The sequence below is a fragment of the Pantoea sp. AS-PWVM4 genome (genome assembly GCF_000468095.1).
GTDB lineage: Bacteria > Pseudomonadota > Gammaproteobacteria > Enterobacterales > Enterobacteriaceae > Pantoea > Pantoea phytobeneficialis.
Genome location: NZ_ASZC01000003.1, coordinates 288357 through 403699 on the forward strand (window position 1 = coordinate 288357; position 115343 = coordinate 403699).

The 115343-nt window shown below is 52.4% G+C and carries 114 protein-coding genes, 2 tRNA genes and 1 other RNA gene (1 of these 117 only partly in view); 60 read left to right on the top strand and 57 right to left on the bottom strand.

Annotated features, from left to right (window positions below; translation table 11 throughout):
* Positions 1–96 precede the first annotated feature (96 nt).
* Positions 97–750, top strand: a complete 654-nt coding sequence (locus L579_RS03910; RefSeq protein WP_021182977.1) for a tellurite resistance TerB family protein — start codon at positions 97–99, stop codon at positions 748–750.
* Between the two features lie 120 nt (positions 751–870).
* Entirely contained in the window at positions 871–2934 is a 2064-nt protein-coding gene (locus tag L579_RS03915; protein ID WP_021182978.1) for a prolyl oligopeptidase family serine peptidase, read from the top strand.
* Here the strand turns inward: L579_RS03915 and exoX are convergent.
* Entirely contained in the window at positions 2928–3596 is a 669-nt protein-coding gene (exoX, locus tag L579_RS03920) for an exodeoxyribonuclease X (RefSeq protein ID WP_021182979.1), read from the bottom strand. The two genes, L579_RS03915 and exoX, sit on opposite strands and share 7 nt — an antisense overlap.
* Positions 3597–3599: 3 nt before the next feature.
* The gene (locus L579_RS03925) at positions 3600–3830 is read right to left on the bottom strand and encodes a DNA polymerase III subunit theta (RefSeq protein ID WP_021182980.1); all 231 of its coding nucleotides are present in this window, start codon (positions 3828–3830) and stop codon (positions 3600–3602) included.
* A 153-nt stretch (positions 3831–3983) separates the two neighbouring features.
* Between L579_RS03925 and copC the strand changes: the two genes are divergently transcribed.
* The 6 genes from copC to L579_RS24005 all read left to right on the top strand — a co-directional run bounded on the left by copC (position 3984) and on the right by L579_RS24005 (position 8333).
* Entirely contained in the window at positions 3984–4361 is a 378-nt protein-coding gene (gene copC / locus L579_RS03930; protein WP_021182981.1) for a copper homeostasis periplasmic binding protein CopC, read from the top strand.
* Positions 4361–5242, top strand: coding sequence for a copper homeostasis membrane protein CopD (gene copD / locus L579_RS03935; RefSeq protein ID WP_021182982.1), 882 nt, complete (start codon positions 4361–4363; stop codon positions 5240–5242). The genes copC and copD overlap by 1 nt, the downstream gene beginning before the upstream one ends.
* 33 nt (positions 5243–5275) lie before the next feature.
* Positions 5276–5623, top strand: a complete 348-nt coding sequence (locus L579_RS03940; protein WP_036625101.1) for a YebY family protein — start codon at positions 5276–5278, stop codon at positions 5621–5623.
* A gap of 919 nt (positions 5624–6542) precedes the next feature.
* Positions 6543–7541, top strand: a complete 999-nt coding sequence (locus L579_RS03945) for a glycosyltransferase domain-containing protein (RefSeq protein WP_021182984.1) — start codon at positions 6543–6545, stop codon at positions 7539–7541.
* 215 nt (positions 7542–7756) lie between these two features.
* On the top strand, positions 7757–8083 hold the full coding sequence (locus tag L579_RS03950) for a hypothetical protein (protein WP_021182985.1): 327 nt from the start codon (positions 7757–7759) through the stop codon (positions 8081–8083).
* Between the two features lie 82 nt (positions 8084–8165).
* Complete coding sequence (locus tag L579_RS24005; protein ID WP_021182986.1) at positions 8166–8333, top strand: hypothetical protein; 168 nt, start codon at positions 8166–8168, stop codon at positions 8331–8333.
* A gap of 46 nt (positions 8334–8379) precedes the next feature.
* Here the strand turns inward: L579_RS24005 and L579_RS03955 are convergent, their stop codons facing one another.
* A complete protein-coding gene (locus L579_RS03955) occupies positions 8380–8658 on the bottom strand; it encodes a hypothetical protein (RefSeq protein WP_021182987.1) in 279 nt (92 codons plus the stop codon).
* 543 nt (positions 8659–9201) lie between these two features.
* Here L579_RS03955 and L579_RS03960 point away from each other — a divergent pair.
* On the top strand, positions 9202–9849 hold the full coding sequence (locus tag L579_RS03960) for a metallophosphoesterase (RefSeq protein WP_021182988.1): 648 nt from the start codon (positions 9202–9204) through the stop codon (positions 9847–9849).
* A gap of 3 nt (positions 9850–9852) precedes the next feature.
* Here L579_RS03960 and rsmF read toward each other — a convergent pair whose 3' ends face one another.
* The 3 genes from rsmF to yebS all read right to left on the bottom strand — a co-directional run bounded on the left by rsmF (position 9853) and on the right by yebS (position 15205).
* Positions 9853–11271 (bottom strand): 16S rRNA (cytosine(1407)-C(5))-methyltransferase RsmF, encoded by a 1419-nt coding sequence (gene rsmF / locus L579_RS03965; RefSeq protein ID WP_021182989.1) that lies wholly within the window; start codon positions 11269–11271, stop codon positions 9853–9855.
* A gap of 81 nt (positions 11272–11352) precedes the next feature.
* Entirely contained in the window at positions 11353–13992 is a 2640-nt protein-coding gene (locus L579_RS03970; RefSeq protein ID WP_036625107.1) for a PqiB family protein, read from the bottom strand.
* Positions 13961–15205 carry a membrane integrity lipid transport subunit YebS gene (yebS, locus tag L579_RS03975; RefSeq protein ID WP_036624975.1) on the bottom strand — a complete coding sequence of 415 codons (1245 nt, stop codon included), beginning with the start codon at positions 15203–15205 and terminating at the stop codon, positions 13961–13963. Before yebS ends, L579_RS03970 begins: the two co-directional genes overlap by 32 nt.
* A 215-nt stretch (positions 15206–15420) precedes the next feature.
* Here yebS and L579_RS03980 point away from each other — a divergent pair, with 215 nt between their 5' ends.
* The 4 genes from L579_RS03980 (at position 15421) to htpX (ending at position 19864) form a co-directional block, all read left to right on the top strand.
* On the top strand, positions 15421–15921 hold the full coding sequence (locus tag L579_RS03980) for a GAF domain-containing protein (protein ID WP_021182990.1): 501 nt from the start codon (positions 15421–15423) through the stop codon (positions 15919–15921).
* A 96-nt stretch (positions 15922–16017) separates the two neighbouring features.
* Positions 16018–16701 carry an RNA chaperone ProQ gene (gene proQ, locus L579_RS03985; RefSeq protein ID WP_021182991.1) on the top strand — a complete coding sequence of 228 codons (684 nt, stop codon included), beginning with the start codon at positions 16018–16020 and terminating at the stop codon, positions 16699–16701.
* A gap of 19 nt (positions 16702–16720) precedes the next feature.
* The gene (prc, locus tag L579_RS03990) at positions 16721–18760 is read left to right on the top strand and encodes a carboxy terminal-processing peptidase (RefSeq protein WP_021182992.1); all 2040 of its coding nucleotides are present in this window, start codon (positions 16721–16723) and stop codon (positions 18758–18760) included.
* Between the two features lie 222 nt (positions 18761–18982).
* Complete coding sequence (gene htpX / locus L579_RS03995; RefSeq protein WP_021182993.1) at positions 18983–19864, top strand: protease HtpX; 882 nt, start codon at positions 18983–18985, stop codon at positions 19862–19864.
* A gap of 68 nt (positions 19865–19932) precedes the next feature.
* Here the strand turns inward: htpX and L579_RS04000 are convergent, their stop codons facing one another.
* Positions 19933–21315: an MFS transporter gene (locus tag L579_RS04000; protein WP_021182994.1), complete on the bottom strand. Its 1383-nt coding sequence runs from the start codon at positions 21313–21315 to the stop codon at positions 19933–19935.
* Between the two features lie 190 nt (positions 21316–21505).
* Here L579_RS04000 and kdgR point away from each other — a divergent pair, with 190 nt between their 5' ends.
* Positions 21506–22297, top strand: coding sequence for a DNA-binding transcriptional regulator KdgR (gene kdgR / locus L579_RS04005; protein ID WP_021182995.1), 792 nt, complete (start codon positions 21506–21508; stop codon positions 22295–22297).
* Between the two features lie 42 nt (positions 22298–22339).
* Here the strand turns inward: kdgR and L579_RS04010 are convergent, their stop codons facing one another.
* Positions 22340–22576 carry a YobH family protein gene (locus tag L579_RS04010; protein WP_021182996.1) on the bottom strand — a complete coding sequence of 79 codons (237 nt, stop codon included), beginning with the start codon at positions 22574–22576 and terminating at the stop codon, positions 22340–22342.
* Between the two features lie 210 nt (positions 22577–22786).
* Here L579_RS04010 and L579_RS04015 point away from each other — a divergent pair, with 210 nt between their 5' ends.
* The 5 genes from L579_RS04015 to rlmA all read left to right on the top strand — a co-directional run bounded on the left by L579_RS04015 (position 22787) and on the right by rlmA (position 25931).
* The gene (locus L579_RS04015) at positions 22787–23059 is read left to right on the top strand and encodes a YebO family protein (protein WP_021182997.1); all 273 of its coding nucleotides are present in this window, start codon (positions 22787–22789) and stop codon (positions 23057–23059) included.
* Positions 23060–23077: 18 nt separating this feature from the next.
* Positions 23078–24088 carry an MBL fold metallo-hydrolase gene (locus L579_RS04020; protein WP_021182998.1) on the top strand — a complete coding sequence of 337 codons (1011 nt, stop codon included), beginning with the start codon at positions 23078–23080 and terminating at the stop codon, positions 24086–24088.
* Between the two features lie 529 nt (positions 24089–24617).
* Positions 24618–24698: a DUF2627 domain-containing protein gene (locus L579_RS24315; protein WP_139810977.1), complete on the top strand. Its 81-nt coding sequence runs from the start codon at positions 24618–24620 to the stop codon at positions 24696–24698.
* A gap of 77 nt (positions 24699–24775) precedes the next feature.
* Positions 24776–24985: a transcription antiterminator/RNA stability regulator CspE gene (cspE, locus tag L579_RS04025; RefSeq protein WP_001062678.1), complete on the top strand. Its 210-nt coding sequence runs from the start codon at positions 24776–24778 to the stop codon at positions 24983–24985.
* Positions 24986–25124: 139 nt separating this feature from the next.
* Complete coding sequence (gene rlmA / locus L579_RS04030; protein WP_021183000.1) at positions 25125–25931, top strand: 23S rRNA (guanine(745)-N(1))-methyltransferase; 807 nt, start codon at positions 25125–25127, stop codon at positions 25929–25931.
* Here rlmA and L579_RS04035 read toward each other — a convergent pair.
* The 4 genes from L579_RS04035 to manX all read right to left on the bottom strand — a co-directional run bounded on the left by L579_RS04035 (position 25928) and on the right by manX (position 29160).
* Positions 25928–26386: a DUF986 family protein gene (locus L579_RS04035; RefSeq protein WP_021183001.1), complete on the bottom strand. Its 459-nt coding sequence runs from the start codon at positions 26384–26386 to the stop codon at positions 25928–25930. The two genes, rlmA and L579_RS04035, sit on opposite strands and share 4 nt — an antisense overlap.
* 87 nt (positions 26387–26473) lie before the next feature.
* A complete protein-coding gene (locus tag L579_RS04040; RefSeq protein WP_021183002.1) occupies positions 26474–27319 on the bottom strand; it encodes a PTS mannose transporter subunit IID in 846 nt (281 codons plus the stop codon).
* A gap of 15 nt (positions 27320–27334) precedes the next feature.
* Positions 27335–28135 (bottom strand): PTS mannose/fructose/sorbose transporter subunit IIC, encoded by an 801-nt coding sequence (locus tag L579_RS04045; protein WP_021183003.1) that lies wholly within the window; start codon positions 28133–28135, stop codon positions 27335–27337.
* Positions 28136–28197: 62 nt separating this feature from the next.
* Entirely contained in the window at positions 28198–29160 is a 963-nt protein-coding gene (manX, locus tag L579_RS04050; protein ID WP_021183004.1) for a PTS mannose transporter subunit IIAB, read from the bottom strand.
* 510 nt (positions 29161–29670) lie between these two features.
* On the opposite strand from manX, the gene L579_RS04055 reads away from it, so the two are divergent.
* A complete protein-coding gene (locus L579_RS04055; RefSeq protein ID WP_021183006.1) occupies positions 29671–31230 on the top strand; it encodes a TerC family protein in 1560 nt (519 codons plus the stop codon).
* Positions 31231–31294: 64 nt separating this feature from the next.
* On the opposite strand, the gene L579_RS04060 is transcribed toward L579_RS04055, so the two are convergent.
* The 4 genes from L579_RS04060 to pabB all read right to left on the bottom strand — a co-directional run bounded on the left by L579_RS04060 (position 31295) and on the right by pabB (position 36584).
* Positions 31295–32857 (bottom strand): EAL domain-containing protein, encoded by a 1563-nt coding sequence (locus L579_RS04060; RefSeq protein WP_021183007.1) that lies wholly within the window; start codon positions 32855–32857, stop codon positions 31295–31297.
* 238 nt (positions 32858–33095) lie between these two features.
* Complete coding sequence (locus L579_RS04065; protein ID WP_021183008.1) at positions 33096–34460, bottom strand: L-serine ammonia-lyase; 1365 nt, start codon at positions 34458–34460, stop codon at positions 33096–33098.
* A 185-nt stretch (positions 34461–34645) separates the two neighbouring features.
* Positions 34646–35224, bottom strand: coding sequence for a CoA pyrophosphatase (locus L579_RS04070; RefSeq protein WP_021183009.1), 579 nt, complete (start codon positions 35222–35224; stop codon positions 34646–34648).
* Position 35225: 1 nt separating this feature from the next.
* Positions 35226–36584, bottom strand: a complete 1359-nt coding sequence (gene pabB, locus L579_RS04075) for an aminodeoxychorismate synthase component 1 (RefSeq protein ID WP_021183010.1) — start codon at positions 36582–36584, stop codon at positions 35226–35228.
* Positions 36585–36695: 111 nt separating this feature from the next.
* Here pabB and L579_RS04080 point away from each other — a divergent pair, with 111 nt between their 5' ends.
* Entirely contained in the window at positions 36696–36881 is a 186-nt protein-coding gene (locus tag L579_RS04080) for a YoaH family protein (protein WP_021183011.1), read from the top strand.
* 13 nt (positions 36882–36894) lie between these two features.
* Here the strand turns inward: L579_RS04080 and L579_RS04085 are convergent, their stop codons facing one another.
* Positions 36895–37239, bottom strand: a complete 345-nt coding sequence (locus L579_RS04085; RefSeq protein ID WP_021183012.1) for a RidA family protein — start codon at positions 37237–37239, stop codon at positions 36895–36897.
* 125 nt (positions 37240–37364) lie between these two features.
* Here L579_RS04085 and L579_RS04090 point away from each other — a divergent pair, with 125 nt between their 5' ends.
* From L579_RS04090 to rnd, 5 genes are all read left to right on the top strand, one after another.
* Positions 37365–39275 (top strand): ATP-dependent DNA helicase, encoded by a 1911-nt coding sequence (locus L579_RS04090; RefSeq protein ID WP_021183013.1) that lies wholly within the window; start codon positions 37365–37367, stop codon positions 39273–39275.
* A gap of 53 nt (positions 39276–39328) precedes the next feature.
* The gene (gene tsaB, locus L579_RS04095) at positions 39329–40027 is read left to right on the top strand and encodes a tRNA (adenosine(37)-N6)-threonylcarbamoyltransferase complex dimerization subunit type 1 TsaB (RefSeq protein ID WP_021183014.1); all 699 of its coding nucleotides are present in this window, start codon (positions 39329–39331) and stop codon (positions 40025–40027) included.
* A gap of 61 nt (positions 40028–40088) precedes the next feature.
* On the top strand, positions 40089–40682 hold the full coding sequence (locus L579_RS04100) for a Slp family lipoprotein (protein WP_021183015.1): 594 nt from the start codon (positions 40089–40091) through the stop codon (positions 40680–40682).
* 211 nt (positions 40683–40893) lie between these two features.
* Positions 40894–42567, top strand: a complete 1674-nt coding sequence (gene fadD, locus L579_RS04105; RefSeq protein ID WP_021183016.1) for a long-chain-fatty-acid--CoA ligase FadD — start codon at positions 40894–40896, stop codon at positions 42565–42567.
* A gap of 101 nt (positions 42568–42668) precedes the next feature.
* On the top strand, positions 42669–43790 hold the full coding sequence (gene rnd / locus L579_RS04110; RefSeq protein ID WP_036625112.1) for a ribonuclease D: 1122 nt from the start codon (positions 42669–42671) through the stop codon (positions 43788–43790).
* 54 nt (positions 43791–43844) lie between these two features.
* Here the strand turns inward: rnd and minE are convergent, their stop codons facing one another.
* From minE to minC, 3 genes are read right to left on the bottom strand one after another with little or no spacing between them, the layout of a single operon-like run.
* A complete protein-coding gene (gene minE, locus L579_RS04115) occupies positions 43845–44114 on the bottom strand; it encodes a cell division topological specificity factor MinE (protein ID WP_013509389.1) in 270 nt (89 codons plus the stop codon).
* 3 nt (positions 44115–44117) lie between these two features.
* Entirely contained in the window at positions 44118–44930 is an 813-nt protein-coding gene (gene minD / locus L579_RS04120) for a septum site-determining protein MinD (protein WP_021183019.1), read from the bottom strand.
* Positions 44931–44963: 33 nt separating this feature from the next.
* Entirely contained in the window at positions 44964–45668 is a 705-nt protein-coding gene (gene minC, locus L579_RS04125; protein ID WP_021183020.1) for a septum site-determining protein MinC, read from the bottom strand.
* Between the two features lie 153 nt (positions 45669–45821).
* Between minC and L579_RS04130 the strand changes: the two genes are divergently transcribed.
* The 3 genes from L579_RS04130 (at position 45822) to L579_RS04140 (ending at position 47516) form a co-directional block, all read left to right on the top strand.
* Positions 45822–46097 carry a YcgL domain-containing protein gene (locus L579_RS04130; RefSeq protein ID WP_021183021.1) on the top strand — a complete coding sequence of 92 codons (276 nt, stop codon included), beginning with the start codon at positions 45822–45824 and terminating at the stop codon, positions 46095–46097.
* Between the two features lie 248 nt (positions 46098–46345).
* Positions 46346–47005, top strand: a complete 660-nt coding sequence (locus L579_RS04135) for a fumarylacetoacetate hydrolase family protein (RefSeq protein ID WP_021183022.1) — start codon at positions 46346–46348, stop codon at positions 47003–47005.
* 64 nt (positions 47006–47069) lie between these two features.
* Positions 47070–47516: a YcgN family cysteine cluster protein gene (locus L579_RS04140; protein WP_021183023.1), complete on the top strand. Its 447-nt coding sequence runs from the start codon at positions 47070–47072 to the stop codon at positions 47514–47516.
* A gap of 35 nt (positions 47517–47551) precedes the next feature.
* Here L579_RS04140 and dsbB read toward each other — a convergent pair whose 3' ends face one another.
* Positions 47552–48082, bottom strand: coding sequence for a disulfide bond formation protein DsbB (gene dsbB, locus L579_RS04145; protein WP_036624994.1), 531 nt, complete (start codon positions 48080–48082; stop codon positions 47552–47554).
* A 120-nt stretch (positions 48083–48202) separates the two neighbouring features.
* Entirely contained in the window at positions 48203–49732 is a 1530-nt protein-coding gene (gene nhaB / locus L579_RS04150; RefSeq protein WP_021183025.1) for a sodium/proton antiporter NhaB, read from the bottom strand.
* 208 nt (positions 49733–49940) lie between these two features.
* Between nhaB and fadR the strand changes: the two genes are divergently transcribed.
* The gene (fadR, locus tag L579_RS04155) at positions 49941–50660 is read left to right on the top strand and encodes a fatty acid metabolism transcriptional regulator FadR (protein WP_021183026.1); all 720 of its coding nucleotides are present in this window, start codon (positions 49941–49943) and stop codon (positions 50658–50660) included.
* A gap of 63 nt (positions 50661–50723) precedes the next feature.
* Here fadR and L579_RS04160 read toward each other — a convergent pair whose 3' ends face one another.
* Positions 50724–52259 (bottom strand): SpoVR family protein, encoded by a 1536-nt coding sequence (locus L579_RS04160; protein WP_036624998.1) that lies wholly within the window; start codon positions 52257–52259, stop codon positions 50724–50726.
* A 505-nt stretch (positions 52260–52764) separates the two neighbouring features.
* Between L579_RS04160 and L579_RS04165 the strand changes: the two genes are divergently transcribed.
* Together L579_RS04165 and dadX are read left to right on the top strand one after the other, a co-directional pair.
* Positions 52765–54066: a D-amino acid dehydrogenase gene (locus tag L579_RS04165; protein ID WP_021183028.1), complete on the top strand. Its 1302-nt coding sequence runs from the start codon at positions 52765–52767 to the stop codon at positions 54064–54066.
* 21 nt (positions 54067–54087) lie between these two features.
* Positions 54088–55158 (top strand): catabolic alanine racemase DadX, encoded by a 1071-nt coding sequence (gene dadX / locus L579_RS04170; protein WP_021183029.1) that lies wholly within the window; start codon positions 54088–54090, stop codon positions 55156–55158.
* Here dadX and L579_RS04175 read toward each other — a convergent pair.
* Positions 55151–56344 (bottom strand): multidrug effflux MFS transporter, encoded by a 1194-nt coding sequence (locus L579_RS04175; protein ID WP_036625001.1) that lies wholly within the window; start codon positions 56342–56344, stop codon positions 55151–55153. The genes dadX and L579_RS04175 overlap by 8 nt on opposite strands.
* Before the next feature lie 116 nt (positions 56345–56460).
* Positions 56461–57843 (bottom strand): undecaprenyl-phosphate galactose phosphotransferase WbaP, encoded by a 1383-nt coding sequence (gene wbaP / locus L579_RS04180; RefSeq protein ID WP_235056563.1) that lies wholly within the window; start codon positions 57841–57843, stop codon positions 56461–56463.
* Between wbaP and L579_RS24125 the strand changes: the two genes are divergently transcribed.
* On the top strand, positions 57764–57949 hold the full coding sequence (locus tag L579_RS24125; RefSeq protein WP_235056565.1) for a hypothetical protein: 186 nt from the start codon (positions 57764–57766) through the stop codon (positions 57947–57949). The genes wbaP and L579_RS24125 overlap by 80 nt on opposite strands.
* A gap of 357 nt (positions 57950–58306) precedes the next feature.
* On the opposite strand, the gene L579_RS04185 is transcribed toward L579_RS24125, so the two are convergent.
* From L579_RS04185 to yeaG, 4 genes are all read right to left on the bottom strand, one after another.
* Entirely contained in the window at positions 58307–58540 is a 234-nt protein-coding gene (locus L579_RS04185; protein WP_021183032.1) for a DUF1480 family protein, read from the bottom strand.
* A gap of 77 nt (positions 58541–58617) precedes the next feature.
* The gene (locus L579_RS04190) at positions 58618–60345 is read right to left on the bottom strand and encodes a potassium/proton antiporter (protein WP_021183033.1); all 1728 of its coding nucleotides are present in this window, start codon (positions 60343–60345) and stop codon (positions 58618–58620) included.
* 230 nt (positions 60346–60575) lie between these two features.
* The gene (locus tag L579_RS04195; protein WP_021183034.1) at positions 60576–61853 is read right to left on the bottom strand and encodes a YeaH/YhbH family protein; all 1278 of its coding nucleotides are present in this window, start codon (positions 61851–61853) and stop codon (positions 60576–60578) included.
* A gap of 91 nt (positions 61854–61944) precedes the next feature.
* Positions 61945–63879 carry a protein kinase YeaG gene (yeaG, locus tag L579_RS04200; RefSeq protein WP_021183035.1) on the bottom strand — a complete coding sequence of 645 codons (1935 nt, stop codon included), beginning with the start codon at positions 63877–63879 and terminating at the stop codon, positions 61945–61947.
* Positions 63880–64288: 409 nt separating this feature from the next.
* Here yeaG and L579_RS04205 point away from each other — a divergent pair, with 409 nt between their 5' ends.
* Together L579_RS04205 and L579_RS04210 are read left to right on the top strand one after the other, a co-directional pair.
* Positions 64289–65038 (top strand): MipA/OmpV family protein, encoded by a 750-nt coding sequence (locus tag L579_RS04205; RefSeq protein WP_036625007.1) that lies wholly within the window; start codon positions 64289–64291, stop codon positions 65036–65038.
* 85 nt (positions 65039–65123) lie between these two features.
* A complete protein-coding gene (locus tag L579_RS04210) occupies positions 65124–65975 on the top strand; it encodes an aldo/keto reductase (RefSeq protein ID WP_036625119.1) in 852 nt (283 codons plus the stop codon).
* Between the two features lie 21 nt (positions 65976–65996).
* Here the strand turns inward: L579_RS04210 and L579_RS04215 are convergent, their stop codons facing one another.
* Together L579_RS04215 and gapA are read right to left on the bottom strand one after the other, a co-directional pair.
* Positions 65997–66872 (bottom strand): D-hexose-6-phosphate mutarotase, encoded by an 876-nt coding sequence (locus L579_RS04215; protein WP_021183038.1) that lies wholly within the window; start codon positions 66870–66872, stop codon positions 65997–65999.
* 83 nt (positions 66873–66955) lie between these two features.
* Positions 66956–67954, bottom strand: a complete 999-nt coding sequence (gene gapA, locus L579_RS04220; RefSeq protein WP_021183039.1) for a glyceraldehyde-3-phosphate dehydrogenase — start codon at positions 67952–67954, stop codon at positions 66956–66958.
* Positions 67955–68293: 339 nt separating this feature from the next.
* Here gapA and msrB point away from each other — a divergent pair, with 339 nt between their 5' ends.
* Positions 68294–68704, top strand: coding sequence for a peptide-methionine (R)-S-oxide reductase MsrB (gene msrB / locus L579_RS04225; RefSeq protein WP_021183040.1), 411 nt, complete (start codon positions 68294–68296; stop codon positions 68702–68704).
* Between the two features lie 2 nt (positions 68705–68706).
* Positions 68707–68988: a YeaC family protein gene (locus tag L579_RS04230; protein WP_021183041.1), complete on the top strand. Its 282-nt coding sequence runs from the start codon at positions 68707–68709 to the stop codon at positions 68986–68988.
* A 35-nt stretch (positions 68989–69023) separates the two neighbouring features.
* On the opposite strand, the gene pncA is transcribed toward L579_RS04230, so the two are convergent.
* The 3 genes from pncA to sppA all read right to left on the bottom strand — a co-directional run bounded on the left by pncA (position 69024) and on the right by sppA (position 72604).
* Complete coding sequence (gene pncA, locus L579_RS04235) at positions 69024–69632, bottom strand: bifunctional nicotinamidase/pyrazinamidase (protein ID WP_036625009.1); 609 nt, start codon at positions 69630–69632, stop codon at positions 69024–69026.
* 16 nt (positions 69633–69648) lie between these two features.
* Positions 69649–70662 (bottom strand): asparaginase, encoded by a 1014-nt coding sequence (ansA, locus tag L579_RS04240; protein ID WP_036625011.1) that lies wholly within the window; start codon positions 70660–70662, stop codon positions 69649–69651.
* Between the two features lie 85 nt (positions 70663–70747).
* On the bottom strand, positions 70748–72604 hold the full coding sequence (gene sppA / locus L579_RS04245) for a signal peptide peptidase SppA (protein ID WP_021183044.1): 1857 nt from the start codon (positions 72602–72604) through the stop codon (positions 70748–70750).
* Between the two features lie 169 nt (positions 72605–72773).
* On the opposite strand from sppA, the gene L579_RS04250 reads away from it, so the two are divergent.
* From L579_RS04250 to L579_RS04265, 4 genes are all read left to right on the top strand, one after another.
* Positions 72774–73325 carry an NAD(P)H nitroreductase gene (locus L579_RS04250; RefSeq protein ID WP_021183045.1) on the top strand — a complete coding sequence of 184 codons (552 nt, stop codon included), beginning with the start codon at positions 72774–72776 and terminating at the stop codon, positions 73323–73325.
* Positions 73326–73477: 152 nt separating this feature from the next.
* On the top strand, positions 73478–74521 hold the full coding sequence (selD, locus tag L579_RS04255) for a selenide, water dikinase SelD (protein WP_021183046.1): 1044 nt from the start codon (positions 73478–73480) through the stop codon (positions 74519–74521).
* Between the two features lie 22 nt (positions 74522–74543).
* Positions 74544–76472 carry a DNA topoisomerase III gene (locus L579_RS04260; protein WP_021183047.1) on the top strand — a complete coding sequence of 643 codons (1929 nt, stop codon included), beginning with the start codon at positions 74544–74546 and terminating at the stop codon, positions 76470–76472.
* Positions 76472–76768 (top strand): YnjH family protein, encoded by a 297-nt coding sequence (locus tag L579_RS04265; RefSeq protein ID WP_021183048.1) that lies wholly within the window; start codon positions 76472–76474, stop codon positions 76766–76768. Before L579_RS04260 ends, L579_RS04265 begins: the two co-directional genes overlap by 1 nt.
* Positions 76769–76800: 32 nt before the next feature.
* Here L579_RS04265 and xthA read toward each other — a convergent pair whose 3' ends face one another.
* Positions 76801–77607 (bottom strand): exodeoxyribonuclease III, encoded by an 807-nt coding sequence (gene xthA / locus L579_RS04270; RefSeq protein WP_021183049.1) that lies wholly within the window; start codon positions 77605–77607, stop codon positions 76801–76803.
* 149 nt (positions 77608–77756) lie between these two features.
* A complete protein-coding gene (locus L579_RS04275) occupies positions 77757–78386 on the bottom strand; it encodes an NADPH-dependent F420 reductase (protein WP_021183050.1) in 630 nt (209 codons plus the stop codon).
* Positions 78387–78487: 101 nt separating this feature from the next.
* Between L579_RS04275 and L579_RS04280 the strand changes: the two genes are divergently transcribed.
* Positions 78488–79381, top strand: a complete 894-nt coding sequence (locus L579_RS04280) for a LysR family transcriptional regulator (protein ID WP_021183051.1) — start codon at positions 78488–78490, stop codon at positions 79379–79381.
* Positions 79382–79396: 15 nt separating this feature from the next.
* Here the strand turns inward: L579_RS04280 and L579_RS23175 are convergent.
* The 5 genes from L579_RS23175 to L579_RS04300 form a co-directional block, all read right to left on the bottom strand.
* A non-coding RNA gene (locus tag L579_RS23175) (RtT sRNA) lies at positions 79397–79525 on the bottom strand.
* A 42-nt stretch (positions 79526–79567) separates the two neighbouring features.
* Positions 79568–79652: transfer RNA gene (locus tag L579_RS04285), tRNA-Tyr, on the bottom strand.
* Positions 79653–79694: 42 nt separating this feature from the next.
* Positions 79695–79779: transfer RNA gene (locus L579_RS04290), tRNA-Tyr, on the bottom strand.
* Positions 79780–79923: 144 nt separating this feature from the next.
* Positions 79924–80772, bottom strand: coding sequence for a formyltetrahydrofolate deformylase (gene purU / locus L579_RS04295; RefSeq protein WP_021183052.1), 849 nt, complete (start codon positions 80770–80772; stop codon positions 79924–79926).
* A gap of 57 nt (positions 80773–80829) precedes the next feature.
* Positions 80830–81285, bottom strand: a complete 456-nt coding sequence (locus L579_RS04300) for a YchJ family protein (RefSeq protein WP_036625016.1) — start codon at positions 81283–81285, stop codon at positions 80830–80832.
* Positions 81286–81379: 94 nt separating this feature from the next.
* Here L579_RS04300 and rssA point away from each other — a divergent pair, with 94 nt between their 5' ends.
* From rssA to L579_RS04325, 5 genes are all read left to right on the top strand, one after another.
* Positions 81380–82285, top strand: coding sequence for a patatin-like phospholipase RssA (rssA, locus tag L579_RS04305; RefSeq protein WP_036625018.1), 906 nt, complete (start codon positions 81380–81382; stop codon positions 82283–82285).
* 102 nt (positions 82286–82387) lie between these two features.
* Positions 82388–83404: a two-component system response regulator RssB gene (rssB, locus tag L579_RS04310; protein WP_021183054.1), complete on the top strand. Its 1017-nt coding sequence runs from the start codon at positions 82388–82390 to the stop codon at positions 83402–83404.
* A gap of 194 nt (positions 83405–83598) precedes the next feature.
* Positions 83599–84507 carry a UTP--glucose-1-phosphate uridylyltransferase GalU gene (gene galU / locus L579_RS04315; RefSeq protein ID WP_021183055.1) on the top strand — a complete coding sequence of 303 codons (909 nt, stop codon included), beginning with the start codon at positions 83599–83601 and terminating at the stop codon, positions 84505–84507.
* 23 nt (positions 84508–84530) lie between these two features.
* A complete protein-coding gene (locus L579_RS04320) occupies positions 84531–85871 on the top strand; it encodes a UDP-glucose dehydrogenase family protein (RefSeq protein WP_021183056.1) in 1341 nt (446 codons plus the stop codon).
* Positions 85872–85885: 14 nt separating this feature from the next.
* The gene (locus L579_RS04325) at positions 85886–86893 is read left to right on the top strand and encodes an NAD-dependent epimerase (RefSeq protein WP_021183057.1); all 1008 of its coding nucleotides are present in this window, start codon (positions 85886–85888) and stop codon (positions 86891–86893) included.
* Between the two features lie 98 nt (positions 86894–86991).
* Here L579_RS04325 and hns read toward each other — a convergent pair whose 3' ends face one another.
* Positions 86992–87399, bottom strand: a complete 408-nt coding sequence (gene hns / locus L579_RS04330) for a histone-like nucleoid-structuring protein H-NS (RefSeq protein WP_036625038.1) — start codon at positions 87397–87399, stop codon at positions 86992–86994.
* A 417-nt stretch (positions 87400–87816) separates the two neighbouring features.
* Between hns and tdk the strand changes: the two genes are divergently transcribed.
* A complete protein-coding gene (tdk, locus tag L579_RS04335) occupies positions 87817–88437 on the top strand; it encodes a thymidine kinase (RefSeq protein ID WP_021183059.1) in 621 nt (206 codons plus the stop codon).
* A 51-nt stretch (positions 88438–88488) separates the two neighbouring features.
* Here the strand turns inward: tdk and adhE are convergent, their stop codons facing one another.
* The gene (adhE, locus tag L579_RS04340; protein WP_021183060.1) at positions 88489–91176 is read right to left on the bottom strand and encodes a bifunctional acetaldehyde-CoA/alcohol dehydrogenase; all 2688 of its coding nucleotides are present in this window, start codon (positions 91174–91176) and stop codon (positions 88489–88491) included.
* A 436-nt stretch (positions 91177–91612) separates the two neighbouring features.
* Here adhE and L579_RS04345 point away from each other — a divergent pair, with 436 nt between their 5' ends.
* From L579_RS04345 to oppF, 7 genes are all read left to right on the top strand, one after another.
* A complete protein-coding gene (locus tag L579_RS04345) occupies positions 91613–92260 on the top strand; it encodes a YchE family NAAT transporter (RefSeq protein ID WP_021183061.1) in 648 nt (215 codons plus the stop codon).
* A 575-nt stretch (positions 92261–92835) separates the two neighbouring features.
* Positions 92836–94470, top strand: a complete 1635-nt coding sequence (locus tag L579_RS04350; RefSeq protein ID WP_021183062.1) for an ABC transporter substrate-binding protein — start codon at positions 92836–92838, stop codon at positions 94468–94470.
* A 162-nt stretch (positions 94471–94632) separates the two neighbouring features.
* Positions 94633–96273, top strand: coding sequence for an oligopeptide ABC transporter substrate-binding protein OppA (oppA, locus tag L579_RS04355; RefSeq protein WP_021183063.1), 1641 nt, complete (start codon positions 94633–94635; stop codon positions 96271–96273).
* Positions 96274–96353: 80 nt separating this feature from the next.
* Positions 96354–97274, top strand: coding sequence for an oligopeptide ABC transporter permease OppB (oppB, locus tag L579_RS04360; RefSeq protein ID WP_013509342.1), 921 nt, complete (start codon positions 96354–96356; stop codon positions 97272–97274).
* Positions 97275–97289: 15 nt separating this feature from the next.
* Positions 97290–98198: an oligopeptide ABC transporter permease OppC gene (oppC, locus tag L579_RS04365; protein WP_036625040.1), complete on the top strand. Its 909-nt coding sequence runs from the start codon at positions 97290–97292 to the stop codon at positions 98196–98198.
* 11 nt (positions 98199–98209) lie between these two features.
* Positions 98210–99223 (top strand): ABC transporter ATP-binding protein, encoded by a 1014-nt coding sequence (locus L579_RS04370; protein ID WP_021183065.1) that lies wholly within the window; start codon positions 98210–98212, stop codon positions 99221–99223.
* On the top strand, positions 99220–100221 hold the full coding sequence (gene oppF / locus L579_RS04375) for a murein tripeptide/oligopeptide ABC transporter ATP binding protein OppF (protein ID WP_021183066.1): 1002 nt from the start codon (positions 99220–99222) through the stop codon (positions 100219–100221). Before L579_RS04370 ends, oppF begins: the two co-directional genes overlap by 4 nt.
* A gap of 45 nt (positions 100222–100266) precedes the next feature.
* Here oppF and L579_RS04380 read toward each other — a convergent pair whose 3' ends face one another.
* Positions 100267–100596 (bottom strand): HI1450 family dsDNA-mimic protein, encoded by a 330-nt coding sequence (locus L579_RS04380; protein ID WP_013509338.1) that lies wholly within the window; start codon positions 100594–100596, stop codon positions 100267–100269.
* Positions 100597–100632: 36 nt separating this feature from the next.
* A complete protein-coding gene (gene cls / locus L579_RS04385) occupies positions 100633–102093 on the bottom strand; it encodes a cardiolipin synthase (protein WP_021183067.1) in 1461 nt (486 codons plus the stop codon).
* A gap of 162 nt (positions 102094–102255) precedes the next feature.
* Here cls and L579_RS23690 point away from each other — a divergent pair, with 162 nt between their 5' ends.
* Positions 102256–102429 carry a YciY family protein gene (locus tag L579_RS23690; RefSeq protein ID WP_152521863.1) on the top strand — a complete coding sequence of 58 codons (174 nt, stop codon included), beginning with the start codon at positions 102256–102258 and terminating at the stop codon, positions 102427–102429.
* 210 nt (positions 102430–102639) lie between these two features.
* Positions 102640–103140 (top strand): anti-virulence regulator CigR family protein, encoded by a 501-nt coding sequence (locus L579_RS04390; RefSeq protein ID WP_051337935.1) that lies wholly within the window; start codon positions 102640–102642, stop codon positions 103138–103140.
* Positions 103141–103264: 124 nt separating this feature from the next.
* Here L579_RS04390 and L579_RS23695 read toward each other — a convergent pair whose 3' ends face one another.
* Both L579_RS23695 and L579_RS04395 read right to left on the bottom strand, forming a co-directional pair.
* On the bottom strand, positions 103265–104008 hold the full coding sequence (locus L579_RS23695; protein WP_152521864.1) for a hypothetical protein: 744 nt from the start codon (positions 104006–104008) through the stop codon (positions 103265–103267).
* Positions 104009–104209: 201 nt separating this feature from the next.
* A complete protein-coding gene (locus L579_RS04395) occupies positions 104210–104506 on the bottom strand; it encodes a YciI family protein (RefSeq protein WP_021183070.1) in 297 nt (98 codons plus the stop codon).
* Positions 104507–104710: 204 nt separating this feature from the next.
* Between L579_RS04395 and tonB the strand changes: the two genes are divergently transcribed.
* Positions 104711–105454, top strand: coding sequence for a TonB system transport protein TonB (tonB, locus tag L579_RS04400; RefSeq protein WP_021183071.1), 744 nt, complete (start codon positions 104711–104713; stop codon positions 105452–105454).
* A 597-nt stretch (positions 105455–106051) separates the two neighbouring features.
* On the opposite strand, the gene yciA is transcribed toward tonB, so the two are convergent.
* The 4 genes from yciA to L579_RS23185 form a co-directional block, all read right to left on the bottom strand.
* The gene (yciA, locus tag L579_RS04405) at positions 106052–106468 is read right to left on the bottom strand and encodes an acyl-CoA thioester hydrolase YciA (RefSeq protein WP_021183072.1); all 417 of its coding nucleotides are present in this window, start codon (positions 106466–106468) and stop codon (positions 106052–106054) included.
* Positions 106469–106534: 66 nt separating this feature from the next.
* On the bottom strand, positions 106535–107074 hold the full coding sequence (locus L579_RS04410; RefSeq protein ID WP_021183073.1) for a septation protein A: 540 nt from the start codon (positions 107072–107074) through the stop codon (positions 106535–106537).
* 51 nt (positions 107075–107125) lie between these two features.
* Complete coding sequence (locus L579_RS04415; protein ID WP_021183074.1) at positions 107126–107860, bottom strand: YciC family protein; 735 nt, start codon at positions 107858–107860, stop codon at positions 107126–107128.
* A gap of 27 nt (positions 107861–107887) precedes the next feature.
* On the bottom strand, positions 107888–108304 hold the full coding sequence (locus tag L579_RS23185; protein WP_021183075.1) for a YkgJ family cysteine cluster protein: 417 nt from the start codon (positions 108302–108304) through the stop codon (positions 107888–107890).
* A gap of 248 nt (positions 108305–108552) precedes the next feature.
* Here L579_RS23185 and ompW point away from each other — a divergent pair, with 248 nt between their 5' ends.
* Positions 108553–109185 (top strand): outer membrane protein OmpW, encoded by a 633-nt coding sequence (gene ompW, locus L579_RS04420; RefSeq protein WP_021183076.1) that lies wholly within the window; start codon positions 108553–108555, stop codon positions 109183–109185.
* A gap of 54 nt (positions 109186–109239) precedes the next feature.
* Here the strand turns inward: ompW and L579_RS23700 are convergent, their stop codons facing one another.
* The 3 genes from L579_RS23700 to L579_RS04435 form a co-directional block, all read right to left on the bottom strand.
* On the bottom strand, positions 109240–109590 hold the full coding sequence (locus L579_RS23700; RefSeq protein ID WP_152521865.1) for a hypothetical protein: 351 nt from the start codon (positions 109588–109590) through the stop codon (positions 109240–109242).
* Between the two features lie 91 nt (positions 109591–109681).
* Entirely contained in the window at positions 109682–111352 is a 1671-nt protein-coding gene (locus tag L579_RS22995; protein WP_021183078.1) for a lytic polysaccharide monooxygenase, read from the bottom strand.
* Positions 111353–111556: 204 nt separating this feature from the next.
* Positions 111557–111871, bottom strand: a complete 315-nt coding sequence (locus L579_RS04435) for a BON domain-containing protein (RefSeq protein WP_021183079.1) — start codon at positions 111869–111871, stop codon at positions 111557–111559.
* A gap of 201 nt (positions 111872–112072) precedes the next feature.
* On the opposite strand from L579_RS04435, the gene L579_RS04440 reads away from it, so the two are divergent.
* Positions 112073–112513: a hypothetical protein gene (locus tag L579_RS04440; RefSeq protein ID WP_021183080.1), complete on the top strand. Its 441-nt coding sequence runs from the start codon at positions 112073–112075 to the stop codon at positions 112511–112513.
* A 42-nt stretch (positions 112514–112555) separates the two neighbouring features.
* On the opposite strand, the gene trpA is transcribed toward L579_RS04440, so the two are convergent.
* The 3 genes in view from trpA to trpCF are tightly spaced (at most 45 nt apart) and all read right to left on the bottom strand, a layout consistent with a single transcriptional unit that may run on beyond the window.
* Complete coding sequence (trpA, locus tag L579_RS04445) at positions 112556–113359, bottom strand: tryptophan synthase subunit alpha (RefSeq protein ID WP_021183081.1); 804 nt, start codon at positions 113357–113359, stop codon at positions 112556–112558.
* Positions 113359–114549 (bottom strand): tryptophan synthase subunit beta, encoded by a 1191-nt coding sequence (trpB, locus tag L579_RS04450; protein WP_021183082.1) that lies wholly within the window; start codon positions 114547–114549, stop codon positions 113359–113361. Before trpB ends, trpA begins: the two co-directional genes overlap by 1 nt.
* A 45-nt stretch (positions 114550–114594) precedes the next feature.
* A protein-coding gene (gene trpCF / locus L579_RS04455; RefSeq protein ID WP_021183083.1) for a bifunctional indole-3-glycerol-phosphate synthase TrpC/phosphoribosylanthranilate isomerase TrpF crosses the window boundary here: on the bottom strand, positions 114595–115343 show its 3' portion. 619 nt of this gene lie beyond the right edge of the window; 749 of the gene's 1368 nt are visible here — the last part of the coding sequence; its start codon lies off the right edge, out of view — the gene reads right to left on this strand; the stop codon is at positions 114595–114597.

Below are 115343 nucleotides of genomic sequence, written 5' to 3' on the forward strand. Positions count from 1 at the left end.
GCACGGCAACGTTTGCCTTACTTTGCGTCGTTCTGACGTTTCCTGACATCCACTGCGGCAGCATGTGAAACCCGGATCTTAAACAGGAGTTAAACGATGAATAACTGGTTGCAGCAAATTCAATCGGTACTGAAAAAGCAGGGAAGCAGCGGTAAGGGTAGCGGGTTAAGCGACATGCTGGCACCGGGGGCGTTAGGTGGGCTGGCGGGTTTGCTGATTGCCAGCAAATCCTCCCGTAAGTTGCTGACCAAGTACGGTGGGCAGGCGTTGATTATTGGCGGTGGAGCCGCAGCGGGTGCCGTGCTGTGGAATAAATATAAGCAACGGGTACGTGAAACCCATCAGGATCAACCGGGTTTCGGCCAGGTGCAAACGCCGCTGGATCAGCGTGCTGAACGGTTGGTTACCGCCCTGGTGTTTGCGGCCAAGAGTGATGGGCATATCGACGATCGTGAACGTGCGGCGATTGAGCAGAATATTCATCAGGCGGGTTACGGCACGCAAGCGGAAGCCCTGATTCAGCAGGCGATGAACCGCCCGCTCGATCCGCACTGGCTGGCGGCTGATGTGAAAAATGAAGAAGAGGCACTGGAACTCTATTTTCTCAGTTGCGCAGCCATTGATGTCGACCACTTTATGGAACGCAGTTACCTCACCGCATTGGGCGATGCCTTAAAGATCCCGCAGGATGTCCGCGACGAAATGCAAAAAGATCTCGCTGCTGAAAAAGCCAGCTTACCCGCCAGTTAACCCTCGCACAGGCCACCTGGGTGGCCTTGTTTTACATTTTCCTTGTACTCAATGGCTTGGCTTCCTGCGCGATCGGTGCCACGCTTGCACAATGTTGTCTCTTCAGGGAAATGAACCATTATGAATCAGCCTCAGGCAAAAAAAGTCCCTCACCAAATGACCCTGCATGGGGAAACTCGCACCGACAATTATTTCTGGCTACGTGATGATGATCGGGAAAATCCCGAGGTGCTCGACTATTTGCATGCTGAGAATGACTATGGCAAAGCGATGATGGCTACGCAGGCGTCACTACAGGATCGGGTGCTGAAAGAGATTATCGACCGCATTCCTCAGCAGGATCATTCGGTGCCCTACGTGAAAAACGGCTACCGTTACCAGAGTCGTTATGAAACCGGCAATGAATATCCGGCCTATTATCGCCAGCCGAAAGAAGCTGATCTCGATGCCGAATGGCAATTGCTGCTTGATGGTAATCAGCGCGCGTCGCACAGCGATTTTTACACTATGGGGGCGCTGGCGATTAGCCCGGATAATCAGGTGATGGCATTGGCGGAGGATTTTCTTTCTCGCCGCCAGTATGGCATTCGCTTTCGCAACCTGGTCAGTGGCAGCTGGTATCCCGAGGTGCTGAGTGATGCCTCTTCCAGCCTCGCCTGGGCCAATGATTCGCGTACCGTCTATTACGTGCGTAAACATCCCAAGACTTTGCTGGCTTATCAGGTTTGGCGTCACGAATTAGGGCATCCGCAATCTGATGATCAACTGGTCTACGAGGAGAAGGATGATACGTTCCATCTCAGCGTGCACAAAACCACCTCTGAACACTTCATCCTGATTGCGCTGTTTAGCACCACCACCAGCGAGATTCAGCTGATCGATGCGGAATATCCTGATGCTCAACCCCAGGTCTTTTGCCCACGCCGTCGCGACCATGAATACACCATCGATCACTACAATCATCAGTTTTATATTCGTTCGAATCGTGAAGGGAAGAATTTCGGTTTATACCGCAGCGCCTGGTTGGCGGAAAATCGCTGGCAGACGCTGATTCCGGCTCGCGATCAGGTGGTTCTGGAAGATTTTCAGCTGTTTAAACATTGGCTGGTGGTAGAAGAGCGCTCGCGTGGGATGACCAGTCTGCGTCAGATTCATTGGGAAAGCGGTGAGAGCACCGGCATTGCTTTTGACGATCCCACCTATGTGACCTGGTTGGCCTACAATCCAACGCCGGAGAGCGATACGTTGCGCTACGGCTACTCGTCAATGACCACCCCAACGACGTTATTTGAACTCAACATGGAAAGCGGCGAACGGCGCGTGCTGAAGCAGACGCCGGTCCCGGGCTTCAATCCGGATGATTATAAAAGTGAACATCACTGGATAACCGTTCGCGATGGCACGGAAGTTCCGGTTTCGCTGGTCTACCATCGTAAGCACTTCCAGACGGGCAATAACCCGATGTTGGTTTATGGCTATGGTGCTTATGGCAGCAGCATGGACGCCAGCTTCGGCACCAGCCGCATCAGTTTGCTGGAGCGTGGCTTTGTCTATGCGATTATCCATGTGCGGGGCGGTGGCGAGCTGGGTCAGCAATGGTATGACGATGGCCGGCTGCACAACAAGATGAACACCTTCACTGACTTTATTGACGTCACGGAAGCGCTGGTTGCGAAGGGATTTGGTCACCCGCAACGGTTATACGCGATGGGGGGCAGTGCCGGGGGATTATTGATGGGCGCGGTGATCAATATGGCTCCACAGCTTTATCATGGCGTGGTGGCGCAGGTGCCATTTGTAGATGTGGTGACCACCATGCTGGACCCTTCCATCCCGCTGACTACCGGGGAATATGATGAATGGGGCAATCCAGAGGAGGAGGCGTATTATCACAGCATCCGACAATACAGCCCGTATGATAACGTGGCCGCACAAGACTATCCGCATTTGCTGGTGACCACCGGCCTGCACGATTCACAGGTACAGTACTGGGAACCGGCAAAATGGGTGGCGAAATTGCGCGAGCTAAAAACCAACGATACGTTGCTGTTGTTGTGCACCGATATGGATTCTGGTCACGGTGGCAAATCAGGCCGTTTTAAATCCTATGAAGGGGTCGCGCAGGAGTTTACCTTCCTGATTGGTCTGGCGCAGGGTGTTCTGCCAGACCGTCATGACTACTGATCATTTTTGACGTACTTGCGCAGCGCCTGCCGCAGTGGTGGGCGCAAATCGCGCACATTCTCCAGCACCCAGCGCAGATAACCGGGATCTTTGCGCGCCACGCTGCCGATACTTTGCCCGCGATATTTTCCAAACGGGAACACATCATCGGCCACCGGCGCGGGCTGGCAACGGCTGACCATCTGCTCAGCATCCCAACCAGACTTCTCCATGATGCGAATCAGCAACGCCGCGGTGACGTAACAATCGTACAGCGCGCGGTGCGCGTGCAAATTGGCGGGCGGGGTGACGTCCAGTTTCAGGCTGTGACGCAGGGCCTGGTTACCGTATTTCTGACCGGGCCAAAGTTGACGCGCCAGCGTCATAGTGCAAATCCACTGCCCCGGCATTTCCGGTAGCATTCGCCTGTCAAAACTGGCGTTGTGCGCGACGTAATGGGGGCTGCCGTGGTAGCGACCGATTGCCTGCTCAATGGTGGGTTTCCCCACGACCATCGCTTCAGTGATGCGATGCACGGCCATCGCCTGGCGGCTGATGGGGCGATCCGGGCAGATCAGATCACTCATCGGATTGAGGATCTGCCCGTCAATCACATCCACGGATGCCACTTCAACCACTCCACCCTGTAAACCGCAGGTTTCGGTATCGATTACGCGTAGCATGGCTTATTTCTGCTTCGGTTCGTAGGGCAGGCGAGAAAGGCTGAGTGACGCCTGACGATATTGCATCAGACGCTGGCGAAACCAATCACGCAGCGCTTCCGGTTGCTCCCTTTCGACCAAATCCGCCACCACCGGCATGTTGTAGCGCTCTTTAAACGCCACGCCAGCGGCTGCCAGATCGACATTCACTTTGTCTTTCTCTTCCTGCGACAGCAGGGCAAGGTTTTGACTCATGTTTTTCTCCTGATAAACAGGGGCAAAAGTAATGTTTTCCCCGTTCAGGATCAAGGGAAAAGGGATCGCATTGCAGGTATCGACACCTGCGGAACAGCAGCGTATCCTGCTGCCACGCTTGCGGCAGATTGCCGTAAAAAAGAGGATAGCCTGATGAAGAAGACGAGATTAAGCCGCCTGGCGGCGCTGTTGCTGGCGTCATCCGCGCTGGCCTTCAGTCAGTTTGCGCTGGCGCATGCCCACCTTAAAACGCCGGTTCCGGCTGACAAATCTACCGTTGATGCTTCACCCAAGTCGTTAACTCTGACGTTTACCGAAGATGTCGAACCGGCATTTAGCGGCGTTGAAATCCGCAATGCACAGAATCAGACCGTACCGGTTGGGAAAGCTCAGATTAACGCAAAGCAACATGATCAACTGATTGTACCGCTGAGTCAGCCACTGCCAACGGGCAGTTATCAGGTGAACTGGCATGTGCTCTCGGTTGATGGTCATAAAACCAAAGGTAGTTATCAGTTTAGCGTGAAGTAATGGGGCTAAGCACGCTGTGGGTTAGCCTGCGGGCGATCCACTTTTTGTCGGTATTATTGCTGACTGGCAGTGCGTTTTACACCGCACTGCTGGCGCCGGCGCGTTTTCGTCCGGTACTGGCGTTTCGTCTGCGTGGCATCCTGGCGTTAAGCGCACTGGTGAGTTTGCTGGCGGCAGTGTTAATGCTGGCGACGCAAACAGGCCTGATGAGCGGTGACTGGCGCAATGTGTCCGATGCAGAAACCTGGCTGGCAGTACTGAGCACCCGTTTTGGCGGGGTGTGGCGCTGGGAGATTCTCTTTGCGTTAGCGAGCGTGTTGGCGTTATTGCTTCGAGGCAGGTTGTGTCAGCAATTGATGTTACTGACCGGATTACTCCAGCTTATCGCATTAGCGGGTGTGGGACACGCGGCGATGCGTGATGGCTGGCTGGGAAGCTTGCAGCAGGCAAACCACGCTTTGCATCTGATTTCTGTCGCGTTCTGGAGTGGTGGTTTGCTACCACTGCTGCTACTGATGGGCGACGCACGCAACATAGCCCATCGGACTGATGCCATCCGCAGCATGATGCGTTTCTCTCGCTATGGGCATCTGGCGGTTGCGCTGGCGTTGCTGACCGGGATGTTCAACAGCCTGTTGATTGCCGGTGATCCATTGCAATGGCAGCCCACATGGTGGAGCACGCTGCTGATTGTTAAAGTGTTGCTGGTCATGTTGATGGTGACCATTGCTGTGATTAACCGCTACTGGTTGGTTCCTCGTTTTCGTCTGGCCGGAAGCGATGCAGCAACACTTTTTATTCGTCTGACGCAGCTTGAGCTGCTGCTGGCGATCGCTGTAATTGGGTTGGTCAGCGTGTTGGCCACGCTGGCACCAGCCTGAATCATTGATACCGATTGAATGTATGAGGTCGACATTTTGCTGAAGAAACTGATTCCAGCTTGTGTACTGATGGCACTTTGCAGCCAGGCGATGGCTGCTGAAATTATCACCATCAGCCGTTTTGAGATTGGCAAAGACAAGTGGCCGTTCACGCGGGAAGAAGTCATGTTGAGCTGTGAGAAGGGGGGAGCGCTGTTCGCCATCAACCCCAGCACCTTGTTGCGTTACCCGTTGAATGATAAAGCGGAAGCGAACCAAAAGTCCGGACGCGGCACCACTGAATCGATCAGCTCAATTCAGGCTGATGATAAAGCCCATCCCGGACAGAAAATGAGCCTGGAACCGATTATCGCCCGTGCTCAGGCGCTCTGCGACAAGTAAATCCCGCTGCATGGCGCGGCAGAGCCTGCTGCGCCTCATCCCACAAGTATTCTGCCGTCGCGATCACAGAGTCGACAGCTTTCCGCCCGCCCGGTGACAGTTGGCTGGAAAATAATCACCCTTGGTCTACCTTTAAAAGGCAAGGCGACCTCGCCTGCATTAATGCCAACTTTTAGCGCACGGCTCTCTAAGAGCCATTTCCCTGGACCGGATACAGGAATCGTATTCGGTCTTTTTTTGTCTGCATGTTGAGCTAGCTCTGCATGCGATAGATGCTACCAGTCCCAGACATCTACTCACGCCGCCATGCCTGGAGCATGTCCCACGATGGATCTGTTTGCCGTCCGGCTTGGTATGGTCATCCTGTATGATGAGTTCACTATTTTGAGACGAGATGGGTTTGTGTTGCATTGCCTGTAGCGGTTAACGAGAAGCAACATAGCCAGAGTGAAACTTGCCAGTAACCGTATTTGTGCAATACTTCCTTATTGAAAGGTAAATAATTTTTTGATCGCAATAAGATTGATCTCAATTGATTTGTGGCAATCCTGATATCTCAACAGTGTGGTTTGGTGCTGATTATTCTGCGGGGCAATGATAAATTGCGCTCATAGCTGTTATTATTAAATATCAATAGTGTAAATTGTAATAATTTATCTCTGTGGTGATTATTTTTAGATTGATGCCGAGGTATGGCATACGCCGATTTAATCATCCTGTACGCGCCCTGATTGGGGTGGGAAGGGGTTTAGGCATTTTTGTATCCATTCAGTCTCAGGGTTATTTTAAATCTTCAGATACAATAACTAATAAAAATTACGAAAATTTTAATTTAGTCGAAGAACGTTGAAAAATTACAGATGTCAACGTTATATAAACCAAGTGGTGATGTTTCTTCTAACCGCTTGGCTGGTAATGTATGATGTTTTTATGTGTGGTTGAAGTATTGAGGGCGATTATGATTTTTGATAACAATTCTGCATGTCTTTACACAGCAATATTCGGTGGCTATGAGAAACTGAATGAACTGGAAGGCGAAGCAAAGAAATCAAAGATTAGAAAGATATGCTTTACCGATGATAATGAGCTTACCAGTGAAACCTGGGAAATCAGGGTGGTAAAACCTGTATTTCCTCTGGATTCTGTGAGAAGCCAGAGGATGGTTAAAGTGAATCCACATCATTTTCTTTCTGATTTTAAAAGCTCTTTATACATCGACAACACGGTGCGGTTGCTTGTTGATCCGGCATTATTGATTGAGGAGTTCTGTAGCTATGGCAACATAACCTTGCCGATGCATTCTTATCGGGAAAGTGTTTATGAAGAATTCTTCGAAGTCGCTCAGACAGGACTTGATGACTCAGCCAGGGTATTTGAGCAACTGAACCATTATCAGGTAATTTGCCCTGAATCATTACACCGCAAGCCGTATTGGGCAGGAATGATTCTTCGTAATCACATGGAGTCTGATGTCATCGAAATTATGGAAGAATGGTACAGGCAAATTTTGAGATATAGCCGACGCGACCAGCTTTCTTTGGTTTATTCCGAGATGATGACCGGTAATAACATCAGAAAACTTGTAATTGATAGCCATGAATCGAGTTTTCATCAATGGCCCATTACTAATTCAAGGGATTTTAGTAAACGTTCCTGGTCGTCGTCACTCTCAGGCGCGATGCCAATTTTTGAGAAAATTAAAACGGTAAAAGCCGCCGAGCGTGATTTAGAAGAAAAAATCAGGCGCCTGGCAAAGATGGGTGAGGAAATAGCCGACACTTATAAACCCTCAATGATACCTGAAGGTTTTGACCCTGAACTCTATCTTGCGCTGAATAAAGATGTCGCGGCTGCAGGTGCAGATGCTGTAAAACATTATCTCAGACATGGTTGGCGAGAAGGCAGGCGCTGGCATTAATTATTTTAAATCAGATAAAGAGGAAAAGGAGTTCCTTTTTTCATTAATACGTTAACAATATCTGCCATCTGGTTAATCACCCTTGTTATAAAAACGTTTCCCCTCCGCTCCCGCCTTCCCCTTTTTGGTGCTTCCCGGTTGATCAAGAAATACAGACATGATCAGGTCATTACTGCTAGCTTAACAGGACCGCTAATTACCACAGGAAAACCGTCGTGTACAAAGCTCTATGTCTGCTTGCCATCCTGCTCCTCAGTGGTTGTGCACTGAAACAATACCCGCAAGCGCCAGCAGTGACTGATGAAGAAGCAAGAAGTTATAACTGTCCAGCGTTGCAAACTGAGATTGCTAAAACTCAGGCGATGCAACAACAAATCGATAAAACTGGTGAATTTGATGCCCTAACGGTCATTGGGTTCGTGGGCGATTTTGGCATCGGAAACGGTATTGCTAAAGCGAATGCAAATAGCAAAGTGAGCGCACGTCTTAAACAGCTTGAAGCACTGAAAGCGATTCGTTGCCAGGGTTCTCAGACCGGCTAATCACAGCACGACATGCTCTGGCGGTCAAAAGATGGTATAAGAGTGGCGCTAAAAAATGGTTGCCTGCATACAAGGATTCTCGATGGCAAATACACAATATCTTCTCTGGGTGATGATTGGCACATTAACCCTGTTATGTGTGTTTATTTCCGCGTTGGTTGGCCGGGCAAAATCGCCGCGCCTGGGATTTATTACCTTCGCGGTATTATTTATCGGCTTTATGACCGCTATTTTCTTCATCACGCGTTAGCTGATAACGCATTGCCACACCTGTGGTGTGGCAAAAGTGATGAGAGTTATCGAGCGGTATGAAGTGAATTTCGGTGCTGGGCAATAAGCTGCTCAGCCAGAGGGCGATCTTCTTCATGCCGGGATATGTAGTATTCGTAAGGGTCTTTCACTCCCAGGCTTTCGACATAATCCAGATGGGCGCGTTTTACCTCACGATTTATGTACTGCACTTCATCCAGCCCCATATCATCGGCGTAAACTGGCGCTTTACTTTTAATCTCACCAATCAAAGCCTTATTGTTCTGCATGAAGTCTTCCAAATCGATTTTATAATAATCTTTCATCGGCTTACTCCTTCAAACAACCTCAGGTAAAGTCTGGCAAAAGATGCGCTGGATATGTGTCTGTAGATGCTAACCAATCTTGCGGAATTTTCAGGCAGATGTTACTGAGTGGAGTGCTTTAACTGCATGAATTATTTGGTTATTATATGGATTTCACAGGGAATGCTTATGAGAATGATTGTTAATATCATTTAACTTGTTCGGAATACTCCGAAGGTTTACATTACTTCCCGTCCCTCGCAGAGCTAACACCTTTAATGAGTGCCGGAGATAAGCGCCGGAAGGGGCATTCATCAGGGCTGCAGGAAGCAGCCGCTGTTGAATTTAGTCAGGCCCATCTCTCTGATTTATCCCACCACCAGCAAATGCACCAGCCGCGCAAGGGTTTCCAGCAGCAGCAGGCTGCCGATAAAAATCACCACCAGAATCCCAATAAACTGTTTCCGACTGTTCACGCTTCCTCCCCGGTGGTTACAGGCCGCCAGGCTATACTTTATGCCGTAATCACTAAACTTCCAGTAAACCAGCTTTCAGGAGACCATTATGTTTTACCAAACGGTCGATGCAAAAGCGTGGCGTAACATCTGGGTAGTCGGTGACTTACACGGATGTCGCACCCAGCTCGATTCACAGCTGATCCTGCACCAGTTTGATAAACAGCAGGATTTATTGCTTTCTGTCGGTGATTTGATCGATCGCGGGCCGGACAGTCCCGGTTGTCTTGAATTACTTAAAGAACCCTGGTTTCGCTGTGTGCGTGGAAACCACGAACAGATGGCTATCGCTGCTCTGCAAGGCAAAGACCCGATGTTATGGGTTATGAATGGGGGTGAATGGTTCTGGCAGCTACGTGGCACTGCTTTGATTGCTGCACGCCACGCGCTGAAGCAATGCGTGGAATTGCCCTTGATTTTACATCTTCAGCTCGGGGATCGGGTGGTGGTGATTGCGCACGCTGATTATCCTGCCAGCCACTATGAACTGGGACAGGAAGTAGACTGGCATCAGGTGGTGTGGAGTCGCGACCGGCTGGGACGGCATCAACGGGGTAACACGATGGCGATTGATGGAGCCAGTGATTTCTACTTTGGTCATACGCCGCTGGAGCAACCGCTCAACGTTGCCAATCAACACTACATTGATACCGGTGCCGTGTTTGGCAACCGGTTGACATTGGTACAGTTGCAATAGCGGTTAGCGGAACAGACGACCGTCTCTAACCAGCTCGCGCGGATAGCTATTCTTGATGCGATTCCCGACTTTTTTTGCCAGCCCCAGCGTTTGTTGCTGGTAGGTCACCAGAACTTCATCGCGTTCAGGTAAATTTTCCGGATGGATATCCTGACCGCGATACCAGCTTTCCGCTTCCGCTTCCGTCAGTGCAAACGACAACGTGTTATCCGCTTGCGTCAGCGCAACCACGGCTTCATGCTGCCAGCGATACCCCTTGGGGAAAGTCTCCGCGAGTTTCAGGCCAATGCGTGAAAAGCGTACTTTACCCAACCAGCTTTCCAGCGCCGCCGGGAACAGCCACAGTTCTTTATCGCGTTGCCATAACTGAAGATTATCCTCCCAACGCAACCCCACTTTCGCGGCGGCTTGCTGCACTTCAGCGTTCAATTTTCTGCTGGCAGGAGAGAAGGGCAGTTTTCCCACTTTATAGCTGGGTGTGGGCAATGCGGGCAGACTGGCAATTTTGCGCAGGCGAGCAACAAAGAACCCTTCGCTATCATAGATATGCGGGAATACATGCAGAAAACCTTCCGGTGTCAGCGCCTGTTCCGCCCCGGTAAACAGGCCAGCCAGCGGAACGATTTCAACCGCATCGGGATAGCGTTGCTGTAACCAGCTGATAACGTGTTGATTCTCAATCTGATTAAGAGTGCAGGTCGAGTAGATTAACGTTCCACCGGGTTGTAGCGCATGAAAGGCGCTGTCGAGAAGATCGCGCTGGGTGGCGGCAATCTCTTCCGTGCTGGCGAGTGTCCAGTTGCGCAGCGCGTCAGGATCTTTGCGCACCACGCCTTCACCAGAACAGGGGGCATCCAACAGGATGGCATCAAATTGTTCCGGTAACGCAGCACCAAAAACCCGGCCATCAAAGTGGGTGAGAGCGACGTTGCTGACGCCACAGCGGCTGATATTGGCATGCAAGACCTTGACCCGGCTGGCGGAATATTCGTTAGCAAGGATGGCACCCTGATTGTGCATCAATGCCGCCATTTGTGTGGTTTTAGAACCCGGTGCCGCAGCTACATCCATCACCTGATGGGCATCCGGAGCCGCATCAAATAATGCCGTTACTGGCAACATGGAGCTGGCTTCCTGAATGTAGAACAATCCGCTGAGATGCTCAGCCACGCTGCCGAGCGGGAGCGATTCATCGTCGCGTTCAATCCAGAAGCCTTCTTTGCACCAGGGGATCGGCGTGAGCTGCCAACCATAATCTGAAGTTTGGGCGAGAAAATCATCCACGCTAATTTTTAACGTGTTGATGCGCAAGCTGCGACGCAAGGGTTGTTGACTGATGGCGAGAAAGCGTTGCATTTCAGTCTCGTCAGACAAGCTGGTGCGCATCAGCGCAAGGAAATCTTCTGGAAAGCGTTCGGACACGGGTTTCTTCCGGGGGAAAACAAACAGAGCGCGAAGTGTAACACGCGAAAAAGAATCGGGCAGCCAGGCTGCCCGATTTGCTTAGGGTTGTGCGGGGTCGGGAATTGCCGTGCCCCAATTGCGCCAGTCTTTCGGCGCTTCATCCTGTAACAGGAAATGTTTGTTGGCACCTGCCTGCGGAGCCAGTGGCACCGTTGGTGGTGTGGCAAACTGAATGCCGCCCTGAATAAATTGCTGGAAAGTACCGGTTTTCACCACACCGCCAATCAGGCCGAAATTCAGGTTGTAGCCGGATGCCAGCCAGAACACCGAGTTATTACGTACCAGATGTTGATATTTCTTACTGATGCGCAGTGCGACCTGGACACGGTCCGCCATGTTGCCCAGTGAAGTACCGGTGACGGTACCGACTTCCACACCACGGAACAGCACCGGTGTACCGACGGAGAGCGAACCGGCTTCGGTTGCATCAACGAAGATATTCAGGCCGTTAAGATAACGGGAATCGGTGATGGTGCTGTCCTGAAGCTCGAACGTCCGTGACTGCGCCCCTTTGCCGGGATCGACGTTGACATAGGGTTGGAGCAAGGTTTCGAGGTGATTAACACCGGCTGCCGAAATCTGTGGAGATACCACGGAGAAGCGGCTGCCAATACGGGCGAAGTCCTGCACATATTCGGGATACAGCACCGCTTTTGCCACGACCTGGTTGTTATCGGCACTGAGCGACAATGATTCGACCTGGCCGACATTGATACCGAGATAACGAATCGGCATGCCTGCGGCAAGTTTGCTGGCATCGAAAGTATGTAACGTAATCTGGCTACCCACAGCACGCGCTGCCGTTTCAGACGGGTACAGGATACGTTTAACCCCTTTGGCCGCCTGTGCCCCACTCAAATTGTCGAAGCTGATGGCGCCTTTTAACGCGCGGTTCAGCGGGGAAGCTTGTACCGTCAGACCGCTGCCATTTAACTGAACCTTGGCACCGCCTTCCGCCCAGAACACGCTTTCACTGGTCAACAGTTTGCGGTACTGAGGTTCAATATGTATCGAAATTTCAAATGCATCGGCGCGAGGAACCACATCCACCACTTCACCGACCTGGAATTTGCGATACAAAACCACCGAACCGGTCTGCACATCAGGCAGGCTGTTGGCGGTGAGTTTCAGGGTGGCAGGAGGCTGCTCGCCAATGATGCCTTCCTCGGCGCGTTCAGCATCGGCATACAGTGGATAGTGACTGTCCGGGTTGCCTTTCGCACCCGGAATCAGACGAATACCGCCGTCCACCCATTCACGCGCACTGGCACCGAGCACCTGCATGCCATCCAGGCCAAATTTAACGTTGATACGGCTATTGACAACAAATTTACTGTCAGCGTGTACCAGATGGCGATACTCCGGATTAATCGCCACCACAAAACTGATGCCTTGTTCATCCAACTGACGTGAAATCACCTGACCAATCTGCATGCCATAAAGCATCAGCGGCTGACCGGCATCGATGCCATAGGTCTCCGGGGCGTTCAGTTTTAAGGTCAGAACGTCGGGTTTTTGCAGCAACGATTCACTGGCTGGCAGCACACTAAAGTGGTCCTGCGGTTGGCCTTCGCCGGGGATCAATTCAAAGGTATTACCGGTCAGCAGGCTGCTGAGGTTGGTGTCAGTCAGGCTGATCTTCGGCGAACGCATCTCAATGCGTGTACCACTGCGCATCAGACCGGCAACGGAAGGATCAACGGTCAGCTCACCGGTGACTTTACCGCCAGGAAGTAGATTGAGTTTGGTTAAGGTGCCGACTTCCAGGCCTTGATACATTAATGGCGTACTGTCGGCTTTCAGGTTATCACCACTGGGTAAATCAAGGCTGACCTGCACGCCCCGCTGGCTTTGGGCCAGATCGGGATATAGCGTGTAGTTCTCATCGCTTGCCGCTTGTTGGCCCTCATCCGGTGAGTCAAAGGCGATGGCACCGTTCACCAATGCCGCCAGACTCTCCAGCTTCACCTTAGCCCCGCTCAGGCTGACATCCGCATCCACGCCCGAGACGTTCCAGAAACGGCTCTGCTTTTTAACCAGGTTAATGAAACGACGCTCGATAAGTACATCTATAGTCACACCATCGGTGTTGCTATTGATGCTGTAGTCATAGACCCGGCCAACCGGGATTTTGCGGTAGTAGACCAGCGAGCCAGTATTGAGCGAACCCAGATCGGGGGCGTGCAGATGGATCAACAATTCACCGGTATTTACGCGATATTTCGGCTGCGTATCCAACGCGGTGAAATGTTCCTGTGGATTACCGCTGCCAGGCATCATGCCAATATAGTTACCGCCCACCAGCGCATCCAGCCCGGAAACACCCGCCAGAGAGGCTTTGGGGGTGACCAGCCAGAACTGCGTGTTGTCGCGCAGCGCATCACGCATGTCGCTTTTGATACTGGCTTTGATCTGGATGCTGTGATAGTCATCACTCAGCACGATCCCCTGTACCGTACCAACTTCCACGCCCTGATAACGAATCGGCGTGCGCCCCGGCACGATGCCGTCCGCGCTTTGGAAGTTAATCGTGATGATGGTTCCGCGTTCCTGATAATTGGTCCACAGCAGCCATGCGGCAATCAGCAGGGCAATAATGGGCAATAACCAGAACGGCGAAATCTTGCGTTTGTTACGCAGATTAGCGCTAGTCGGTGTAGTCGGCGTTTCCTGTTGCATGTGCATCCCAAATCAGGCGGCTGTCAAGCCACTCAACAGCCATAATGGTCAGGATTACTGCCGCACCAAAGTAGAGCGCGGCGGGTCCCATCGTAAAAGCCAGCAGCTGATCACGGTTGACCAGCGACATGGTTAAAGAAATGACGAACAGATCGAGCATCGACCAGCGGCCGACCCAGGTTACGGCGCGCAGCAGACGGATACGGGTCTTCAGCCCCTGTTCACATTTAAAGTGGATACTGAGCAATAACGTCAGCATTACCAACACTTTGGTAAACGGCACCAGAATACTGGCAATAAATACCACGGCAGCCACCGGGATATTGCCCGAGGCCAGACCGAGAATGCCGGAGAAAATGGTATCTTCGCGTCGGGCACCATTGACGTAAACCACTGAAATCGGGAGCAGATTAGCAGGGATCAACAACACAATGGAGGCAATCAGCGACGCCCAGGATTTTTGCAGGCTATGGCGACGGCGAAAATCCAGCGGCGTGTGGCAGCGGGTGCATCGTCCGCGATTGTCAGCCACGCCGGTGTGATGGCAATTCAGACAGACCTGCCATTGTTCGGGGGGCGAGGTCGGTATGGATTGCGGGTAATAATGTTCCCACAACTGTTCAACATTGAGGTGGATCAGGGTCAGAACGCTGAGAACCGTCAGCGCGATATAGGCCACCATGCCGTAACCGACCTCCAGTGTGGCGTAATCCTGGACTTTGATTGATGCCACCGCGACACCCACCAGATAGATATCCAGCATTACCCACTCTTTTAATTTCTCCAGCATCAACAACACCGGACGCAAATTCATCCCGAGCGCATGACCGATGCCTAAATAGCTGATGCCCGCCACCAGGGTGACCGGCGCACCAATGGTGCAAAACGCCACGATCGATGCCGTCAGCACATCACCTTGCTGCGTCATCTGAATCACGCCTTCCAACAGGCTGGCGTTGATACGCATCCCAAGCAAACGGATATCCACCAGCGGCAGGGTAAAGGCGAAGGGCATCAGCACCAGCATGGTAACCGCCATAGCGGTAAGACGTGTCATTGACCAGTCAAAACCGCTCTGAATTCGGGCATTGCAACGCGGGCAGTGGGCAGCCTGATGCGATTTAACATCCGGTAAGGAAAAAAGGGTATCGCATTGCGGACAACGCTGATAACGTGCGTGGGGCAACGTCTGGCTGATAGCGTGAATTTTCATAGGGTGACGCAAGTGGCCCATCGTTTGTTACTGTTACCGGCATGTCATACAGCGCTAGCTGGCTGAGACAGCTGTTGTGGCATCAAGTTCGATCCACAGAAAGCTAAGGGTATAGTAACTAACACAATGATTCACCTTGTGAGGCTGGATTATTAGTGCTTATTTTAACAACTAAGTGACAAAGCGGCTCTGCTGTAGCTGATTATGGTTAAACAATGAACAAAAAAGCCTTTTACGAGGATTTAAATCGCGATGCTCGCGCACTGCTGGCGGGTGAAACGTCTTTCCTCGCTGCGCTGGGCAATTGCAGTGCGCTGCTATTTGAACGCCTGGAAGGCGTGAACTGGGCAGGATTTTATTTGCTGACTGAAGCGAATACGCTGGTACTGGGCCCTTTTCAGGGCAAAATTGCCTGCGTTCGAATTCCAGTCGGTAAAGGTGTTTGTGGCACGGCGATTGCAGAAGAGAAAGTGCAGCGCGTGGAAGATGTGCACGCTTTCCCTGGACATATCGCCTGTGACGCCGCCAGTAATGCGGAAATCGTGATTCCTCTGAAAGTGAATGGCACGTTAGTCGGTGTGCTGGACATCGACAGTACGGTTTATTCTCGCTTCGACAGTGAGGATGAAACGGGGCTGGTGGCCCTTACTGACGGGCTTTGCGAAGTGTTGGCGGGCAGCGATATTGAAAAATATCTTCAATTGACGCGCAGCTAATCGACTGGATCACATAGCATTTGGCGATGTTGTCATTATAATGTCGCCTGTTCATGCCTGCTCTGGTCGGCAAACCCGTTGTAATCAGGAAATTTCATGGAAAATCAACCTAAGTTGAATAGCAGTAAAGAAGTGATCGCCTTTCTGGCGGAGCGTTTTCCGCACTGCTTTAGCGCCGAAGGTGAAGCGCGTCCGCTGAAGATCGGTATCTTTCAGGATCTGGTCGAGCGAGTTCAGGGCGATATGGGCCTGAGCAAGACGCAACTGCGTTCGGCTCTGCGTCTTTATACCTCAAGCTGGCGTTACCTTTACGGCATTAAAGCAGGTGCCATCCGTGTGGATCTCGACGGCAACGCCTGTGGCGTGCTGGATGAGCAACATGTAGAACATGCGCGCAAACAGCTGGAAGAAGCGAAAGCACGCGTACAGGCACAGCGCGAACAGCAAAAAGCGAAGAAGCGTGAAGCTGGCGAAGAGACTGGCGAACCACGCCGTCCACGCAAACCGGCACCGCGTAAAGCGGCAGAAGGTGATGCGCCGCGTAAACCGCGTTCGCAGGCACCGCGTGCTGCGTCTTCTGAACGTAATGCTGCACCTCGCCCGCCGCGAGCTAAACCCATCACTGATACCTCAACTTTGCAACCCGGCCAGAATATTAAAGTTAAAGCAGGCAAAAGTGCGATGGACGCAACCATTCTTGAAATTACCAAAGATGGCGTTCGGGTACAGCTCGCTTCCGGCATGGCAATGATTGTGCGCGCAGAACATTTGCAGTTCTGAAACGGAGGCTGACCCTGGCATGAACAATATTTTTAAGATCGGTATGATCGCGGGCCTGCTGCTGGCAGGCCCCAGTTTTGGCGCAGACAACATTACCCGCGCCGATCAGATTCCCCAGTTACATGAAGAACCACAGCATCCCACCGTCAGTGAACGCGTTACATCGCGCTTTACCCGTTCTCACTACCGTCAGTTCGACCTGAATCAGGATTTTTCAGCGAAAATTTTTGATCGCTACCTGAATCTGCTCGATTACAGCCACAACGTCCTGTTGGCTTCTGATATCGCACAGTTTGCTGATAAGAAGACCACCCTCGGTGATGAGCTGCGCAGCGGTAAGCTGGATGTGTTTTACGATTTATACAATCTGGCGCAGAAACGCCGCTTCGAGCGCTATCAATACGCGCTGAGTGTGCTGAATCGCCCGATGAATTTTACCGGCAACGACACCATCGACATCGATCGTGGTAAATCACCGTGGCCGAAAAGCACCGATGAGCTGAACGCGCTTTGGGATGCCAAAGTTAAATACGACGAACTGAGCCTGAAGCTGGCTGGCAAAGATGACAAAGAGATTCGTGAGACGCTGACCAAGCGTTATAACTTTGCCATTCGTCGCCTGGCGCAAAGCAACAGCGAAGACGTATTCCAGTTGGCGATGACTGCGTTTGCGCATGAGATCGACCCGCATACTAACTATCTGTCGCCGCGTAATACCGAGCAGTTCAACACCGAAATGAGCCTGTCGCTGGAAGGCATTGGCGCGGTGTTGCAGATGGATGACGATTACACCGTGATCAACTCAATGGTCGCGGGTGGTCCGGCTGCCAAGAGCAAATCGATCAGCGTTGGCGATCGTATTGTCGGTGTCGGCCAGCCAGGCAAACCGATGGAAGATGTGATCGGTTGGCGTCTGGATGACGTCGTAGCGAAGATCAAAGGACCAAAAGGCAGCAAAGTTCGCCTTGAGATTCTGCCTGCCGGTAAAGGCACCAAAACCCGTACTGTGACGCTGACGCGCGAGAAGATCCGCCTGGAAGATCGCGCGGTGAAGGGCACGGTGCATACCGTTGGTAACGAGAAAGTCGGCGTGTTGGATATCCCCGGTTTCTACGTTGGCCTGACCGATGATGTGAAAGTGCAGCTGCAAAAACTGCAAAAGCAGAATGTGGATAGCATCGTCATCGACCTGCGCACCAATGGTGGCGGGGCGTTAACCGAAGCGGTCTCGCTTTCCGGCCTGTTTATTCCGAGTGGCCCGGTGGTGCAGGTACGTGACAATAATGGTCGTGTACGTGAAGACAGCGATAACGACGGCATTGTTTATTACAAAGGTCCGTTAGTGGTACTGGTCGATCGTTTCAGTGCTTCGGCTTCTGAGATCTTTGCTGCTGCCATGCAGGACTATGGTCGCGCCCTGATTGTCGGTGAACCGACCTTCGGTAAAGGCACCGTTCAGCAGTATCGCTCCCTGAACCGTATCTATGATCAGATGCTGCGTCCTGAATGGCCTGCATTAGGCTCGGTGCAGTACACCATCCAGAAGTTCTACCGCATCAACGGCGGCAGCACCCAGCGTAAAGGGGTAACCCCAGATCTGCTGATGCCAACTGGCGTGGAAGCGGCGGAAACCGGTGAGAAGTTTGAAGACAATGCCTTACCGTGGGACAGCATCAACGCGGCGACCTATACCAAAACCGGGGATATCACCGCGCTGGTACCGCAGTTGACCAAAGAACATGAGGACCGCATTGCGAAAGATCGCGAGTTCCAGTACATCATGAAAGATATTGCGCGCTTCAACGCGACCAAAGATAAACGTAATATCGTGTCACTCAATCTGGCCCAGCGCGAGAAAGAGAACCATGACGAAGATGCACTGCGTCTGGAGCGTATCAATGCACGTTATCAGGCTGAAGGCAAAGCACCGCTGAAGAGCCTTGACGATCTGCCGAAGGATTACAAAGAGCCGGATCCTTATCTGGATGAAACGGTGAAAATTGCCAACGATCTGGCACAGCTGGAAAAATCCCAGCCGCAACCCGCGGGCAGTAAATAACCATACGGACAGAGAACAAGCACCGCTCAATGCGGTGCTTTTTTTTTGTCTGGTGTCTGATACTTAAGTGTCGTTTTATGGGTTGGACGATATGACGTTACTGAATGTAAAGTTATGTCTTTTTAGACACTTAAACATTAAGGTTGCTTGAAATGCTGCGTAATGACCCTAGGATGTATATCCGCGCATAAGCGCGTGCACAACTGAGGAAGATTAACGTTTATGATGCGTATTGCTCTTTTCCTGATCACCAACCTGGCGGTGATGTTGGTTTTCGGACTGATTCTCAGTCTGACAGGAATCCAGTCAAGCAGTGTTCAGGGTCTGATGATTATGGCAGGTCTGTTTGGCTTCGGCGGTGCGTTTGTTTCACTGCTGATGTCGAAATGGATGGCGTTGCGTTCGGTGGGAGGTGAAGTGATTGAACAACCTCGCAACGAGACAGAACGCTGGCTGATGGATACCGTTGGCCGCCAGGCTCAGCAGGCTGGCATTGCGATGCCGCAGGTGGCGATTTATCACGCGCCAGATATCAACGCCTTTGCGACGGGCGCGCGCCGTGATGCGTCGTTGGTCGCTGTCTCTACCGGTCTTTTGCAAAACATGAGCCGCGATGAAGCGGAAGCGGTACTGGCCCACGAAATCAGCCATATCGCCAATGGCGACATGGTTACCATGACGCTGATTCAGGGTATCGTGAACACCTTCGTGATCTTTATCTCACGTATCATTGCGCAGGTGGCATCGGGTTTTCTGTCTGGCAACCGCGATGGTGAGGAGAGCAGCAACGGTAACCCACTGGTTTACTTCGCGGTCGCTACTGTGCTGGAACTGGTATTCGGCATTCTTGCCAGCATCATCACCATGTGGTTCTCACGCCATCGTGAGTTCCATGCGGATGCGGGTTCAGCAAAACTGGTTGGACGTGAAAAAATGATTGCAGCGTTGCAGCGCCTGAAAACCAGTTATGAGCCACAAGAGCCGAGCAGCATGATGGCCTTCTGCATCAACGGTAAAGGTAAATCGCTGAGCGAACTGTTTATGTCTCACCCGCCGCTGGATAAGCGTATTGAAGCGCTGCGTAGCGGTGCTTATCTGAAATAAGGCTCTTCACGTAGCGGCGCGATTCATCGCGCGGGGTTAAAGCCCCAGATCATCGCACCGCTACGATTTTATGACTCTGCCGTCTCACGCGATTGCGTCATCCGCGCCATACTCACCACCGCCGCGACAGTGGAAAATGCACCCGCCAGAATCAACGAGGCATGAGTACCGCTCACGTTAAACAGGTTAAACATCAATGCCACCAGCGCAGCCCCACTGCTTTGCCCCAGCAGGCGTGCCGTGCCCAGCATGCCACTGGCACCGCCGCTACGGTTACGTGGCGCGGAAGAGATAATCGTGTGGTTGTTCGGTGACTGGAACAGACCAAAACCGGCACCACACAGCATCATACGCCAGATGATATCAACATCCGTTGGCTGTGCGGGGAGCAACGCCAGCAGGAACAGACCGGCCGCAAACATCGCCAGCCCCAGCCCGCCCAGCAGGCCCGCATGAACCTTGCCAATCAGACGGCCAGCAATCGGTGCAAGCACCATGGTCGCCAGCGGCCAAGGGGTCAGAAGCAGACCGGTCGCTACCTCATCGCGTCCCAGCACGTTTTGCAGAAAGAAGGGTAACGACACCATTGCCAGCATTTGCGCGCAAAAGGAGCAGATCGACGTGCAGATGGAGAGGGTGAAAATAGGGATGCGCAGTAAATCCACTGGCAGCAGTGGCACCGGCATCGCCAACTGACGACGAATAAATACCACCCCGATCAACAACAATGCAACCAGCTCACCGAGAATCAGCCAGTGATTTTGTCCCTGAGCAAAACCGCTCAATGCGGAGATTAACAGGCCAAAGAACAGCGCGTTCATCACTGCGCTCACCACATCAAATTTCTGCTGTTTGGCTTTTTGCGGATTATCCGGCAAAAAACGCAGCGCCAGCCACAGTGCAATGATCCCAAGCGGTACGTTGATCAGAAACAGCCATTTCCAACTGGCAACGGAGAGGATCGCGGCAGCGACCGTCGGTCCGGCAGCCGTTGAAACCGCGACAATCAGCGAGTTGATCGCCATCCCACGGCCAAGGAAACGCTGCGGGTAAATGATGCGTATCAATGCGGTGTTGACGCTCATTAATGCTGCACCGCCAAACCCTTGTAATACGCGAGCCAGCGTCAGCATGTTCAGCGATGAAGAGAGTGCGCAGAACAACGACGTGGCAATAAACAGCGCCAGACCTGCCTGGTATACGCGTCGATAACCCAGCATATCGCCGAGGAACGACAAAGAAAGCAACGAGATAACGATGGCGATCTGGTAGGCGTTGACAATCCACACCGATTCCGCCGGGCTGGCGTGTAATTCACGCGAAATGGTGGGCAGGGCGACATTGGCAATCGCGCCATCCAGCACTGCCATCATAATACCCAGCGCGATGGTGATGATTGCGCCATAGCGTTGTGGAACCGGTAAACCATCCTGGAGTGAGCTTGCGGACATAGGGAGAATAAGTGAAGGAAGTGAATATCATCATGCTAATCAATTCTGTAGCAGAAAGCACCGCATGAAGTGACAAAAAGTATCAGGGAATGTGTCGCTTAGTGCTATCGATTGCCGCTTAAGGCCTGAAGCGAATATACTGGCACTATTGTTCCGTTTTTTTTGAAACAACCTCAAAAAAGGATACGCGATGGCGAACGCTGATAACGATAAACAGCCTGATTCCGTTTCATCAGTGATGAAGGTGTTTGGGATTTTGCAGGCGCTGGGTGAAGAGCGCGACCACGGCATTACAGAGCTGTCTCAACGCGTGATGATGTCTAAAAGCACCGTCTATCGCTTTTTGCAAACCATGAAGTCGCTGGGTTATGTCGCGCAGGAAGGCGAAACGGAAAAGTATTCGCTAACGCTCAAGTTATTCGAGCTGGGCGCGAAGGCGTTACAGAACGTTGATCTGATCCGCAGCGCGGATGTGCAGATGCGCGAGCTGTCACGCCTCACTAAAGAAACCATTCATCTTGGGGCGCTGGAAGAAGACAGCATTGTCTATATCCACAAGATCGACTCGCTCTACAACCTGCGCATGTATTCACGTATTGGTCGCCGCAACCCGCTGCATACCACCGCAATCGGCAAAGTGCTGCTGGCGTGGCGTGATCGTAGCGAAGTACAGGAAATCCTTAGCGAAGTGGAGTTTCGGCGCAGTACCGCCAACACCATCGTCAGCGCTGACGCCTTGCTTAAGGTGCTTGATCAGGTAAAAGTGCAGGGATTCGGCGAAGATAACGAGGAGCAGGAAGAGGGGTTACGTTGCATTGCCGTGCCGGTATTTGACCGTTTTGGCGTAGTGATTGCGGGCCTCAGCATCTCTTTCCCCACTATTCGTTTCTCGGAAGAGGGGAAAAACGAATATGTGGCGATGCTGCATCGAGCGGCGCGTGCCGTCTCAGAGCAAATGGGGTATCACGAATATCCGTTTTAACGCAGCAATAAACGGGCTGTTGCCAGCCCGTTTATGCAGTAATTAATTATCGATCACTTCACCGCTTTTCTTCAGTATCGGGCAGTCAGTTACGCCAACAATGCCGCTATCGGTATGCAGATATTGCGCGGTAATCATGCCTCGCGCGGTTAGATAGCTACATTGCAGGCCGAGTCCGGCTGCATTTTTATTGCTGCCGGTTAACACGCCATAGCCCGTGAATAACATCGCCAGCCAGATAACGGCGATCAGCATAATCGCCCGGATGAATAGTTTCATTTTGTCTCCATGTGATACATAACGCAGCTGTCCAGATGCTGCTGCCATCCCTATAGTAGCAGCTTGCCTCACCGGGTCGATCAGAGATAACTGAAAGGTGATGCACAGGAAAATCTGCTTTCGGTGCGTCCCCATTATCTTTTCCTGCCGCAAAGAGTAGAATCACCCGCTAAGTGAGAGTTTGACGTTAATCAGTAATCTGAGGCAGTTATGAATGAGTTAGCCGCAAATCCCAGCCCGTTGTTCAGTTACGCTGTGCTGGTCATCATTATCGTTGTGGCCTTTATCGCCTGGTTCTTTGTTAACCGGGCCAGCGTACGTGCCAGCGAGCAGATACAGTTGCTGGAAACGCTGTTAGAAGAACAGAAAAAGCAAAATGCGCTGTTGCGCCGCCTGGCGGATGCACAGTCTGACACAGCACCGAAAGATGTACAGGAAGAGGACGAAAAACGCGATTTTATTCGTCTGATCCCGGAGCGTTAATCGACAAATGGAGTGGTAATGGCCTGGCAAAATCCCTGGTACGATGCGGCGAAACAACACCATACGCCGCAGGGCTTTCGTAACCCGGAAGAAGAGTTAAGGCAGCCGGGGGATTTACAGCGCTGGCAGCGTGAACGTAAAGAGCAGGGATTACCCTTTCCCCCTCAGGCCGGTTATCCGGCGTTTATCAGCGACTGGTGCCAGCCAGTCGATTTGAGTGGGGAAGAGGATCGTATCTGGTGGCTCGGCCATGCCGCCTTATTACTTCGTCTGAATCAGCGTTATCTGTTGATTGATCCCGCGCTGTCACAACGCGCCTCTCCGTTTCCCTTTGCCGGTCCGCAACGCAAAACGCCGGCACCATTACGTGTGGCGCAGTTGCCACATCTGGATTATGTGCTGATTTCGCACAATCATTACGATCATCTGGATCGTCCCACGGTGAAACGCATTGCCCGACAATTTCCCGCAGCCCATTTTCTGGTGCCATTGGGCATGGGGAAGTGGTGCCAGCAGCGCGGTGTACGGCATGTCACTGAACTGGACTGGTGGCAAAGCATTGTGCTGGGAAGTGTGCAGTTTACCGCAGTACCTGCGCGTCACTGGAGTATGCGTACCTTCTTTGATCGTAACCGTTCCTTATGGTGTGGCTGGGTGGTGCGTAATCCAGCACTCAACTTCTGGTTTGCGGGCGACAGTGGTTATAGCGATAACCTGAATCTCATCGCGCAACAACTCGGTCCGTTTAATCTGGCTGCGTTGCCAATCGGTGCCTACGCACCAAAATGGTTCATGCGTGGGCAGCACATGGACCCGGATCAGGCGGTGCAGTTATGGCAGCAAATTGGTCGTCCATTGACGATACCCATTCATTGGGGAGTCTTTGAATTGGCAGACGAATCACTGGATGAACCACCCGCAGTTCTTGCTCAGGCGCTGCTCAGCGCAAACGAGACGAGTAATGACTTCACACCGTGGAGAATAGGTGAGAGTCGGACTCTGCCGAATATTGATTCAGATTTGTCCTAACCGCATTTTGTTAAATTGAGGACGCTGGTGCGTTTTTTTAACATTTATTTGTTTTGATGTTAGAAAAAAATGAGATAACTGCCAAACAGAATGGATGCGTATATTTGGGGCAAGGGTGAATATATTTTCCTGATTTTGGTGCAAAACTATTAATAACCTGTACCTGATAAAAACAGCTGTACAAGATTCGCACGATGCGCATATGTTGCGCCAGAAGTTAACATTTTGGTGAAATTCATTATCTATGCCATATTTGTGCAATATTTTTTGCGTATGATTATCAGTTTAAATAGCGTTGCATTGGACAAAAATCAGCCACTGGACTACAACATTTTTTGGCTGTAACGCTACTGATCAATAACCCTTTTTTGTGCAGGCAAGGTTACGCGAAGAAGGAAGAAGGCAGGTGAAGTTTGTGCCTTCGCCAGCAATTATGTGCGACAAGTCGATAGGTGTTTAAAAATGGCTTGCCATTAATTTGCGGATATGTGATAACGATTCGTGGGTCAAACGAGGTACAGTTCTGTTTATGTATGGCATCTTCAGTAAAGAAGTTACGAGTAAAGACGTTGACGTTGAATACCGCTTCCTTGCCGAAACCTTAAATTAGTGCCTCATGCAGTAATGTCTCTGGTTTTTCTGTAAGTCTGCCTTCGGGCAATATAAACACTCTAAGGAATTTGCAAAATGGCAAAAATTAAAGGTCAGGTTAAGTGGTTCAACGAGTCTAAAGGTTTTGGTTTTATCACTCCTGCTGACGGTAGCAAAGATGTGTTCGTACACTTCTCTGCAATCCAGGGCAATGGTTTTAAAACTCTGGCCGAAGGCCAAAATGTTGAATTCGAAATCCAGGACGGCCAGAAAGGTCCGGCTGCAGTCAACGTCACTGCTATCTGATTTCGTCGCCAGGCTCGGTGTCATGCACCACTGAAACGAATCCTAAAGCCCCGGTCACTGACCGGGGCTTTTCTTTATCCTTTCTGTAAACAGATGACCAGGGTAAACTGCGCCGCGAATTGCTAACCCGGAGTTATCTATGTCTTTGTTTTGCCCTCTTTGTCATCAACCTCTTCTGCTGCAAACCGCCAGCTATCGCTGCGATACCGGTCATCAGTTTGATTTGGCCAAAGAAGGGTATGTCAATCTGCTGCCGGTTCAGCACAAAAGCTCGCGTCAGCCCGGCGACAGCCCGGAAATGCTGCTGGCGCGCCGCGAATTCCTCGATGCCGGATATTACCAACCATTGCGCGATCGCGTTGCTGCATGGCTGTCTGAACGTCTGCCAGCGGTATCTGCGCAGTTGCTTGATATCGGCTGTGGCGAAGGGTATTACACCGCCGAGATGGCGGCAGCATTACCACAGGCGCAAGTCTATGGTCTGGATGTGGCGAAAGCGGCGATTCGCATGGCGGCGAAACGCTACCGCTCGATAAAATTTTGCGTTGCCTCCAGCCAGCGGCTGCCGTTTGCCGATGCCTCGCTCGATGGCATCGTACGCATCTATGCCCCATGTAATGAAGAGGAATTGAGCCGTGTGGTGAAGCCTGGCGGTTATTTACTGACGGTAACCCCTGGGGCACATCATCTGGAGCAATTTAAGGCGCTAATCTACCGTGAAGTGCAGTTACATGCGGCGGAAGAGAAGGTGTATGCGGGCTTTAATCAGGTGGCGCAGGAGAGTCTGCGCTACAGGATGACGCTCAGCGGTGTCGCAGCCACCACCTTATTACAGATGACGCCATTCGCCTGGCGTGCGCGGGAAGAGGTGTGGCAAACCCTTGCGACAGCCACCGCGTTTGACTGTGAAGCTGACTTTACGCTGACGCTCTGGCAACGCGCCTAACGCGCGTCCACCAGCGTGTGGTAAATCTTTTCTAAATCGTCGAGTTGTTTTACCGCAATCAACAGGCGACGCTGCTCAAGCTGCATCACCAGAATGCCATCTTCGGACAGGTTCATGCTTTGAATGCGGTGATAATCAATCCAGACGCCGGCGAAAAACAGGCCGTCATTCTTCATCAGCAATTTCGGGCTACGCAGCCAGAACAACCAGAACGCCATAAAGCACAGCACCATGAGCAGGGTGGTGGTGAGTTGTGGTCCCTGATGGCTGACGTTGTTCCACAATAAAATTAGCAACAACACGATAAAGATGGCGCTGTCGATTTTATGGCGACGGCGCAGCGCAACACGCAGTTTTGTGGGACCATTACGTCGCGGCAGAATTGCCTCGTCGTAGATAGCAAACAGCAGCAGGCCAGCAATAAGCAGCGTAATCAGGGCGTCAGTCAGTGACATGATGATTCCTTAACAGAAGTGACCTCAGCGTTGACGCTCAGGTAACCCCTGTAAAACTGCCGGGGACACAAGGTCCCCGGCAAGATTTTACAGACCGAGCAAGCCGATCCAGTAACCAAAAATACCAATCGCAAAGAAGCCAACGATAATCCACAGCGCGTTGACCTTGCGGCGCAGCAGCCACATACAGCCAAAGGTTAACAGCAGCGGTATCAGGCCCGGCATCAGTTGGTCGAGAATCGACTGAACGGTGGTAACGGTGGTTTTGCCGGTCTGGTCGGTGATGCGTGACACCACCAGCGGCACGTTCACATGCGTCCACTTGTTAACCAACGCCCCCATGACAAACAGGCCGAGAATTGACGCCCCCTCGGTCAGTTTTTGCAGGAAGCCGCCGCCCATATCGCTAACGATATCCACCCCTTTGCGATAACCATAGGCCACGCCGTAGTAGCGGGTCAGCAGACGCGCAATGTTAAACAGGAGGAAAAACAGCAGTGGGCCAAGCAGACTGCCGCTCATGGCGATCCCTGCCCCGAGGGCAGCGAACACCGGACGTACCGTACCCCAGAAAATCGGGTCACCCACACCCGCCAGCGGGCCCATCAGACCGACTTTGATACCGTTTATGGCACCATCATCAATCGCTGCACCGTTAGCACGTTGTTCTTCCATCGCCATCGTCACGCCGAGCACTGGCGCTGCAACGAACGGATGGGTATTGAAGAATTCCAGATGACGTTTGATGGCTTGTTTCCGGTCATCGTTATTTTCCGGATAGAGACGGCGAATTACCGGCACCATCGAGAAGCAGAAGCCCAGCGCCTGCATACGTTCAAAGTTCCACGAACCCTGGAACAGGTTAGAGCGCAGGAACACGCCACGGACATCGCCCGGAGTGAGTTTCTTTTGAGAATGAGTAGTATCAACCATGATGTCACCTGTTCCTTAATCGAGTTCGTTGTCGAGGTCGTTTTGCGCAGGACCGGCAGCCGCAGCGCCCGCAACACGGTTATATTTCGGAGCCAACTGGATGTACAGTACCGCCATTACCACGCCAATCACGCCCAGCGCCACCAGGTTGAAGTTGGTGAATGCAGCAGTGACGAAGCCGAGGTAGAAGAACGGCATCAGGTAGCCAGCACGCATCATGTTAATGACCATTGCGTAACCGACGACCACGATCATGCCACCGGCGATGTTCAGGCCGTTGGTCACCACTTCCGGGATAGAACTCAGCAAGCTATGAACCGCGCTGGTACCGACGGAAATTGCCACGATCAGTGCCGGGATTGCGATACGCATCGCCTGCAACAGCAGGGCTGAAACGTGAATCCACGAAATTGCCGACAGGTTGCCTTTCTCCGCAGCTTTATCGGCTGCGTGCTGGAAGGCCACGGTGATGGTACGCACGATGATGGTCAGTACCTGACCGGCCGCAGCCAGTGGAATGGCCAGCGCGATACCCGCACCGACACTTTGACCACCGGCAATAACCAGGATGGTTGAGATGATTGAGGCGAGGGCAGCATCCGGTGCCACAGCAGCACCAATGTTCATCCAGCCCAGCGCGATCATCTCCAGTGTACCGCCGATGATGATACCGGTTTTCATATCACCCAGTACCGCACCGATCAGAGTACAAGCCACCAACGGACGGTGGAACTGGAACTCATCAAGAATCGATCCCATCCCGGCGATACAAGCCACAATAAATATCAAAATGATTTGTAGCGAGGTTATCTCCATTGCATTTCTCCTAAGCAAAGGTCACGAAATATTCGCCCGCACAAGCAGGCACAGATGGCGAATTACGCATTTACCTTCGCAATCAGGTCCATCATTTTCAGTTTCGGGTCGTTAGAAACTTTGCGCACTTCCAGCTCGATACCACGGTCATTGAGTTTGCGGAACGCCGCAATATCCTTCTCATCAACCGAGACCGCGTTATTAACCTGGGTTTTACCCTGACGGAACGCCATCCCGCCGATATTGACGGATTTGATAGCCACGCCCTGTTCCACAATACGTTCCACATCGGTCGGATTGGTGAACAACAACATGACGCGATCCTGACCATATTTCGGGTTGTTCCAGACGCGAATCATTTTATCGACATCAACCACATGCGCCGTGACGCCGGGCGGTGCCACCTGGGTGAGCAGCGTTTTACGCACATGGTCATTGGCGACTTCATCGCTGACGACGATAATGCGTGTGACGTTGGTTTCTTTGGTCCAGCGGGTCGCAACCTGACCATGAATCAGACGGTCATCAATGCGGGCCAGGCCAATCTTCATATGCTCGCCGGGGGCCAGCGGTTTTTGCGGCTGCGGCGCAGCTTTGGCAACGGGGACGGCAGGTGCAGGCTCAGCCGTTTCGGTTTTCAGTGCTTTAACACCTTCGCGACCTGCTTCGACCGCGATGTGAATTAACTCCTCCAGTGAGGGATTATCATCACGTCCCATCAGGGTCTCGACCAGCATCGGAATGTTGACACCGGCAATGACATCATAATCCGGTTTATCCACCACGATGCGGCTCGCCGCGTTGAAGGGACTGCCACCCCAGGTGTCGACCAGGAACAGCACCCCCTTCGAGGTGTCCATTGTCGCCAGTCGGGCCTGATACTTTTCAATTAGCGTTTCTGCATTTTCGCCGGGCACGAAATCAATCCATCCGACATTTTCCTGCTCACCCAACAGCATCTCTGCTGTTTTAAGCAGCTGTTCTGCCGCCCAGCCATGTGTACCAATTACAATAGCAATGGTCACTTGCTACCTCCGTTCGCATGAGAGATTCTCTGGCTTCGCCGGGAATCGATGAAAATTACCGTTGTTGTTTCCTGTGGATCGCTTCGGTTTAAGATGAAGAAAAACATCAATAAATAACCTAAAACTTTCCGCTACACAGCGATAAGGTCGCGATTTATTTTAGTGAGTGAAAAAATAAATTATGTGATGCTTGTCAGTAATTCAGAGCGTAACGGTGTCTATTCGTGCTTTTATCTCTCCTTTTTTCAGGCTGTTACCGTTTGTAAATGTAAGAAAATTTTTTGACGCCGGTGATGTAACTGATACATTAACGTTCTGTTTATTATTCAGGAGTACCGGGCATTAGCTCACCTTTATGGACCGTCACCGACGTCGCTTCACCTCTTCACAGCGCCTGCTGGCGCATGCATCCACGCCTGATGGCGTAATCCAATCCGTTAACGATTTGCTGTCTCGCCGCGTGGCGCAGGCCCGTTTTCGTTCGCACGCTTCCCTGGTAAGGAGTCATTGATGGAATTTCTCTTCGACCCCTCCATCTGGGCGGGTTTGCTGACGCTTATCGTGCTGGAGATTGTTCTCGGCATCGATAACCTGGTTTTTATTGCTATCCTGGCCGACAAGCTGCCGCCAAAACAGCGCGATAAAGCGCGTCTGATCGGCCTGTCGCTGGCGTTGGTAATGCGACTTGGCCTGTTGTCACTCATCTCGTGGATGGTGACATTGACGCGACCCCTATTCAGCGTAGGCGATTTCAGCTTTTCCGGGCGCGATTTAATCCTGCTGGCCGGTGGTCTGTTCCTGTTGTTCAAGGCCACGATGGAGTTACATGAACGGCTGGAGAACCGCAATCTGGAGCATCAGGGTAACCGCAGCTATGCCAGCTTCTGGGCAGTGGTGACACAAATCGTGGTGCTGGACGCGGTGTTTTCGCTGGATGCGGTGATTACCGCCGTAGGGATGGTGAACCATCTGCCGGTGATGATGACGGCGGTAGTGATCGCGATGGGTGTGATGCTGCTGGCTTCAAAACCTTTGACCCGTTTTGTTAACGCGCACCCGACGGTGGTGGTGTTGTGTCTTAGCTTCCTGCTGATGATCGGTTTGTCGCTGGTCGCGGAAGGTTTTGGTTTCCATATTCCGAAAGGTTACCTGTATGCGGCGATTGGCTTCTCGATCCTGATCGAATTGTTTAACCAGATTGCGCGTCGTAACTTTATCCGCCATCAGGCGCATCGCCCGATGCGTGAACGCACCGCCGAAGCGATTCTGCGTCTGATGGGAGGCCGTCAGCGTAAACAGGCGGCGACGACGGAAGAGCAGGCGCTGGTGGAAGCCATGCCGCAGGAAGCCTTTAAGGACGAAGAACGTTACATGATCAACGGTGTGCTGACGCTGGCGCAACGCTCGATTCGTAGCATCATGACGCCTCGTGGTGAAATCTCCTGGGTGGATGTGGAACGTCCGGTGGATGAAATTCGCATTCAGTTGCTGGATACGCCGCACAGCCTGTTCCCGGTGTGCCGCGGCGAGTTGGATGAGATCATCGGCGTGGTTCGTGCCAAAGAGTTGTTGGTCGCACTCGAGCATGGCATGGATGTGGCGACCTTTGCCGCCAACACCCCGCCGATTGTGGTGCCTGAAACACTGGACCCGATTAACCTGCTGGGCGTGCTGCGTCGGGCGAAGGGCAGCTTTGTGATCGTCACTAACGAATTCGGCGTGGTCCAGGGTTTAATCACGCCGCTTGACGTACTGGAAGCGATTGCCGGTGAGTTCCCGGACGAAGATGAAACACCGGATATCATTGCCGATGGCGAGGGCTGGTTGGTGAAGGGGGGGACGGATTTGCACTCACTGCAACAGCTGCTGGATTATCACGAATTGGTCAAAGCTGAAGACGATCACGCATCGCTGGCGGGCCTGCTGATTGATCAGAAAGGCCAATTGCCAGTGCCGGGTGAGGTGATTGATTTGCCACCGCTGCATTTCCAGATTATCGAAGCGACTGACTACCGCGTAGATTTAGTGCGGGTGACAAAAGACAAGCCGCACGAGGATGAAGAAATATAAAAATTTGGCACCTTCGGGTGCCAAATTTTTTCATTCAGTTGTAGCGGCGCGATTTATCTCGCTATTACGCGCTGAGCTGCGCCTGATGCTGTTCCAGCCAGGCCGGGAAGTCTTCAATCGGCATCGGACGTGCATAGAAATACCCCTGCAAATGGTCGACACCACGTTCGCGCAGATAATGCGCCTGTTCCGCAGTTTCCACTCCCTCCGCCACCAGCGCGATGTTCAGGCGTTGCGCCAGTGAAATCACCATATCGGTAACGGTGGCGTTAATGGCATCGGTGCCAATAGCGGCGGTAAAAATCTTATCGATTTTCAGCACATCGGGTTTGAGATCTTTCAGATAGGCAAGCGAACTGTGCCCGGTCCCGAAGTCGTCAATCGCCAGACGGACGCCAATCTCATGCAACTGGGCAACTACCGCCTGATCAATCACCGGCAGCGCATCGCGTTCGGTCAACTCGACCACCAGTTTCGGTAACGGGTTGGCTGGCCACCAGATTCGTTGCAGGTCCTCAACAATCACCCGATCGTGAAAATGGCTGGCGGCAACGTTAATCGCAATATGGAAAGAAGAGCAGTGCGGCAGATTCGGTAGTTCATCTACCACTTTAGCAATCACAAAACGGGTGAGTGGTGCGATCAGATTTTGCCGTTCGGCCAGCGGAATAAACACGTCCGGAGCGATCCATCCCTGACGGGGATTGTGCCAGCGTAACAGCAGCTCGATACCGTCGCATTCGCCACTTTTGGCGTTAATCAGCGGCTGACAATAAACCATAAATTCATTTGCGGTGATGCCATAACTGATTTGCCAGTTCAGGCTCATGCGGTTGGCGGTCGCCAGCCAGACGATGTAGCCCATCAGCAGGCTAAGCAGCACCGCCAGTGGCAACTGAGACGGCAGGGTGCTCAGCGCCAGGCGTGCCGGTGACGGACCGTACAACGTAATGGTGTAGGGATAACGTAGTGATGCCTGATCGTAGGCGACTTCATCTTCTGAGGGCACCGTCGGTTCAATCAGCGGATTGCCATATTCCAGGCTTTGTCCACCCACGTTAAAAATTGCCCGTTCCACCCACGGCAGTTGCGGTTCAAGCAAATAATTGGTCATTAACTCGATATTGATGACCTGTAATAAACCATCACGATTATCCAGCGACTTAGGCGTCCACAGCAGCAATACCGGAGAACCTTTTAACAGGTAATCATCGGTGGTAAGCATCATGCGTTCATTATTAATCGCCAGTTCCGGGTAAGTCTGGCTGAAGGAGATATTTTGCGGGCCGTAAATACTGGAGCAGTAAAGCGTGTCGTTCTCCACCAGCAGAATCGATCTGACGGTTTGCAGCGCGGCGATTTTTTCAATGAGCGGAAAACGAACTTGCGGGCAGGGCACGCCGACCAGGCCAAGGGTGTTATTGGCAGAGACATCCAGCGGCGAAAACATGCGATCAAAACGTTCAATGGCGCGAGAGGCAAAATCCAGAGACTGTTGCTCAATACGTGACTTCTCTTCAATGTAGCGAAAAGTCAGCGTAAGAATTAAAACCAGCGCGGCGATCACTAACGCAATAAGCAATCGCTTACGGCGAAATTGACCAACAAATTGCTGGGCTATGAGCATCAGTAACCACCTTGCAAAGACTAAGAATAAAGCCAAAGAACTTCTGGGTTATCGGCATAGCGGCGGCCAGGTTTAGCACGGCTCTGGAAAAAAAGCGGTACTGAAAAAGCAGCGCGGCCAGGGAGGGCCGCGCGTAAATCACTCTATCTGGTTTAGCATGATGGAGGTAGCAGCAGTTGCATAAAATTGTTCAATCGGTGTTTTTTTGCTCACCGAAGAAAGCAACTGCGTGGGGGAGTTAGTCGCACTGAACCTTGATAGCAAGACCACCGCGCGAGGTTTCACGATATTTTGCATTCATATCTTTGCCGGTCTCATACATCGTCTCAATGACTTTATCCAGTGAGACGCGCGGTTCGCTGGTACGACGGAGCGCCATACGTGCCGCATTGATGGCTTTTACCGAGGCAATGGCATTACGTTCAATGCAAGGGACCTGCACCTGGCCTGCGACCGGATCGCAGGTCAGTCCAAGGTTGTGTTCCATACCAATTTCAGCCGCGACACACACCTGTTCCGGGCTGGCGCCCAACAACTCCGCCAGGCCGGCGGCCGCCATCGAACAGGCCACACCCACTTCTCCCTGGCATCCCACTTCAGCACCGGAAATGGAGGCATTCATTTTATACAGAATGCCAATGGCACCGGAGGCGAGGAAATAGCGGATATAAATGTCAGGCGTCACGCTTTCAATAAAGTGATCGTAATAAGCCAGCACCGCTGGAACGATGCCACAGGCACCGTTGGTCGGGGCGGTGACGACGCGGCCACCTGCGGCATTCTCTTCATTGACTGCCAGCGCAAACATATTGACCCAGTCAATCACGTTCATCGGATCATTAGAATGCTTGGTGGAGGAGACCAGCAAACGGCGCAACGAAGCCGCACGGCGCGGCACCCGCAGTGGCCCCGGCAGCACGCCTTCAGTATTCAGCCCACGATCGATACATGCCTGCATGGTCTGCCAGATGTTGGCGAAGTAGCTATGAATCTCGTCGCGGCTGTGCAGCGCCAGTTCGTTCTTCAACACCAGGCCAGACAGTGACAGGCCGCTCTCCCGACAGTGAGCAAGTAGCTCTTTAGCAGAATCGAACGGGAACGGCACGGAGACTTGGTCCAGCACGGACTGACCAAAATGCTCTTCATCAACGATAAAACCACCGCCGATGGAGTAATAGGTTTTGCTCAGAATCAGCAGGTCGCCAGCGAAAGCGAACAGTGTCAGGCCATTTTCATGCAACGACAGGTTTTCGCTACGGAACACCATGCCGCCTTCGCGGGGGAAATCAACTTCATGGGCACCGTTGGCCAGCAGCAGGCGTTCGCGTTGTTCGACATCCTGAATAAAAGCGGGAATGCTGTCGATATCAACGGTATCCGGAGCGGCACCGGCCAGACCCATAATGATCGCGATGTCAGTGTGGTGACCTTTACCCGTGAGCGACAGAGAGCCGTAAACGTCCACCGCAACACGCGTGACGTCCTGCAACTTACCCTGTTCGGCCAGCAGACCAACAAACTGTTTGCCCGCTTTCATTGGGCCGACAGTATGCGAACTGGAAGGGCCGATGCCCACTTTAAACATGTCAAAAACACTAATCACCGGTGACACTCCTCACAAAGCTTATTTTTGTACGGCTCAGGCCGTTTTATGCGGCTAATAGTAATCGCACGCGCGCAGACACGAGCAGCTTTTCGCATGAAATAAACTAATTATACAGCACAGAAATAGTTATCCATTGCAGGAGGCAAAACTGGTGCAGGAAGAAATGGCAAGCGAGGGGTACATCAACCAGGCAGGGCAATTTGCTGACCGAGCGCACGGATAATGCCTGCGGTCATGCCCCAGATAAAATAATCTTCATACCATGAGAGCCACACCTGATGCTGACGCTGGCCGCGACGCAGCGTCAGACCACTGTAGCGACTGAGGCGTAAGGCTTCCGCCAGCGGCATGGCAAAGGCGCTTTCGACCTCATCGGGATTAATCGCCAGAGGCAACCCGGCGGGAATGATGCCGACCACCGGCGTGACGGCAAAACCGGTGCTGCTGGTCACTGCGGGCAGCACGCCAACCACCTGCACCTGATCAGGCTGGATACCCACTTCCTCCTGTGCCTCACGCAGGGCGGTGAAGATCAGCGAGTCATCGCTGGCATCCTGCATCCCACCAGGAAAAGCCACCTGACCGGCATGTTTTCGGAGCCGACTGGAACGGCGCGTCAGCAATAACCCGGGTTCTGTATCGTTAATAACGGGCACCAGCACCGCAGCGCGCCGGCCATTAACAGGCGTTTTCGCCAGTGTCACCGGCGGTTGCAACATAAAACGGCTGAGGAATTGATCCAGAGTCAGGTCGCTGTTCATTTCAGGCCAGTTCTCGCAGGCTGGGAAGAATACGATTCACTTTATGCAACGTCTCCTGATATTCAGCGGTGACGTCACTGTCGGCCACCAGCCCACCGCCCGCTGCGCAGTATAACTGCTGGTTTTCGGCGACAAGCGTGCGGATGGTGATGCTGGTATCCATGCGGCCACACAGGCTGATATAACCGATGCTCCCGCACCAGGCATTGCGGCGATGTGGTTCCAGCTCCTCAATGATCTCCATGGCGCGGATCTTCGGCGCGCCGGTAATGGAGCCGCCGGGAAAACAGGCACGCAGCAGATCAGTGGCGGCAAGCTGCGCGGGCAGCCTTGCTCGCACGGTACTCACCAGATGATGCACCGCCGGGAACGGTTCGACGACAAATAACTCAGGTACGCTGACGCTGCCAGGTTCGGCAACGCGCCCGATATCATTGCGCAGCAGATCGACAATCATCAAATTTTCTGCGCGATCTTTCTCGGCATGCGCCAGCTCTTCTGCCTGCTGACGGTCGGCGTGAGGATCGGCCAGGCGTGGGCGCGTGCCTTTGATTGGCCGGGTTTCAATTTCCTGCTGATGCAGGGAAAGAAAGCGTTCCGGTGACAAGCTGAGAATCACGCTGTGCGGCAGCCGGAGAAAGGCGCTGAAGGGGGCGCGATTGGCCGCATTCAGATGCTGAAAAGCCTGCCACTCATCACCGCGATAGCTGGCCTGAAAGCGCTGGGCCAGATTAACCTGGTAGCAATCACCTGCCTGAATATAGGCCTGCACAGCGGCAAAACGTTGGGCGTAGTCGTCGTAACTCAGATTGGATTGCCAGTCACTGGTTAGCGCAAAGGGTTGTTGAGCGGGGGCGTTTTGCGCTTGCAGCCATTGCCAGCGCGCGTCGGCATCATCCAGTGACACCAGCGTCAGGCGACATAATTGATGGTCAGCGATTAACGCCCAGTCATAAATGCCGACCGCCATATCCGGGGTAATGAGATCGGACTTCGCCAGCTGAGGTAAGGTTTCGAAACGACGCCCCAGGTCATAACCAAATAATCCCAGCGCGCCGCCCTGAAAAGGCAGGTCAGGATTAAAAGCGGGCTGAACTCCGAGTGCATCGCACTGCTGCTGGAGTAGCGTCAGCGGATCATTCGGGCTGGTCTGGATATGGTCTTGCTGAACGATTTCCGTTACGTCTCCCCGGGTCACCAGGGTTACACGCGGATCGGCGGTCATAATATCAAAGCGGTTATCAGCATGATCGGCCTGGCCCGACGTCAACAGCATTGCCCAGGGCTGATGAGCAAGGGTGGAAAACAGGTGCGTCAGCGTATCCGGCGTATAATTGAGAGCGAGGGTTTTTACGATCATGAGACAAATCAGATAACAGCAACAAAGACCTAAGCCTGACACATTTTTTTGTTGCTGGCACCTGTTTGTTCCGCATGGAATAATGCGTCCCCTTTTTCCCAGGAGCGAGTCATGTTTACAGGTCTTCCGGCATTATCTCACGAACAGCAGCAGCAGGCGGTTGAACGTATTCAGGAACTGATGGCAGGGGGTATGGCCAGCGGTCAGGCGATTGCGCAGGTCGCGCACGAAATTCGTCAGAGTCATCAGGGAGAACAAATTCGGGCGCGCTTTGAAGACGACGAAGAGGACGTCTGACGCCCGAATCAGTTTATAACGCGGCGATGATCTTAATTTCGACTTTATATTTCGGATTCATCAAACCGGCCTGCACGGTGCAACGCACCGGTGCATTGCCCGGTGACACCCAGGCATCCCAGGCGCGGTTCATCGCCGGGAAATCAGCTTTATCGACGAGGAAAATAGTCGCGTCGAGAATTTTGCTTTTGTCTGAACCCACACGGGTCAGAATGGCGTCGATCACGGCCAGCGCGTTGGCGGTTTGTGCCTCTGCATCCTCATCAAGATTCTCTGGCACGCTGGTGTAGTACACCGTCTGGTTATGAATAACAGCTTCCGACATACGGTGTTCTGGATCAATACGCGTAATGGTCATGATTTTCTCCTTAATTATCGCAGCGCTAGCCTGCCATAACCGCAGCCAGGTTGTCATCTGTTGTGGTCGCATGAATAGAATCCTGACATAATTACAGTACTTTTTTGAATTTTCGGTGAGGATGTGTGGCAGACGATTTTGCAGCTGACGGCGCGCTGGCGCAGGCGATTCCCGGCTTTAAACCGCGTGAAGCGCAGCGCGAGATGGCGCAGGCTGTCGCAGAGGCGGTAAAAAGTGGCGGTGAGCTGGTGGTGGAGGCCGGTACCGGCACCGGTAAAACCTATGCTTATCTTGCTCCCGCGCTGCGTGCTGACAAAAAAGTGATCATCTCCACTGGTTCCAAAGCGTTACAGGATCAGCTGTATAATCGCGATCTACCCACCGTTGCCCGTGCGCTCAAGTTCAAAGGCAAAACCGCCTTGCTGAAAGGCCGCTCCAACTATCTCTGTCTGGAACGGATGGAACAGCAAACCCAGAGCGGCGGGGATCTCAACGTCCAGGCACTGGGCGATTTGATTACGTTGCGCGGCTGGTCATCGGAAACCATTGATGGCGATATCAGCAGCTGTGTCGGTGTGGCAGAAGACAGCCCGGTGTGGCCTTATGTCACCAGCACCAACGACAACTGTCTGGGCAGTGATTGCCCGCTGTACAAAGATTGTTTTGTGGTGAAAGCCCGCAAACGGGCAATGGACGCTGATGTGGTGGTGGTGAACCACCATTTGTTCCTCGCTGATCTGGTGGTAAAAGAAGGGGGCTTTGGGGAACTGATTCCCGAGGCCGATGTGATGATTTTCGATGAAGCCCATCAGCTGCCGGATATCGCCAGCCAATATTTCGGCCAGCAACTCTCCAGCCGCCAACTCCTCGATTTAGTCAAAGACATCATTATTGCCTACCGTACTGAAGTGCGAGATGTGCAGCAGTTGCAGAAATCCGCCGACCGCCTGGCGCAATGCACCCAGGATTTCCGCCTGACATTGGGAGAACCCGGCTTTCGCGGCAACCTGCGCGACTTGCTGAGCGATAATAACGTGATGCGCATGCTGACCTTGTTGGATGATGCACTCGAACTCTGTTACGACGTGATTAAGTTATCGCTGGGGCGTTCTGCATTGCTGGATGCCGCCTTTGAGCGCGCCGCCCTGTATCGTACCCGCCTGAAACGCTTACGTGCCATTGATGAACCGGGCTTCAGCTACTGGTATGAATGCTCCAGCCGTCATTTTACCCTCGCGCTGACGCCGCTCTCGGTTGCCGAACGTTTCCGCGAAGTGATGGACAATCGCAAAGCAGCCTGGGTCTTCACCTCTGCTACCCTGGCGGTGAATGAGCAGATGAGCCATTTCTCGAGCCGGTTGGGGGTGGATAAAGCAAAAACGCTGATCCTCAACAGCCCGTTTGATTATGCGCGCCAGGCGCTGTTGTGCGTACCGCGCCATCTGCCGGAGCCAAATCGTCCCGGTGGCGCGCGCCGGTTGGCACAGATGATGAAGCCGTTGATTGATGCCAACAAAGGCCGCTGCTTCTTTTTATGTACCTCGCATATGATGATGCGTGAACTGGCGGCGGAATTTCGTGCCTCCATGACCATACCGGTGCTGCTACAGGGTGAAACCAGTAAAGGTCAGCTGTTGAAACAATTCCTTGAGGCAGGCAATGCCTTGCTGGTGGCAACCAGCAGCTTCTGGGAAGGCGTGGATGTGCGGGGCGATGCGTTGTCGCTGGTGATCATCGATAAACTGCCGTTTACCTCGCCGGAGGATCCGTTGTTGAAAGCCCGCATGGAGGATTGTCGTCTGCGCGGCGGTGAGCCGTTTAACGATGTGCAGTTACCCGATGCGGTAATTACCCTCAAACAGGGGGTAGGCCGTCTGATCCGTGATACCGACGATCGTGGTGTGCTGGTGATTTGCGATCAGCGCCTGGTGTCTCGCCCCTATGGCGCGCTGTTCCTCAACAGTTTGCCGCCGGCCCCGCGCACCCGCGATCTTGACCGCGCCATTCGTTTTGTCCGCGAGCAGGAGAGTCACTAATTTGTGTCAGCCTGTGTTAAGATGCGCGCCATTTTGAATCTCCCGAGGTTGTTATGTCCGCCCGAATTTTAGCCCTGGACACGGCGACAGAAGCCTGTTCTGCCGCGCTGCTGAATCAACAACAGCTTGATTCCCGTTTCGAAATCGCTCCGCGTGACCATACTCAACGTATTCTGCCGCTGGTACAGGCGTTGTTGCAGGCGCAACAACTTGAGCTGACGGCGCTGGATGCGCTGGCGTTTGGACGCGGGCCGGGCAGTTTTACCGGCGTGCGTATCGGCATCGGTATCGCCCAGGGGCTGGCGCTGGGGGCGAATCTGCCAATGATTGGCGTCTCCTCGTTAGCCACCATGGCGCAAGGCGCCTGGCGACTGAGCGGCGCCACGCGTGTGCTGGCGGCGATCGATGCGCGCATGGGCGAAGTCTATTGGGCGGAGTATCAACGCGATGCGAACGGCGAGTGGCACGGCGAAGAAACCGAAGCCGTGCTGTCACCGGAAGCCGCTCAAACGCGTATTGCCGGCTTGAGCGGTGAATGGACCACGGTTGGCACCGGTTGGCAGGCGTATCCGCAGCTGTTAACTACGCCCGGCGCGCATCTGATCGCCAGCGAAGTCCAGTTACCTGCTGCTGAAGATATGCTGCCGTTGGCGCTTGCGGCCTGGCAACGGGGAGAAACGGTCGCGGTAGAACACGCTGAACCCGTTTATCTGCGCAATGAAGTGGCATGGAAAAAATTGCCGGGACGTTAAGGGACCGCGCAACTTATCGCTACGCTCTCAGTCTAATCTGAGAAATAACAGGAGAAGTGCTATGCCAATGAGTCGTAAAGGGATGTCTGGCGCTCTGTTAGCCTGCGTGCTGTTGATCAGCGGTTGTGTTTCGGTGCCGGATGCCATTAAAGGGAGTTCACAGCTTCCACAGCAAGATCTATTACGCGTGATGAATGCGCCGCAACTCTATGTCGGCCAGGAGTCGCGCTTCGGCGGTAAAGTGGTAAACGTCACCAATCTTAATGGTCTGACGCGACTCGAAATTGCCACCCAACCATTGGATGACAGCGCCCGACCACGTCTTGGTTCGGCATCGGTCGGTCGTATTTTTGCCGATATTCACGGCTTCGTTGATCCGACCGATGTGAAAAACCAGTACGTTACCGTGCTGGGCAATATCAAAGGGACAGAAAAAGGGACGATCGGCCAGGCCAGCTACAATTTTGTGGTTATCGATGTAAAAGGTTATCAGCGCTGGCATTTAACGCAGCAGGTTATGACGCCACCGCAGCCTATCGATCCCTGGATTTTCTACGGACCGACACGCCATCATCCAGGCTATTGGGGACCCAACCCTTACTGGGGCATGTCCAATAGTGGTCCGGCACAGGTAGAAACCATCCTGACTGAATAAGTTATTTTTAATCAGTCATTTACGGCCCGATCGCGGCGCACGCGAACGGGCCTTTTTATTGAGTGCGCAACCGAAGCGCGAAATTTAGTGATGAGCCTCGCAACCTGAACAGGTCGACACCGGCAAACTGGTACAATCAGTTAAAATATTGTTAACAACACTGATGGCAGAGGCTGCGATGGCTACGCAACAAGAATCTCGGGGTGAATCTTTGACTAAGGTTTGGCTGAAACGCTATCCGCCGGATGTCCCAGCGGAAATTACTGCGGACCGTTATACCTCTTTGATCGATCTTTTTGAGCATGCAGCAACGCGTTATGCCGATCAGGTCGCTTTCGTAAACATGGGTCAACCGATGACCTATCGTCAGCTGGACCAGCAAAGTCGTGCTTTCGCTGCCTGGTTACAACAGGGGCTGAAGCTTAAAGCCGGTGACCGGGTTGCGCTGATGATGCCTAATCTGCTGCAATATCCGGTGGCGCTGTTTGGCGTGCTGCGTGCAGGCATGGTGGTGGTGAATGTTAACCCGCTCTACACACCACGCGAGTTAAAGCATCAACTTAACGACAGCGGTGCCAGTGCGATTGTCATCGTCTCGAATTTTGCGCACACCTTAGAAAAAGTCGTGGCCGAGACTCAGGTTAAACATGTGATGTTAACGCGCATGGGCGATCAACTGGCCCCCATCAAAGGGACGCTGGTTAATTTTATTGTTCGCTATGTGAAGAAGCTGGTGCCGAAATACCATCTGCCAGGTGCCGTTTCTTTTCGTCTGGCGTTGCAGCAGGGGGAGCAACTGACTTATCAACGCCCTGATGTGACCAATGATGACCTGGCGTTTCTGCAATATACCGGTGGTACCACCGGGGTAGCGAAAGGCGCAATGCTGACGCACGGCAATATGCAGGCCAACCTCGAACAGGCGAAAGCCACCTATGGCAAGCTGCTGCGTCCGGGACAGGAGTGCGTGGTCACCGCCTTGCCGCTGTACCATATTTTTGCTCTGACGGTTAACTGTCTGCTGTTCCTCGATCTGGGCGGTCAGAACCTGTTGATCACCAATCCGCGCGACATCCCGGGTTTTGTCAGGGAGCTGGCAAAGTTCCCGTTCACCGCGATTACCGGTGTGAATACCCTGTTCAACGCGCTGCTCAACGATGCCAACTTTAATAAGCTGGATTTCTCCACCCTGCGGATGTCGGCGGGCGGCGGTATGGCGGTGCAAAAAGCCGTGGCTGAACGCTGGGAGAAACTAACCGGCCACTATCTGCTGGAAGGCTACGGTTTGACCGAGTGTTCACCGTTGGTGTCGGTGAATCCTTATGACATCACCTGCCATACCGGAAGCATCGGTTTACCGGTACCTTCTACCGATGTGCGTATCGTCGATGAAGATGAACATGATGTCCTGCCGGGTGAGCCGGGAGAGCTTTGCGTACGCGGCCCGCAAGTGATGGTCGGTTACTGGCAACGCCCGGAAGCCACCGAAGAAGTGCTAAAAAATGGCTGGCTGCATACCGGTGATATTGTTACCGTGGACAGCGAAGGCTTTATCCGCATCGTCGATCGCAAAAAAGACATGATTCTGGTGTCGGGCTTTAACGTGTATCCTAATGAGATCGAAGATGTGCTGATGCAGCATGAGAAAGTGCGAGAGGCCGCCGCGATTGGCGTACCGAGCGATCTTTCCGGTGAAGCGGTGAAAGTGTGTATCGTGAAGAAAGATCCCACCTTAACCAAAGAAGAAGTGCTGGATCACTGTCGCCGTCAGCTAACCGGCTACAAGGTGCCGAAGATTATCGAGTTTCGCGACGAGTTGCCTAAGACCAACGTCGGCAAGATTTTACGTCGTGAGTTGCGCGATGAGGTGAAGCGGGAAGGGTAAGTGTGCGCACCTCGCTCAAAGGTTAACGCCGGCAAAGTCCGGCGTTTTTATTGCTTTTAACATGGAGCGCTGCACGAAGTATGTTGCAGCGAAAACATAACGTGAATTATTCCCTGATCGACCAAAATGACCAACTGGCGGCGGTATGTGACAAAGCACGGCAGCATAGCGCTGTGGCGCTGGATACCGAATTTGTTCGCACCCGTACTTACTATCCACAGTTGGGTCTGATCCAGCTGTTTGATGGCGAGCAATTGGTCCTGATCGATCCTCTCAACATTAGCGACTGGGCACCGTTTATTGCGTTATTGCGTGATACCCAGGTAACCAAATTCCTGCACGCGGGTGGTGAAGATCTCGAAGTGTTTCTGCATCGTTTTCGCTGCCTGCCGGACCCGATGGTCGATACCCAAATTCTGGCGGCTTTTGCCGGGCAGCCTCTGTCGTGGGGTTTTGCCGCGATGGTGATGCACTTTAATCAGATCGAGCTGGATAAAAGTGAAGCGCGCACTGACTGGCTGGCGCGTCCACTGACGGCGCGCCAGTGTGAATATGCGGCGGCGGATGTTGCTTACCTGCTGCCGATAGCCCATCAACTGGTGGCGCAAACGGAAGCGGCAGGCAACATGGCCGCAGCGCTGAGCGAATGTGACACCTTATGCCAGCGTCGTCTGGATGTGCTGGCGCCTGAAGATGCCTGGCGTGATATCACCAATGCCTGGCAACTGCGCCCGCGTCAGTTGGCGGCTTTGCAGCGTCTTGCGGCGTGGCGGCTGAATATCGCGCGGCAGAAAGATATGGCGGTGAACTTCGTGGTGCGCGAAGAGAACTTGTGGAAAGTGGCGCGTTTTATGCCCGGCAGCCTCGGTGAACTGGATCATCTGGGACTGAATGGCCATGAAATCCGCTTCCACGGTAAAGCGCTGGTGGCGATGGTGGCCGAAGCGCAAGCGCAGGATGAAAGCACGTTGCCGCAACCGCTGGGTAATCTGATTGATCACCCGGAATACAAGCAGACCTTCAAAGCCATCAAAGCGTTGGTCCAGCAGGTGAGCGAAGAGACGGGTTTTAGCCAGGAGTTGCTGGCTTCACGTCGTCAGATCAATCAGGTGTTGAGCGTGCATTGGGGGTTGAAAAATGCCTCACGCACACCGGAATTAATCGCAGGCTGGCGTGGCGATTTGTTCAAGGCGCGCATCGACGAGATTTTGCAGACGCACTAAATCCAGTATTTTCCCCTGCAAACAACGCAGGGGAAAATCAGGAGACCGCTAGCGTCATTTGGTGACTTCTTCCGTCTCCGGTAGCGTAACGTTCAGCTCCAGAATCGAGATATCATCTCCTTTCTGATCCAGCTGAACGGTCACCATATCTGGGTCAATCTTCACATACTTGCAAATTACTTCCAGAATGTCGCGCTTGAGCTGCGGCAGGTAGTGGGGCTCACTGTCGCCCCTTCTGCGTTCAGCCACAATAATTTGCAGCCTTTCCTTGGCTATGTTGGCTGTGTTCTTCTTACGGGATAAAAAGAAATCAAGTAATGCCATTGGTTATCCCCCGAACAGGCGTTTCAGGAAACCCTTCTTCTCTTCTTCAATAAAGCGGAAGGGGCGTTCTTCGCCAAGCAGGCGGTCTACGGTATCAGCATAGGCTTTACCGGCATCTGAGGTCGCGTCAAGGATCACCGGTTCGCCCTGGTTAGAGGCGCGCAGTACCGATTGGTCTTCAGGAATGACGCCGACCAATGGAATACGCAGGATATCCAGTACGTCTTCCATGCTCAACATATCACCACGACTGACGCGGCCCGGGTTGTAACGGGTCAGCAGCAGGTGTTCTTTTACGGCATCCTGGCCATTCTCTGCACGGCGAGATTTGGAGGCGATGATGCCAAGAATACGGTCGGAGTCACGTACTGAAGAGACTTCCGGGTTAGTGGTAATAATCGCTTCGTCGGCAAAATATAGCGCCATCAGCGCACCGGTTTCGATACCGGCCGGCGAGTCACAAACGATAAAATCGAACTCCATGGTCGCCAGATCGTTCAGTACTTTCTCAACGCCTTCGCGGGTCAGGGCATCTTTGTCACGGGTTTGCGACGCAGGCAGGATGTAAAGTTGCTCGGTACGCTTATCTTTAATCAGTGCCTGGTTCAGTGTGGCATCGCCCTGAATAACGTTGACGAAGTCATAAACCACACGGCGTTCACAACCCATGATCAGGTCGAGGTTACGCAGACCGATGTCAAAATCGATAACCACGGTTTTTTTGCCTTTCTGCGCGAGTCCAGTGGCGATGGCCGCGCTTGACGTGGTCTTGCCAACGCCCCCTTTACCGGATGTAACTACAATGATGCGTGCCATAAATGTTGATTTCCTTAACGAAAGAAAAGGGGCCTAATTAAGTGTCTGAATGGTGAGCGCGCCCTCTTTGAGGCACAGGCGCGCAGCTTTACCAAAAAATTCTGCCGGGATCTGATCCATGATCCAGTACTCCCCGGCAATCGAGACCAACTCTGCGGCGAGGTTGGTGCAAAAAATCTGGCAGTCACGGTCACCGCTGGCACCCGCCAGCGCGCGGCCGCGCATCATGCCGTAAATGTGGATGTTGCCATCGGCAACTAATTCAGCACCGGCGCTGACGCTGCTGGTGACGATTAAATCGGCATTGCGGGCATAGATCTGCTGGCCTGAACGTACCGGCGTATTGATGATGCGGGTTTTATTGACGGTCTCAGCCACAACAGGGGCGGCGACGGCTTCAGCAACCGGCGTTTCAGTGCGCTTTTTGCTCTCTTTACCTTCAGACAGCACCGGTAAACCGGCGCGCGCAATCATCTTTTTCAGCGCATCATCTTTACAACCGCTGACGCCAACGATACGCAATCCGGTTGCGATGACGGCTTGTTGCATCTGTTTCCAGTTGATGTCGCCGTTCAATGCCGACACATTGAGCACCACGGGCGCATTTTTCAGAAAGCCAGGCGCCTGGTCGATTTTGTCCTGCAACGCCTGACGAATCACCTCAGGTTGCGAATGGTGCAGATGAACGACTGACAGGGTAAAACTGCTTCCCTTGAATTCGATTGGCATTTGCGACATCTGTCCTGACTCGTCCTGTTTTCACTACCAGGTGATGAATGCCGATAAAATCGTCATTAACACCACTCGGTCAATATTCGAAGTTCAGCAAGCATGTTATAGTTACTGCTATATTCAGGCAAGTGACGCCATCAGTTAATTCGAGTAAAAAATATGTTTTGTGTGATCTACAGAAGCCCGCAACGCGACCAGACTTATCTTTATGTTGAAAAAAAAGACGATTTTTCCCGCGTGCCGGAAGAATTGCTGCGGGGCTTTGGTAAACCTCAGTTGGCAATGGTGCTGTCACTGGAAAAACGCGGCAAACTGGCCAATGCAGACATCAATAAAGTTAAGCAGGCATTGAGCGATCAGGGCTATTATTTACAATTGCCGCCCCCGCCGGAAAGTCTGCTGAACATACATCTTCAGCAAGGCAAAAAAGATTAATTCGGATTCATCTGTAAATATATCCAGATTTAATCATCTGTATGGGTAGCTTTATTTATTTGCCTGCGCTAAATCCCTTATTGCAGACAATATAGTGAATCTGATTAACGTCTTTTGACAATTTCCGCACAGCCCGCAGTCGCAAACCAGCTTAATATATTGACCCTCAGTGCCACGTTCCGGCACTGAAGCAAACACAACGCGCCAGCAGGGCTGGCGTCATACGCAAACTAAAGCAGGGGAATAGCATGTATCAGCATCGTAACTGGCAGGGCGCTTTGTTGGATTACCCGGCCAGTAAAGTGGTCTGTGTTGGCAGCAACTATGCTAAGCACATTAAGGAGATGGGAAGTGCAACGCCAACCGAGCCGGTGGTGTTCATCAAGCCTGAAACCGCGCTGTGCGATCTGCGTCAGCCACTGTCGATTCCAGGGAATTTCGGTGAAGTCCACCACGAAGTTGAACTGGCGGTGCTGATTGGTGCCACGCTGAAGCAGGCGAGTGAAGAGCATGTGGCGAAAGCCATCGCGGGTTACGGTGTGGCGCTGGATTTGACGCTGCGTGATGTCCAGGCTGGTCTGAAAAAAGCGGGACAGCCGTGGGAAAAATCGAAAGGTTTTGATAACTCTTGCCCGCTGTCTGGTTTTATCCCGGCAGCAGAATTTAGCGGCAATCCGCAGGATACCGAACTGAAACTGGTGGTGAATGGCGAAGTTCGCCAGCATGGCACCACCGCAGATATGATCCACAAAATCCTGCCGTTGATTGCCTATATGAGCCAGTATTTCACGTTGCGTGCGGGCGATGTGGTACTAACCGGCACCCCAGAGGGTGTGGGCCCGATGCGTTCTGGTGACAAACTTGAGATCTCGCTGGCCGGTCACGGTATTACGACGCGCGTGCTGTAAAACTTGCATCACCGCACCTGAACCTTTATAAGGTGCGGTCTTTACGTTAATCCGGACCGCCATCATGACTGATCACCCTTTCTGGCAAACAAAACGCCTTGACCAAATGGACGACGCAGAGTGGGAATCGCTGTGCGACGGCTGTGGGCAGTGCTGCCTGAATAAATTGCAGGATGCGGATACCGATGAAATTTACTTCACTAACGTCGCCTGCAATCAGCTCAACATTAAAACCTGCCAGTGTCGCAATTACGAACGGCGGTTTGAATATGAAGAAGATTGCATCAAGCTCACACGCGAAAATCTGACCACTTTCAACTGGTTGCCGCGTACCTGTGCGTATCGTTTGCTCGGTGAAGGAAAGACATTACCCGCCTGGCATCCGCTGGTCGCAGGTTCCAAGAAAGCCATGCATGCACAACGCATTTCGGTGCGTTATATCGCGGTGCGGGAGAGTGAAGTGCGGGATTGGGAAGATCACATCATCGATCGGCCAGACCGTAACGGTTAAAAAAACAGGCAGCTCAGGCTGCCTGTTTTCATTTGTTAACGGCCAAACAAATCACGACGTTTGGCTTTGAACGGCTGAGCAATCAGCACCAGCAGGCCAACTACCAGATAAGCCGCAAAAATGACGATCATCCACTGCGGCATGCTCCAGCCAAGGAAACTCCAGTCAATGGCGGCGCAGTCACCCCGCGCCACGAACACGGCAGGCAACCATTTATCCAGTGGCAGCCAGGTCGGGAAACGCGCGGCAAAATCACAGGTGACAAAGGGGTTCGGATGGAGTTGGATCATGGTGTGTTCATAAGAGAGGCGAACTCCCTGAATCGCACTGTACAGCCAGATGACAATCGCAACCCAACGCAACGGGGTTTTCGGCGCAATGGCTCCGACAATACCCGCACCCATCACGCCAAACAGTGCGCAACGCTCATAAATACACATCACACAGGGCTGTAATCCCATGACGTGTTGGAAAAAGAGCGCAGTCAGTTCGAGAGCCAGTGCCGTCAGTGCCAACAATAACCAGGCTCCGCGTCCTCGCGAACATTGGTTCAAATATCGCAACATATTGCCTTTCCTGTAGCCATTAATGTTTCGCAGTGTAAACCAAAAGCGTGACCATGCCAGCCCGGACGCAGGAAAAAATCATGTATAAAAATGACTTATCCTGATCCAGGCCAAAAAACCTCAGAGTTGTGTGGCGCTAAGCCAACCTTGCTGGATGAAATAATCACTCATTGGTACCAGCAATTCATTGATGCAGAAGAATCCCACCAGTGACAGCACCAGGGTAAACGGCAGCGCCATCCACACCATGCGGCCATATGAGAGACGAATCAGCGGTGCCAGTGCTGAGGTCAACAAAAACAGGAAGGCTGCCTGACCATTCGGGGTGGCAACTGAGGGTAAATTCGTGCCGGTATTGGTGGCGACCGCCAACAGTTCAAACTGACGCAAATCAATCGCACCACTCTGGAAGGCATGTTTTGCTTCGTTGATATACACCGAGCCGACAAACACATTATCCGAGATGGATGACAGCAAACCATTAAACACATAAAACCAACTGAGTTGCGAGGCCGGGTCGGCCTGCAACACAAAATGGATCAGTGGCTGGAACAGTTGCTGGTCAATGATCACCGCGACAATGGCAAAAAATACCGCCAGCAATGCAGTAAAGGGCAGAGCTTCGGTAAAGGCCTGGCCGAGAGTATGTTCATCGGTAAACCCGCACAGCGAGGTGGCGAGAATAATCACAGAAAGGCCGATCAACCCAACTTCAGCGAGATGAAAGGCGAGGGCGATAATCAGCCAAACGCCGATCAAAGCCTGCATCCACAATCTCAGCGTATCCTGGCGGGTGCGCTGCTCACTGGCCTGACGGTCGCTCTCCAGTAAAATCGCGCGTACGGCCTCAGGTAGCGTTTCACCGTAGCCAAACACCCGGAAGCGCTCCACCAGAATGCTGGTGATAATCCCACACAACAACACCGGAACGGTAACCGGCGCCATGCGCAGGAAAAACTCTGTGAAGTCCCACCCTGCGGCATGGGCAATGATCAGGTTCTGTGGTTCGCCGACCATCGTCATCACACCGCCAAGTGCGGTGCCGACACCGGCCTGCATCATCAGGCTGCGCAAAAAGGCGCGAAATTTTTCCAGGGTTTCCCGCTGGACAACTTCATCATGGTGCGGCAGCCCGGATGAAGCCACGCGATGATAAATATCATAAAAACCCATCGCCACGCTGATCACCACCGCAAGTACGGTCAGCGCATCGAGGAAGGCGGAGAGAAACGCAGCGGCAAGACAGAAGGTCAGACCGAGCAGCACTTTGCTGCGGATCGACAGCAAAATACGGGTGAATACGAACAACAGCAGTTGTTTCATAAAGAAGATCCCCGCCACCATAAAAATCAGCAGCAGCAACACTTCAATATTCCCGGCCAGTTCAGTTTTCACCTGTTCAGCACTGGCCATGCCAATGGCAATTGCCTCGACAGCTAACAAGCCACCGGGCAGCAGCGGGTGGCACTTTAACGCCATGCCAAGGGTAAAAATAAATTCGGCGACCAACACCCAACCCGCCAAAAACGGGCTGACAAAAAAGAACAGCAGCGGATTGATGACCAGAAAAGTAATCAGTGTCAGTTTGTACCACTCGGGTGATTGCCCGAGAAAATTGCGTCTGAAGGCCTGCGCGTAGCTGAGTTCCATCGACTCTCCCTGAGATCTTGCATGTTATAAATTTTGCCAAGGGTAATGCGTCTCCAGGTGCTACGCAAACGGAGATCGTGTGGGTATTAAATGATATGGAAATTTGCGGCAGCGCGCGCTTTTAATCGGTTGCCAGGCTATATCCGCTATAGCCCCTCTGGTATGATGAGTCTAATTACGACAAAGAAAGCAACGAGAAATAAATGCTATGGTGATTAAGGCGCAAAGCCCCGCAGGATTTGCTGAAGAGTATATTATTGAAAGCATCTGGAACAGTCGTTTTCCGCCGGGGTCAATTCTACCTGCCGAACGTGAGCTTTCTGAATTGATCGGGGTGACCCGTACTACGCTGCGTGAAGTTTTACAGCGCCTGGCGCGTGATGGCTGGCTGACCATCCAGCACGGTAAACCTACGCGGGTGAATGATTTTTGGGAAACATCAGGTTTAAACATTCTCGAAACTCTGGCAAGGCTCGATCATGATAGCGTGCCGCAGCTGATTGATAATCTGCTGTCGGTACGAACCAATATTGCCTCTATCTTTATCAGCCGTGCCTTACGTCACCATCCGGACAAAGCGCGTGATGTGCTGGAAACGGCGCTGAGTTCTGAGGATCAGGCGGATGCCTACACCGAGCTGGATTATCGTGTATTCCGTGGTCTGGCATTTGCTTCCGGTAACCCGATTTACGGTTTGATCCTCAATGGACTGAAAGGTCTGTATACCCGCGTTGGCCGCCACTACTTCTCCAATCCGGAAGCGCGTGAGTTGGCCCGCAGTTTCTACCGTCAACTGGCGGATCTGTGTGGGGTAAAACCGACGCAGGAGCAGATTGTCGATTGCGTACGTGCCTATGGTCGCCGCAGCGGTGAAATCTGGCACGGCATGCAGAAAAGTATGCCGGATGATTTAGGGACCAGGCGTTAATTCAACCTGTCTTTTGTCCAATAAAAAACCGCCATCAATATGATGGCGGTTTTTTTGTGAGCTTTACAGCGCTGGGCCGCGTGCCGGGCTGCGATCCAGCAGTTCTACGCTGCCATCTTCATTCTGTTGTTCAAGGATGACATCAAAGCCCCACAGGCGATGTACGTGCTTCAGGACTTCGCGGCGGCTTTTATCTAACGGCGCACGTTGCTGCGGCACGTAACGCAGCGTCAGCGAGCGATCCCCGCGCAGATCGACGTTGTAAACCTGAATGTTGGGTTCCAGATTACTCAGGTTGTACTGCGCCGACAGCTGCTGGCGGATTGCCCGATAACCGGCTTCGTCATGAATCGCGGCAATTTCCAGATAGTTGTTACGATCATCATCCAGCACGGTGAACAAGCGGAAGTCGCGCATTACCTTCGGCGACAGGAACTGGCTGATAAAGCTTTCGTCCTTGAATTCCCGCATCGCGAAGTGCAACGTCTTCAACCAATCTGAACCGGCGATATCCGGGAACCAGTAACGATCTTCCTCAGTCGGCGACTGACAAATACGTTTGATATCCTGGAACATCGCAAAACCGAGAGCATAAGGGTTGATGCCGTTATACCACGGGCTGTTATAGGGCGGCTGGAAAACCACGTTGGTATGGCTATGCAAAAACTCCATCATGAAGCGTTCCGACACTTTCCCCTCGTCATACATATGGTTGAGGATGGTGTAATGCCAGAACGTAGCCCAGCCTTCGTTCATTACCTGGGTTTGCTTTTGTGGATAGAAGTACTGGCTAACCTTACGCACAATGCGCAACACCTCACGCTGCCAGGGTTCCAGCAACGGGGCATTCTTCTCCATAAAATAAAGCAAATTTTCTTGTGGTTCAGAGGGATAGCGAGCGGCTTCAACCTGTACCGACTCTTTCTCTTTACGCGGCAGGGTACGCCACAATGTATTGACCTGACTTTGCAGATACTCTTCACGGCTTTTTTGCCGCGCTTTCTCTTCCTGTAAGGAGATTTTTTGCGGGCGTTTATAACGATCCACGCCGTAGTTCATCAGGGCATGGCAGGAGTCGAGCAACCGCTCAACTTCCTCTACACCGTAACGTTCTTCACAGTCGGAGATGTAATTGCGGGCAAACAGCAGGTAATCGACAATCGAACTGGCATCGGTCCAACTGCGGAACAGGTAATTATTTTTGAAGAAAGAGTTATGACCATAGCAGGCATGCGCCATAACCAGCGCCTGCATCGTCATGGTGTTCTCTTCCATCAGATAGGCGATACAGGGGTTGGAGTTAATCACGATCTCATAAGCCAGGCCTTGTTGCCCGTGCTTATAGCGTTGCTCAGTCTCAATAAATTTCTTGCCGAAGGACCAGTGAGCATAGTTGATCGGCATACCCACGCTGGAGTAAGCGTCCATCATCTGCTCAGAGGTGATCACTTCAATTTGGTGCGGATAGGTATCCAGCCCATAGAGTTTGGCTACGCGGTCAATTTCTGCCAGATAGACATCAAGCAACTCGAATGTCCAGTCAGGCCCGTCACTGAGTCGTTTACTGTTCCTGGTTGGCTCGTCAAAGATTGTCGTCATAGCGCACCTCTGTTTTGCAGAGTGGCAGGTAACGGAATGTCACCTGTCACGAACGTTTAAGGCTTCATCCTGAGAAAGACAGCCCAAAAAAACTGAGCGAACACATCAATGATAGTCCACTGTCGCTTATCCGAAACCGGAACTCAAACGAATTCTTTTGGCACAAAATCATTCAAAAAATCCTCGCAGCTGATTTCATAATTTCAAATATGGATTTGGTTTTATTTTGCAGAATATTATTCTGATTATAAGTGCATTGTATGACTGCGGCGCTTTCTCCTGAAAAAAGTGAAAATGACTGATTCCCGCATCATAAATTGCTGATTTATGACTTTTCAGCATAAAAAATCCTGATTTTGTCGTGATGGCATGATTTTAGTTACCAGAAAGGTAAAAAACATGTGAAATGATACTGTCAGATGTGAGGTGGTTTCCGGTGTCTGGTTATGCTGTGCCAGACTTAATATATGGTCAATTATGCTTTTGTGGTGGTGGCGAGGGTCTTATGCGCGTAGTGATTCTGGGGAGTGGTGTGGTCGGCGTCGCAAGCGCCTGGTACCTGGCGCAGGCCGGGCATGAGGTTACCGTCATTGATCGTCAGCCAGGGGCAGCGCTGGAGACCAGCGCAGGTAATGCCGGACAAATTTCTCCCGGCTATGCTGCCCCCTGGGCCGCGCCGGGTGTGCCACTCAAAGCGGTTAAATGGATGTTCCAGCGTCATGCGCCATTGGCTATCCGCCTCGACGGCAGCCGCTTCCAACTGGAGTGGATGTGGAACATGCTGCGCAACTGCGATATGCGCCACTATCAGGAAAACAAAAGTCGCATGGTGCGGATTGCGGAATACAGCCGTGACTGTCTGAAAGCCTTGCGGGAATCGACCGGGATTGCTTACGAGGGACGTCAGGGCGGCACCCTGCAACTGTTCCGCACCCGCCAACAATTCGAAAGCGCCAGCAAAGATATTGCGGTGCTGAAAGAGGCGGGAGTGCCTTACCAACTGCTGGAGTCCCACCAACTGGCGAGTGTTGAACCGGCGCTGGCGACAACGGCCCACAAACTGACCGGTGGTTTGCGTCTGCCAAACGATGAAACTGGCGATTGCCAGCTATTTACCCAGCGCCTCGCGGCGATGGCTGCCGCCGCTGGCGTTACCTTCCGCTTCGATACGCCGGTTGATCACCTGCTACGTGAAGGTAACCGTATCTACGGTGTGAAGTGTGGTGATGAAGTGATCAAAGCCGATGCTTACGTGGTGGCGTTTGGTTCTTACTCGACCGCGCTGCTGAAAGATATTGTCAGCATTCCGGTGTATCCGTTGAAAGGTTATTCGCTGACGATCCCGATTAAAAACCCGGATGCGGCGCCGGTCTCCACCATTCTGGATGAAACCTATAAAGTGGCCGTCACACGCTTTGATGATCGTATCCGTGTGGGCGGCATGGCGGAAATTGTTGGTTTTAACACCAAACTGTTGCCAGCACGTCGTGAAACGCTGGAGATGGTGGTCAGCGATCTCTATCCTGAAGGCGGTTATGTTGAACAGGCCACGTTCTGGAGCGGATTGCGTCCGATGACGCCGGACGGCACGCCAATTGTTGGCCGTACGCCGCTCTCTAATCTCTATCTTAATACCGGTCATGGTACGCTGGGATGGACGATGGCCTGCGGTTCTGGCCAGTTGCTGGCCGATCTGATTTCCGGGAAGAAACCGGCCATCGCTTCTGACGATTTGTCAGTGCTGCGTTATTTACCCGGTTTTGAGCCAAACACATCGCCGTTGCGTAACGCTAACGTAACGCGTTGAGCATTCAGGGAGAGCAAGAGCATGTCACGTCCGATTGTCGCCACCATTAATCAACAGGCGCTGCGACATAATCTCACCGTCGTTCGTCAGGCGGCACCCGCATCACGCGTCTGGTCCGTGGTAAAGGCTAACGCTTATGGGCACGGTATCCGCCGCGTCTGGCAGAGCCTGGCCGAAACCGACGGTTTCGCGTTACTGAACATGGAAGAAGCCATCCTGCTGCGTGAACAGGGGTGGAAAAAACCGATTCTGCTGCTGGAAGGTTTTTTCCATGCAGAAGATCTGCAACTGATCGACCGCTACCGCCTGACGACCAGCGTGCACAGCAACTGGCAGATTCAGGCGCTGGCGCAGGTGCAACTCTCTGCGCCGATCGATATCTATGTGAAGGTGAACAGCGGCATGAATCGCCTCGGCTTCCGTCCTGAGCAGGTGAATGCCGCCTGGCAGGCGTTGCGGGCGTTACCCAATGTCGGCGACATGACGTTGATGGCACACTTCGCTGATGCCGAGAATCCGCAGGGAATTATCGAGCCGATGAAACGCATTGAACTGGCGGCTGAAGGGCTGAACTGCCCACGCTCGCTGTCGAATTCGGCGGCTACGTTGTGGCACCCGGAGGCGCATTTCGACTGGGTCCGTCCCGGCATTGTATTGTACGGTGCTTCGCCGAGCGGTAACTGGCAGGATATCGCCAGCACCGGCCTTAAACCGGTGATGACCCTGACCAGCGAAATCATCGGTATTCAACAATTACAGGTGGGTGAGGGTGTGGGCTACGGTTATCGCTATCACGCATCTGCCGCTCAGCGTATCGGAGTTGTGGCCTGCGGTTACGCCGATGGTTATCCGCGCCATGCGCCGACCGGGACACCGGTAAGTGTCAATGGGGTGATGACGCGAACCGTCGGCGCGATTTCGATGGATATGATTATGATTGATCTCGAACCTTGCCCGCAGGCCGGAATTGGTTCGAAAGTGGAACTGTGGGGCGAACAGGTGAAAATCGATGACGTGGCAAAAGCTGCCGGAACGGTGGGCTACGAGTTGATGTGCGCCCTGGCACCACGCGTTCCGGTGGAAATCATTTAACCGCGGTGAGTGAACCGTGCATACGTTTACTGCAGCGCCAGGCGATAAGCGCCAGCGCTGCACCTACCAGCATCATCAGTGCCAGCGCGGATTTCTCCGCCAGCGGTAAGGCCACCACCAACAGGCTGCCGCCTGCACCACAGGCCATCTGAATAAATCCCTGTAATGCCGCAGCAACCCCCGCCTGCTGTTGGTACGGTTCCAGCGCATAGCTGGTGGCCGGGCCAACGGTAAAAGCCAGTCCGGCGACGGAGATGGCGACCGGGATCATGTACAACGCCCAGTGCGTTTGCCAGGCCGCAGGTAACAGCGCCATTCCGCCGGTGAGCAGCAGCGCACCGACTAACATAGCGACAAAACCCATCGCCAGACAAAATGGCCGGCCGGCTTTGCGAATGGTTTTATTCACAAAAGCACTCACCAGCATGATCCAGAACCCATTGGCACCAAAGGCAAAAGAGAACTGGAGTGGCGTCAGACCGCCTTCAGTCATCAGTACATGAGGGGCCAGCGACACATAGGTCAGCACCATGCCGAGTGCGCCTGCATTGGCAAAGGCGAATGCCAGAAAACGTGGCTCCCGCGCGATGGCGAGATATTGTCCCAGCGGTAATCCTGAGACACGCAGGGTATTGGCCGGGCGGGTTTCTGGCAGCCACAGCAGCACCACCGCAGTGATCACCACGGCATAGGCCGACAGGAACCAGAAGGGGGCACGCCAGCCCCAGGCATCGGCTAACAGGCCACCCAGCAACGGTGCCAGTGCGGGGACGATATTCAGTGCGCCATTGAGAAAACCGTAAGCGCGAGCAGCGGCATCACCGCTCAGTCGGTCGCGTACGCCGCTGAAGGCCACCACCGCGGTGCAACATACCGCGCAGCCCTGAATTAAGCGTGCCAGCATAAATATCGGCCAGACGCTGGCGGTGGCCGCTACGGCGCTACCGATGATGTAGAGCGCCAGCCCGATCAAGGCGATGGGTTTACGGCCAAAATTATCGACCAATGGCCCGGTGACCAGTTGACCGATCCCCATTACCAGTAAAAACAGTGGGATGGTGGTCTGAATCAGACTCACCGGGCTGTTTAGCCCCTCGGCAATTTGCGGTAGCGTTGGCAGGTAGAGATCAATGCCGAGCGGTGCCAGCAGCACCAGGCTTAAAAGCAGCAGGGTAAATTTTTGCATCACAAACCAGAAACATCCTGTTAATCGAGCGGGAAGGGTAATGATTCGGAGGGCAAAAGGAAAGGATTAAAAAAGGCGATGTCTGCCAGACTGCAACAGACATCGCGTCGAGGGTATCAGTAGGCACCGTCGCGGCGCAGAACCACACCAGCGGTCTTGAACAGGATGGCGATGTCTGTCCATAACGCCCAGTTCTTCACGTACCAGGAGTCAAAATAGACGCGGGTATCGTAGTCGATATCGTTACGGCCGCTCACCTGCCATAACCCGGTAATGCCTGGTTTCGCCATCAGGTAGTAGTCCACATCTCCGGCATAACGCTCCAGTTCGGCCTCAATCACCGGTCGTGGTCCCACCAGACTCATTTCACCGCGGATCACGTTCCATAGCTGAGGTAATTCATCGAGGCTGGTTTTACGCAGGAAGCCCCCGATTTTGGTGATGCGCGGATCGTTTTTCAGCTTAAAGTCGCGGTCCCATTCGGCTCGCGCTTCCTCACTGGTCGCCAGCAGGGTTTGCAGCACTTCCTGTGAATTGGTCACCATCGAACGGAATTTCAGACAGTGAAACTTCTTGCCTTCGAAACCGACGCGCTCATGACCATAGATGGCGTTGCCGCCGTCACGTTTCACCATCCAGCACAGCAGCGCAAATACCGGGGCGAGGAACAGCAACAGCAATGAAGCGACGATAATGTCGAAGCTACGCTTAAGGAAGCGCGAAGAACGTTTTGCCAGGTTGTTGCTGACGCGCAGGATCATCACTTCATGACTGAAGATAAACGACATATCCGTGCCGTACAGCGGCACACCGCGCAGTGTCGGGATAACGGAAACCGAACGGCATTGCATTTTGGAAAGGAACTTCAACCATTTATCCCGCACCACCTGCTGTTCGAACTCAGTGGCGACAATAAATTGGGTGTTATCACGATCCATGGTTTGCCAGTTAATATCTTCCCAGGTAATCACTGGCACGCCATTGACATGCTCCGGGTGCTTGTCGCTATCAAGGGCAATAAACGCCTGCACGTTATAGCCAAGAATCTCTTCACTTTGCAGGGCTGCATAGGCTTCCAGCGCATTTTTACCGGAACCGATAATAATGGTTTCTTTTTGCCATTGACCGGCGCGATTAATGGCTCGCTTCACTCCGGCACGCATCAGCGGCAGCAGCAGCAGGGCATAGCTCCAGCTAAACACCCACACCATGCGCGAGAAGTCCCATTTCGAGAAGGCAATCAGCGCCAGGTCGAGTAGGGAGAAAACGAAAAGGGTTTTGACGATCTCTTTCAGTTCAAACCAGAAAGGCTTGCGGTAGGTGTAATGACGGAGGCGCACCCAAAACCATAAAGTGCAAAGTAGTGAAAGGCCTAACTGCGCAACGAAGCGGTATTCAATTTGATGCGGAGGAATAAAGGTGTCCAGTTCTCCCCAAATCCCCTGGATGGTGGCGGCGGATAAAAAAAGTGCCAGATTCAGTGCAATTAAATCAGAAATGCTTAGGGCTATTTTCGCAATAATGTTTTTTCGCAAGCCGCTCCATGAGCGGGCTGCATTGTTTATTACCAATGTACTTGCCATAAAACCTGCTCTCTTTTCTTAAGTAAAAGATGGCCTGACCAGAATCAAGTACGCGCTCAGGTGTGGACCGCCGAAAGAAGAAGGCTTGTTATTTCAGCGAGATATAAATCAGCGTTGCCATAAGCGCTGCACGATAAGGACCGTTTGTGGCGTGATTTTCGTCACAAAATAATGCAGCAACGTTTATGAGTATGCAGGAGATATTTGATGGCGTTAATATGGACATAGTCTGAAAAGAAAAGAATTGCCTGCGGAAATGCCTATGTAACGCATTGAATAGAATGGATAAAATCAAAAAAAACATCAGATATAGCGCTTGATTTTAAGACTGCTTTTAGGAATAACCGCCATATGAGGTGCATGGCGGTAATAAATTAACTCAGGCGGGTTTCTTTAATACCCAACGGTCTTGCTGTTTGTCGTAGTGTCCGATCTCCAAATCGACGGGTTGGCCGTCAATCCACGCCGGTACACTGGTTTCATGATCCCAGCCGTCGAGCTGATAACTCAGGCCGGGATTGGTGAGGCAGGGAATGCTGACGGTTTCGAGCTTTCCCGCGTTCAATTCCGCATCGATGATCTCGTAACGACCAATCTTAACCACATGTCCCATCGTATTCTCCCGTTTGAGCAGGGTGGAATAGTGATCATAGTCGGTCCAGCGGGCTTTACTAATCGAATGCGCTCGGATTATTCCTTCTCTTCTGTCGGTCGCACACCAATTTTCAGGATATGGTTGTCCTCTTTCTCCGCCACCGTCCAGGTTAGCTGGTTCCATTCAACCTGGTCACCGACCACCGGCGTGCTGCCCAACAACGACATCACCAACTGCCCCAGGGATTGTTGATCGTTGGTTTCTTCATCCAGATCCAACCCGTAAATTTGCGCCACATCGCGCAACCTGGCGTCAGCATCCAGGATAAAGTCACCAAAGAAACGTTGGTCGAGCGCCACCGGCGGTGACTGGCTGAACATCTTGCCGAGGGCAGGGAGATCGCGCTCGCGACCAATCACGCATAACACGTCACCTTCCTTCAGGCGCGTGCTGCCGTTGGGATGCATCAAGACGTTGTCACGGAATAACGCCGCGATGCGGGTTTCGCGCGGCATTTGTAAGTCTCGCAGGGCGGCACCAATACACCATTTATCGGCGCTCAGCTGATACACGAACTGCTCCCACGGGTTCTCAGGATGAATATCCAGCCCAACCCGGCTGATTGGTGAGGCCGTCGGTGGAACCACCACTTTGGCTTTTCGCGCGGCGAAACCCAGTGACGTCCCCTGCAACATCAGCGATACCAGCACCACAAAGAAGGCGATATTAAAGTACAGCGATGAGTTCTCCAGCCCGGCCATCATCGGGAACACCGCCAGGATGATCGGCACCGCACCGCGTAATCCAACCCAACTAATAAAAATGCGTTCACGTCCGGTAAAGCCCTTAAATGGCAACAGGCCGACCAGAATCGACAACGGACGCGCCACCAGAATCAGCCACAGCGACAGCAGCATCGCCGGAATGGCGATATGCCACAAATCGGATGGCGTTACCAGCAGACCCAGCACTATGAACATGCCAATCTGGCTCAACCATGCCATACCATCGAAGGTTTGCAGAATGCCATGACGGTTGCGAATTGGGCTGTTACCCAACAGGAAACCACATAGATACACCGCCAAAATGCCGCTACCTTCCATCACCGTGGTCAGGGCAAATACGATGATACCGCCACTCAATGCCAGCAGGGGATAAAGTCCCTGCGCCAGATTGATGCGGTTAATCAGTTGCTGCAACGCCCAGCCACCGCCCAGTCCCAGCACGATGCCCAGACCAAATTGCTGCACCAGATGCACGATAAACATCCAACTCAGCCCCGTTTGTCCCTGTTGAATCATGTCGATCAGGGTGATGGTCAGAAACACCGCCATCGGGTCGTTGCTGCCGGATTCGATTTCCAACGTTGCGCTGACACGTTCGTTTAATCCTTTATCGCCGAGCAGAGAGAATACCGCAGCAGCATCAGTGGAGCCGATAATGGCGCCAATCAGAAAACCCTGCATCAAATCGAGGTGGAACAGCCAGGCAGCGGCCAGACCGGTCAGACCGGCGGTGATCAACACCCCAACCGTTGCCAGCGACAACGCCGGGCCAAGCGCCACTTTGAATGAGCTGGCCTTGGTGCGCATACCGCCGTCAAGCAGGATAATCGCCAGCGCCAGGTTGGATACCAGGTAGGCCACCGGATAGTTATCAAAAGCGATACCGCCGATACCATCGACCCCGGTTAGCATCCCGAGCGCGAGGAAGATCACCAAAATCGGTATGCCCAGGCGTGAGGAAAAGGAGCTTAGCAGAATGCTTGCTGCAACCAGCACTGAACCAATAATGAATAAACTGTAAACCATGCTGGCATTCAACGGCGTTCTCCTGCGGCGGGTGGTGATCCAGGTGTAGTGCGTAAGCTTCACGCGAACAAAGACAAAAGATAATGCCTTATCAATAGCTTGTCAGCGGAAAATAACATATTTTTTTATATCGGCAGGTGTTGAGGCATCTGTAGTTAAATTTGCCAACAAAATCTGTATGGTGCAGAGGGTTTTAGCGGAAAGCAGGGAGTAAAAAGCCGGTCAGTGACCGGCTGCTTTTATCAGGATTCTGCCACTTGTTTGTGGAAAAGCTCCCTAAATACCGGGTAAATATCTTCCGGCTCGCGGATGTGCTGAATAGCGAAGTTATCAAACATCACCTGCAAATGCTCATACTCACGCCACAGGGTTTGGTGTGCGCGGCGAGTTATCTCGATATAGCTGTAATAACGCACCACCGGCAGGATATTTTTCGCCAGAATCTCATGGCAGAGCGGGGAGTCATCCGCCCAGTTATCACCATCCGATGCCTGGGCAGCATAGATGTTCCACTGCGCCGGGTCATAACGCTCTTTTACCACCTCATCCATCAGCTTCAGGGCACTGGAGACGATGGTGCCGCCTGTTTCCTGTGAGTAGAAGAACTCCTGTTCGTCTACCTCTTTCGCCTGAGTATGGTGACGGATATAAACCACATCGACGTTTTTATAGGTTCGGCTCAGGAACAGGTAGAGCAGAATGTAAAAACGTTTTGCCATATCTTTGGTGGCCTGGTCCATCGAACCTGAAACGTCCATCAGACAGAACATGACCGCCTGACTGGAAGGTTCGGGACGTTTCTCAAAATTTTTGTAACGCAGGTCAAAGGTATCGATAAACGGCACCCGTTCAATACGGGCACGCAGTTCGGCGATCTCTTTGCGCAGCCGTTCCTCTTCCAGCAGTTGCGCCGGTTCGGATTTTTCCACCTCGGTCAGCGTGGCTTCCAGTTCATGCAGCATGCGGCGTTTACCCGCCGTCATGGCAGTCCGACGCGCCAGCGAGTTTTGCAGCGAACGCACCACGCTAATGTTGGCAGGTACCCCGTTAGAGGTGAAGCCAGCGCGATGAGTTTTATATTCATTTAATTGACGATGCTGATTTTTACGCAGGTTAGGCAGCGCAAGATCCTCGAACAGCAAATCGAGGTATTCATCTTTCGAAATCTGGAAGACGAACTCGTCCTGGCCTTCACCATCCTGACTGGCATTGCCCTGGCCGCCACCACCGCCTCCGCCGCCACCTTGTGGGCGTTCGACGCGGTCGTTCTGCACAAAGTGATCGTTACCGGGATGCACGCGATGACGGCTGCCACCCCGGCCCTGATGGAAGATAGGTTCGTTAATATCTTCAATCGGAATGGAGACAGACTCACCGCTTTCCACGTCGGTAACCGAACGCTTATTAATGGCCTCGGAGATCGACTGCTTGATTTGCGACTTGTAACGGCGCAGAAAGCGTTGCCGGTTGACCGCGCTTTTGTTTTTGCCGTTCAGACGCCGATCGATGAAATAGGCCATAAAGTTCCCCCAAACTACAGTGCAAGCCAGGTCGGGACTTGCCCGACCTTCCTCTTCCGGCGTCTGGACGCCGTTTAGCTTACAAACCTAATTATGACGATTTACGCACCCGGAGATACCATTCGCACAGCAGGCGAACCTGTTTGCGGGTATAGCCTTTCTCCATCATGCGGTCGACAAAATCATCGTGTTTTTTCTGTTCGTCCGTTGAGGTTTTGGTATTGAACGAAATCACCGGCAGCAACTCTTCGGTATTCGAGAACATTTTCTTCTCGATGACCGTGCGCAGTTTTTCGTAGCTGGTCCAGTTCGGATTGCGTCCGCTGTTCTGCGCACGGGCGCGCAGCACAAAGTTGACAATCTCGTTGCGGAAATCTTTCGGGTTACTGATCCCGGCAGGTTTCTCGATTTTTTCCAGCTCGGCATTCAGTGATTCACGGTCAAACAATTGTCCGGTATCGGGATCACGGTATTCCTGATCCTGAATCCAGAAGTCGGCGTAAGTGACATAACGGTCAAAAATGTTCTGGCCGTATTCGGAGTAGGACTCCAGATAGGCGGTCTGAATCTCTTTGCCGATAAACTCCGCATACTTCGGAATCAGGTAACCTTTCAGGTGCTCCAGATATTTCTCTGCCTGCTCCTGTGGGAACTGCTCACGTTCAATCTGCTGTTCCAGCACATAGAACAGGTGTACCGGGTTGGCGGCCACTTCCGCATGGTCGAAGTTGAATACGCGTGACAAAATTTTGAAGGCAAAACGGGTAGAAAGACCGTTCATTCCCTCATCCACGCCAGCGTAGTCGTGATACTCCTGCCATGACTTGGCTTTTGGATCAGTATCTTTCAGCGTTTCACCATCATAGACGCGCATTTTTGAGTAGATGCTGGAGTTTTCCGGCTCTTTCAAACGCGACAGGATGGAGAAACGGGCCAGGGTTTCCAGTGTGCCTGGTGCGCATGGCGCGGTTGACAGTTCACTGTGATTAAGCAGTTTCTCGTAGATTTTGATCTCTTCGGAAACTCGCAGGCAGTAAGGCACTTTGACGATGTAAACACGGTCAAGGAACGCCTCGTTGTTTTTGTTGTTACGGAAGGTGACCCACTCAGATTCGTTAGAGTGCGCCAGAATGATGCCGTTAAACGGCAGCGCCGAAATACCTTCCGTACCGTTGTAGTTACCTTCCTGAGTGGCGGTCAACAGGGGATGCAGCACTTTAATCGGTGCTTTGAACATCTCAACGAATTCCATGATGCCCTGGTTGGCGCGGCACAGGGCACCGGAGTAACCGTAGGCGTCGGGATCGTTCTGTGCGTGGTTTTCCAGTTTGCGGATATCCACTTTACCTACCAACGCAGAAATATCCTGGTTGTTCTCGTCACCCGGTTCAGTTTTGGCAATCGCCAACTGTTCGAGGATTGACGGCCAGACTTTCACAACTTTGAAACGGGTAATATCGCCGCCAAAATCGTGCAGGCGTTTAGCTGCCCACGGCGACATAATGGTGCCGAGATACCGACGTGGAACGCCATACTCTTTTTCGAGAATGTTCGCGTCTTCCTGTGGGTTAAACAGGCACAACGGATGGTCATTGACCGGGCTACGCTCACCGTCAGCGCTTAACACGTAAATCGGTACGCGCTGCATCAGGGATTTAAGGCGTTCAGCCAGGGATGATTTACCGCCACCAACCGGACCCAGCAGGTAAAGAATCTGTTTCTTCTCCTCCAGCCCTTGCGCAGCATGTTTCAGGTAAGAGACGATTTGTTCAATCGCTTCTTCCATGCCATAGAACTCTTCAAACGCAGGGTAGCGTCCAATGACGCGATTCGAGAATATTCTGGAAAGGCGTGGCTCCTGAGCAGTATCAACCATCACCGGCTCACCAATGGCCATCAACAGTCGCTCTGCAGCGTTGGCGTATGCACTGCGATCCTGCTTACAAATTGCGAGGAATTCCTGCAGTGTGAACTCTTCGTCCTTGGCAGCTTCATAACGCTGACGATAGTGATCGAATATATTCATAGCGATGCCCGTCCTTTCGTTTTTAGCACAGGTAAAGGAGCGTAATTAAGATGCTCTTGCAGCTCCCGGAAGATATTCTCTATTGAGTACAGCAACCCTTATGCCAACCTGACGATTTTTTATCGGGATACACAATTCTTATGGTTACTCTGCTCGTACAAAAAGTCTCGTCTTACTTTTAACTGTAGAAGGCATTTAAGAAATTTCCTCCGTTTCTTCTCCTTATTTAGCGATATATCAATAACAAAGTCTCATAAGGGACAGGGAACCGATCTCTCAAATCACAGCGGTATTGATGGTTTCAGACAATTCTGCTGCGGCTAACAACAATCCTCATTAAAAGTTAAACCCTGTTGAGAAATTGGTTAGACTCTGCGTGTGATTGTTATATTTATGGACTGAATAAATTGTGAACCATTTCAAACTTAAAGCGCTTGCTCTGCTCGCACCCTGCTATTTTGCGGCTTTCAGCACGTATGCCGATCCCTTATCTCTTGGGGCCTCTGTTATTTACGCCGAATCGCCCTACCGCGGGGGGCAGGACCGATATATACCGGTGCCGGTGATTAATTATGAAGGCGACAGCTTCTGGTTCCATAGCCTACAGGGGGGGTACTACCTGTGGAAGGACCCGCAGGATCAACTGTCGTTGACGGTGCTCGGTTCGCCACAGCAGTATGACCCGAAAGACAATGATCTGAGCGATATGAAGCGACTCGACAAGCGTCGCATGACGTTGATGGCGGGTGCCAGCTATCGCCATATCTCACAGTGGGGCATCTTACGCACCGCGCTGTTAGGGGATGTACTCAACAACAGCAACGGTGTGATGTGGGATATGACCTGGTTGTATCGTTTCGATTTTGGTGCGTTTAGCCTGACGCCGGGCATTGGTGCCTTGTGGAACAGCGCCAATCAAAACCGCTATTACTATGGCGTCTCATCACAGGAAAGTGCGCGTACCGGTATCGCGCGTTATCAACCGGATGACAGTTGGTCTCCCTACCTGGAAATGAACGCCAGTTACCAGATCAGCCAAAGCTGGAACGCGACGGTTTCCGGACGTTATACCCGATTTGGTAGTGACATCAAAGACAGTCCAATGGTGAATAAGAGCGGGCAAGTGACGCTTTGGACAGGTATCAGCTACAGCTTCTGATGGTTGCAATGATATGCCCCAAAATGGGGCATTTTTATTGCTGCGCACCAAGGTTGCGCACCGTTATGGTTCATTTGGGGGGGTTATGACAAAGATGATTCAGTTCAGGGGAGAAGCACCCATCCCAGCCATTGGCCAGGGTACCTGGTACATGGGGGAGAGTCCGGCGTCACATCAGCAGGAAGTTGCCGCGTTGCAGGCAGGCCTCGACCTTGGGCTTAAACTGATTGATACCGCCGAAATGTATGCGGAAGGTGGTGCCGAAATGGTTGTCGGCGAGGCGCTAAAAGGACGGCGCGATCGAGCCTGGCTGGTGTCAAAGGTCTATCCGTGGAATGCGGGAGAAGTTGATGCGATAGATGCCTGCGAACGCAGCTTGCGTCGTTTACAGACTGATTATCTGGATCTTTATTTGTTGCACTGGCGGGGCAATGTGCCGCTGGAGGAAACCATTCGCGCCATGGAGACACTGCAACAGCAGGGCAAGATTCGCCACTGGGGTGTCTCCAACTTTGACACCGAGGATATGCAGGAACTGTGGGGAGAGCCGGGTGGAGAGGCCTGTTTAACCAATCAGGTGCTTTACCATCTTGCGTCCCGTGGTATTGAGTATGATTTACTGCCGGAATGCCAGTTACGTGATGTGCCGATCATGGCGTATTGCCCGTTGGCCCAGGCTGGACGCCTGCGCCAGACGCTCTTCAGTGACCCGCGCGTGCAGCAGATTGCACAACAGCAGGGCATTAGCGTAGCGCAATTGCTGCTGGCGTGGGTGATTCGCAAAGAGGGGGTGATCGCCATACCGAAAGCCAGCAGTGTGGTGCATGTCCAGGAAAATGCGGCAGCGCTTAATGTGGTGTTAAGTGGTGAACAACTGGCCATTCTGAATCAGGCCTTCCCACCACCGCAAACTAAACTGCCGCTGGATGTGGTCTAACGGCGCATGTGCGCCGTTTTATCAGGCTTTATTGCGTACCCGGAAAGTTGTGGCGAGGCGAGCAGGGGATTCACCGGCGCTTACCAGTGGCTGGTTAATGCGTGCAGTTTCGACACACACCATAGTTTTGTAACCGTCGTTAGCCATATCTCCCATGCTGCACGACAGCTCCGGACCAGGATTCCAGGTGACAACGTCACTTTGATAGTGATGGTACACCTCGATCTGTCGATTGCCCGCTTTATCATGAATCACGCTGCAATCTTCGGGCGCGGTAAAGACGCGATCGATACGACCCGGATAGGTCTGCTTACCATTGGATGTGCCGACCGCACTGTCATTCACTTTATCCACGAAGCTGTTACCCAGACCGCTGACTTCAGTTGCCGCAATATCGCTCACCTGGAAGTAGCTGTGCAGCGCGGCAGTTGCGGCGAAGTCGCCATGCGCTTCCAGCTCAATTTCGCAATGGGCACCAATACGGAAGCGAGCGAGCAGGGTAAAATCGTGCGGCCACAGTTTCAGCGTTTGTGCGTTACTCTCCAGCGCAAAGGTCAGAATGACGCCTTCTTCATTCTCGTCATGCGCGGATAACGTCCAGGATTGATTACGGGCGAAACCGTGCGCAGGTTCACCCGCCGGGCCAAACCACGGCCAGCAGATCGGTACGCCACCACGAATCGCCTTGCCGACAGCAAAAGGCGTCTTCTCACTGAGCCAGAGGACCGGCTGTTGTCCACTGGGTTGCCAGGCGAGCAGATGCGCACCTTGCAAGGTAATGGCTGCGCGCACGCGGGGATGGCTGACAATAATAACCGGCAGTTCACCAATCTGACGTTGTGACAGATAAGGGGTGATCTGCTGCACTACGGGTAGCGAAAAAAGCGACTCTTGCATACAAAATCCTTCTCTTAAGCTAGCCAAATAAAAAGGGCGACCTAAGTCGCCCCTTGTCTGATCTGTCTGTTGTGCTGGTTAGCTTATTTAGCAGAAACCAGAGCAATCAGATCGAGAACCTTGTTGGAGTAACCGGTTTCGTTATCGTACCAGGAAACCAGCTTCACAAAGTTGTCATTCAGCGCGATACCTGCTTTGGCATCGAATACTGAAGTCAGCACTTCGCCGTTGAAGTCGGTAGAAACCACGTCATCTTCAACATAACCCAGAACGTCTTTCATTTCGCCTTCAGCAGCGGCTTTGATCGCTGCACAAATTTCTTTGTAAGAAGCCGCTTTTTCCAGACGAACAGTCAGGTCAACAACAGATACGTTCGGGGTCGGAACACGGAACGCCATACCGGTCAGTTTGCCGTTCAGCTCTGGCAGAACTTTACCTACTGCTTTAGCAGCACCGGTAGAAGACGGGATGATGTTCTGAGAAGCGCCACGGCCGCCGCGCCAGTCTTTGTGAGACGGGCCATCAACGGTTTTCTGAGTCGCGGTGGTAGCGTGAACAGTGGTCATCAGACCTTCAACGATGCCGAACTTGTCGTTGATCACTTTTGCCAGCGGAGCCAGGCAGTTGGTGGTGCAGGATGCGTTAGAAACGATGTCCTGGCCGGCATATTTGTCGAAGTTAGCACCACGAACAAACATCGGGGTGTCATCTTTAGACGGGCCAGTCAGAACCACTTTCTTCGCACCCGCAGCGATGTGTTTACGTGCGGTTTCGTCGGTCAGGAAGATACCGGTTGCTTCAGCAACAACGTCAACACCCACTTCGTCCCATTTCAGGTTAGCCGGGTCTTTCTCAGCGGTAACACGGATTTTTTTACCGTTAACAATCAGCGCGCCGTCTTTAACTTCTACGGTGCCGTCAAAACGACCGTGCGTAGAGTCATACTTCAGCATGTAAGCCATGTAATCGGCGTCCAGCAGGTCGTTGATCGCGACGATTTCGATGTCAGAACGCTGCTGCGCAGCACGGAAAACGATGCGACCGATACGGCCAAAACCGTTGATACCTACTTTGATAGTCATATATTCCACCAGCTATTTGTTAGTGAATAAAAGGTTGGCTGTAAAATTACAAAAACCTTACCAGGCGTCAAGCGGAATCGTGTCAATTGTTGCGACAGGTCAATTCCAATGACAGGAATTATTCGTTGCGCAAACGCTTGCGCAACAGGGATTATTCCAAAGCCAGATTTGCCGATCGCCGACTATAAAGGGATGTGGGATCTAAAGGGTGATCGGCATCACAAATTCGTGCTGTCGTCAGCAGGACGGATGTGTTCGCACGAAAAAAGACCCGGATGATGTTATTCATTTGTTAGAATACTAGTCGATTTTTTCAGAATGACACTCCGGAATCCCAAAATGGCTAAAGACACCGCATCCGCGGAAAAAATCGCGCAGCTGTCGGAAATGCAGCGCTATGTAACTCAGCATCGCGGAACCGAACCCCCTTTTACAGGAGCCCTGCTGCATAACAAGCAGGAGGGCATCTACCACTGCCTGGTTTGTAACGCACCGCTGTTCCTCTCTGAAACCAAGTATGACTCGGGCTGCGGTTGGCCGAGTTTCTATCAGCCGGTTAGTGATGACGCTATCCGCTACCTCGAAGATGATTCCCACGGTATGCACCGGGTTGAAATCCGCTGTGGCAACTGTGATGCGCATCTGGGGCATGTGTTCCCGGACGGCCCACAGCCAACAGGCGAGCGCTACTGTGTGAATTCGGCCTCGCTCAACTTTACCGACGATCAGGGCAATCAACAACAGGGGTAAGCATGAAACAGGAACTGGAAGCGATGTTGGCGGCGATGACGCCAGAAGTTTACCAGCGTCTTGCCACGGCGGTGGAAACCGGCAAGTGGCCTGATGGGGTAGCGCTGACGCCCGAACAAAAAGAAAATTGCCTGCAACTGGTGATGCTCTGGCAGGCGCGCCATAACGATGCGCCGCAGCATATGACCATCAGCAAAGGTGGTGAGATGGTGACAAAGTCAAAAAAAGAACTGAAAGAAGAGTTCGGTATTGAGACGGATATCACCCGCATCAACCTGCACTGAATAAAAAGCAGGGCTGTAAAACCAGCCCTGCTTTTTCAGATAATGACGGCACCCTGGTTACGCATTTGCTCGATGGCAATGGCGCTGTCTTCAGGGTTGAGATTGACCCCACGACAACCTTCCTCCACCACCTCGACCTGGTAGCCCAGTTCCAGCGCATCCAGCACGCTATATTTAACGCAATAATCGGTTGCTAAACCCAGCACCACCAGATGGCTGATGTCACGCTCGCGCAGCCATCTATCCAGCTCAGTTTTGCGCCGGTGGCCGTTATCGAAAAAGGCGCTGTAGCTGTCAACGTCAACATCTTCGCCTTTATGGAATACGGCATCGATCAGCGTGCGATCAAGATCAGGGTGGAAATCGGCACCCGCCGAACCCTGAATGCCATGATCCGGCCACCAGATCTGCGCCAGCCCGTTCAGCTCACCCAGGGTATAAACCGGCTCACCCGATACCGACGCAAAGCTGCCATGATTATTCGGATGCCAGTCCTGCAATGCCACCACACACTCGCCCCGGGCACGAAACTCACGCGCGTAGCGATTCGCAACGGCAACGGTCAGGTCACCTTCGCGTACGGCCATGGGGCCGCCGGGGCAAAAATCGTTCTGTATATCGATGATTATCAGTGCCCGCTTCATCACATCTCGCTCCGTATCAGTCTTCTGTCAGTTCGCCACGTAAATTCTGTTGCATTCTGGCACGAATTTCCGCGCTGGTGAGGTTTTGACTCAGTAAAAAGTGAAGTTTTGTTAATGTTGCTTCCACCGTGAGATCAAAACCACTGATCACCCCGGCATGCTCCAGCGCATTCCCTGTGGCGTAACCCCCCATATTCACCTTACCGGACATGCATTGCGTCAGGTTGACCACCACAATGCCGCGCTCGCTGGCCTGTTGCAGTTCAGCCAGAAACTCCGCGTTTTGTGGTGCATTGCCAACGCCGTAAGAACGCAGGATCAGGGCTTTCACCGGCTGACGCAGGAAGTTACGTACCACCTCGGCAGAGATCCCCGGATAAATCGTCACCACACCAATTGGTTGCGGGGTGATCGGGTGAACAATCAAGTCACCTGTACCCTTGGGAGCTGGAGGGGTATTCAGGCGGCGAATATGGATACCGGCTTCCAACAGCGGCGACAGGTTAGGGGAGGCAAACGCATTAAAACCATCGGCGTGGGCTTTGGTGGTGCGGTTGCCACGGAACAACGTGTTATTAAAGAATAGCGCGACTTCATTAATCGGATAATTGGCCGCGACATACAATGAGTTAAGCAAGTTTTGCTGACCGTCTGAGCGTAACTCGGCCAGCGGGATTTGCGAGCCGGTCACAATCACCGGCTTGGCGAGATTCTCCAGCATAAAGGAGAGGGCCGAAGCGGTGAACGCCATGGTGTCTGTGCCATGCAGAATCACAAAGCCGTCGTATTGATCGTAATTCTGTTTGATATCATCGGCGATGGCCTGCCAGTCCTCCGGCGTCATATCGGAAGAATCCATCAACGGTTGGTACTCGTGGATGGTGAAATCGGGCATTTCCGGGCGATGGAACTCGGGCATATTTGCCAGTTGCTGTTGCAGATGGCCAGAAACCGGAATGTAGCCGTGTGCCGAACGCTGCATACCAATGGTCCCGCCCGTGTAGGCTACATAGATATTTTTCTTTTGCATGAATGAACTCAGACTTGCCGTAAAACGCGCAGTATAAGGGGATTACCGGGGAAAAGCAGCCCGACCAGCGGCCGGGCTGTAAAGATTATTTTACCTGGCCACAGTTCAGGCAGAACGCGTAGCGATTTTGCGGATCGTTAAGGTTATCAAACAGACCGGGCTGTTTTTTCATTGCGCTCATAACATCCAACATCGGCGCAGGCAGCCATACTTTTAAGGCTTCCGGCATGATGGCGCTGGCAGACGCGCTCATCTGATTCAGCAGCAGATCCAGCATGCCCGGATCATCCTGATACCAGCTCAATTGCGGCGTGGTGATTTTCGCCAGTTCAGCGGCTTTGCTGACGGCATCATCAAAGTCGCCCAGCGCATCCACCAGCCCGTTAGCTTTGGCATCGCTGCCGGTCCAGACATGGCCCTGGGCTATCTCATTGATCTGCTCTGGCGTCTTATGACGCGAAGCCGCCACTAAACCGACGAAGTTACGATAGCCATTCTCGATAGTCAGTTGCATCAGTTGCTGCACTTCCGTCGGTAACGCTTTGGTGGTGGCGACGTCAGCCAGCGGCGAGGTGGCAACGCCATCGGTATGCACACCAATGGTGCTCAGGCTGTTCTCAACGGTATTGATCACGCCGAAGATGCCGATCGAACCGGTCAGCGTGCTGGGGTTAGCCACAATGTAATCCGCCGGGGTGGAGATCCAGTAGCCACCAGACGCGGCCATCCCGCCCATCGACACCACTACCGGTTTACCCGCCGCATGGGCAGCAGCCAGTTCTTCGCGGATGGCTTCTGACGCGGTCACGCTGCCACCAGGACTATTGACGCGCAGAATGATCGCTTTGATTTTCGGATCGAGACGCGCATCGCGGATCTGTGCAGCGGTGGTGTCGCCACCGACGTTTCCGGCGGTCTCTTCACCGTCCATAATCGCGCCACTCGCCATCACCACGGCGATATTGCCATCCTGCTGCGTGGGTTGCTTAACGGTGTAATCGTAAATGCTGACGTTACGATAATCGTTATTCTGTTTATCCCAGCCGAAGGTTTTGATCAGCTCCTGATCAGCAGAAGCACGGCTTTCCAGCGCGTCGACCAACTTGTTGTTCAGCGCATATTTTGCCGTATCACCCTGTACCGCCTGCAAACCGCTGATGATACCGGCGGCACCCGGGAACAACTGTTCCGGGGTAATCTGACGGTTCGCGGAGACGGTGTTCAGATAGTTCTGCCACAGCTGACCGATCCAACGGCTATCGGCATCGCGTGCTTCTGGTGACATATCGTCACGCAGGAACGGTTCGACCGCCGATTTATAGGTGCCGACGCGGAAGACATGTGAGTTAACCTTCAGCTTGTCGAGCAAGGTTTTGTAGTACAGGCCGTTAGTGGCGAAACCGTGCAGATCAACGGTGCCCTGCGGCGAGAGATAAACTTTGTTGGCGTAACTCGCCAGATAATATTGTGCCTGGCTGTAGCTATCGCCAATCGCGTAGACCGGTTTGCCGCTGTCACGGAATTCGCGCAGCGCTTTACCGACGTATTGCAATGACGGCTGATCGCCACCGGCAAAATCACGCAGATCCAGCACGATGCCGGTGATGTTTTTGTCACTTTTTGCCTGACGAATGGCATCGACCACATCAAACAGCGAGTTTTCCTGGAGACGATCACTACTGGTACCCAGCAACTGACGGCCAATCCGGCTCAGACGGTTGCTGACCGAAGGTTTGTCCACCAGCACCCCGGTAAGATCGACTTTCAATGCGCCCTGCTGGACCGGTTCGCTGCTGCCGGAACCGCTCACCTGTAACCAGATCCCCACACCCGCCAGGATCAACACAATCAGAAATAAATTAAGGATAAATTCCCGGATAAAATTCAGCACCCGCCAGCCCCAGCGGAACAGGCCAGCAATAATTCGCCACAATGTGCGCATAGACTCTCCATATTCACGTAGCCGAAGACAGCCAGCACGCCAGCCGCCTCGATATCGACCACATCCTAAAGAGCAGCGTGTTAAAAGTCAGCAGGAAATCGCGCCAGACTGTTACAAAAGATCGTGGTATGCCAGGATTAGACAACGTTTTTTTCCAAGGGAGAAGATAATGGATGCACTTGATTTGTTAGTTAATCGCCGTTCAGCCTCACGTCTGGCGGATCCCGCCCCGGCAGGTGAGGTGCTGGAAAACATCCTGCGCGCCGGTATGCGCGCGCCGGACCACGGCACCCTGCAACCCTGGCGCTTCATCATCGTCGAGAAAGAGGGACGTGAGCGCTTGAGCACGCTGCTGGAGCAGGCCGCGCGTGCCAGCGCGATGGATGACAAGGCCATCGAGAAAGCCAGCTCATCGCCGTTCCGGGCACCGATGATCATCACGGTGGTCGCACGTTGTGAAGAACATCCTAAAGTGCCACGCTGGGAACAGTTGATTTCCGCAGGCTGTGCGGTGATGGCGATGCAGATGGCGGCAGCCGCGCAGGGCTTCAATGGCATCTGGCGCAGTGGTCCCTGGACCGATCATCCGCAGGTGCGTGACGCCTTCGGCTGTCGGGAGCAGGATGCGATTGTCGGTTTTCTGTATCTCGGTACGCCGCAGTTAAAATCCAGCACCACGGTTCTGCCCCCTGACACGGCGGAATTTGTCAGTTATTTCTGACAGACACCCGCGGGTTTCTCCGTCAGGCTGAGCGGCGTTGCAAATATTGCACACCGCGTGTGCGATTGATCGAGCTGTGATTGCGCACCACTTACCTCAGGCTGGCAGCCAGGCTAACATAGCGCTATCTGCCAGTGCATAAGGAACCCGCCATGAGTGACCCTGTTCGCCTGACCCAATACAGCCACGGCGCTGGCTGTGGCTGCAAAATCTCACCCCAGGTGCTGGAAACCATCCTGCATAGTGAACTGAGCGCCTTCCACGATCCCCATCTGCTGGTGGGGAACGAAACCCGCGATGATGCCGCCGTTTATGACCTGGGCAATGGCAGTGCGGTGGTCAGCACCACCGACTTCTTTATGCCGATTGTTGACGATCCCCACACCTTTGGCCGTATCGCTGCCACCAATGCCATCAGCGATATCTATGCAATGGGCGGTAAGCCGATTATGGCGATCGCCATTCTTGGCTGGCCGGTGAATGTGCTGAGCCCCGAGGTCGCGCAGCAGGTGGTTGAGGGCGGTCGTGCGGCATGCCAGGCCGCCGGCATTGCGCTGGCGGGCGGTCATTCGATCGATTCACCTGAGCCGATTTTTGGCCTCGCCGTAACGGGCATCGTTGATGTGGCGCGGGTGAAGAAAAATAGCGCAGCCCAGCCTGGCTGCCAGCTGTTCCTGACCAAACCGCTCGGCATTGGTATTCTGACTACCGCCGAGAAAAAAGGGCTGTTACGACCGGAACATCACTCGCTGGCGGCGGAAGTGATGTGTCAGTTGAATAAGGTGGGTGCGGAGTTTGCCCAGCTCGCCGGAGTGACTGCAATGACCGATGTCACCGGTTTTGGTCTGTTGGGGCATTTAAGTGAAATCTGTCAGGGTTCCGGTTTACGTGCTGAGGTGAACTCGACCCAGGTGCCACGCCTGCCGGGTGTGGACGGGTATATCGCTGCCGGTGCCGTACCGGGAGGAACCAGTCGTAATTTTGCCAGCTACGGTCACCATGTGTCGCCGTTGGATGACGCGACGCGTGCGCTACTGTGTGACCCACAAACCTCCGGTGGTTTACTGGTGGCGGTACAGCCTTCTGAAGTTGAAGCCTTTCACCGCTGTGCCATGCTGGCCGGTGTGACGCCCACCGCGATTGGCGAATTGTATGACGCCGAACCCAATCATCCGCTGATTACCGTAGTTAACTGACGTTTAAGGATCGACGCCATTCATGCGTTTGTTTATTGCAGAAAAACCGAGCCTCGGACGTGCCATCGCCGACGTGTTGCCTAAACCCCATCGACGCGGCGATGGTTATATTGCCTGCGGTAATGATCAGGTTGTCACCTGGTGCGTCGGGCATTTGCTGGAACAGGCGCAACCTGATAGCTACGACAGCCGTTATGCGCGCTGGAATCTGGCTGACTTGCCGATTATCCCTGAGAAGTGGCGGCTCCAGCCGCGGCCCTCGGTGGCGAAACAACTTAAAGTCATTGAAGGCTTGTTGGCGCAAGCGTCCGAAGTGGTTCACGCGGGCGACCCGGATCGCGAAGGACAATTGCTGGTGGATGAGGTGATTGATTACCTGCAATTGCCTGCGGAAAAGCGCCAGAAAGTACAACGTTGCCTGATTAACGACCTCAACCCGCAGGCGGTGGAACGCGCAGTGAGCCGCCTGCGTGAAAACCGTGAGTTTATCCCGTTATGTGTTTCGGCGCTGGCACGCGCCCGTGCCGATTGGTTGTATGGCATCAACATGACCCGTGCCTGGACGCTGTTAGGGCGTAATGCAGGCTATGACGGTGTGTTGTCGGTCGGTCGGGTACAGACGCCGGTGCTTGGGCTGGTGGTACGACGCGATGAAGAGATTGAGAACTTTATCCCGAAGGACTATTTCGAAGTCAAAGCACATATTGTCACGCCAAAGGATGAGCGTTTTGTCGCCAGTTGGGTGCCGAGTGATGCCTGTGAACCCTGGCAGGATGAGGAAGGGCGCTTGCTGCACCGCCCACTGGCGGATCATGTGCTGGAGCGCATTAACGGCCAACCGGCGCTGGTCACCGCCTATAACGATAAACGGGAATCAGAAATCGCGCCGCTGCCGTTCTCCCTCTCCAGTTTGCAGATTGAAGCGGCAAAACGCTTCGGCCTGAGCGCACAAAACGTTCTGGATTGCTGCCAGCGTTTGTATGAAACCCACAAGCTGATCACCTATCCGCGTTCAGATTGCCGTTACCTGCCGGAAGAACACTTTGCCGGGCGTCATGCGGTGCTGAACGCCATTCAGGCCCATCAACCGGATATGACACCACCGGCTGATTTCAACCCTGAACAGCGCAACCGTTGCTGGGACGACAAGAAAGTCGATGCTCACCATGCCATCATCCCGACCGCACGCGCCAGTAAGGTAAATCTCAGTGAAAATGAAGCCAATATCTACGGCCTGATTGCGCGTCAGTACCTGATGCAGTTCTGTCCCGACGCGGTGTTTCGCAAGTGCGTGATTGATCTCGACATTGCGGGTGGCAAATTCGTTGCTAAGGCACGTTTCCTGGCGGAAGCGGGCTGGCGAGCGTTGCTTGGTAGCAAGGAGCGCGATGAAGAGAACGACGGCACGCCATTGCCGGTGGTCAGTAAAGGCGACGAACTGTTATGTGAACGTGGTGAAGTATTGGCAAAGCAGACGCAGCCACCCCGTCCGTTCACTGATGCCACGTTGCTTTCAGCCATGACCGGCATCGCACGCTTTGTGCAGGATAAAGATCTAAAGAAAGTGCTACGTGCGACCGATGGTTTAGGAACGGAAGCGACGCGAGCCGGCATTATTGAATTATTGTTCCGGCGAACATTCCTGGTGAAAAAGGGCCGCTATATTCACTCTACCGAGGCGGGCAGGGCATTGATCCATGCGCTGCCGGAAATGGCGGCACGGCCTGATATGACTGCCCACTGGGAATCGACGCTAACCCGCATCAGTGAAAAAGCCTGTCGTTACGATGAGTTTATGCAACCGCTGGTCAGCACCTTAATTGGCCTGATTGGCCAGGCGCGCCAGCAGCCATCGCTACAGGCATTTCGTGGCATTGCCGCAAGCGGGGGCGCGAGTGAGAAAAAACGGACACGCAAACCTGCCCGGCGCAAAATGAAGGAGACCGAGTGATGCGATATCTGATGGTGTTGCTGAGTGGCGTTCTGTTGTTGAGCAGCGCGGCACAGGCGAATCGCACCCCTGATTCTGGCCGCACGGGTAACACCGACGTGGTGGTGGATATGCCGCCAGAAGTCTGGACGCAGGGGCAAAATAATCAGCAGAGCAACTGTCTGCAATGCTGTACCTATGAGAATCGGAGCTACTCGGAGGGGGCGGTAGTCAAAGCGGAAGGTGTGCTGCTGCAATGTTCGCGCGATGAGAAAGTGATGGGTACTAATCCATTGATTTGGAAAATTATCAAATAAGTCGCGTGGCCTGAGCAGGCCACGCAGCGTCATCACAATTTAAAGGTTGACCATACCGGCGCATGGTCCGACGGTTTTTCCATGCTGCGGATGTCGTAATCAATACCGCTGTCGATACAACGCGATGCCAGAGGCTGACTGGCCAGCAGCAAATCGATACGCAGACCGCGGTTATCATCAAAGCCTTTGGAGCGGTAATCAAACCATGAGAAACGGTCAGTTGTTTCCGGGAATTGTGCACGCCAGGTATCAACCAGCCCCCAGTTAAGCAGGCGGTCCATCCACTCACGCTCTTCCGGCAAGAATGAACATTTACCGGTGCGCAGCCAACGCTTACGGTTCTCTTCACCGATGCCGATGTCGAGATCGGTGCTGCTGATATTCATATCACCCATAATCAGCACCGGTTTGTCTGCTGCCAGTTGAGTTTGCAGGTAGCTTTGCAGATCCTGATAAAACTTCTCTTTTGCCGGGAATTTGATCGGATGGTCGCGGCTTTCACCCTGCGGGAAGTAACCGTTGATCACCGTGATATTACCAATCGGGCTGGGGATTTCAGCCATAATCAGACGGCGCTGGGCATCTTCGCCATCAAGCGGGAAGCCGCGATGTACCGCGACCGGCTCGGCTTTGGTCAGTAGCGCGACCCCGTAATGGCCTTTTTGTCCATGATAAAAGACGTGGTAACCGAGTTTACTGACCTCTTCAAGCGGGAACATGTCGTCATGGACCTTGGTTTCCTGCAAGCCAATCACGTCCGGCTGATGCTGTTCCACCAGCGCTTCAAGTTGATGAGGGCGCGCACGCAAACCATTGATGTTAAATGAGACAAATTTCATTTCGCTACCATTTTTATCCGCAAAAGTATGGCGGGATGGTAGCGAGTTTTGTGGTAAATGTCATGGTCAGAAGCGGCATTGCGTAGCGGCGCGATATATCGCGCGGTTTTTCCGTGCTGAAAATGCGCGATAAATCACGCCGCTGTGCTTCAGAATCTGACAGCCCGGGCCAGTGCGGCAATCAATTCACTGCTGTTCATTCGCACGCAATAAGACGGCATGCCGCGTTCAAAACGCCACCCTTCAGCCAGTGGTCCGGCATCAACGGCATCGAAGCCGAAGGCGTCGTATAACGCGACCGCGATTGCTTTACCTTCTGCATCGTCACCGGCTACCGGCAGGGCGCGTCGACCGGATGTGGCTGCGGCCTGACCGTCACTCTCCAACTGGGTCATTGGAATGGCGTTGAAGGCTTTGGTGATCCGTGCCTCTGGCAGGTAACGGGCCAGCAGTTCGCTGGTGGTAGTGGCGCGGGAAGATAATTCGGCGATGTCGCCGTCGCGTTCGCGATAGTAATTCACCGCATCAAGGACGGGCTTGCTGCCAATCTCAGTGGCAGGCAGAGCATCAATGGCGGTCAGCGGCACCGCGATAATGACGATATCACCGAAGCTGGCGGCTTCCCGTGCTGTGCCAATCTCACAACCGATCATCGGGCGCAGGCTGAACAGCGTTTGCGGGTCGCGTGAGTTACTGAGCATGACCTGATGACCGGCCTGAATGGCTAATTTGGCGATCGCCCGGCCTACGAATCCAGCACCAATAATTCCTGTCTTCATTTTTCACTCCATCGGGTTGTTGTGAGTTGTAATATGATTCCCTCCCATAAGAAGATAAATCGCATTAATGTTGTTTTAAAAACAACTCTCAGGAGGGAATCATGGACAAACTGGCCGGGATGAAGGTGTTCGTCAAAGCCGCTGAATTAGGGTCATTTGCCGCTGTTGCTGATGCACTGGAGATGTCACCACAGATGGTGGCTAAACACATTGCAGCGCTTGAGACACGACTGGGTGCTGCACTAATCAATCGTACCACGCGACGTCAGCATTTGACTGAAATCGGCCGTCGCTACTATGAGCGTTGCCGCGTGGTGCTGACCGAAGTGGAGGAGGCGGATGCCGTAGTGTTGAATATGCAGGCCACGCCTTCCGGTATTATCCGTGTGAATGCCCCGGTGACCTTTGGGTCATACACACTCTCGCCTTTCATCAGCCGTTACCTCGCTGCCTGGCCACAAGTACAGGTCGAACTGACGTTGAGTGACAGAATCATCAATGCCACGGAGGAAGAAGCGGAGGTTTTGATCCGCATTGGGGAGTTGGCCGACAGCGCTATGGTAGCCTGGCCGCTGGCACCCTATCGATTGATTGCCTGTGCAGCCCCGTCTTACATTGCGCGTCATGGCATGCCCCAGACACCGGCAGAACTTCAACACCACGCCTGCCTGGTTTATGGCTACTGGTCAGCCACGATGCCCTGTCGCTGGATCTTTCATAAAGCGGGTAAGATTGAAGAGGTCAGGCCGGAAGGGCGCTTACGCTCCAACGACTGGAAAGCCCTGATGCATGCTGCACTTGAGGGTTATGGTGTGACTCTTGGACCAGAAGATGTGCTTAAAGAGGAAATCGATAAAGGACGTCTGGTGCGGGTGCTGCCGGATTACAGCGGACCCTCTCGCCCAATGCATATACTGGTGCCATCGGCGCGTAAGCAAACGACCAAGATACGTTGTTTTGTTGATGCGGTGAGGACTGAGTTTGCGAATAAATAAGGGTGAATATTCGGATGGTGGTGGGAGAAGGATTATTCGGCGCAAAGCGCCTCACCCTTCGGGCCGCGCTAAAGCGCGTTGTCTCGCGTGGCTCGACCCGAACCTTCGGTCGAAGCTTCTCATCCTTCTCCAATCAGCGATATGGGGAATGTGAGTGAAAGTCAGGAACAAGGGAGAATATTCGGATGGTGGTGGGAGAAGGATTCGAACCTTCGAAGTCTGTGACGGCAGATTTACAGTCTGCTCCCTTTGGCCGCTCGGGAATCCCACCAGGGATAAGGCATATTGTGGCAACAGGTCGCGGCGATTCAGATGGTGGTGGGAGAAGGATTCGAACCTTCGAAGTCTGTGACGGCAGATTTACAGTCTGCTCCCTTTGGCCGCTCGGGAATCCCACCACTGGCCTGAATCATTACGCCTGAAAGCGGGGCGCATAATACCAAATGCGCTTCATCTGTAAAGCGCCCGCACTAAATTTATGAATCGATTGCCCACTTTTTACTCGTGGCGCTGAAGGCTTGCGCAGTTCAGCGCCAAAGTGGTTAAAGAATGATCGTGCGGTTGCCGTATACAAACACGCGTTGACCCAGCACTTTATACAGTGCACGGCTCAATACATTCTTCTCTACATCGCGACCGGCGCGCATCATCTCTTCAGCGGTGTAGCTGTGATCAACGTTGATCACATCCTGCATAATGATCGGACCTTCATCGAGATTGTCGTTCACATAATGCGCGGTCGCGCCGATGATTTTCACACCACGCTCATACGCCTGATGATAGGGGCGTGCACCGATAAACGCCGGCAGGAAGGAGTGGTGAATGTTGATGATCTGGTTCGGGTAGCGTTGCACAAACGCGGGCGTCAGGACGCGCATATATTTCGCCAGCACCACATAATCGGGTTGATAACGATCAATCTCATCCGCCATGCGGTTGTCGTGTTCTTCGCGCGTCAGACCTTCATGGCTGACCAGCACAAAGGGAATATCAAAGCGTTCAACCAACGAGCGCAGCGTTTCATGGTTGCCAATCACCGCAGCGATTTCCATATCAAGACCACCAAAGGCGCTTTTCATCAACAGATCGCCAAGGCAGTGCGCCTCTTTGGTCACCAGGATCACCACACGACGGCGACCTGCGCTGTTCAGTTCGCGAATTGAACCCGCCGGTAAGGCGCTATCAAGATCCGCAAGCAGGGTGTTGTCGTTGAAAATGCCTTCAAGCTCTGTGCGCATAAAAAAGCGCCCGGTACGGTGATCGACAAATTCGTTGTTCTGCACGATGTTGAGTTCATGCTTGTAACAAATGTTGGTGATTTTGGCGATCAGACCTTTCGCATCGGGGCAAATGGTACGTAAAACTTTTCGTTGCATGGTTTGCGCTTGCATCTCGATCAGAGTCCTGTCAAAGCGATGAATGGTAATGCTGTTGGGCAGATGTCCACATCAGCCACAACATTTTTTGTATTTTTTATCGGAGCCACAAGGACAGCGATCGTTTCGCCCCAGTGGGGGCGTTGTTCCGTCCACATAGTACCAGCGTTGATCCTCACGAAGAAAGCGTGAACATTCATAGATGGCCGATGTGCGTCCTTTTTCGAGGTATCGCGCAAAAAAGGTCACGAATGCTTCATTCTGATGGCTTCCCTGATTACAACGGGTTACATTCAGGCCCAGCCATTCAGTACCGGAAAAACTTTCAGATAATAACGTCTCAAGTTCGGCCACACGTTGGCTGGAGTGCCAGGTTGCGACCAACCATGCCGCGTTTTTCTCCACGTATGCCGTGTAGCGTGAGCGCATCAGCTGTTCGGCGCTAGCCGGGGTAGCCTGCCCGGTCAGAAAGGGTTGGCAACATAGGCTATACTGCTTTCCGCTACAGCAGGGGCACGTTTCGGACACGTCATCTCCACAAAGTGATTAAAGTTAAAGATTGCGCGCTATGGTAGCTGACTGTCGGGCGCGAAGCTACGTACCAGGTAAATCCCGAGGTGAGATGAGAAAGGTGAGGATCGGGCTGGCCCTGGGTTCAGGTGCCGCCAAAGGCTGGTCGCACATTGGCGTGATCAATGCGTTAGAACGGGCCGGGGTCGAGATTGATGTGGTTGCCGGCTGTTCGGTGGGGGCGTTGGTGGGATCAGCGTATGTCAGTGGCCGTCTTGGTATGATGGAACGCTGGGTCAGCGCCTTTCGCTACTGGGATGTGATTCGCCTGATGGACCTTTCATGGCAACGTGGCGGACTATTGCGCGGTGATCGCGTGTTCAGCCATGTTCGGCAGCTGATACCCCATGAATTAATTGAGCAATGCGAAAAACCTTTCGGTGTCGTTGCCACCAATCTTAGTACCGGTCGTGAGTTGTGGTTAACCGATGGCGACCTGCATCAGGCGGTACGCGCATCATGCAGTATGCCAGGCTTATTACCACCCGTTGGCTACAATGGGTACTGGCTGGTCGATGGTGCGGTGGTCAACCCGGTACCCATTTCGCTTACGCGTGCGTTAGGGGCTGACATCGTGATTGCTGTCGATCTCCAGCATGATGCGCATCTGATGCAGCAGGATTTACTGTCAGTGACGCCGCAGAGTGGTGAGGAGCAGGCGGCAGCAGAAGCATTGAGCTGGGGTAAAAAATTACGTCAGCGACTACTGGGACTTACCCAGCGTCGTGCAAATCAAACGCCTGGTGCTATGGAGATTATGTCGACCTCCATCCAGGTGCTGGAAAATCGCCTGAAGCGCAATCGTATGGCAGGCGATCCGCCGGATGTGCTGATTCAACCCTTTTGTCCGCAAATTTCTACGCTGGACTTTCACCGGGCTGAAGAGGCCATCGCGGCAGGCAAGGCCGCCGTCGAGAAAAAAATGGATGAACTATTACCGCTGGTCCGTAGCAGATAGTCAGGTTGTTCATTCACAGGTGTTGTGACTTCGGTTAATTCTGAAAGGCACAACTGCGTTTTATGAACCACTATTGAAATGTCTGGTACGCAGGGGGAGAGAATGGAAAAACCGCTAATCGGCAAAAAGATACTCATTGTCGAAGATGAGGTCGTTTTCCGTTCGTTGCTTGATAACTTTTTAATCAGTCTTGGCGCGCAGACCATGCAGGCCGGAGATGGTCTTGATGGGCTGACGCTGCTCACTGCACAGGCGGTTGATCTGGTCATTTGCGATCTGGAAATGCCGCGTATGGGTGGGATTCAGTTCGTGGAACGCATCCGCAGCCGGGGTAACAGCGTGCCAATCCTCATCATATCCGCTACCCAGAACATGGCGGATATTGCCCATGTGTTACGCCTTGGCGTTCAGGATGTACTGCTTAAACCGCTGAGAAATCTCGATCGTTTTCGCGAAGCGGTGTACGAATGCCTCTATCCTTCGATGTTTACCTCAAAAGTTGAGGAAGACGAACAACTTTTTCAGGACTGGGATGCGCTGGTGAGCGATCCTCTGGCGGCGGCAAAGTTACTGAAACAATTGCAGCCTCCGGTCCAACAAAATATTGCCAATTGCCGAATCAATTACCGACAACTCACTATGGCAGAACAGCCGGGCCTGGTGTTGGATATTGCTGCCCTGTCAGATAAAGATCTGGCGTTTTATTGTCTGGACGTCACCCGGGCGGGCGATAATGGCGTACTGGCGGCCTTGTTGCTGCGTGCGTTATTCAATGGCTTGTTGCAGGAACAACTTTCCGGTCAGAAGCAGCGGTTGCCTGAGTTAAATGGTCTGCTGCGTCAGGTCAATATGTTGTTGCGGCAGGCAAACCTTAATGGTCAATTCCCGCTGCTGGTGGGTTATTACCATCGGCAGCTGAAAAACCTTATTCTGGTGTCAGCCGGTCTGAATGCCACCCTGCACATTAACACCCATCAAATTCAACTCAGTAATGGCGTACCGCTTGGCACTATGGGGAGTACGCATCTTAATCAAATTAGCCAACGCGCCGAGTCCTGGCAGTGCCACGTATGGGGCGCTGGTGGCCGACTCCGCCTGATGTTATCGGCTGAAGAATAAACGATTACATTTATATTTTTCGCGGGTTGAAGACAGGACCAGGGCTTAGCTTTACACTTGGGTAATAGTCTTAAATTCCGCGGATTAACTTCATCCAGGATAAATCCGTCAAAGAGTAACTGATATACTCAATTTCGATTTTTAAACCGACATATCAAGTATTAACTTGAGCGGCCTATAAGAGAGGTATCTTGATGTCTGCCTTTAAGTCAAAAGTAAAAAAAGCGGTAATCCCTGTAGCTGGCCTGGGCACGCGTATGCTGCCAGCCACCAAAGCTATCCCGAAAGAAATGTTACCGCTGGTTGATAAGCCGTTGATCCAGTATGTCGTGAACGAGTGTATCGCTGCCGGCATTAATGAGATCGTGCTGGTCACCCATTCCTCTAAAAACGCCATCGAGAACCACTTTGATACCAGTTTTGAGCTGGAGTCGATGCTGGAAAAACGTGTTAAGCGTCAGCTGCTGGATGAAATCCAGTCTATTTGCCCGCCGCATGTCACCATCATGCAGGTTCGTCAGGGTATCGCCAAAGGTCTGGGCCACGCTGTGATGTGTGCACACCCGCTGGTTGGTGATGAGCCGGTTGCAGTCATTCTGCCGGACGTGATCATCGATGAGTACGAGTCCGACCCGACGAAAGACAACCTGGCAGAAATGCTGTCTCGTTATGAAGAAAGTGGCCGTAGCCAGATTATGGTTGAGCCGGTTGCAGACGTGACGGCATACGGCGTGGTTGACTGCAAAGGCGCCGATCTGGCTCCGGGTCAAAGCGCACCGATGGTCGGTGTGGTTGAGAAGCCGAAAGCCGCTGAAGCCCCGTCAAATCTGGCGGTAGTGGGCCGTTATGTACTGTCTGCTGATATCTGGCCTCTGTTGGCAAAAACCCCTCCGGGTGCAGGTGGTGAAGTTCAGCTGACTGACTCCATTGCCATGCTGATGGAAAAAGAGACCGTTGAAGCTTACCACCTGAAAGGTGTGAGCCACGACTGCGGTAACAAATTGGGTTATATGCAGGCTTTTGTTGAATACGGTGTTCGTCATCCGGTTCTGGGTAAAGATTTCACCCAATGGCTTGAAGGCGCTGTAGGAAACAAAAAGTAATCCATTAAAAACAGGATAATTCAATGAAAGTCACTGTATTTGGTATCGGCTATGTCGGTCTGGTTCAGGCTGCGGTGTTAGCCGAAGTCGGACATGACGTTCTCTGTATTGATGTCGACGCGAAAAAAGTCGAAAACCTGAAAAAAGGCATCATTCCGATTTATGAACCCGGTTTAACCCCGCTGGTGATGTCGAACTATGAGGCAGGTCGCCTTAAGTTCAGCACCAACGCGGAAGAGGGTGTCAACCACGGTGTGATGCAGTTCATCGCGGTGGGGACGCCCCCGGATGAGGACGGTTCTGCCGATCTGAAATATGTGACTGCGGTTGCGCGTACCATTGCGCAACATATGAATGATCACAAAGTGGTTATCGATAAGTCGACAGTACCGGTCGGTACTGCTGATAAAGTGCGCGCAGTGATGACCGAAACCCTGAAAAAACGTGATGCTAATATCGCGTTTGATGTGGTTTCAAACCCGGAATTCCTCAAGGAAGGTGCAGCGGTTAATGACTGCATGCGTCCTGAGCGCATCGTTATTGGCACCGACAATGACGACGTGGTTGAGCTGTTACGCGAGCTGTATGAGCCGTTCAACCGTAATCACGATCGTATGATTTTGATGGACATCCGTAGTGCAGAGCTGACCAAATACGCAGCAAACTGCATGCTTGCCACCAAAATCAGCTTTATGAACGAGATGTCTAACCTGGCTGAACGACTGGGTGCGGATATTGAGAAGGTGCGTCAGGGTATCGGTTCTGATTCCCGTATTGGCTACCACTTTATCTATCCGGGCTGTGGCTATGGTGGTTCCTGTTTCCCGAAAGATGTGCAGGCGCTGATCCGCACAGCAGAGTCTATCGGTTACAAACCCCGTCTGTTGCAGGCGGTTGAAGATGTGAATGATTCACAGAAAAGTAAACTTCCCACCTTTATCAAACGTCACTTCGGCGATGATTTGCGTGGTAAAACCTTTGCTCTGTGGGGTCTGGCATTTAAACCGAACACTGATGATATGCGTGAAGCCTCCAGCCGTGTACTGATTGAAACGTTATGGGAAGCAGGTGCTACCGTTCAGGCGTTCGATCCGGAAGCGATGGATGAAGCACAGCGTATCTACGGACACCGTAGCGACCTGAAGCTTATGGGTACCAAAGAAGCGGCGTTGCAGGGAGCTGATGGCCTGGTGATTTGCACTGAATGGCAAAACTTCCGTGCCCCTGATTTTGATGTGATTAAAACAGCATTAAAACAACCCGTGATTTTTGATGGTCGTAACCTGTATGATCCGGAGCGTATCAGCAAACGCGGTTTCGTTTATTATGCAATCGGCCGCGGGGCTTCAATTCAAATTGCGTAATAGATGAGGGATGTATGAAGTTTCTGGTTACCGGTGTAGCAGGTTTTATTGGATTTCATGTGAGTCAGCGTCTGCTGGCTGCCGGTCACCAGGTTGTCGGCATCGACAACCTTAATGACTATTATGATGTCGGCCTGAAACAAGCTCGCCTTGACCAGATAGCGCAACATCCCGCATTCAGCTTTAGCAAAATGGACCTGGCAGATCGCCAGGCCATTTCTTCTTTATTTGAGCAGCAAGGTTTCGATCGGGTTATTCATTTAGGCGCGCAGGCAGGGGTACGATATTCCATCGAAAACCCACATGCCTATGCCGATGCAAACTTGATCGGGCACCTGAATATTCTTGAAGGTTGTCGCCACCATAAAATTGGGCATTTGCTTTACGCCTCGTCCAGTTCAGTTTATGGTCTGAACCGCAAAATGCCTTTTTCAACTGATGATTCGGTTGACCATCCTGTTTCACTTTATGCGGCGACCAAAAAAGCCAATGAGCTGATGTCGCACACCTATTCGCATCTCTACCAATTGCCCACTACCGGTTTACGTTTCTTCACGGTATACGGTCCGTGGGGACGTCCTGATATGGCGTTGTTTAAATTTACGCGCGCAATGCTGGCAGGTGAGCGCATTGATGTTTACAACAACGGGCAAATGAAACGCGACTTCACCTACATTGATGATATTGCCGAGGCCATTGTGCGTTTGCAGGATGTGATTCCGCAACCCGATGAGCAATGGACGGTGGAGACCGGAACGCCAGCAAGCAGTTCAGCACCTTATCGCGTGTATAACATCGGAAATAGCCAGCCAGTGAGCCTGATGGATTATATCAAGGCACTGGAGAATGCCTTGGGCATCGAAGCAAATAAGAATTTGATGCCGATGCAGCCGGGAGATGTGCTGGAGACCAGCGCGGATACGCAACCATTGTATGATGCGATCAATTTCCGGCCACAAACCAGCGTCGCTGAAGGCGTGCAGCAATTTGTTGACTGGTATCGTGAATTTTACCACGCGTAATCATGCATGAAAAAAGGAAGCCTCAGGCTTCCTTTTTTTTACCTGGTGAATTCACCAAATGGGTGTGTAATCACAAAAATTGCTAAGCACTGGTGGGGTTACAGCAGGAAATCGTCCAACTGTTTGCCTTGTTCTTCAATCGCTTTTTTAATCACGGCTGGTGTACGACCCTGACCAGTCCAGGTGCGGGTTTCACCATTTTCGTCAACATACTGATATTTTGCCGGACGAGCTGCGCGCTTGGTTTTACCCGCAACTTTAGTTTCTGATAAAGCCTGCAATAACTCATTCGGGTCGATACCATCAGCAATCAGCATCTCACGATATTGTTCGAGTTTACGCGTACGCTCGGCATTTTCTGCTTGCGCATGAGACTCTTCTTCACGACGTTCATTCACCACAACTTCGAGTTTCTCCAGCATCTCTTCCAGAGTTTCCAGAGTGCATTCCCGAGCCTGTGCGCGCAATGTACGGATATTATTAAGAATTTTAAGTGCTTCGCTCATTGTCCTAATCTCAAAATATATTTAATGGGAGTTGTTCTGCCAGCTCATAATAGTGGCGGAAAAAAATAACTGCAATAGCCAGATTAAAAAGTAAAACGTAAATTAAAACGCAGAAGGCATTTTAGCGACAGATGTAGTCTATTTAACTTGTCACATTGTATTCGATAGCCCTTAAAGTTTGTGGTTCAAAGGTGCGCTGAAGGCATGCAGTTGATCCGCTAAAGGAATAAAAATGAATAAAAAGTCGACATGGCCACTCCTTTATCATTGAGTGCTATTTGCGTGCTCAAGTGGCATTCTGTTAAGTGAACTTATGCTGTTAATTTGAGCAAATGATAAAAACAATCCTGCGCTACAGCGTGATACCTTTATGGTAGACTTGCGCGCATCTGATTTTGGCCCTGAAGAGATTTACCAATGGCTCAACTCTATTTTTATTACTCAGCGATGAATGCGGGCAAATCAACGGCGCTGCTACAGTCATCCTATAATTATCAGGAGCGTGGTATGCGCACCCTGGTCTATACCGCTGAAATTGACGATCGCTTTGGTGCGGGCAAGGTAAGTTCACGTATCGGTCTGTCATCACCTGCCTGCTTATATAATGCAGAAACTCAACTCGATGTGGAAATAGCCGCAGAACATGCCCGTCAACCGCTTCATTGTGTATTGGTCGACGAAAGCCAGTTTCTGACGCGCGAACAGGTCAGGGCGTTGTCGGATGTGGTCGACAATATGGATATTCCGGTGCTGTGCTATGGATTACGCACTGATTTCCGTGGCGAATTATTTGTCGGTAGCCAATATCTGTTGGCATGGGCTGATAAGTTGGTTGAGCTGAAAACCATCTGCCATTGTGGACGTAAAGCCAGCATGGTTTTACGCCTCGATGCTAGCGGTAAGCCTTTTAGTGAAGGTGAGCAGGTGGTGATCGGTGGAAATGAACGATATATATCTGTCTGCCGTAAACATTATAAGCAGGCGATTGATGAAGGATCATTAAAAGCCATTTATGGGAATCGCCAGCCCGAATTATAAAATTGCATGCATAAAAAAACCCGCCGAGGCGGGTTTTTTTATTATTCAAACTCAGGCTTTTTTGGTTTTTTTCTCTGCTTTCACCACTTTCACCGGTTGTAAGTCAACGGCTTCCGCCACTTCGGCTGTCGCTTCGACAAACTCACGGCCGTAGAAGGTATCCAGCATGATTTGTTTCAGCTCAGCAATCAGCGGATAACGCGGGTTCGCACCGGTACACTGGTCATCGAAGGCATCGTCAGCCAGCTTATCCACTTTCGCGAGGAAATCGGCTTCCTGTACCCCGGCTTCACGAATTGAGGTCGGAATACCCAACTGGGTTTTCATCTCTTCCAGCCACGCCAGCAATTTCTCAATTTTCTGCGCGGTACGGTCGCCATCGGCACTCAGACCCAGATGATCAGCGATTTCAGCGTAACGACGACGTGCCTGCGGGCGGTCATACTGGCTGAAGGCGGTCTGCTTGGTTGGGTTGTCATTGGCGTTGTAGCGAATGACGTTACAAATCAGCAGGGCGTTCGCCAGACCATGTGGAATATGGAACTCAGAACCCAGTTTGTGGGCCATTGAGTGACATACACCAAGGAAGGCGTTAGCAAACGCGATACCGGCGATGGTGGCCGCATTGTGCACACGCTCACGCGCTACCGGGTTTTTCGCACCTTCTTTATAACTGGCTGGCAGATTCTCTTTCAGCAGTTTCAGTGCCTGGAGCGCCTGGCCGTCAGAGTATTCATTGGCAAGGACGGAAACGTAGGCTTCCAGCGAGTGGGTTACCGCATCCAGGCCACCAAAGGCGCAGAGTGAACGCGGCATATCCATCACCAGGTTCGCATCGACAATCGCCATATCCGGAGTCAGCGCATAGTCAGCCAGTGGGTATTTCTGGCCGGTCGCGTCATCTGTTACCACAGCAAACGGCGTTACTTCAGAACCGGTACCGGAAGTGGTGGTGATGGCGATCATGCGTGCTTTCACACCCATTTTCGGGAATTTATAGATACGTTTACGGATGTCCATAAAGCGCAGGGCCAGTTCTTCAAAATGGGTTTCCGGATGTTCATACATCACCCACATGATTTTTGCCGCATCCATCGGTGAACCACCACCCAGGGCGATAATCACGTCAGGTTTAAAGCTGTTCATCTGCTCAGCGCCTTTGCGCACAATGCTGAGCGTTGGGTCAGCTTCGACTTCGAAGAACACTTCAGTCTCGATACCATGTGATTTCAGCACGCGGGTGACCTGGTCAGCATAGCCATTGTTGAACAGGAAACGGTCAGTAACGATGAAGGCGCGTTTGGCCCCATCCGTTGCCACTTCTTCGAGTGCAATTGGCAGAGAACCACGACGGAAGTAGATGGACTTCGGAAGTTTATGCCACAACATATTTTCAGCTCGCTTGGCCACGGTTTTCTTGTTGATGAGATGTTTGGGTCCCACGTTTTCAGAAATGGAGTTACCGCCCCATGAACCGCAACCGAGCGTCAGTGACGGAGCCAGTTTGAAGTTATACAGGTCACCGATACCACCCTGTGAGGCCGGGGTATTGATCAGAATACGCGCCGTTTTCATCTTGTCGCCGAAGTAGTGTACGCGCTCACCCTGGTTATCCTGATCGGTATAGAGACAGGAGGTGTGGCCGATACCGCCCATAGCAACCAGTTTTTCCGCTTTACCCACCGCGTCTTCGAAATCTTTGGCACGATACATCGCTAACGTTGGGGACAATTTTTCATGCGCGAAAGGTTCTGATTCATCAACCAGTTTTACTTCACCAATCAGGATCTTGGTGTTAGCAGGGACGGTGATACCGGCCATTTCCGCAATTTTAGGCGCTGGCTGTCCAACAATGGCGGCATTCAGTGCGCCATTTTTCAGGATGATATCCTGAACGGCTTTCAGCTCTTTACCCTGCAACAGATAGCCGCCGTGGGTGGCAAAACGCTCACGCACTGCTTCATAAACGGAGTCAACGACAATCACTGACTGTTCAGAAGCACAGATCACGCCGTTATCAAAGGTTTTGGACATCAGGATGGAAGCAACAGCACGTTTAATATCCGCTGTTTCGTCCACTACTACCGGGGTATTACCGGCACCCACACCAATGGCAGGTTTACCTGAGCTGTAAGCGGCTTTCACCATGCCCGGTCCACCGGTTGCCAGGATCAGGTTGATATCCGGGTGATGCATCAGCTGATTTGACAGCTCAACAGACGGGGCATCGATCCAGCCGATAATGTCTTTCGGTGCGCCTGCGGCGATAGCTGCCTGCAACACGATATCTGCGGCTTTGTTGGTGGCATCCTTAGCACGCGGATGTGGTGAGAAGATAATACCGTTACGTGTTTTCAGGCTAATCAGTGCTTTGAAGATGGCGGTAGAGGTCGGGTTGGTGGTTGGAACAATACCGCAAATCAGGCCGATAGGTTCAGCGATGGTGATAGTCCCGAAGGTGTCATCAGTTTCGAGCACACCACAGGTTTTTTCATCTTTATAAGCGTTGTAGATATATTCAGAAGCAAAGTGGTTTTTGATTACTTTATCTTCAATGATGCCCATGCCGGATTCGGCAACGGCCATCTTAGCCAGAGGGATACGTGCATCAGCAGCAGCGAGCGCGGCAGCACGGAAGATTGCATCAACTTGTTCCTGACTAAAGTTGGCGTATTCACGCTGTGCCTTTTTAACACGTTCTACCAGTGCATTAAGTTCGGCGACATTAGTTACGGCCATGGTGTTCTCCTGAAGGAAGTTAAACTTTTTTAGTAAACAAGCCTGGATCCAGAAGTATAGTCGTGCACTGGTCAGGAGAAGCGAGGGAACTCGCAGTTGCTTACTAAAAAGGTTTTCCGGTCTGGATACTAAAGCCTCAGGATTCTGTTTCGATGGGGTAAGATTACCCCCGATGAGGTAGGAGAATTATGATGCAGATCAATTTTGCCCCAAGCTGACACCTTTCAGCACCCACTTTCGCAAGTAAAGTAATCGCGGACGCCACAAAATGACGACTGCTCAGCAGCAAAGTGGTAACTCGCCATTAACGCCAGTCAGATGCACTGGATTAAAGGTGAAAAAGCAGCATAGTTTTCTGCTTAAACCACTGGTTTTTCTCCCGGCTTTTGCACTACATTAAGCGCGATTTTCACTGTGACCATTTCTGGAGCTGACTGTGACCCCCGTGCTACTTGATCTATCCGGCTATATTAAGTTTTTTGTCGGTTTGTTCGCCCTGGTGAACCCGGTGGGCATCATCCCGGTGTTTATCAGCATGACCAGCTATCAGGGGGCTGCGGAGCGCAATAAAACCAATCTTACCGCTAACCTTGCGGTGGCGATCATCCTGTGGACCTCGCTGTTCCTTGGTGATGCGATTTTGCATCTGTTTGGCATCTCCATTGATTCCTTCCGCATTGCTGGTGGCATCCTGGTGGTGACCATCGCCATGTCGATGATCAGCGGTAAGTTGGGTGAGGATAAGCAGAACAAACAGGAGAAATCAGAAACCGCGATTCGCGAAAGCATTGGTGTGGTGCCTCTGGCATTGCCGCTGATGGCCGGTCCCGGTGCCATCAGTTCCACCATCGTCTGGAGTACGCGTTATCACAACTGGCAAAATCTGCTGGGATTCACCGTCGCTATTGCCATATTCGCCTTTTGCTGTTGGCTGTTGTTTCGAGCGGCACCGTTAATGGTTCGCGTACTTGGCCAGACCGGAATCAACGTTATTACCCGTATTATGGGTTTGCTGCTGATGGCGTTAGGAATTGAATTTGTAGTCACCGGACTAAAAGCCATTTTCCCCGGTTTATTAAGTTAAAAATTGGCTTAATTTTTCGCACGTCATCAATGGATGATCCTGAATGGTGCAACCAGGTAAAATATTGCACCATTTAAGTGCTTTTATTCATCGTGCTTAACAGCGCAGTGCTGATATCAATTTTGCTACTGCCGTCTCCTTCCCTTGTGTGATTCTCGTTTTTTATTGTGATAATTATCACAGCATCATATCTGGCATAATTGCCAATGATATAAATAAAACCTCTGCATGGGGTTATTTTAGTGAATTGATATGCCATTGGAATGCTAAGTAATGGCATATGACGCATTTAAGATATAAGCCAGTCGCGCATGCGCAGAATGTCAGCAGAAATTGATAAAAACAAATCAAAATCAATGAATTATGTGATAATTCTGGTTAAGAATTAACACTTTTCCTTCGCACCAGGACGTGATAAAAGAGAATTAGCTAACATTTTTGCGGTTTAGCTTTGGCGTGCGGGTATTTGTTCTGATAATTTTCGGACCATCACAATTTTTTTATCTGATAGTCAAAAATGTGTACGGTTCTTGCTTACACGCTATCAGGTTTATGTTTAGGGTTGATTTCTGTTGATGAAATGGAAGGTAGCGAAGGTCACGGCGTTTTCACCTCTCGCCTTTTGCCTGTGGGGTTTGTTTAGCCAAAGCCAGGCGGCTGAGATTCCTGTGGGGACACAATTATCCGACACCCAGCGCATTGTGATTAATAATGGCAGCGAAGTGGCGTCCCTTGATCCGCAAAAAATCGAAGGCGTACCGGAATCCAATGTGATCCAAAGCCTGCTTGATGGTCTGGTCAACACTGACAACAACGGGAAGATTGTGCCCGGCGTCGCGGAAAAGTGGCAGAACGATCAGGGACGCGTCTGGACTTTTACCCTGCGTGATAACGCGCGCTGGAGCGATGGTGAACCCGTAACGGCGCAGGATTTTGTCTACAGTTGGCAGCGTCTGGCTGACCCCAAAACCGCTTCCCCTTACGCCAGCTATTTACAGGCGGCGCATGTGGAGAATATTGATGCGGTGATGTCGGGGAAAACCAAACCCACCGCGCTGGGCGTCAAAGCACTGGATGCCCGTCATTTCCAGGTTACGCTCTCTGAACCGGTTCCCTGGTTCCTTTCAATGGTCGCCAACACTGCGATGAAGCCGGTTTATCGTCCGGCGGTGGAGCAGTGGGGCGAACAATGGACTCAGCCTGAACACTACGTCAGTAATGGTCCTTATACCCTGAGCCAGTGGGTGGTGAATGAAAAAATCGTGGTGAAGCGTAATCCACTTTACTGGGACAACGCCCACACGGTGATTGAAGAGGGTGTTTATCTGCCCTTGTCGTCGGAAAACAGCGACGTTAATCGTTATCGCAGCGGCGGCACGGACATGACCAACAGCGTTGTGCCGCCCGATATGTTCCATAAATTGCAGCAGGACCTGGGTGATGAGGTCAAAGTCAGCCCGCTACTGTGCACCTTCTATTACGAAATCAATAACAAGAAAGCACCGTTTACCGATGCACGGGTGCGTACTGCGCTGAAGCTGACGCTGGATCGTGACATCATCGCGCAGAAAGTAATGGGGCAGGGGCAAATTCCCGCGTATAGCCTGACGCCGCCGTTTACCGATGGCATCACGCTTTCCCCGCCCGCCTGGTTTAAGCAGACGCAGGCGGAACGGAATGCCGCAGCCAAAAAGCTGTTGGCTGAAGCCGGCTTTAATGATCAGCACCCGCTGCGTTTCACGCTGTTGTACAACACCTCCGAGCAAAATAAAAAACAGGCGATTGCTGCGGCTTCTATGTGGCAGAAAAACCTTGGTGCGGTGGTGACGCTACAGAATCAGGAGTGGAAAACGCTACTCGAAACACGTCATCAGGCGCAATACGACGTGGTGCGCGCGACCTGGTGCGCTGATTACAACGAACCATCGACCTTTCTGAATATGTTGCTGACTGGTGCCTCAATTAACACCGCGTTTTACAGCAGCCCGGCTTTTGACCAGTTGATGAATAAAACCCTCACGGTGTCGGATGCGGCAGCGCGTGCGGCGCTTTATCAACAGGCTGAGACGCAACTGGATAAAGACTCGGCGATCATTCCGGTCTATTACCGTGTCAGCGTGCGACTGGTGAAACCCTGGGTGGGGGGCTTTACCGGCCAGGACCCGCAGGATCTCATCAATCTGAAATACTATTACATAAAGAAACATTGAGTAATGGGCTGATCCGGCGCTACAGTCGGGCGGCACGTTACCGTGGCAACACCTGAAAAGGTGATTGCGATCTCTGACCAGACAGGGCTGAGATCTCCCGGATACGGGGTACGCCGGGCGGTGTTAACTTCCCGGTGACGATAATAAAACTGGAGCGTAATAATGAACAACATCACGAAAAAAAGCCTGATCGCCTTAGGTGTGGTTGCGGCGATTGGCGCGCTGGCAGGGAATGCCGCGCTGGCAGCAAATGTGCCAGCAGGCGTTGAATTGGCAGCAAAGCAGGAGCTGGTGCGCGGTAATGGCGACGAAGTCCAATCTCTGGACCCGCATAAAATTGAGGGTGTGCCGGAAGACAACGTGGCGCGCGATCTGTATGAAGGTCTGTTGGTCAGCGACAGCGATGGCAAACCGGTTCCGGGTGTTGCTGAAAGCTGGGAAAATAAAGACTTTAAAGTCTGGACTTTCCATCTGCGTAAAAATGCCAAATGGTCCAATGGCGCGCCGGTAACAGCGCAGGACTTCGTTTACAGCTGGGAGCGTCTGGTTGATCCCAAAACCGCGTCACCGTACGCCAGCTATCCGCAATATGGTCACATCGCCAACGTTGATGACATCATTGCCGGTAAAAAACCGATTACCGATCTGGGCGTAAAAGCGCTTGACGATCATACGCTGGAAGTGACCCTCAGCGAGCCGGTGCCTTATTTCGACAAACTGCTAATCAACTCCGTGATGTCTCCGGTGTACAAACCGGCAATTGAAAAGTTTGGCGACCAGTGGACGCAGCCGCAAAACTGGGTGGGTAACGGTGCCTTTAAATTACAGGATCATGTGATCAACGAGCGTATTACGCTGGTCCGTAACCCGGAATATTGGGACAACGCACATACCGTACTGAACAAAGTCACTTTCCTGCCGATCAACTCAGAAGTCAGTGATGTGAACCGTTTCTTCTCCGAGAACGGCAGCGACATGACTTACAACAACATGCCGATCGAGCTGTTCAAAAAGCTGCAACGTGATAACCCGAAAGAGCTGCACGTTGACCCGTATCTGTGTACTTACTACTACGAAATTAACAACCAGAAAGCACCGTTCACTGACCCGCGTGTGCGTGCTGCGCTGAAACTCGGCCTTGATCGCGACATCATGGTGAACAAAGTTCTGGCTCAGGGCCAGCAGCCAGCCTACAGCTTCACCCCGCCAGCCACCGATGGCATGGAAATTCTGCCGCCAGACTGGTTCAAGTGGCCACAGGAAAAACGTAACGCAGAAGCGAAGAAACTGCTGGCTGAAGCCGGTTATACCGCTGATAAACCGCTGACGTTTAACCTGCTGTACAACACCTCCGATCTGCATAAAAAACTGGCGATCGCCGCGGCGTCTATCTGGAAGAAAAACATTGGCGTGAACATCAAACTGGAAAACCAGGAGTGGAAAACTTTCCTGGATACCCGTCATCAGGGCAACTTTGATGTGTCCCGTGCCGCCTGGTGTGCAGACTATAACGAACCAACGTCGTTCCTGAACATCATGGTATCTGACAGCAGCAGTAACACCTCGCATTATAAGAGCGCAGAATTTGACAAGGTGATCAAAGACGCAATTAAAGCGCCTGACGCCAAAGGTCGTGCTGCCGATTATCAGAAAGCCGAGCAGATCCTGGATAAAGACAGCACCATCGTGCCGGTTTACTACTACGTGAACGCGCGTCTGGTGAAAACCTATGTGGGTGGTTACACCGGCAAAGATCCGCTGGATAAAACCCTCGATAAGAACTTTTATATAATTAAACACTAATAGCACACAGGCTATCAGACAGAGGCGGTGCTGCGGCACCGCCCATTACTTTGTGAAGCAACAGCCTGGTAGGTACGGCAATGTTAAAATTCATCCTGCGCCGGATTCTTGAAGCGATTCCGACGCTCTTTGTTCTAATCACCATCTCCTTCTTTATGATGCGACTGGCCCCCGGCAGCCCCTTTACGGGTGAGCGCACCCTGGCGCCCGAAGTCATGGCCAATATCGAAGCCAAATATCATCTCAACGACCCCATCGGCAAACAGTACGTTGATTACCTGATCCAGTTGGCGCATGGCGACTTTGGTCCCTCCTTTAAATATAAGGATTACAGCGTTAACTATCTGGTGGGACATGCCTTCCCGGTATCAGCCAAGCTCGGGCTTGCCGCCTTTGTACTGGCAATGGTGCTGGGCATTGCGGCGGGCGTGATAGCCGCGTTAAAACAGAACAGTTTATGGGATTACGCGGTGATGGGGGTCGCCATGACCGGCGTGGTGATACCCAGTTTTGTGGTAGCGCCATTGCTGGTGCTGATCTTCGCCATCACCCTGCGCTGGCTGCCTGGCGGCGGCTGGAATGGTGGGCAACTGCAATATATGTTGCTGCCGATGGTAGCACTGTCGTTAGCGTATATCGCCAGCATCGCGCGTATCACGCGTGGTTCAATGATTGAAGTGATGCACTCCAACTTTATCCGCACCGCGCGGGCGAAAGGGCTGCCGCTGCGTCGTATCGTGCTGCGTCATGCGCTGAAACCGGCACTGCTGCCCGTCATCTCCTATATGGGACCGGCTTTCGTCGGCATCATCACCGGTTCAATGGTGATCGAGTCGATTTACGGCCTGCCGGGTATTGGTCAGCTGTTTGTGAATGGTGCGTTGAACCGTGACTATTCGCTGGTGATGAGCCTGACCATTCTGGTTGGTGTGCTGACTATTGTGTTTAACGCGGTCGTTGACGTGCTGTATGCCGTTATCGATCCGAAGATTCGCTACTGACGCCGGAGTTCGCCCATGATGTTAAGTAAGAAAAATAGCGAAGCTCTGGATGCCTTCAGTGAAAAGCTGGAAGTGGAAGGGCGCAGCCTGTGGCAGGATGCGCGTCGTCGCTTTATTCATAACCGCGCCGCGCTACTCAGTTTGCTGGTGCTGGTGCTGATCGCGCTGTTTGTGATTTTTGCGCCGATGCTGTCGCAATTCCGCTACGACGATACCGATTGGGGCATGATGTCGGCTCCGCCGGATACCACTTCGGGTCACTGGTTCGGTACCGACTCTTCCGGGCGTGATCTGCTGGTGCGCGTGGCCATCGGTGGCCGTATCTCGCTGATGGTGGGGATTGCCTCTGCGTTGATTGCGGTGCTGGTCGGCACTTTGTACGGTTCGGCTGCCGGTTATCTTGGCGGTAAAACCGACTCGGTGATGATGCGTATTCTCGAGATCCTCAACTCCTTCCCGTTTATGTTCTTCGTCATTCTGTTGGTGACCTTCTTTGGCCGTAACATCCTGCTGATTTTTGTCGCCATCGGTATGGTGTCGTGGCTGGATATGGCACGTATCGTGCGCGGGCAAACCCTGGGCCTGAAACGCAAAGAGTTTATCGAAGCCGCGCAGGTTGGTGGGGTATCAACGATGAACATCGTGTTGCGCCATATCGTACCTAACGTCCTCGGGGTGGTGGTGGTGTATGCCTCGCTGCTGGTACCCAGCATGATCCTGTTCGAATCCTTCCTCAGCTTCCTCGGCCTGGGTACGCAGGAGCCGCTGAGCAGTTGGGGGGCATTGTTAAGCGACGGGGCAAACTCGATGGAAGTTTCCCCCTGGTTGCTGATGTTCCCGGCGGGTTTCCTGGTGATCACGTTGTTCTGTTTTAACTTTATCGGCGATGGCCTGCGTGATGCCCTCGACCCGAAAGATCGTTGAGGAGTTTCCCGATGACCATTCATGAATTTCAGCCAGCAATGGCGGCCCGTGCGGGAAGCAACCTGTTGTTAGATGTTAAAGATCTGCGTGTCACCTTTGGTACGCACGATGGCGATGTCACTGCGGTCAACGATCTCAACTTCTCGCTGCGAGCTGGTGAAACCCTCGGTATCGTTGGCGAGTCGGGTTCCGGTAAATCGCAGACCGCGTTTGCGCTGATGGGGCTGCTGGCGAAAAACGGTCGCATTGGCGGATCTGCCAAATTTAACGGCCAGGAGATCCTCAACCTGCCGGAAAATACGCTGAATAAACTGCGCGCCGAGCAGATCGCGATGATCTTCCAGGACCCGATGACCTCGCTGAACCCTTACATGCGCGTTGGCGAACAGCTGATGGAAGTACTGAAGCTGCATAAAGGGATGAGCAACGCCCAGGCGTTTGAAGAGTCAGTGCGTATGCTCGATGCGGTAAAAATGCCGGAAGCACGCAAACGCATGAAAATGTATCCGCATGAATTCTCAGGCGGGATGCGCCAGCGCGTAATGATTGCTATGGCGTTGCTGTGTCGTCCGAAATTATTGATTGCCGATGAACCCACCACCGCATTAGACGTGACGGTACAGGCGCAAATCATGACGCTGCTGAACGAACTGAAGCGTGAGTTCAACACGGCGATCATCATGATTACGCACGATCTGGGCGTGGTTGCCGGGATCTGCGACAAGGTGCTGGTGATGTATGCCGGGCGTACTATGGAGTATGGCCGGGCGCGTGATGTGTTCTATCAACCGGCGCATCCGTACTCGATTGGTCTGCTGAGCGCGGTACCGCGTCTCGATGCCGAAGGGGAGTCGCTGATGACGATTCCGGGTAACCCGCCCAACCTGTTACGTCTGCCGCAGGGCTGTCCGTTCCAACCGCGATGCCCGCATGCGATGGATGTCTGTGCCAAAGCCCCGGCACTGGAACCTTTTGGTGAAGGTCGTCTGCGCGCCTGCTTCAAGCCGGTGGAGGAGTTAGTATGAACGCCGTAGCTGAGAAAAAAGTGTTACTGGAAATCGCCGATCTGAAGGTGCATTTCGATATCAAAGATGGCAAGCAGTGGTTCTGGCAACCCGCCAAAACCCTGAAGGCGGTGGATGGCGTGAGCCTGCGCCTGTACGAGGGGGAAACCCTCGGCGTGGTGGGTGAATCCGGCTGTGGTAAATCGACGCTGGCACGCGCAATCATCGGGTTGGTGAAGGCCACTGATGGTCGTGTGGCATGGCTGGGACGCGATTTGCTGGGACAGAGTCAGGAAGAGTGGCGCAAAGCGCGCAGTGATATCCAGATGATCTTCCAGGACCCGCTGGCGTCGCTCAACCCGCGTATGACCATCGGCGATATCATTGCGGAGCCGCTGCGTACCTATCATCCGAAGATGCCGCGTCAGGAAGTGAAGGACAAGGTCAAAAACATGATGATGAAGGTTGGCCTGCTGCCCAACCTCATCAACCGTTATCCGCATGAGTTTTCGGGTGGTCAGTGTCAACGTATCGGCATTGCACGTGCGTTGATCCTCGAACCGAAGCTGATTATTTGTGATGAACCCGTTTCCGCGCTCGATGTGTCGATTCAGGCGCAGGTGGTGAACCTGTTGCAGCAGCTACAACGTGAGATGGGGCTGTCGCTGATCTTCATCGCGCACGATCTGGCGGTGGTTAAACACATTTCTGACCGTGTGTTGGTGATGTATCTCGGTCATGCGGTGGAGCTGGGGACTTACGATGAGGTCTACAGCAATCCGCAGCACCCGTATACGCGTGCGTTGATGTCAGCGGTGCCGATTCCCGACCCGGATCTGGAGAAGAACAAACAGATTCAGTTGCTGGAAGGGGAACTGCCGTCACCGATCAATCCACCATCAGGCTGCGTGTTTCGCACTCGTTGCCCGATAGCCGGGCCGGAGTGTGCCAAAACGCGTCCATTGCTGGAAGGCAGCTTCCGCCATGCGGTATCTTGTCTGAAGGTTGATCCGCTATAAAACAAAACGCCGGGCAAGTGCCCGGCGTTCATTGTCATGCTGCGATCATTCGCGCCAGAGAATATGACACAACTTATGGTCTTTCTCGCGGCACAGCAGAATACGCGCGAACACATCGGTAATCGGCTCACCATCGGCTTCACCGAGACCAATCACCACCTCAGAGAAAAAGTCAGGGTTCAGGTCAAAATCGACATGCTCCTGCCAGTCTTCTGACGGATCGAACAGCTCTGCGCCACCGCGTTCCTCAAATTGCAGGTTGAACAAAATGATATCTGCGGGATCGAGATTGTCGCCTGCCAGCTCAAGAAAAATATCGTAAGCCTGCTCCAGCGTTTCATCTTCGGTAAGGCGGTTATTTAAATCCATAGTCATTGGCGTGCCCTGCGGCGGTAAATATTTCCGCTCGTTTTACAGTAAAGGACTGAAGAAGTAAAACAGTCGTTCGACGATGCGTTGCCACCAGGCACGTTTTGCCCAGCGAGCGCCATCCAGCAGGCGTGAACGCGCGATGTAATCATCCTGTACGCAGGCGAGATCGCTACCAAAACCGGCGTCATCCACCACCAAAGTAATCTCAAAATTGAGCCACAGGCTGCGCATATCCAGATTCACCGTACCCACCAGGCTGAGCTGACCATCAACCAGCACGCTTTTGGTATGCAGCAGGCCATCTTCAAACTGGTAAATCTTCACCCCCGCCTCCAGCAGCTCGGTGAAAAAGGCACGACTGGCCCAGCCCACCAGCAGCGAATCATTATGGCGCGGCACCACAATGCTGACCTCGACCCCGCGCAGTGCGGCGGTACAAATGGCATGCAGCAAGTCATCGCTCGGCACGAAATACGGCGTGGTCATGATCAACTGATGACGAGCCGAGTAAACGGCAGTCAGCAACGCCTGATGAATCATGTCCTCGGGGAAGCCTGGACCAGAAGCGATCACCTGAATGGTGTGGCCGCTCTCTTTCTCGAACGGCATGATATTGGTATCGGGTGCCGGGGGCAGAATACGTTTGCCGGTTTCAATCTCCCAGTCGCACGAGTAGACAATCCCCATGGTGGTCGCCACCGGGCCTTCCATACGTGCCATCACATCAATCCATTGACCGACTCCAGCATCTTGTTTAAAGAAGCGCGGATCGACCAGGTTCATGCTGCCGGTGTACGCGATGTAGTTATCAATCAATACTACTTTGCGATGCTGACGCAAATCCATCCGGCGCAGGAATACACGCAGCAGGCTGACCTGTAACGCTTCCACCACGTCGATACCGGCATTGCGCATCATGCCGACCCACGGGCTACGGAAGAAGGCGACGCTGCCTGCGGAGTCGAGCATCAGGCGGCAATGGACACCACGGCGTGAGGCGGCCATCAGCGATTCTGCCACTTCATCGGCGAGGCCGCCCGGTTGCCAGATATAAAACACCATCTCGATGTTATGGCGTGCCAGTTGGATATCGCGAATTAACGCATGCATGACATCGTCGGAGTTGGTCAGCAACTGCAACTGATTACCTTTTACCCCGGCGATGCCCTGGCGGTGATGACAAAGCTGAAACAGCGACAGCGCCACGTCGCTATGTTCGGTGGCAAAAATATGGCGACATTGTTTCAGGTCGTTCAGCCATTTGGCGGTAGAAGGCCACATGGTGCGTGCGCGTTCCGCACGGCGTTTACCCAGATGCAGTTCACCAAATGACAAATACGCAATGATACCCACCAGCGGCAGAATATAAATGATCAGCAACCAGGCCATTGCGGAGGTGACGGCACGGCGTTTCATCAGAATACGCAGCGTCACCCCGGCGATAAGCAACCAGTAGCCAAAAAGCAGCAACCAACTGATAAGGGTATAAAATGTGGTCATTAAGTGGACGTCCCGTTCGCGCTTTGATGAGCAAAGTTTACGTGTTGCTGAACGGTAGCGAAACCTTTAATCATTACGGGGTAACGATAAGCGATTCGAATTGGCATTTTATGGCAGATCACTATAATGCGTGCCGGTGATTAGCCTGTCTGAGAGGATGTGATGAGACGAAGCAGAAATGAAGTGGCTCGCTGGAGAATGTTACGTCAGGTGCAGCGTCGTCGTGCGCGCTGGCTGGAAGGGCAGTCACGTCGTTACAAGCGTATTCACGCTATTCGTCATCAGGTCGCGCAGCAGCATCGCCGCTCCATCCTGTTTATCACCCAGAATGCCTGACAAGAAAGTGTTAACACAGGCATCTGATGTTCGGATGAATAATAAACAGCGCGATTAACCGCGCTGTTTTCCAATTTTGTATCTCTTAATGTGATCGTTATCGATTATTTATTGTATCAGCATTGTTGTGGTCGCATTTAGGATTGCATGAAATTGCAGTTTAGTAGTTCCAGGGATAACTTTATAAAAAGCCCCTCTGGAAGCAAAATCATGTTAAACAAAATCAAGTCAAATCTTCTCGTTACAACATTATGTCTAATGTTGTCATCCCCATATGTATTTGCAAATCCGGGTAATGGTAATGGTAATGGTAATGGTAATGGTAATGGCAATGGACACGGCAATGGGAATGGACACGCAAACAATAGTGGGAATAGTAAGAAAGGATATAATGACAGCAGTTATAGTTCGGGTGTAAAAGGAAAAAATCCACGTAATGCAGACACGGAAGTTTCATTTTCATTTGCAAGAGGTTTAGCCATTGATATGGGGATGACGGGGTATAAGTCGTTGCCTCCGGGAATTGCGAAAAATCTGGCGAGAGGTAAGCCGTTACCGCCAGGAATCGCGAAGCGGTATGTTCCCAAATCAATGCTCAGTGAACTGCCTTACTATCCAGGTTATGAATGGCGTATTGTTGGTGACGACCTTGTTCTTATTGCGCTAAGTACTGCGGTGGTGACTGCAATTATAAATGGCGTTTTTGATTAACTGTCCCTCAGCACATTTACCCATAATAGAAAAGAGGGGGGATAAATATCATCCCCTCTTATCTTCAGAAAATGGTTGCGGAACCGAACTGTGGTCTCTCCACAATCTCAATAAACCCATGCTATTACTTAGGGTAATAAATGGCGCACTCATGGGCTAACGGGCCATCTGTCAGAGTATTACCACTACAGCAGTCTAAACCATCTCTTCCAACATAAGTGTTATTTCTGCATGCGGCGGGTAATAATTTTCTCCATGTTTTACCATCGCTATTTTTTCCCGTACCATAGCGTTCATAGGCACACTTTTCTGACCGCATATCTACCTTAGTCACCCCTCTATTGTAAGATGTCTCGCCCTGGGTGAGGCATTGTTTATATTTCTCAGTATCTTTGGTTTTTTCCTTATTTGCACTCATCATAATGTTTACACAAACATCTTTGCTGGGGTTTTGTATGCAATTGATTCTTGTGTTGAGTCTACTTGCACTCTTTTGCATAGATGAGCACATCTCAAGTAATACTCGTTGCATTGGGTTTTTACCACAAGCTTGTATGTAGAATGCAGGTGTGAAATCGAACGTGTTTTTGTGGGGGCCAGGTCCGCGATACATTACATTCAAGCATTGCTTTCCTCCTGACTCCAGACAAATACGACATTCGCTGTTAGGTTTACACGGTTCATATTGAGTATTTGGCTTGTAAGCGAATTCAGTACCATTCATTCGCTTATCAAAGACAACATGTGCATCGCAATTTGCAGGGCAGGAAACACCATCTGAATAAATTGTTATCTTCTTTTGCTCTGCATGCGTAAATGTCGATGATGAAAAAAAGAAAGCAAAGCAGATGATCATGCGTATAACCATGATTACATCTCCGATGTGTGTTGAGATGAATTCATAGTAGCAAATGAGTATGGTTTTCGTGTTTATTATTTTTTATTGTGTTTTAATTTTTCTGATAATTATTTAATTATAAATAATTAGCAAGGTGCTTATTGCGTATCATTTCAAAATGAACGGTTGCAATTTCCATGCAACCGTTTGTTCTTTATCGTAAAAGTATATTTAGAATACCCGCTTAAACGGCTTTACTGCCACCTGCTTGTACACGCCCGCCGCGATATAAGGGTCGTCATTGGCCCAGGATTGTGCCGCTTCCAGTGACGGGAACTCTGCAATCACCGTAGAACCGGTAAAACCGGCCGCGCCAGGATCGTTGCTGTCGACGGCGGGCATTGGGCCAGCCACAATCAAACGCCCTTCATCCTGCAACAATTGCAGACGTGCCAGATGGGCAGGGCGTACAGCGGTGCGTTTTTCGAGCGAGTCAGCATTGTCTTCCGCATAAATGACATAAAGCACGATAGGGAACTCCCGTTAGACTGGTCTGATTTGCCGAACACGTTAAGTGATCGTTAATCAGAGTGCAAACGAAAGATAATCCCACTGCCATCCAGCGCAAATGGGGCTAAAAAAGGCATTTACGGTACACACTTAACTCTGCTTGTTGAAACTGATTGCTATTTGCATTTAAAATCTGCGCTTCACTCAATGAACATGACTGTTATGACGACGCTGACTACGCCTTTTCCCAAACGTACCCCGGTTTCTGTGCTGTTATCTGTGGTTCTTCACGGTACGGTAATTGCCGGCATTCTTTATGCATCGTTTCATCAGGTCATTGAGGTTCCGAAAGCATCCCAACCGATCAGCGTTACCATGGTGGCGCCTGAAGTGCAGCCTGAACCTGCGCCGACCGTGCAGACCCCGCCGCCACCAGAGCCAGAACCCACTCCTGAGCCAGTACCAGAAGTCGCGCCGGAACCACCAAAAGCCGAGCCAGTTCCGATCCCGATTCCAAAACCTGAGCCGAAGCCAAAACCCAAGCCGAAGGTAGAGAAGAAGCATGAGCCGAAACGTGAGGTGAAACCACGCGAAGAGGCGAAGGCGCAGGCTCCGGTGAAAACTGACGCCCCAACTACCCAGACGCGCCCGACGACCGCACCGCGAACCACGCCAACCTCCACGCCTTCGGTTTCTGATGGCCCGAAAGCGATGAGTGTCAGTAAGCCAGCCTATCCGGCACGCGCCTTCGCGCTGCGCGTTGAGGGGCGGGTGCGGGTACAGTTCGATGTGGATAGTGACGGTCGTGTCGATAACATTCAGATTCTGTCTGCGGAACCGCGCAACATGTTTGAACGTGAAGTGAAGCAGGCGATGAAGAAATGGCGCTATCAGCCAGGGCGTCCCGGCACCAACCTGACGATGAATATCGTGTTCCGCATCAACGGTGGCGCGAACATCGAATAAGAAAAAAGCGGTCAATGACTAATGCTGGTCAGTTAAGGCCATATTCGGAAAAGGCTGCCATTGTTTAAAGAATGGCAGCCTTTTTTCATGCGTACTCTGCTGTAGGCCATCGCCCCTCTGCGGCTGCCGGGCAGTCCTCGCGCCGCTGACGCGGTGCCTTCGGCTTCAACGTCGTGCCGACGGACCGTTCGGGGAAGTCCATCCCTGTCCACCCCGAACTGACTCACGCATCCCTGCGTGAGTCTCCTGGCACAACGTCAAAGCCTCAGCGCTGCGGATAGCCCTTTGCACCAGCCTTCACCATTGTGCCCTTTCTGGCAACACACACCGAAGCTTTGGAGCAGACTGGGCCGCTCAGGGGCAGGCAATCCGCAGCGCTGAACAGAATGAGTCTGCCAGGAGAGCGCGCATGGATGCGCGTGAAAGGCGGGGTGGGACAGGGATGTACCATCCCTGCCGGTCCGTCAGGCAGACGAATGAGGTGAAGGTACCGCGTCAGCGGCGCGAGGACCGCCAGCCCCTGAGCGGCACCAGACTGCGTCATCACCGATTGCTTAACTGACCAGCATTAGTCAATGACCGCTTTTTTTAGCGCTGTTAATCACTCAGATTGGCTTTACCCGGTGGCAGTGGCCGTGACTTGCCGGAGTTATCAATAGCGACATAAATAAACACCGCTTCGGTCGCACAATATGTCTGACCAATCGGTTCGGACGAGACTTTTTTGATCCACACTTCCACGTTGATGGTCATCGAGCTGTTACCGGTGCGAATGCAGCGGCAATAGCAGCTCACCACATCACCTACCGCCACGGGTTTCAGGAAACTCATGCCATCCACCCGTACTGTTGCGACACGGCCCTCAGCAATCTCTTTTGCCAGGATGGCACCGCCCATATCCATCTGCGACATCAGCCAGCCGCCAAAAATATCACCGTTGGCGTTGGTATCTGCTGGCATCGCCAGCGTGCGCAGCACCATTTCGCCTTGCGGCAATTTATGTTTTTCGTCCATTGCTTCAGTTCTTATGCAGGTGAGGCGGCAAGCGCCAAAAAACCCGGCAGAGCCGGGCATCAGAGATTATTTTTCTTCTTGTTGTGGCATGTGTCGCCAGATGTATGCGCCACTTAACAGGGTAAACAGCAGGGTAAGACCTGTCAGACCAAACACCTTAAAGTTAACCCAAAACTCCTGCGATAACCAAAATGCAACATAAATATTCGCCAGGCCACAGGCGAGGAAGAAAATCGCCCAGGCAATATTCAGACGACGCCAGACCGTATCCGGGAGCTGCAACTCTTTACCCAGCATGCTTTGAATCAGCGGTTGCTGCATAAACCACTGGCTGTAGAGCAACGCCAGCGCAAACAGAGAGTAAATCACCGTCACTTTCCATTTGATAAATTCATCGTTATGGAACACCAGCGTCAGCGTGCCAAACACGGCAACCAGTACGAAGGTGATGATGGTCATTTTTTCCAGTTTGCGGTACAGCACCCAACTGGCGATCAGCGCGATACCCGTGGCAACCACCAGCGCGCCCGAAGCGACAAAAATGTCGTAAAGCTTGTAGAAAACGAAGAACACGACCAAAGGGAGAAAATCGAGTAACTGCTTCATAGAATATCCAGTCAGGGGCGTTAATTCAGGCGCTCAACGAGCGCCATAAGGTTAACGTAACAGCATATACAGCCGGTACAGGTAGATAATCAGGATGGCGGAAACCATGTTCCCCAACGCGTTCAAAACCACAGACGCGACATTGGCGGGCAGTACCGTCAGCGAGGAGAAAAAGAACATCAGCGCAATTTTCGCCAGCAGCCAGACAATAATGGCAGGCGCGATCAGTTTCATATTTTTCCATGCCATGCGCATACTGGCGCGCATCGCACTCATCACACCCATCTTCTCATTGACCAGCATTACCGGTGCCAGCGATAGCAGGATCGCCAGCATCACCCCTGGCACCATCAGCACCATAAAGCCGAGTTGCACCAGCAGGGTGATTAAAAAGGTTTGCAGCAGCAATTTGGGCAGCGTTGGTGCTGAAGCACCGATGGCACGCAGCGCGCTCACACGCTGACCGCTTGATACCATCGGGATCAGGCACAGCATACCGCCTAATAACAAGGTATTTCCCACCAGCGCCGCGAAGGTGCCTGCCGCCGAGGCGCGCAGCAAAATACGCTGCTGTTCCGGCGACATATTCTGTACCAGTTCAAACAGCGAAGAAGCGCTGTCATCGCTCTGACTCAACAGCGACAACTGGTCAGCACCAGGCGTCAGGGCGTGGCCGATAATCACGGTTATAAATGAGGTAAGCAACGCCATCAGCACAATGGTAATCAGCTGATGGCGCAGAAAATTTCCTGTGTCACGGTATAACGAGCTTGCCGTGATAGACATGTACACTCCTTGGAGAAACCGGGTTAATTAACCCGGCGATTGTACATGTTCTGCGGGCAGGCTGGCACCCGGATTAGGACATCTTTCTGTCATCTCAGGTAAAGAAGGGTGAAAAAGAGCAGGTAAACCATAGCGCGCTCTGGCCCGATCGCAGGCTTCGTTCAGCACGCCATGTTCACCCGACATCTCAAATTCACGGCAAGGGGAAGGACGGTGTTGATAAATGCCGCAAGAGACGCAGCCGCCGATCTCGCCCTGCAATGCCACACAACGCGGTTCGCGTACGTTAGTGCCGCGCATATTCCGCATCAACAGGCTGAGGGGTTCGGTTAGTTCAACGGGAACGAGACCGCCCGCATCGTTAGCTTCGGCCCAATAGAAAGAAACACGGAAATGGGCGCAGCAGGCGCCACAGGTCATACAAGGGTTAAGTGAATCGCTCATTTGATCGCCCGCTTCTCCTAAGCATCGAACCAAAATCAACGGAAGAGAAATAGCAAAGTAGTCACGCTGTGAAATTTTCGCAAGGGGATTTTTATTACGCTGTGTAAGGCCAAAATTGATCTGAATCAATTCATTGTTTTATAAGTGATTTATTTGAATTGATTCACATGCATTTTGCCTGAAAAAGCGTTAGATCTTTGCCACCAACGCTGATCAATAACATCAACAATTCTGGCAAAGGAGTGAATATGAAACTGGCAAAATGCGCGCTGCTGGTGGCACTGGCGATCCCACAATTGGCACTGGCCCATGAGGCGGGTGACTTCTTTATGCGTGCGGGTAGCGCGACAGTACGTCCGACCGAAGGCTCTGACAATGTGCTGGGTATGGGCGGTTTTAACGTTAGTAATGATACCCAACTGGGTCTGACTTTTACCTATATGGCCACCGATAACATCGGTGTCGAGTTGTTGGCTGCGACGCCATTCCGTCATAAGGTTGGTCTGGGACCAACGGGTAATCTGGCAACAGTACGCCAGCTGCCACCCACCTTGATGGCGCAATATTATTTCTTCGACAGTAAAAGCCAATTCCGTCCCTATGTGGGTGTGGGTATAAACTACACCACATTTTATGATGCCAAATTCAACCAGACCGGTCGTGATGCGGGTCTGACCGACCTTAGCGTGAAAGATTCCTGGGGAGCGGCGGGTCAGGTGGGCGTAGATTATCAAATCAACCGCGACTGGATGCTGAATGCTTCACTGTGGTACATGGATATCGATACCACCGTAAAATTTAAAGCGAATGGACAACAACAGAATATTGATACCCGTATCGATCCCTGGGTGTTCTTCTTTGGTGTTGGTTATCGTTTCTGATTGGCGATGGGATGACAGCTCCAGGTCGCCATATATGGCGACCTGATCTGAATATCAGTGGGTAAGCGGCAACGTTTGCGATGCTTCCTGCTGTCCATCGGCTGTCATTGGCGTAAACATCACCTCTTTTTGCAGCGGCAGATGGTGTGGACAGGCACCGTAGACGATGACGGTTTGTCCCGGAAGTACTGTGGTTTCATTCAACGCCACAAGCGCATCATCCGGCAGCAGTTTGATATCTTTGTCGAGTTGGATCGGCACTTTACCGTTATTCGTCACCGTCAGTCTTTGCTCTTTTATTCCCCATACCAGTGGCAGAGGGGCAGATTGTACTGCCTGAGAAAACAGCGAGCATAGCAGCAGAGCTGAAGGCACAAGGCAAAGAACCTTAATTGTCCTTGTCATATACGACTTCCTGAGCATTCGCCTCCTGACGAAACAGGAGGCGATGAGATAATCAACACGCCTTGATAATTACAAGGCGTGTGACAGGTGATTAACGGCGAACTTTAACCGTCTGGGTGGCAGTTGAAGAAAGGCCAGTGTTGGGGTCGGTAATTTTTACCTGAACGTCAACATCGAAATCTTCCATTACTACTGAGGCCGGATAATCGAGAGTCGCAATCTGACCGTGGCGATGTTTGAACACAATCTTATTCGCGTTGTTCAGCACCGACCACTCAAACTTAGCGGTATCGAGTGAAGCATTACCCGGTAAGATTGAATTGGCCGCACTCAGGGTTGCACGCAGGTTTCCTGTTGAAATGGTGTCGTTACCCTGAATTTCCAGATTGGCGATCGGTTTGGTTTCTGTCGCTTTTACCGTCACAGTGATATCACTGCTATCGGTTTTATCACCTTTTTTCACTGTCAGGCGGTAGGTAACCTTACCGGTTGTGCCAGGTTTGATCAGCGCACGGGCTTTCGCTGTGCTGACGCTCTGCACCCATGCTCCATTGTCCAGGGTTTGCATTGCGCCGATATCGTGACCCGAGACAATCGTCCACTTATAGCTATCCGCATTCTTACTGGCAGAGCCATCCAGTGGATAATTACGGGATTCTTTATTGCTCTCAACGGTAAAGTTGGTCCCTGCCACCGCAACCGGTGCATTCGTTGCTTTTTCAACAGTCATAACAACTGACTGCATATTATCTTGTAAGAAGATACCGTTATTACGAAGATCGGTTGGGTCAAATGAAATACTGCCGCTGGTGCTTTGCTTACCGATCAGAACAAAATTGGAATGGTTGGTGTTAATTTCAGTTGCCAGCTCAGCAATCCATTTATCATTAACGTTAGCAGCAGTAATCTCTTTTTTAATATCAACCAGGTTGGTACCTTTAGTGCCACCCATCAAACGGAAGTGAACATACTCACCGGCTACCGGTTTATGCTCGTGGGCAAATTTACTGTATTCAAACCAATCGGTAGTTTGACCGCCATCCTCACCACCCGGATTCTCGGGTTCAGTCGGTAATTCACCACTTCCAGGCTGATCGATTATCACATCACTACAGTTGTAAAAGCCTTCACCAGCGGGGTCATTACGCTGCCAGCGTGAAAAAATCACGGCACGGCCGGTACGGTCTGCCGGAATGGTGATATTAAAATCTTCGTAGCTGGAGTAAGCGCCCGGAACGTCTCCTGGTCTTTTTTGAGTTGCTTTGGAAGAAACAACGGTATCCAGTAATTCCACATCGTCCCAGCCCAGGGCTTTCTCTGCCGGATTGTACCCTTTTTTACTGATATAGAATTCAATCCATGAAGGGTCATGAGGTTGCGTATAGCCATAACGCATTTTGACCTTACCGTTGCTGTCTGGCTTGATCAGCGTGGTGTGCCATTCGGCGCGCGGTGAACTGAATCCTCTCCCTTTATCGGTACCTGAGCAAATGAGGGTGCTGGGGATCTCTTTTCTGGCTTGTTCTGCGCTGTGATTACCACCAACAAAACCTGTCAACTCTTGCCAGGTATAAATCGATTGACCACCATCATTGCTTTCTGCGGAGGCTTTTTTGCAGACATCAAGATTCTGGTTTTGGTTGCAATAATATTGACGTGCTGGTGGCTCAACTAAGCCACCATGACCAAATACACTGGGTACGGAGCCAGCACAGATGCTACCAATTACTAAAGATAGCAACGTCCGATGTTTAAGTTTCATCAGGGAATATCCTTTTGATTATTCATTTGCTGTGTGATTAACAAGAAACGGTGGTTATCACCTTTTTCGTGTGAATTATAAAAACGACACAGACGGGATAAAATAATCAAAGGATGAGAAAGAAGACGGGTTGATTTAGAAATGTCCTGATAATTTTAAGATGTAGTGCAATAAAATCGGGCGACCAGATAGTCGCCCGATAACTTATTTGATTTGCATATTATTTACGACAGATTTAACACCGGCGACGGTGCGTGTCACCGCCACGGCACGGTTCGCCATTTGCGGTGAACTGACGAATCCACTCAACTGTACGCGCCCTTTGAAAGTTTCCACATTGATTTCCGTGGATTTCAGCGAGTCATCTTTCAACAACTCTGTTTTCACCTTGGTGGTAATCACCGTGTCATCGATGTAACCCCCGGTTCCTTCCTGCGTTGACGTAGGTGCACATGCGCTGAGTGCCAGCGCCATCACCGCAGCCATCACCAATCCTGCAACGACTTTGAACAATTTCATCGGTTATCTCCTTGTCATACATGATGTTTCACCGCGATGTGACGGTGCGATTAAAGTGTGGTGTGGCGGTTGGGAATGGTCAAATGACCGGGTGGAAAAAACACGGAATATGGCGTTTTTTGCCACTTATTGATCCCATTGCTTTATTTGGCAATCGGTTACGCTGTGAACACCTCAGCAGCTGCCTTCAGGGATCAAACAATGAAAAAAACCCTTATCCTGATTATCGCCACCGTTGGCTATCTTTCCTGGTTACAACTTTTTGCCAGCCAGACATTGCCGGTGCCACGCGCGCAGGCGGAATCCCGGCTGATTAATCCGCACCTGGGCACCATCTGTAAGGCGACCGCCGCCATTAGCTTCGGGCGTAATTTCCGCATCATGCAACTGGATAAAGTCGATGAACAGGGCGTTGCCTGGGTGCATTATCTGCGCCCGTCGGATCATTCGCGCTGGGCGATTCGTTGTCGTTTACAGGAGGATCGGGTGATTTGGATGGCGGATAATCCCGACAGTGATGCACGTTGGCGCATCGGTCCGGACGATGAGAAGATCACCTGGCGTATCAGCGAAGATAATCTCACTCTCAGGCTGGTTTATCCGGATGGCTCTGGTGATGAGCAAACCTTTCAACTGGAGTAGGGAGAACGCCTTATCCGCCGTGCGGCAGATAAGGCGGGGCGATTAACGGGTTGCGGCCTTCAGATTGCTGACAAAGGCTTGCAGTTCGCTCAGCAACGTCTCTGGTTGATGTTGATTACGTTCAATAATCTTCACAATAGCAGAACCAGAAATGGCACCGGCAGCACCGGCGCTGACGGCTTCTTTCACCTGACCCGGTTCAGAGATACCAAAACCCTGCAACGGTGGAGCAGCATGGTATTCACGCAATTTGTCGATCAGGTGCTGCAACGGCACATGGGCACGGTTTTCAGAACCGGTCACTCCGGCGCGTGACAGCAGGTAAGTATAACCACGGCCATGCGAAGCAATTTCACGCAGCAGGTCATCATCGGCATTCGGCGGGCAGATAAAGATCGGTGCCACATTATGGCGCATTGCCGCCTGACGGAACGGGGCGGATTCTTCCACCGGCACATCGGCCACCAGGACGGAATCGACCCCAACGGCTGCGCACTGGGCGTAGAAGTTATCGATCCCTTTGCTGAACACCAGGTTGGCGTACATCAACAAGCCAATTGGCAGCTCAGGGTATTTCTGGCGTACGGCTGCCAAAATTTCAAAGCATTGTGCGGTGGTGGTTCCGGCGGCAAAAGCGCGCAAAGTGGCGTTCTGGATGGTCGGACCATCGGCCAGCGGATCGGAGAACGGAATGCCTAATTCCAACGCATCGGCACCGCCCGCGACCAGCGCATCAATAATTTTCAGCGACATCTCTGGCGACGGATCGCCCAGCGTGACGAAAGGAACGAACGCACCTTCTTTGTTCGCCGACAGACGTTTAAACAGCTGATTGTAACGTTCCATCAGATCTCTCCCTTCGCTTTCAAAATATCGTGAACGGTAAAAATGTCTTTATCGCCGCGGCCAGACAGGTTAACCACCAGCAACTGCTCTTTTTCCGGGTTTTCACGGATCATCTTCAACGCATGGGCGAGGGCGTGTGAAGACTCCAGTGCCGGGATAATCCCCTCGGAACGGGAGAGTTGCTTAAAGGCGTCCAGTGCTTCGTCGTCGGTGATCGACACATATTCAGCACGACCAATGCTGTTGAGATGGGCGTGTTGTGGTCCCACCGACGGGAAATCAAGACCCGCCGAGATAGAGTACGACTCCTCAATCTGGCCTTCTTCGGTCTGCATCATCGGCGCTTTCATGCCGAAGTAGATGCCTACACGACCATGCTTGAGCGGTGCGCCATGCTCACCGGTTTCGATACCGTGACCTGCCGGTTCAACGCCGATCAGGCCAACGCTGGTTTCATCGATAAAGTCAGCGAACATACCGATGGCGTTCGAGCCACCGCCGACACAAGCCAGAACCGCATCCGGTAAGCGACCTTCTTTTTCCAGAATCTGTGCTTTAGTCTCTTCGCCAATCATACGCTGGAACTCGCGCACAATGGTCGGGAAGGGGTGTGGACCTGCCGCGGTGCCGAGCATGTAGTGTGCGGTTTCATAGCTGCCGGACCAGTCACGCAACGCCTCGTTACAGGCATCTTTCAGCGTGGCGGAGCCGCTGTGCACCGGAATCACCTCTGCACCCATCAGGCGCATACGGAACACATTAGGTGACTGGCGCTCCACGTCTTTCGCGCCCATATAAATGCGGCACTTCATACCCAGCAGCGCACAGGCCAGGGCAGAGGCGACGCCGTGCTGACCCGCACCGGTTTCCGCGATGATTTCATTTTTGCCCATGCGCTTTGCCAGCAATGCCTGACCAAGCACCTGGTTAGTTTTGTGCGCGCCGCCGTGCAGCAAATCTTCACGCTTCAGATACAGGCGGGTTTTGGTGCCTTTGGTCAGGTTGCGGCACAGCGTCAGCGCCGTGGGGCGACCGGCATAGTTTTTCAGCAGGTCAGTAAATTCGGCCTGAAAATCCGGATCGCGCTGGGCTTCGACAAATGCCGCTTCCAGCTGACGCAGAGCGGGCATCAGGATTTGCGGCACATATTGCCCGCCAAACTCGCCAAAATAGGGATTCAGTAACGTCATCTTCTCATCTTCCTTATCCAGCCCGCTCCCGGCGGGCAAGAGAAATTAATAGGCGCGTAAGGTGCGGAACACTGCGGCAATTTTGCTGGCATCTTTAATGCCCGGCGACGATTCCACACCAGAATTGAAGTCCAGACCGGCGCAACCCAGTTGTGCCGCTTCGACACAGTTGTCGGCGCTTAATCCGCCCGCCAGCAGCACATTGCTGAGATCCTGTCCCTGCAACAGTGACCAGTCAAAACGCTGGCCGGTACCGCCCTGACCATTATCAAATACATAGCGGTCAACATGCGGCCAGTCGCGCGCAGGGAGCGCATCTTTGATACTCAGCGCTTTCCAGATCTGCACGGTTTCCGGCAATGCCTGACGCAGTTCGGCAACAAATGCCGGGTTTTCATCGCCATGCAACTGGACGGCGAACAGGTTGAGCGCAGTGACTTGCGTGACAATGTCACTTATGCCTTGATTGCGAAACACGCCAACGTATTTCAACGGTGCAGCGGCGATCACCGCCTGCGCCTGTTGCGTACTCACCTGACGTGGCGAGCCTGCGGCAAAAATCACCCCACCATAAATGGCACCGGCCTCATGGGCGCTGCGCGCATCTTCCGCACGGGTCAGGCCACACACCTTGTTGTCACCCAGCAATACGCGACGCACGCCTGCGTTGAGGTCATCTTCTTCCATCAGCGCCGAACCAATCAGGAAACCATTGGCAAAATGGCTGAGTTCACGGATCTGCGCATAGTTATGAATGCCGGACTCGCTAATCACCGTTACGCCGTGGCTGAGGC

Coding starts and splice junctions, on each gene's coding strand:
- L579_RS03910 (WP_021182977.1), top strand. CDS start 97: ATGAATAACTGGTTGCAGCAAATTCAATCGGTACTGAAAAAGCAGGGA.
- L579_RS03915 (WP_021182978.1), top strand. CDS start 871: ATGAATCAGCCTCAGGCAAAAAAAGTCCCTCACCAAATGACCCTGCAT.
- exoX (WP_021182979.1), bottom strand. CDS start 3,596: ATGCTACGCGTAATCGATACCGAAACCTGCGGTTTACAGGGTGGAGTG.
- L579_RS03925 (WP_021182980.1), bottom strand. CDS start 3,830: ATGAGTCAAAACCTTGCCCTGCTGTCGCAGGAAGAGAAAGACAAAGTG.
- copC (WP_021182981.1), top strand. CDS start 3,984: ATGAAGAAGACGAGATTAAGCCGCCTGGCGGCGCTGTTGCTGGCGTCA.
- copD (WP_021182982.1), top strand. CDS start 4,361: ATGGGGCTAAGCACGCTGTGGGTTAGCCTGCGGGCGATCCACTTTTTG.
- L579_RS03945 (WP_021182984.1), top strand. CDS start 6,543: ATGATGTTTTTATGTGTGGTTGAAGTATTGAGGGCGATTATGATTTTT.
- L579_RS24005 (WP_021182986.1), top strand. CDS start 8,166: ATGGCAAATACACAATATCTTCTCTGGGTGATGATTGGCACATTAACC.
- L579_RS03955 (WP_021182987.1), bottom strand. CDS start 8,658: ATGAAAGATTATTATAAAATCGATTTGGAAGACTTCATGCAGAACAAT.
- L579_RS03960 (WP_021182988.1), top strand. CDS start 9,202: ATGTTTTACCAAACGGTCGATGCAAAAGCGTGGCGTAACATCTGGGTA.
- L579_RS03970 (WP_036625107.1), bottom strand. CDS start 13,992: ATGCAACAGGAAACGCCGACTACACCGACTAGCGCTAATCTGCGTAAC.
- yebS (WP_036624975.1), bottom strand. CDS start 15,205: ATGAAAATTCACGCTATCAGCCAGACGTTGCCCCACGCACGTTATCAG.
- L579_RS03980 (WP_021182990.1), top strand. CDS start 15,421: ATGAACAAAAAAGCCTTTTACGAGGATTTAAATCGCGATGCTCGCGCA.
- proQ (WP_021182991.1), top strand. CDS start 16,018: ATGGAAAATCAACCTAAGTTGAATAGCAGTAAAGAAGTGATCGCCTTT.
- prc (WP_021182992.1), top strand. CDS start 16,721: ATGAACAATATTTTTAAGATCGGTATGATCGCGGGCCTGCTGCTGGCA.
- htpX (WP_021182993.1), top strand. CDS start 18,983: ATGATGCGTATTGCTCTTTTCCTGATCACCAACCTGGCGGTGATGTTG.
- L579_RS04000 (WP_021182994.1), bottom strand. CDS start 21,315: ATGTCCGCAAGCTCACTCCAGGATGGTTTACCGGTTCCACAACGCTAT.
- kdgR (WP_021182995.1), top strand. CDS start 21,506: ATGGCGAACGCTGATAACGATAAACAGCCTGATTCCGTTTCATCAGTG.
- L579_RS04010 (WP_021182996.1), bottom strand. CDS start 22,576: ATGAAACTATTCATCCGGGCGATTATGCTGATCGCCGTTATCTGGCTG.
- L579_RS04015 (WP_021182997.1), top strand. CDS start 22,787: ATGAATGAGTTAGCCGCAAATCCCAGCCCGTTGTTCAGTTACGCTGTG.
- L579_RS04020 (WP_021182998.1), top strand. CDS start 23,078: ATGGCCTGGCAAAATCCCTGGTACGATGCGGCGAAACAACACCATACG.
- L579_RS24315 (WP_139810977.1), top strand. CDS start 24,618: ATGTATGGCATCTTCAGTAAAGAAGTTACGAGTAAAGACGTTGACGTT.
- cspE (WP_001062678.1), top strand. CDS start 24,776: ATGGCAAAAATTAAAGGTCAGGTTAAGTGGTTCAACGAGTCTAAAGGT.
- rlmA (WP_021183000.1), top strand. CDS start 25,125: ATGTCTTTGTTTTGCCCTCTTTGTCATCAACCTCTTCTGCTGCAAACC.
- L579_RS04035 (WP_021183001.1), bottom strand. CDS start 26,386: ATGTCACTGACTGACGCCCTGATTACGCTGCTTATTGCTGGCCTGCTG.
- L579_RS04040 (WP_021183002.1), bottom strand. CDS start 27,319: ATGGTTGATACTACTCATTCTCAAAAGAAACTCACTCCGGGCGATGTC.
- L579_RS04045 (WP_021183003.1), bottom strand. CDS start 28,135: ATGGAGATAACCTCGCTACAAATCATTTTGATATTTATTGTGGCTTGT.
- L579_RS04055 (WP_021183006.1), top strand. CDS start 29,671: ATGGAATTTCTCTTCGACCCCTCCATCTGGGCGGGTTTGCTGACGCTT.
- L579_RS04060 (WP_021183007.1), bottom strand. CDS start 32,857: ATGCTCATAGCCCAGCAATTTGTTGGTCAATTTCGCCGTAAGCGATTG.
- L579_RS04070 (WP_021183009.1), bottom strand. CDS start 35,224: ATGAACAGCGACCTGACTCTGGATCAATTCCTCAGCCGTTTTATGTTG.
- pabB (WP_021183010.1), bottom strand. CDS start 36,584: ATGATCGTAAAAACCCTCGCTCTCAATTATACGCCGGATACGCTGACG.
- L579_RS04080 (WP_021183011.1), top strand. CDS start 36,696: ATGTTTACAGGTCTTCCGGCATTATCTCACGAACAGCAGCAGCAGGCG.
- L579_RS04085 (WP_021183012.1), bottom strand. CDS start 37,239: ATGACCATTACGCGTATTGATCCAGAACACCGTATGTCGGAAGCTGTT.
- tsaB (WP_021183014.1), top strand. CDS start 39,329: ATGTCCGCCCGAATTTTAGCCCTGGACACGGCGACAGAAGCCTGTTCT.
- L579_RS04100 (WP_021183015.1), top strand. CDS start 40,089: ATGCCAATGAGTCGTAAAGGGATGTCTGGCGCTCTGTTAGCCTGCGTG.
- minE (WP_013509389.1), bottom strand. CDS start 44,114: ATGGCATTACTTGATTTCTTTTTATCCCGTAAGAAGAACACAGCCAAC.
- minD (WP_021183019.1), bottom strand. CDS start 44,930: ATGGCACGCATCATTGTAGTTACATCCGGTAAAGGGGGCGTTGGCAAG.
- minC (WP_021183020.1), bottom strand. CDS start 45,668: ATGTCGCAAATGCCAATCGAATTCAAGGGAAGCAGTTTTACCCTGTCA.
- L579_RS04130 (WP_021183021.1), top strand. CDS start 45,822: ATGTTTTGTGTGATCTACAGAAGCCCGCAACGCGACCAGACTTATCTT.
- L579_RS04135 (WP_021183022.1), top strand. CDS start 46,346: ATGTATCAGCATCGTAACTGGCAGGGCGCTTTGTTGGATTACCCGGCC.
- L579_RS04140 (WP_021183023.1), top strand. CDS start 47,070: ATGACTGATCACCCTTTCTGGCAAACAAAACGCCTTGACCAAATGGAC.
- dsbB (WP_036624994.1), bottom strand. CDS start 48,082: ATGTTGCGATATTTGAACCAATGTTCGCGAGGACGCGGAGCCTGGTTA.
- nhaB (WP_021183025.1), bottom strand. CDS start 49,732: ATGGAACTCAGCTACGCGCAGGCCTTCAGACGCAATTTTCTCGGGCAA.
- fadR (WP_021183026.1), top strand. CDS start 49,941: ATGGTGATTAAGGCGCAAAGCCCCGCAGGATTTGCTGAAGAGTATATT.
- L579_RS04160 (WP_036624998.1), bottom strand. CDS start 52,259: ATGACGACAATCTTTGACGAGCCAACCAGGAACAGTAAACGACTCAGT.
- L579_RS04165 (WP_021183028.1), top strand. CDS start 52,765: ATGCGCGTAGTGATTCTGGGGAGTGGTGTGGTCGGCGTCGCAAGCGCC.
- dadX (WP_021183029.1), top strand. CDS start 54,088: ATGTCACGTCCGATTGTCGCCACCATTAATCAACAGGCGCTGCGACAT.
- L579_RS04175 (WP_036625001.1), bottom strand. CDS start 56,344: ATGCAAAAATTTACCCTGCTGCTTTTAAGCCTGGTGCTGCTGGCACCG.
- L579_RS04185 (WP_021183032.1), bottom strand. CDS start 58,540: ATGGGACATGTGGTTAAGATTGGTCGTTACGAGATCATCGATGCGGAA.
- L579_RS04195 (WP_021183034.1), bottom strand. CDS start 61,853: ATGGCCTATTTCATCGATCGGCGTCTGAACGGCAAAAACAAAAGCGCG.
- yeaG (WP_021183035.1), bottom strand. CDS start 63,879: ATGAATATATTCGATCACTATCGTCAGCGTTATGAAGCTGCCAAGGAC.
- L579_RS04210 (WP_036625119.1), top strand. CDS start 65,124: ATGACAAAGATGATTCAGTTCAGGGGAGAAGCACCCATCCCAGCCATT.
- L579_RS04215 (WP_021183038.1), bottom strand. CDS start 66,872: ATGCAAGAGTCGCTTTTTTCGCTACCCGTAGTGCAGCAGATCACCCCT.
- gapA (WP_021183039.1), bottom strand. CDS start 67,954: ATGACTATCAAAGTAGGTATCAACGGTTTTGGCCGTATCGGTCGCATC.
- msrB (WP_021183040.1), top strand. CDS start 68,294: ATGGCTAAAGACACCGCATCCGCGGAAAAAATCGCGCAGCTGTCGGAA.
- L579_RS04230 (WP_021183041.1), top strand. CDS start 68,707: ATGAAACAGGAACTGGAAGCGATGTTGGCGGCGATGACGCCAGAAGTT.
- pncA (WP_036625009.1), bottom strand. CDS start 69,632: ATGAAGCGGGCACTGATAATCATCGATATACAGAACGATTTTTGCCCC.
- ansA (WP_036625011.1), bottom strand. CDS start 70,662: ATGCAAAAGAAAAATATCTATGTAGCCTACACGGGCGGGACCATTGGT.
- sppA (WP_021183044.1), bottom strand. CDS start 72,604: ATGCGCACATTGTGGCGAATTATTGCTGGCCTGTTCCGCTGGGGCTGG.
- L579_RS04250 (WP_021183045.1), top strand. CDS start 72,774: ATGGATGCACTTGATTTGTTAGTTAATCGCCGTTCAGCCTCACGTCTG.
- selD (WP_021183046.1), top strand. CDS start 73,478: ATGAGTGACCCTGTTCGCCTGACCCAATACAGCCACGGCGCTGGCTGT.
- L579_RS04260 (WP_021183047.1), top strand. CDS start 74,544: ATGCGTTTGTTTATTGCAGAAAAACCGAGCCTCGGACGTGCCATCGCC.
- L579_RS04265 (WP_021183048.1), top strand. CDS start 76,472: ATGCGATATCTGATGGTGTTGCTGAGTGGCGTTCTGTTGTTGAGCAGC.
- xthA (WP_021183049.1), bottom strand. CDS start 77,607: ATGAAATTTGTCTCATTTAACATCAATGGTTTGCGTGCGCGCCCTCAT.
- L579_RS04275 (WP_021183050.1), bottom strand. CDS start 78,386: ATGAAGACAGGAATTATTGGTGCTGGATTCGTAGGCCGGGCGATCGCC.
- L579_RS04280 (WP_021183051.1), top strand. CDS start 78,488: ATGGACAAACTGGCCGGGATGAAGGTGTTCGTCAAAGCCGCTGAATTA.
- purU (WP_021183052.1), bottom strand. CDS start 80,772: ATGCAAGCGCAAACCATGCAACGAAAAGTTTTACGTACCATTTGCCCC.
- rssA (WP_036625018.1), top strand. CDS start 81,380: ATGAGAAAGGTGAGGATCGGGCTGGCCCTGGGTTCAGGTGCCGCCAAA.
- rssB (WP_021183054.1), top strand. CDS start 82,388: ATGGAAAAACCGCTAATCGGCAAAAAGATACTCATTGTCGAAGATGAG.
- galU (WP_021183055.1), top strand. CDS start 83,599: ATGTCTGCCTTTAAGTCAAAAGTAAAAAAAGCGGTAATCCCTGTAGCT.
- L579_RS04320 (WP_021183056.1), top strand. CDS start 84,531: ATGAAAGTCACTGTATTTGGTATCGGCTATGTCGGTCTGGTTCAGGCT.
- L579_RS04325 (WP_021183057.1), top strand. CDS start 85,886: ATGAAGTTTCTGGTTACCGGTGTAGCAGGTTTTATTGGATTTCATGTG.
- hns (WP_036625038.1), bottom strand. CDS start 87,399: ATGAGCGAAGCACTTAAAATTCTTAATAATATCCGTACATTGCGCGCA.
- tdk (WP_021183059.1), top strand. CDS start 87,817: ATGGCTCAACTCTATTTTTATTACTCAGCGATGAATGCGGGCAAATCA.
- adhE (WP_021183060.1), bottom strand. CDS start 91,176: ATGGCCGTAACTAATGTCGCCGAACTTAATGCACTGGTAGAACGTGTT.
- L579_RS04350 (WP_021183062.1), top strand. CDS start 92,836: ATGAAATGGAAGGTAGCGAAGGTCACGGCGTTTTCACCTCTCGCCTTT.
- oppA (WP_021183063.1), top strand. CDS start 94,633: ATGAACAACATCACGAAAAAAAGCCTGATCGCCTTAGGTGTGGTTGCG.
- oppB (WP_013509342.1), top strand. CDS start 96,354: ATGTTAAAATTCATCCTGCGCCGGATTCTTGAAGCGATTCCGACGCTC.
- oppC (WP_036625040.1), top strand. CDS start 97,290: ATGATGTTAAGTAAGAAAAATAGCGAAGCTCTGGATGCCTTCAGTGAA.
- L579_RS04370 (WP_021183065.1), top strand. CDS start 98,210: ATGACCATTCATGAATTTCAGCCAGCAATGGCGGCCCGTGCGGGAAGC.
- oppF (WP_021183066.1), top strand. CDS start 99,220: ATGAACGCCGTAGCTGAGAAAAAAGTGTTACTGGAAATCGCCGATCTG.
- L579_RS04380 (WP_013509338.1), bottom strand. CDS start 100,596: ATGACTATGGATTTAAATAACCGCCTTACCGAAGATGAAACGCTGGAG.
- cls (WP_021183067.1), bottom strand. CDS start 102,093: ATGACCACATTTTATACCCTTATCAGTTGGTTGCTGCTTTTTGGCTAC.
- L579_RS23690 (WP_152521863.1), top strand. CDS start 102,256: ATGAGACGAAGCAGAAATGAAGTGGCTCGCTGGAGAATGTTACGTCAG.
- L579_RS04390 (WP_051337935.1), top strand. CDS start 102,640: ATGTTAAACAAAATCAAGTCAAATCTTCTCGTTACAACATTATGTCTA.
- L579_RS23695 (WP_152521864.1), bottom strand. CDS start 104,008: ATGGTTATACGCATGATCATCTGCTTTGCTTTCTTTTTTTCATCATCG.
- tonB (WP_021183071.1), top strand. CDS start 104,711: ATGACGACGCTGACTACGCCTTTTCCCAAACGTACCCCGGTTTCTGTG.
- yciA (WP_021183072.1), bottom strand. CDS start 106,468: ATGGACGAAAAACATAAATTGCCGCAAGGCGAAATGGTGCTGCGCACG.
- L579_RS04410 (WP_021183073.1), bottom strand. CDS start 107,074: ATGAAGCAGTTACTCGATTTTCTCCCTTTGGTCGTGTTCTTCGTTTTC.
- L579_RS04415 (WP_021183074.1), bottom strand. CDS start 107,860: ATGTCTATCACGGCAAGCTCGTTATACCGTGACACAGGAAATTTTCTG.
- L579_RS23185 (WP_021183075.1), bottom strand. CDS start 108,304: ATGAGCGATTCACTTAACCCTTGTATGACCTGTGGCGCCTGCTGCGCC.
- ompW (WP_021183076.1), top strand. CDS start 108,553: ATGAAACTGGCAAAATGCGCGCTGCTGGTGGCACTGGCGATCCCACAA.
- L579_RS23700 (WP_152521865.1), bottom strand. CDS start 109,590: ATGACAAGGACAATTAAGGTTCTTTGCCTTGTGCCTTCAGCTCTGCTG.
- L579_RS22995 (WP_021183078.1), bottom strand. CDS start 111,352: ATGAAACTTAAACATCGGACGTTGCTATCTTTAGTAATTGGTAGCATC.
- L579_RS04435 (WP_021183079.1), bottom strand. CDS start 111,871: ATGAAATTGTTCAAAGTCGTTGCAGGATTGGTGATGGCTGCGGTGATG.
- L579_RS04440 (WP_021183080.1), top strand. CDS start 112,073: ATGAAAAAAACCCTTATCCTGATTATCGCCACCGTTGGCTATCTTTCC.
- trpA (WP_021183081.1), bottom strand. CDS start 113,359: ATGGAACGTTACAATCAGCTGTTTAAACGTCTGTCGGCGAACAAAGAA.
- trpB (WP_021183082.1), bottom strand. CDS start 114,549: ATGACGTTACTGAATCCCTATTTTGGCGAGTTTGGCGGGCAATATGTG.